104 protein-coding genes, 4 pseudogenes and 1 riboswitch (1 of these 109 running past the window's edge) are annotated in these 115,343 nt (G+C 42.8%); of the genes and pseudogenes, 86 read left to right on the top strand and 22 right to left on the bottom strand.

From position 1 onward, the window contains the following. Window positions 1-342: 342 nt before the first annotated feature. Window positions 343-2,070, top strand: a complete 1,728-nt coding sequence (locus tag ACTNES_RS00005; protein WP_441038223.1) for a S8 family peptidase — start codon at window positions 343-345, stop codon at window positions 2,068-2,070. A 554-nt stretch (window positions 2,071-2,624) separates the two neighbouring features. Here the strand turns inward: ACTNES_RS00005 and ACTNES_RS00010 are convergent. Next, window positions 2,625-3,056, bottom strand: a complete 432-nt coding sequence (locus ACTNES_RS00010) for a hypothetical protein (protein WP_441038224.1) — start codon at window positions 3,054-3,056, stop codon at window positions 2,625-2,627. Between the two features lie 259 nt (window positions 3,057-3,315). Further along, the gene (locus ACTNES_RS00015; protein ID WP_291804429.1) at window positions 3,316-4,164 is read right to left on the bottom strand and encodes a LysR family transcriptional regulator; all 849 of its coding nucleotides are present in this window, start codon (window positions 4,162-4,164) and stop codon (window positions 3,316-3,318) included. Window positions 4,165-4,478: 314 nt separating this feature from the next. On the opposite strand from ACTNES_RS00015, the gene ACTNES_RS00020 reads away from it, so the two are divergent. From ACTNES_RS00020 to ACTNES_RS00065, 10 genes are all read left to right on the top strand, one after another. After that, the gene (locus ACTNES_RS00020) at window positions 4,479-5,042 is read left to right on the top strand and encodes a hypothetical protein (RefSeq protein ID WP_441038225.1); all 564 of its coding nucleotides are present in this window, start codon (window positions 4,479-4,481) and stop codon (window positions 5,040-5,042) included. 57 nt (window positions 5,043-5,099) lie between these two features. Next, on the top strand, window positions 5,100-5,390 hold the full coding sequence (locus ACTNES_RS00025; protein ID WP_441038277.1) for a 4Fe-4S binding protein: 291 nt from the start codon (window positions 5,100-5,102) through the stop codon (window positions 5,388-5,390). 453 nt (window positions 5,391-5,843) lie between these two features. Then, window positions 5,844-7,037 carry a BMP family lipoprotein gene (locus ACTNES_RS00030; RefSeq protein ID WP_291816073.1) on the top strand — a complete coding sequence of 398 codons (1,194 nt, stop codon included), beginning with the start codon at window positions 5,844-5,846 and terminating at the stop codon, window positions 7,035-7,037. 171 nt (window positions 7,038-7,208) lie between these two features. After that, window positions 7,209-8,738 (top strand): ABC transporter ATP-binding protein, encoded by a 1,530-nt coding sequence (locus ACTNES_RS00035; RefSeq protein WP_441038226.1) that lies wholly within the window; start codon window positions 7,209-7,211, stop codon window positions 8,736-8,738. A 3-nt stretch (window positions 8,739-8,741) separates the two neighbouring features. Next, window positions 8,742-9,872 carry an ABC transporter permease gene (locus ACTNES_RS00040; RefSeq protein ID WP_291804422.1) on the top strand — a complete coding sequence of 377 codons (1,131 nt, stop codon included), beginning with the start codon at window positions 8,742-8,744 and terminating at the stop codon, window positions 9,870-9,872. 2 nt (window positions 9,873-9,874) lie between these two features. After that, a complete protein-coding gene (locus ACTNES_RS00045; RefSeq protein WP_441038227.1) occupies window positions 9,875-10,816 on the top strand; it encodes an ABC transporter permease in 942 nt (313 codons plus the stop codon). A gap of 315 nt (window positions 10,817-11,131) precedes the next feature. Next, window positions 11,132-11,701 carry an Rpn family recombination-promoting nuclease/putative transposase gene (locus tag ACTNES_RS00050; RefSeq protein ID WP_441038228.1) on the top strand — a complete coding sequence of 190 codons (570 nt, stop codon included), beginning with the start codon at window positions 11,132-11,134 and terminating at the stop codon, window positions 11,699-11,701. 125 nt (window positions 11,702-11,826) lie between these two features. Continuing rightward, on the top strand, window positions 11,827-12,549 hold the full coding sequence (locus tag ACTNES_RS00055) for a hypothetical protein (RefSeq protein WP_441038229.1): 723 nt from the start codon (window positions 11,827-11,829) through the stop codon (window positions 12,547-12,549). 135 nt (window positions 12,550-12,684) lie between these two features. Beyond that, a complete protein-coding gene (locus ACTNES_RS00060; RefSeq protein ID WP_291816092.1) occupies window positions 12,685-13,380 on the top strand; it encodes a hypothetical protein in 696 nt (231 codons plus the stop codon). Between the two features lie 449 nt (window positions 13,381-13,829). Beyond that, the gene (locus tag ACTNES_RS00065; protein ID WP_320812857.1) at window positions 13,830-14,597 is read left to right on the top strand and encodes a hypothetical protein; all 768 of its coding nucleotides are present in this window, start codon (window positions 13,830-13,832) and stop codon (window positions 14,595-14,597) included. 119 nt (window positions 14,598-14,716) lie between these two features. On the opposite strand, the gene ACTNES_RS00070 is transcribed toward ACTNES_RS00065, so the two are convergent. Further along, window positions 14,717-15,763 (bottom strand): ROK family protein, encoded by a 1,047-nt coding sequence (locus tag ACTNES_RS00070; protein ID WP_441038230.1) that lies wholly within the window; start codon window positions 15,761-15,763, stop codon window positions 14,717-14,719. On the opposite strand from ACTNES_RS00070, the gene ACTNES_RS00075 reads away from it, so the two are divergent. From ACTNES_RS00075 to ACTNES_RS00095, 5 genes and pseudogenes are all read left to right on the top strand, one after another. Then, entirely contained in the window at window positions 15,731-16,372 is a 642-nt protein-coding gene (locus tag ACTNES_RS00075) for a hypothetical protein (protein WP_291809885.1), read from the top strand. The two genes, ACTNES_RS00070 and ACTNES_RS00075, sit on opposite strands and share 33 nt — an antisense overlap. A 337-nt stretch (window positions 16,373-16,709) precedes the next feature. Continuing rightward, window positions 16,710-17,599, top strand: a pseudogene (locus ACTNES_RS00080) (GntP family permease). 313 nt (window positions 17,600-17,912) lie between these two features. Further along, a pseudogene (locus ACTNES_RS00085) lies at window positions 17,913-18,377 on the top strand (alanine:cation symporter family protein); the annotation flags it as partial. Window positions 18,378-18,666: 289 nt separating this feature from the next. Beyond that, a complete protein-coding gene (hisC, locus tag ACTNES_RS00090) occupies window positions 18,667-19,722 on the top strand; it encodes a histidinol-phosphate transaminase (RefSeq protein ID WP_216458864.1) in 1,056 nt (351 codons plus the stop codon). Between the two features lie 15 nt (window positions 19,723-19,737). Further along, complete coding sequence (locus ACTNES_RS00095; protein WP_216458863.1) at window positions 19,738-20,238, top strand: COG2426 family protein; 501 nt, start codon at window positions 19,738-19,740, stop codon at window positions 20,236-20,238. A 402-nt stretch (window positions 20,239-20,640) separates the two neighbouring features. On the opposite strand, the gene ACTNES_RS00100 is transcribed toward ACTNES_RS00095, so the two are convergent. The 7 genes from ACTNES_RS00100 to ACTNES_RS00130 all read right to left on the bottom strand — a co-directional run bounded on the left by ACTNES_RS00100 (window position 20,641) and on the right by ACTNES_RS00130 (window position 25,787). After that, window positions 20,641-21,702 (bottom strand): type IV pilus twitching motility protein PilT, encoded by a 1,062-nt coding sequence (locus tag ACTNES_RS00100; RefSeq protein ID WP_441038231.1) that lies wholly within the window; start codon window positions 21,700-21,702, stop codon window positions 20,641-20,643. Continuing rightward, window positions 21,699-22,190, bottom strand: coding sequence for a hypothetical protein (locus ACTNES_RS00105; protein WP_291809894.1), 492 nt, complete (start codon window positions 22,188-22,190; stop codon window positions 21,699-21,701). Before ACTNES_RS00105 ends, ACTNES_RS00100 begins: the two co-directional genes overlap by 4 nt. Before the next feature lie 17 nt (window positions 22,191-22,207). Further along, window positions 22,208-22,663, bottom strand: coding sequence for a hypothetical protein (locus tag ACTNES_RS00110; protein WP_291809897.1), 456 nt, complete (start codon window positions 22,661-22,663; stop codon window positions 22,208-22,210). 18 nt (window positions 22,664-22,681) lie between these two features. Further along, entirely contained in the window at window positions 22,682-23,167 is a 486-nt protein-coding gene (locus tag ACTNES_RS00115) for a DUF4860 domain-containing protein (protein WP_291809900.1), read from the bottom strand. Further along, on the bottom strand, window positions 23,164-23,514 hold the full coding sequence (locus ACTNES_RS00120; RefSeq protein ID WP_216458858.1) for a hypothetical protein: 351 nt from the start codon (window positions 23,512-23,514) through the stop codon (window positions 23,164-23,166). Before ACTNES_RS00120 ends, ACTNES_RS00115 begins: the two co-directional genes overlap by 4 nt. Window positions 23,515-23,624: 110 nt before the next feature. Beyond that, window positions 23,625-24,671: a type II secretion system F family protein gene (locus ACTNES_RS00125; protein WP_441038232.1), complete on the bottom strand. Its 1,047-nt coding sequence runs from the start codon at window positions 24,669-24,671 to the stop codon at window positions 23,625-23,627. Between the two features lie 198 nt (window positions 24,672-24,869). After that, complete coding sequence (locus ACTNES_RS00130) at window positions 24,870-25,787, bottom strand: transglutaminase-like domain-containing protein (protein WP_291809905.1); 918 nt, start codon at window positions 25,785-25,787, stop codon at window positions 24,870-24,872. A gap of 250 nt (window positions 25,788-26,037) precedes the next feature. Beyond that, a riboswitch (cyclic di-GMP riboswitch) is annotated at window positions 26,038-26,124 on the top strand. 158 nt (window positions 26,125-26,282) lie between these two features. On the opposite strand from ACTNES_RS00130, the gene ACTNES_RS00135 reads away from it, so the two are divergent. The 24 genes and pseudogenes from ACTNES_RS00135 to ACTNES_RS00250 all read left to right on the top strand — a co-directional run. Continuing rightward, the gene (locus tag ACTNES_RS00135) at window positions 26,283-27,236 is read left to right on the top strand and encodes an anthrax toxin lethal factor-related metalloendopeptidase (protein ID WP_291809908.1); all 954 of its coding nucleotides are present in this window, start codon (window positions 26,283-26,285) and stop codon (window positions 27,234-27,236) included. 456 nt (window positions 27,237-27,692) lie between these two features. Further along, entirely contained in the window at window positions 27,693-29,357 is a 1,665-nt protein-coding gene (gene rho / locus ACTNES_RS00140) for a transcription termination factor Rho (protein WP_441038233.1), read from the top strand. 190 nt (window positions 29,358-29,547) lie between these two features. Continuing rightward, window positions 29,548-29,748, top strand: coding sequence for a 50S ribosomal protein L31 (rpmE, locus tag ACTNES_RS00145; protein WP_118509422.1), 201 nt, complete (start codon window positions 29,548-29,550; stop codon window positions 29,746-29,748). Between the two features lie 103 nt (window positions 29,749-29,851). Further along, window positions 29,852-30,868 carry a DUF1385 domain-containing protein gene (locus ACTNES_RS00150; protein WP_216458854.1) on the top strand — a complete coding sequence of 339 codons (1,017 nt, stop codon included), beginning with the start codon at window positions 29,852-29,854 and terminating at the stop codon, window positions 30,866-30,868. Window positions 30,869-30,996: 128 nt separating this feature from the next. Then, window positions 30,997-31,965, top strand: a complete 969-nt coding sequence (gene prmC / locus ACTNES_RS00155; RefSeq protein WP_291817545.1) for a peptide chain release factor N(5)-glutamine methyltransferase — start codon at window positions 30,997-30,999, stop codon at window positions 31,963-31,965. After that, complete coding sequence (prfA, locus tag ACTNES_RS00160) at window positions 31,958-33,034, top strand: peptide chain release factor 1 (protein ID WP_216458852.1); 1,077 nt, start codon at window positions 31,958-31,960, stop codon at window positions 33,032-33,034. The genes prmC and prfA overlap by 8 nt, the downstream gene beginning before the upstream one ends. 103 nt (window positions 33,035-33,137) lie before the next feature. Next, window positions 33,138-34,052, top strand: a complete 915-nt coding sequence (locus ACTNES_RS00165; protein WP_291809918.1) for a nucleotidyltransferase family protein — start codon at window positions 33,138-33,140, stop codon at window positions 34,050-34,052. A 70-nt stretch (window positions 34,053-34,122) separates the two neighbouring features. Next, window positions 34,123-35,469 carry a phosphoglucosamine mutase gene (gene glmM / locus ACTNES_RS00170; RefSeq protein ID WP_291809920.1) on the top strand — a complete coding sequence of 449 codons (1,347 nt, stop codon included), beginning with the start codon at window positions 34,123-34,125 and terminating at the stop codon, window positions 35,467-35,469. Between the two features lie 20 nt (window positions 35,470-35,489). Continuing rightward, window positions 35,490-36,647 (top strand): tetratricopeptide repeat protein, encoded by a 1,158-nt coding sequence (locus ACTNES_RS00175; RefSeq protein ID WP_441038234.1) that lies wholly within the window; start codon window positions 35,490-35,492, stop codon window positions 36,645-36,647. A gap of 152 nt (window positions 36,648-36,799) precedes the next feature. Further along, entirely contained in the window at window positions 36,800-38,035 is a 1,236-nt protein-coding gene (hflX, locus tag ACTNES_RS00180; RefSeq protein WP_441038235.1) for a GTPase HflX, read from the top strand. A 330-nt stretch (window positions 38,036-38,365) separates the two neighbouring features. Next, on the top strand, window positions 38,366-40,744 hold the full coding sequence (locus tag ACTNES_RS00185) for a ribonucleoside triphosphate reductase (RefSeq protein WP_320812862.1): 2,379 nt from the start codon (window positions 38,366-38,368) through the stop codon (window positions 40,742-40,744). A gap of 195 nt (window positions 40,745-40,939) precedes the next feature. Beyond that, window positions 40,940-41,368: an amino acid-binding protein gene (locus ACTNES_RS00190; RefSeq protein WP_441038236.1), complete on the top strand. Its 429-nt coding sequence runs from the start codon at window positions 40,940-40,942 to the stop codon at window positions 41,366-41,368. A 351-nt stretch (window positions 41,369-41,719) separates the two neighbouring features. Beyond that, a complete protein-coding gene (locus ACTNES_RS00195) occupies window positions 41,720-42,154 on the top strand; it encodes an RrF2 family transcriptional regulator (RefSeq protein WP_216458845.1) in 435 nt (144 codons plus the stop codon). 357 nt (window positions 42,155-42,511) lie between these two features. Further along, window positions 42,512-42,682 carry a hypothetical protein gene (locus tag ACTNES_RS00200; protein WP_441038237.1) on the top strand — a complete coding sequence of 57 codons (171 nt, stop codon included), beginning with the start codon at window positions 42,512-42,514 and terminating at the stop codon, window positions 42,680-42,682. 161 nt (window positions 42,683-42,843) lie between these two features. Further along, window positions 42,844-43,326 (top strand): hypothetical protein, encoded by a 483-nt coding sequence (locus tag ACTNES_RS00205; RefSeq protein WP_441038238.1) that lies wholly within the window; start codon window positions 42,844-42,846, stop codon window positions 43,324-43,326. Between the two features lie 206 nt (window positions 43,327-43,532). Continuing rightward, complete coding sequence (gene cysK / locus ACTNES_RS00210) at window positions 43,533-44,462, top strand: cysteine synthase A (RefSeq protein ID WP_291809934.1); 930 nt, start codon at window positions 43,533-43,535, stop codon at window positions 44,460-44,462. Window positions 44,463-44,726: 264 nt separating this feature from the next. Beyond that, window positions 44,727-45,809, top strand: a complete 1,083-nt coding sequence (gene mnmA, locus ACTNES_RS00215) for a tRNA 2-thiouridine(34) synthase MnmA (RefSeq protein WP_216458842.1) — start codon at window positions 44,727-44,729, stop codon at window positions 45,807-45,809. Window positions 45,810-46,320: 511 nt separating this feature from the next. Continuing rightward, window positions 46,321-47,634: an O-acetylhomoserine aminocarboxypropyltransferase/cysteine synthase family protein gene (locus ACTNES_RS00220; RefSeq protein WP_441038239.1), complete on the top strand. Its 1,314-nt coding sequence runs from the start codon at window positions 46,321-46,323 to the stop codon at window positions 47,632-47,634. A gap of 208 nt (window positions 47,635-47,842) precedes the next feature. Next, on the top strand, window positions 47,843-48,697 hold the full coding sequence (locus tag ACTNES_RS00225; RefSeq protein WP_300334586.1) for a putative manganese transporter: 855 nt from the start codon (window positions 47,843-47,845) through the stop codon (window positions 48,695-48,697). 99 nt (window positions 48,698-48,796) lie between these two features. Continuing rightward, window positions 48,797-49,216 carry a Fur family transcriptional regulator gene (locus ACTNES_RS00230; RefSeq protein ID WP_216458839.1) on the top strand — a complete coding sequence of 140 codons (420 nt, stop codon included), beginning with the start codon at window positions 48,797-48,799 and terminating at the stop codon, window positions 49,214-49,216. A gap of 137 nt (window positions 49,217-49,353) precedes the next feature. Beyond that, window positions 49,354-50,352 carry an InlB B-repeat-containing protein gene (locus tag ACTNES_RS00235; protein WP_441038240.1) on the top strand — a complete coding sequence of 333 codons (999 nt, stop codon included), beginning with the start codon at window positions 49,354-49,356 and terminating at the stop codon, window positions 50,350-50,352. Between the two features lie 155 nt (window positions 50,353-50,507). Continuing rightward, window positions 50,508-51,233 carry an AzlC family ABC transporter permease gene (locus tag ACTNES_RS00240; protein WP_291809943.1) on the top strand — a complete coding sequence of 242 codons (726 nt, stop codon included), beginning with the start codon at window positions 50,508-50,510 and terminating at the stop codon, window positions 51,231-51,233. Then, window positions 51,223-51,540, top strand: a complete 318-nt coding sequence (locus ACTNES_RS00245) for an AzlD domain-containing protein (RefSeq protein ID WP_441038241.1) — start codon at window positions 51,223-51,225, stop codon at window positions 51,538-51,540. The genes ACTNES_RS00240 and ACTNES_RS00245 overlap by 11 nt, the downstream gene beginning before the upstream one ends. After that, window positions 51,492-51,599 (top strand): annotated as a pseudogene (locus ACTNES_RS00250) (hypothetical protein); the annotation flags it as partial. The gene ACTNES_RS00245 and the pseudogene ACTNES_RS00250, both read left to right, overlap by 49 nt. On the opposite strand, the pseudogene ACTNES_RS00255 reads toward ACTNES_RS00250, so the two are convergent. Together ACTNES_RS00255 and dapF are read right to left on the bottom strand one after the other, a co-directional pair. Beyond that, window positions 51,555-51,740: pseudogene (locus ACTNES_RS00255) on the bottom strand (DUF6783 domain-containing protein); the annotation flags it as partial. The pseudogenes ACTNES_RS00250 and ACTNES_RS00255 overlap by 45 nt on opposite strands. 13 nt (window positions 51,741-51,753) lie before the next feature. Next, on the bottom strand, window positions 51,754-52,605 hold the full coding sequence (gene dapF / locus ACTNES_RS00260; protein WP_291809949.1) for a diaminopimelate epimerase: 852 nt from the start codon (window positions 52,603-52,605) through the stop codon (window positions 51,754-51,756). 353 nt (window positions 52,606-52,958) lie between these two features. Between dapF and ACTNES_RS00265 the strand changes: the two genes are divergently transcribed. The 4 genes from ACTNES_RS00265 to ACTNES_RS00280 all read left to right on the top strand — a co-directional run bounded on the left by ACTNES_RS00265 (window position 52,959) and on the right by ACTNES_RS00280 (window position 56,289). Continuing rightward, on the top strand, window positions 52,959-53,747 hold the full coding sequence (locus ACTNES_RS00265) for a transporter substrate-binding domain-containing protein (RefSeq protein WP_291806322.1): 789 nt from the start codon (window positions 52,959-52,961) through the stop codon (window positions 53,745-53,747). 164 nt (window positions 53,748-53,911) lie between these two features. Further along, window positions 53,912-54,619 carry an amino acid ABC transporter permease gene (locus tag ACTNES_RS00270; RefSeq protein ID WP_291806319.1) on the top strand — a complete coding sequence of 236 codons (708 nt, stop codon included), beginning with the start codon at window positions 53,912-53,914 and terminating at the stop codon, window positions 54,617-54,619. Then, window positions 54,609-55,349: an amino acid ABC transporter ATP-binding protein gene (locus ACTNES_RS00275; RefSeq protein WP_291806316.1), complete on the top strand. Its 741-nt coding sequence runs from the start codon at window positions 54,609-54,611 to the stop codon at window positions 55,347-55,349. Before ACTNES_RS00270 ends, ACTNES_RS00275 begins: the two co-directional genes overlap by 11 nt. Before the next feature lies 1 nt (window position 55,350). Beyond that, window positions 55,351-56,289: a bile acid:sodium symporter family protein gene (locus tag ACTNES_RS00280; protein WP_291806313.1), complete on the top strand. Its 939-nt coding sequence runs from the start codon at window positions 55,351-55,353 to the stop codon at window positions 56,287-56,289. 83 nt (window positions 56,290-56,372) lie between these two features. Here ACTNES_RS00280 and ACTNES_RS00285 read toward each other — a convergent pair whose 3' ends face one another. Both ACTNES_RS00285 and asnA read right to left on the bottom strand, forming a co-directional pair. Continuing rightward, complete coding sequence (locus ACTNES_RS00285; RefSeq protein WP_216458833.1) at window positions 56,373-56,822, bottom strand: CBS domain-containing protein; 450 nt, start codon at window positions 56,820-56,822, stop codon at window positions 56,373-56,375. Window positions 56,823-56,873: 51 nt separating this feature from the next. Continuing rightward, window positions 56,874-57,881, bottom strand: coding sequence for an aspartate--ammonia ligase (gene asnA, locus ACTNES_RS00290; RefSeq protein WP_291806310.1), 1,008 nt, complete (start codon window positions 57,879-57,881; stop codon window positions 56,874-56,876). A 227-nt stretch (window positions 57,882-58,108) separates the two neighbouring features. Between asnA and ACTNES_RS00295 the strand changes: the two genes are divergently transcribed. Together ACTNES_RS00295 and nrdD are read left to right on the top strand one after the other, a co-directional pair. Next, the gene (locus ACTNES_RS00295; protein ID WP_291806307.1) at window positions 58,109-59,050 is read left to right on the top strand and encodes a hypothetical protein; all 942 of its coding nucleotides are present in this window, start codon (window positions 58,109-58,111) and stop codon (window positions 59,048-59,050) included. A gap of 120 nt (window positions 59,051-59,170) precedes the next feature. Continuing rightward, entirely contained in the window at window positions 59,171-61,306 is a 2,136-nt protein-coding gene (gene nrdD, locus ACTNES_RS00300) for an anaerobic ribonucleoside-triphosphate reductase (RefSeq protein WP_291806305.1), read from the top strand. A gap of 241 nt (window positions 61,307-61,547) precedes the next feature. On the opposite strand, the gene arcC is transcribed toward nrdD, so the two are convergent. Together arcC and ACTNES_RS00310 are read right to left on the bottom strand one after the other, a co-directional pair. After that, the gene (gene arcC, locus ACTNES_RS00305; protein ID WP_216458829.1) at window positions 61,548-62,480 is read right to left on the bottom strand and encodes a carbamate kinase; all 933 of its coding nucleotides are present in this window, start codon (window positions 62,478-62,480) and stop codon (window positions 61,548-61,550) included. Between the two features lie 508 nt (window positions 62,481-62,988). Beyond that, window positions 62,989-63,063 (bottom strand): DUF6783 domain-containing protein, encoded by a 75-nt coding sequence (locus tag ACTNES_RS00310; RefSeq protein ID WP_441038278.1) that lies wholly within the window; start codon window positions 63,061-63,063, stop codon window positions 62,989-62,991. A gap of 82 nt (window positions 63,064-63,145) precedes the next feature. Here ACTNES_RS00310 and ACTNES_RS00315 point away from each other — a divergent pair, with 82 nt between their 5' ends. The 26 genes from ACTNES_RS00315 to ftsZ all read left to right on the top strand — a co-directional run bounded on the left by ACTNES_RS00315 (window position 63,146) and on the right by ftsZ (window position 95,586). After that, window positions 63,146-64,951 carry a DUF7507 domain-containing protein gene (locus ACTNES_RS00315; protein ID WP_291806302.1) on the top strand — a complete coding sequence of 602 codons (1,806 nt, stop codon included), beginning with the start codon at window positions 63,146-63,148 and terminating at the stop codon, window positions 64,949-64,951. 147 nt (window positions 64,952-65,098) lie between these two features. Beyond that, a complete protein-coding gene (locus ACTNES_RS00320) occupies window positions 65,099-66,556 on the top strand; it encodes a UDP-N-acetylmuramoyl-L-alanyl-D-glutamate--2,6-diaminopimelate ligase (RefSeq protein ID WP_216458827.1) in 1,458 nt (485 codons plus the stop codon). Window positions 66,557-66,614: 58 nt separating this feature from the next. Next, window positions 66,615-68,834: a replication restart helicase PriA gene (priA, locus tag ACTNES_RS00325; RefSeq protein ID WP_441038242.1), complete on the top strand. Its 2,220-nt coding sequence runs from the start codon at window positions 66,615-66,617 to the stop codon at window positions 68,832-68,834. 182 nt (window positions 68,835-69,016) lie between these two features. Then, complete coding sequence (gene def, locus ACTNES_RS00330; RefSeq protein WP_216458825.1) at window positions 69,017-69,493, top strand: peptide deformylase; 477 nt, start codon at window positions 69,017-69,019, stop codon at window positions 69,491-69,493. A 136-nt stretch (window positions 69,494-69,629) separates the two neighbouring features. Further along, window positions 69,630-70,577 (top strand): methionyl-tRNA formyltransferase, encoded by a 948-nt coding sequence (gene fmt, locus ACTNES_RS00335; protein WP_291806292.1) that lies wholly within the window; start codon window positions 69,630-69,632, stop codon window positions 70,575-70,577. Window positions 70,578-70,581: 4 nt separating this feature from the next. Next, on the top strand, window positions 70,582-71,274 hold the full coding sequence (locus tag ACTNES_RS00340) for a zinc metallopeptidase (protein WP_291806289.1): 693 nt from the start codon (window positions 70,582-70,584) through the stop codon (window positions 71,272-71,274). After that, the gene (rsmB, locus tag ACTNES_RS00345) at window positions 71,267-72,619 is read left to right on the top strand and encodes a 16S rRNA (cytosine(967)-C(5))-methyltransferase RsmB (protein WP_216458822.1); all 1,353 of its coding nucleotides are present in this window, start codon (window positions 71,267-71,269) and stop codon (window positions 72,617-72,619) included. Before ACTNES_RS00340 ends, rsmB begins: the two co-directional genes overlap by 8 nt. Before the next feature lie 3 nt (window positions 72,620-72,622). Further along, on the top strand, window positions 72,623-73,663 hold the full coding sequence (gene rlmN, locus ACTNES_RS00350; protein ID WP_216458821.1) for a 23S rRNA (adenine(2503)-C(2))-methyltransferase RlmN: 1,041 nt from the start codon (window positions 72,623-72,625) through the stop codon (window positions 73,661-73,663). Between the two features lies 1 nt (window position 73,664). Then, a complete protein-coding gene (locus ACTNES_RS00355) occupies window positions 73,665-74,411 on the top strand; it encodes a Stp1/IreP family PP2C-type Ser/Thr phosphatase (protein ID WP_441038243.1) in 747 nt (248 codons plus the stop codon). Further along, window positions 74,405-76,612, top strand: coding sequence for a Stk1 family PASTA domain-containing Ser/Thr kinase (gene pknB, locus ACTNES_RS00360; protein ID WP_291806282.1), 2,208 nt, complete (start codon window positions 74,405-74,407; stop codon window positions 76,610-76,612). The genes ACTNES_RS00355 and pknB overlap by 7 nt, the downstream gene beginning before the upstream one ends. A 3-nt stretch (window positions 76,613-76,615) precedes the next feature. Continuing rightward, on the top strand, window positions 76,616-77,494 hold the full coding sequence (gene rsgA, locus ACTNES_RS00365; RefSeq protein ID WP_291806279.1) for a ribosome small subunit-dependent GTPase A: 879 nt from the start codon (window positions 76,616-76,618) through the stop codon (window positions 77,492-77,494). After that, entirely contained in the window at window positions 77,494-78,168 is a 675-nt protein-coding gene (gene rpe, locus ACTNES_RS00370; protein WP_334303407.1) for a ribulose-phosphate 3-epimerase, read from the top strand. The genes rsgA and rpe overlap by 1 nt, the downstream gene beginning before the upstream one ends. Window positions 78,169-78,176: 8 nt before the next feature. Next, window positions 78,177-78,929: a thiamine diphosphokinase gene (locus tag ACTNES_RS00375; protein ID WP_216458816.1), complete on the top strand. Its 753-nt coding sequence runs from the start codon at window positions 78,177-78,179 to the stop codon at window positions 78,927-78,929. Window positions 78,930-79,266: 337 nt separating this feature from the next. Beyond that, window positions 79,267-80,364: a redox-regulated ATPase YchF gene (gene ychF, locus ACTNES_RS00380; protein ID WP_216458815.1), complete on the top strand. Its 1,098-nt coding sequence runs from the start codon at window positions 79,267-79,269 to the stop codon at window positions 80,362-80,364. A gap of 20 nt (window positions 80,365-80,384) precedes the next feature. Further along, window positions 80,385-81,521 carry a prolipoprotein diacylglyceryl transferase gene (gene lgt / locus ACTNES_RS00385; protein WP_291806270.1) on the top strand — a complete coding sequence of 379 codons (1,137 nt, stop codon included), beginning with the start codon at window positions 80,385-80,387 and terminating at the stop codon, window positions 81,519-81,521. A 296-nt stretch (window positions 81,522-81,817) separates the two neighbouring features. Beyond that, window positions 81,818-82,249, top strand: coding sequence for a division/cell wall cluster transcriptional repressor MraZ (gene mraZ / locus ACTNES_RS00390; protein WP_216458813.1), 432 nt, complete (start codon window positions 81,818-81,820; stop codon window positions 82,247-82,249). Window positions 82,250-82,302: 53 nt separating this feature from the next. Beyond that, the gene (gene rsmH, locus ACTNES_RS00395) at window positions 82,303-83,238 is read left to right on the top strand and encodes a 16S rRNA (cytosine(1402)-N(4))-methyltransferase RsmH (RefSeq protein ID WP_216458812.1); all 936 of its coding nucleotides are present in this window, start codon (window positions 82,303-82,305) and stop codon (window positions 83,236-83,238) included. Between the two features lie 18 nt (window positions 83,239-83,256). Further along, window positions 83,257-83,835 (top strand): hypothetical protein, encoded by a 579-nt coding sequence (locus ACTNES_RS00400; RefSeq protein ID WP_216458811.1) that lies wholly within the window; start codon window positions 83,257-83,259, stop codon window positions 83,833-83,835. An 8-nt stretch (window positions 83,836-83,843) separates the two neighbouring features. Then, complete coding sequence (locus tag ACTNES_RS00405) at window positions 83,844-86,081, top strand: peptidoglycan D,D-transpeptidase FtsI family protein (RefSeq protein ID WP_441038244.1); 2,238 nt, start codon at window positions 83,844-83,846, stop codon at window positions 86,079-86,081. Window positions 86,082-86,142: 61 nt separating this feature from the next. After that, window positions 86,143-87,999, top strand: a complete 1,857-nt coding sequence (locus ACTNES_RS00410) for a peptidoglycan D,D-transpeptidase FtsI family protein (protein ID WP_216458809.1) — start codon at window positions 86,143-86,145, stop codon at window positions 87,997-87,999. 114 nt (window positions 88,000-88,113) lie between these two features. Then, a complete protein-coding gene (mraY, locus tag ACTNES_RS00415; protein WP_216458808.1) occupies window positions 88,114-89,070 on the top strand; it encodes a phospho-N-acetylmuramoyl-pentapeptide-transferase in 957 nt (318 codons plus the stop codon). 30 nt (window positions 89,071-89,100) lie between these two features. After that, complete coding sequence (murD, locus tag ACTNES_RS00420) at window positions 89,101-90,456, top strand: UDP-N-acetylmuramoyl-L-alanine--D-glutamate ligase (RefSeq protein WP_216458807.1); 1,356 nt, start codon at window positions 89,101-89,103, stop codon at window positions 90,454-90,456. 89 nt (window positions 90,457-90,545) lie between these two features. Then, window positions 90,546-91,649, top strand: a complete 1,104-nt coding sequence (locus ACTNES_RS00425) for an FtsW/RodA/SpoVE family cell cycle protein (protein ID WP_291818160.1) — start codon at window positions 90,546-90,548, stop codon at window positions 91,647-91,649. A gap of 41 nt (window positions 91,650-91,690) precedes the next feature. Further along, window positions 91,691-92,983, top strand: coding sequence for a UDP-N-acetylglucosamine 1-carboxyvinyltransferase (gene murA / locus ACTNES_RS00430; protein ID WP_291806249.1), 1,293 nt, complete (start codon window positions 91,691-91,693; stop codon window positions 92,981-92,983). A gap of 19 nt (window positions 92,984-93,002) precedes the next feature. After that, a complete protein-coding gene (locus tag ACTNES_RS00435) occupies window positions 93,003-94,160 on the top strand; it encodes a cell division protein FtsQ/DivIB (RefSeq protein WP_291818157.1) in 1,158 nt (385 codons plus the stop codon). 247 nt (window positions 94,161-94,407) lie between these two features. Beyond that, window positions 94,408-95,586: a cell division protein FtsZ gene (gene ftsZ / locus ACTNES_RS00440; RefSeq protein WP_441038279.1), complete on the top strand. Its 1,179-nt coding sequence runs from the start codon at window positions 94,408-94,410 to the stop codon at window positions 95,584-95,586. Window positions 95,587-95,722: 136 nt separating this feature from the next. Here the strand turns inward: ftsZ and ACTNES_RS00445 are convergent, their stop codons facing one another. Further along, window positions 95,723-96,052 (bottom strand): DUF1540 domain-containing protein, encoded by a 330-nt coding sequence (locus tag ACTNES_RS00445; protein ID WP_291806242.1) that lies wholly within the window; start codon window positions 96,050-96,052, stop codon window positions 95,723-95,725. A gap of 420 nt (window positions 96,053-96,472) precedes the next feature. Here ACTNES_RS00445 and infC point away from each other — a divergent pair, with 420 nt between their 5' ends. The 9 genes from infC to ACTNES_RS00490 all read left to right on the top strand — a co-directional run bounded on the left by infC (window position 96,473) and on the right by ACTNES_RS00490 (window position 103,836). After that, on the top strand, window positions 96,473-96,967 hold the full coding sequence (gene infC / locus ACTNES_RS00450; protein WP_117844126.1) for a translation initiation factor IF-3: 495 nt from the start codon (window positions 96,473-96,475) through the stop codon (window positions 96,965-96,967). A gap of 35 nt (window positions 96,968-97,002) precedes the next feature. Continuing rightward, window positions 97,003-97,200, top strand: coding sequence for a 50S ribosomal protein L35 (gene rpmI / locus ACTNES_RS00455; RefSeq protein ID WP_019162770.1), 198 nt, complete (start codon window positions 97,003-97,005; stop codon window positions 97,198-97,200). A gap of 47 nt (window positions 97,201-97,247) precedes the next feature. Further along, complete coding sequence (gene rplT, locus ACTNES_RS00460; RefSeq protein ID WP_118410668.1) at window positions 97,248-97,604, top strand: 50S ribosomal protein L20; 357 nt, start codon at window positions 97,248-97,250, stop codon at window positions 97,602-97,604. A 528-nt stretch (window positions 97,605-98,132) separates the two neighbouring features. After that, window positions 98,133-99,287, top strand: a complete 1,155-nt coding sequence (locus ACTNES_RS00465) for an ABC transporter substrate-binding protein (RefSeq protein ID WP_291806230.1) — start codon at window positions 98,133-98,135, stop codon at window positions 99,285-99,287. Window positions 99,288-99,613: 326 nt separating this feature from the next. Beyond that, entirely contained in the window at window positions 99,614-100,501 is an 888-nt protein-coding gene (locus ACTNES_RS00470; protein WP_291815534.1) for a branched-chain amino acid ABC transporter permease, read from the top strand. Between the two features lie 10 nt (window positions 100,502-100,511). Continuing rightward, window positions 100,512-101,567 carry a branched-chain amino acid ABC transporter permease gene (locus tag ACTNES_RS00475; RefSeq protein ID WP_291806334.1) on the top strand — a complete coding sequence of 352 codons (1,056 nt, stop codon included), beginning with the start codon at window positions 100,512-100,514 and terminating at the stop codon, window positions 101,565-101,567. 3 nt (window positions 101,568-101,570) lie between these two features. Next, window positions 101,571-102,329, top strand: a complete 759-nt coding sequence (locus ACTNES_RS00480) for an ABC transporter ATP-binding protein (protein ID WP_291806225.1) — start codon at window positions 101,571-101,573, stop codon at window positions 102,327-102,329. 12 nt (window positions 102,330-102,341) lie between these two features. Then, window positions 102,342-103,052, top strand: a complete 711-nt coding sequence (locus tag ACTNES_RS00485) for an ABC transporter ATP-binding protein (protein WP_291806221.1) — start codon at window positions 102,342-102,344, stop codon at window positions 103,050-103,052. Between the two features lie 160 nt (window positions 103,053-103,212). Next, window positions 103,213-103,836 carry an AAA family ATPase gene (locus ACTNES_RS00490; protein ID WP_291806218.1) on the top strand — a complete coding sequence of 208 codons (624 nt, stop codon included), beginning with the start codon at window positions 103,213-103,215 and terminating at the stop codon, window positions 103,834-103,836. A gap of 122 nt (window positions 103,837-103,958) precedes the next feature. On the opposite strand, the gene ACTNES_RS00495 is transcribed toward ACTNES_RS00490, so the two are convergent. The 5 genes from ACTNES_RS00495 to ACTNES_RS00515 all read right to left on the bottom strand — a co-directional run bounded on the left by ACTNES_RS00495 (window position 103,959) and on the right by ACTNES_RS00515 (window position 108,752). Then, window positions 103,959-105,278, bottom strand: coding sequence for a replication-associated recombination protein A (locus tag ACTNES_RS00495; protein ID WP_291806216.1), 1,320 nt, complete (start codon window positions 105,276-105,278; stop codon window positions 103,959-103,961). A 228-nt stretch (window positions 105,279-105,506) separates the two neighbouring features. Continuing rightward, window positions 105,507-106,019 (bottom strand): DUF4364 family protein, encoded by a 513-nt coding sequence (locus ACTNES_RS00500; RefSeq protein WP_291806215.1) that lies wholly within the window; start codon window positions 106,017-106,019, stop codon window positions 105,507-105,509. Between the two features lie 41 nt (window positions 106,020-106,060). Continuing rightward, window positions 106,061-107,041, bottom strand: a complete 981-nt coding sequence (locus tag ACTNES_RS00505) for a TIGR01212 family radical SAM protein (protein ID WP_441038245.1) — start codon at window positions 107,039-107,041, stop codon at window positions 106,061-106,063. After that, window positions 107,038-107,790 carry a YesL family protein gene (locus ACTNES_RS00510; protein WP_441038246.1) on the bottom strand — a complete coding sequence of 251 codons (753 nt, stop codon included), beginning with the start codon at window positions 107,788-107,790 and terminating at the stop codon, window positions 107,038-107,040. The genes ACTNES_RS00505 and ACTNES_RS00510 overlap by 4 nt, the downstream gene beginning before the upstream one ends. A 245-nt stretch (window positions 107,791-108,035) precedes the next feature. Further along, a complete protein-coding gene (locus ACTNES_RS00515; protein WP_291806206.1) occupies window positions 108,036-108,752 on the bottom strand; it encodes a polysaccharide deacetylase family protein in 717 nt (238 codons plus the stop codon). 197 nt (window positions 108,753-108,949) lie between these two features. Between ACTNES_RS00515 and ACTNES_RS00520 the strand changes: the two genes are divergently transcribed. From ACTNES_RS00520 to chvE, 5 genes are all read left to right on the top strand, one after another. Further along, a complete protein-coding gene (locus tag ACTNES_RS00520) occupies window positions 108,950-109,969 on the top strand; it encodes a substrate-binding domain-containing protein (protein ID WP_291806204.1) in 1,020 nt (339 codons plus the stop codon). A 56-nt stretch (window positions 109,970-110,025) separates the two neighbouring features. After that, complete coding sequence (locus tag ACTNES_RS00525; RefSeq protein ID WP_300334660.1) at window positions 110,026-111,441, top strand: sensor histidine kinase; 1,416 nt, start codon at window positions 110,026-110,028, stop codon at window positions 111,439-111,441. Window positions 111,442-111,480: 39 nt separating this feature from the next. Further along, entirely contained in the window at window positions 111,481-113,076 is a 1,596-nt protein-coding gene (locus ACTNES_RS00530; RefSeq protein ID WP_291817435.1) for a helix-turn-helix domain-containing protein, read from the top strand. Between the two features lie 14 nt (window positions 113,077-113,090). After that, window positions 113,091-114,179 carry a sugar ABC transporter substrate-binding protein gene (locus ACTNES_RS00535; RefSeq protein ID WP_291817433.1) on the top strand — a complete coding sequence of 363 codons (1,089 nt, stop codon included), beginning with the start codon at window positions 113,091-113,093 and terminating at the stop codon, window positions 114,177-114,179. A gap of 247 nt (window positions 114,180-114,426) precedes the next feature. Continuing rightward, a protein-coding gene (chvE, locus tag ACTNES_RS00540) for a multiple monosaccharide ABC transporter substrate-binding protein (protein ID WP_441038280.1) crosses the window boundary here: on the top strand, window positions 114,427-115,343 show its 5' portion. The gene runs 100 nt beyond the window's last position; only the first 917 of its 1,017 coding nucleotides appear in the window; its start codon is at window positions 114,427-114,429; its stop codon lies off the right edge, out of view.

Raw genomic sequence — 115,343 nt, forward strand, 5'->3', positions numbered from 1 at the left:
CATTATATTTGTGTCACAGGAACTGGTGAATATCGATCTTTTCAAGATGGATATCATCTAATCTGTAGTGTTATTCATCAGGAAAAGTATCAGTATCTGCTTCCATGTGCAAAAGCAAGCAATGATTTTGAATCATTTATGAAATTAGCAGGATAATTTTGTGCATTTTTTCAAATTTGCTCATTTATAGCTAAAAAAGATATAAAGCCGGTTTAGTCTGCACGATGTGAGGAGAACATGTATGAACGTGAGATTAAATTTGTTAAAGAAAAGATATGAGAAAACATCAGAACAAATGTATATAATAAATGTAAGTATGTGTATAACTGAAATGGATCATTTATGGTAGATCAGAAAATAGATAATCTTTTAAACCTTGCAATGGATGCTGCTCCAGAGGAACGGAGAAAGTCTGAGAATCTGAATGTGGGATATGATTCAGCTATGCGATTGTGGGACGTGATCGTGAAATATAGCGGACCGGAGAGTGGACTGGCGGGAACCGGCATTCAGGTAGTCCCATTATTGGGTGGCTATGCAGTAGTGACTTTGCCGGAATCTGAGATAGATGCTTATTCCGACAGAGTACAGGTGGAATTTATGGAAAAGCCAAAACGCCTGTATTTTGAGCTGTTTCAGGCAAAAGGAACAAGCTGCATCCGGACAGTGCAGACCGGCAGAAATGGACTGACAGGAAAAGGAATTCTGGTAGGAGTTGTGGATTCGGGCGTAGACTATTTTCACTCTGACTTCCGAAATGCAGACGGAAGCAGCAGGATTTTACGTTTATGGGATCAAAGCATACAAGGAAATCCACCGCAGGGATATGTAACAGGAACAGAATATACGAAAGAAGAAATAGATGAGGCGCTTGCACTTGGAGAAAACCAGGGCAGGCGCCTTGTTCCGTCCATGGATTACAGTGGACATGGAACCTCGGTACTTGGGATTGCTGCGGGAAATGGGCGGGCGTCAGATGGAGTGAATCAGGGAGTTGCATATGAAAGTGATCTGCTGGTGGTGAAGATGGGAGTTCCCAGAGAGAACGCATTTCCAAGGACTACAGAACTAATACAGGGGATTGATTATCTGGTGCGCCAGGCGTTAGCTATGGGACGACCGATGGTGATCAATCTCAGTTTTGGAAACAACTATGGATCCCACCGAGGTGATTCATTACTTGAGACTTATATAGATATGGTTTCCTCCATGGGCAGACTTGCAATCTGCACAGGCACAGGAAACAATGGAAACCAGCCACTGCATGACGGCGGAACACTCAGCCAGGGTCAGACCCGCCAGGTAGAATTATCTATAAGCAGCAGAGAACCAACACTGAATGTACAGCTATGGAAATCCTACGAGGACGAAATGGATATCTACATCGCCAATCCCTCCGGCAGCAGGATCGGACCACTTTACGAACAGCTTGGCCCTCAGCGCTACAGACTGGGAAATACAGAACTCCTGATTTACTATGGCAAACCAGGCCCCTACCATGTAACCCAGGAAATCTACATAGATTTCCTTCCGGTGGAAACTTATGTGGACAGCGGCGGCTGGAAGATCATCTTAAGTGGAAAACGCGTCCGAGGCGGAGAATACTACCTATGGCTCCCCGGCGGCAGTACCCTCAACCGCGGAACCGGATTCTACACCCCCAGAGCCTACGGCACCCTCACAATCCCCTCAACATCTTCAAGGATCATCACAGTGGGAGCTTACGATTCCCTGATCAACGCCTACGCCGACTTCTCCGGTCGCGGCAGCCGAATGCTCCCCTGCCTCAAACCCGATCTGGCCGCTCCCGGCGTAAACATAGTAGCCCCAATCCCAGGCGGTGGCTGCAGCCCAGTAACAGGAACCTCCTTCGCAGCCCCCTTTGTCAGCGGAGCAGCGGCGTTGCTTATGCAGTGGGGGATTATTAATGGGAATGATCCGTATCTCTATGGGGAAAAAGTAAAAGCATATCTCAGAAGAGGGGCGCAGCCACTGCAGGGGTATGAGGTGTATCCAAATGAGGAAGTAGGGTGGGGAAGACTTTGCTTGAAGAGTAGCCTGCCAGATTAATTTGTTATAATCAGAAATATTGCTATGTAGTAGTAAGAATTTTTGATATACTGGGTAAAAGAGTATAAACTATAGCAATCCTCGTAAATAATGCATTTAAGGCAGTTCAGCAGAGTGCGAAAGACAAGGAAGATATCTGCGGGCGTGCTGACGCACGGCAAAGATATCTGACGCAGGATTTCACACTCTGATGGGCTGGATTAAGATGCATTATTTTAGAGGATTGCTATAGGCATTATCTATTTAATAACTTCTCGGAGTTAATTAGATTTAGTAAATACAAAGTCGAATAAAACTGAATATAGCGTTTTGATAGAAGAAAATTGTTCTGATTGAAAATATAACATTTCAATAGGCATGATTTTTAGACATAGTTGAAACTATGTCTTGAAAAAAAGTATGGTATGACGTAAACTGTCATTATTAAGCGTCTAAACTTAATAATGACTGGAATGCCTCAATAGATGGCATTTCCCATGCATCCAGATGTTGCAGCATCATGGTGCAGTAGAGGCGGCAGTACCACATCATAGATGAACGGTGTCTGCCGTCTTCTAATTTATAATCTTCTTTTTATGTCTGAGCTGGACAGAAAGATGTTTCTGGTCAGAATCCCAGATATGGCGGAAGAAATCATAAAAGGTACCGATGCCTGGTACATCATCAGGGGAGAATCCACTGATGATGGCATATAAAGGACATTCTTTGAGCCTGGATACCCAATCAGTAATGGAAGTGATCTTGAGTTTAATAGAAAGCAGGTAAGAACGCAGCATGAAAGCAGGATCTCGTGGAGAAGGCCAAAATTTAGAATAAGAGTCCATAAGGATATTTGTAGTCTGAGGAAGATCCAGATGCCAGACCTGGATGATGATCTTCCAGGTCTGGCTGGGGATAGAAAAAGGATCCGGGTAATAAAGTAAAAAGTTAGAGATAAAGAAGTCCTGATAAAGGGAATGTGATCCAGGTGAATAAACAGGTAACATGATAATGCCTCTATTTCAAAAATAATATAATCGGCAGAGCCAAAAAAGAAATTTCTTATTGATCAAGGCGTGAAACGCCACATTTTTGGAGGGATTTGTCAAGTATTTTTTAAAAAAAATGGGGGATTTTGATTATGGACAAAGAAAAAACCTTGAAAAATCAAGGCTTAGAATTCAGAGAAGATATTGTAGTATTTGGGTTCTTTAAAGTGTTCGGATTTGAACACTTTTTTGGAAACATATGAAAATAGAAATTTTATCAATCCAAAAACCACCCAATCTTCTCCTCAACCTCCGCATACTTCAGATAAATAATATTAAACTCCCTGATCAGTGGTTCTCCTTTGAGCGTAAAAATCCCAAGTTCCGGATCGCTTTTAGCAAGAACTTCATATACGAAAGAAATTCCATATCCGGATTTGATAAGGTCGATGATCATTTTGAAGCTGGAAATGCAGATATGGCGGTGAAAGCGTTCCAGGGATTCGTTGTGTTCTAGGAGTTTATCCTCAAGGATGGCCAGAGTCCCAGAGCCTTTTTCGCGGTGGATGAGGGTTTCGGACAGAAGGTTTTCTACGGAGACTTCTTTTCCTGCAAATGGATGGTCTTTCGGGCAGATTCCTACGAAAGGTTCTCTGCGGTATAGCTGGCTTTCAAATCTGTTTTTGTCAAAATATCCCTCGATAATGGCATAGTCCAGTGCATTCTGTTCAAGTAGTTGAAGAAGATGTTTTGTATTATCAACGATCAATGTCAGGGAAGTATCAGACTGGTCCAGAAATTTATGAATCTGGTCAGTAATTACATAGTCTCCAATGGTCTTTGTGGCGCCGATGCGAAGCTCACGAAGGCCATTATTTTTGAGCTTTTCACGGAGAAAATTCTCACGCTGTTGTGCAGAACGTAAATGTTCTTCCAGCATCTGAGCAGCGGGTGTTTTAATCAGTTTTCTGTTTTCGTAGAGAAAAAAACGGCAGCCGTATTCCTTTTCCAGAAACTGTATATGTTGTGTGACGGCAGGTTGTGTAATGTGTAGCAGTTCAGCTGCTTCGCGATAGTTCATAACATTGCATACAGTCATAAAAGTTTCAGTTCTATGATCCAACATAGGATTCGCCTCCTGGAGTATGAGTTATCTTTAGTATTTCGTTATTAACATATGATAAATTTAACTTATTATTTCATAAAAACTAATGAATTGATTTTATCATTTATGAGCTCTATAATCAATAAGAAACAAGATTCCAGTTTGAGTAAAATGAAAAATACATTTGCGTCGCATGTCTCAGGATAGTGTCAAGTAGACAGTAACAGAAAATATACTGCAAAAAATAGGGGAACTTATCTAAACAATAAGATTTTTTGCAGTATAAGTGGCTGGAATGAGCAATACTAAAGTGCAAGAAAAAGAGGAGAACTCAAATGAAACAGGAGAAAGAAACAATTTCCGGCACAAAGCTAAGCCCAGAAGAAATCAAACGTGTGAAAGGTCTTGGATGTTTAAAGGATAAACGTTACGATGACATTTTCAACATCCGGGTAATCACAAGAAACGGCCGCATCACTACAGACGAGCACCGTGCGATTGCCGATGCAGCAGAGAAATTCGGAAACGGCGAAATTACGATGACAACCCGCCTGAGCCTGGAAATTCAGGGGGTACCATATGCGAACATCGAAGATACCATCGCATTTCTGGCAGAACATGGTCTGACTACCGGTGGAACCGGAAGTCTGGTGAGACCGGTTGTATCCTGTAAAGGAACCACTTGTCAGTACGGTCTGATCGATACATTTGCACTCAGCGAAAAGATTCACGAACGTTTTTATGTAGGATATCATAACGTAACACTACCACATAAATTCAAAATCGCAGTAGGCGGATGCCCGAACAACTGCGTAAAACCAAATTTGAATGACCTTGGAATCATCGGTCAGCGAATCCCGAAGCCAGATATTGAGAAATGCCGTGGATGCAAAGTCTGACAGATCGCGAAGAACTGTCCGGTAACAGTTCCGAAAGTAGTAGACGGCAAAATCTATATCAATCCAGAAGAATGCAATCACTGCGGCCGCTGCAAAGGCAGATGCCCATTTGGCGCAGTTACAGAATACCAGAACGGTTACAAGATCTACATAGGCGGCCGCTGGGGCAAGAGAGTCGCTCACGGACTTACACTTACCAAGATCTTTACGGATGAAGAAGAGGTAATGAACGTAGTAGAGAAAGCCATCAATCTCTTCAAAAACGAAGGAATCGCAGGCGAACGTTTTGCGGATACAGTGAATCGTCTCGGATTTGAATATGTAAATAATAAATTGATCAATGAATAAAGAAAATGTGTTACTGATGTTATGGATCGGGTAAACAGATCAATAACAAAAACGAATAAATAATAAAATGCCTGCTGACGGCGGATATTATAAATATCTCCTAAGCAGGCATTTTTGTGTATTGCAGGAAAAAAGTCCCGTAAAATTCATTCACTGATGAGAAAAAAACTTCTATAAAATGTCATAATTTATGATATTATTTAAAAAGTTTGAATTTATGTTGTAAATACAAGCGAAGTCAGCTGGCATAAAGGGGATATAACTTCAAATTCTGTTTCCTTTATTCCGAAAATCAAAAACCTTGTCAGAAAGGTAAGAATGATTTTGAAGGGACATTTGTCCGATACATTTTGCAACGGATAAAACCGCAGATTTACAGCAGAATAAGAAAACGATAACCGTTATTGTTCACGGAGTGAGCAGCAACACATTACAATGGAGGAAACAAAACGCATGAAAAAATGTAAAAAAGCAGTGTCCATCCTGCTGATCGCAGCAATGCTGGTTCTCATGTTATCCGGATGCGGCGGAAAGTCCGTAGCCACAGAGAATACCGGCAGCTCCGAATACAGAGTCTGCATGATCACAGACGCAGGAGACATCACGGACCAGTCCTTTAACCAGACAACTTATGAAGCCTGCAGAGATTACTGCAACGAACATAACATTGATTTTACCTACAAGAAACCAGACGGTGACACAGACTATGCCAGAACAGCCATGGTCGATGTTGCGGTAGCAGAAGGCTACAATATTCTGGTAATGCCTGGCTATGTTTTTGCCCAGACAGTTGTAGACACTACTTTCAAATATCCGGACATTAAATTCATTGTTCTGGATATGAGCGCAGGTGACATCGGTGCGGCAGCAGTAGGAAATGCTTACTATGATGACCCGGATGCCTACAATGTAGCTGATTATTATAATACAGAAAACACCTACCTTGCGATCTATCAGGAAGCAATCCCAGGATACCTTGCAGGATATACAGCAGTAAAACTTGGATACCGTCACCTCGGATTTCTCGGTGGTCAGGCAGTTCCTGGAGTTATGCGTTATGGATACGGTTATGTACAGGGAATTGACGTAGCTGCAAAAGAAATGGGAATCACAGATGACGTGACTATTGAGTATGCATACGGCGGTCAGTTCTATGGATCCACAGAGATCACAGCAGCTATGGACACCTGGTACAGCAACGGAACAGAAGTTGTCTTCGCATGCGGCGGTGGTATTTTCACCTCAGCAGCAGAGGCAGCAGCGAAAGTAGGTGGAAAGATCATCGGTGTTGACTCCGATCAGTCTCCGACTATCGACGCATACGGCGAGGGAATGACCATCACTTCAGCTATGAAGAGCCTTACAGCAACCGTAAATTCCATGCTCAATTCCATCATCTATGACGGAACATGGGAAGAACACGTAGGAAAAGTAGAGAACCTTGGTCTTGTATCCAAAGACGATATGTCCCTGAACTATGTCGGACTTCCGGAGGATACCACTCAGTGGAACGATGATTTCGGACTGGAAGACTACAAGAAACTCGTAGCAGACATCTTTGACGGCAAAGTTGAAGTCAACAACAGCACTGATGAGATGCCACAGGTATCTGTAAAATTAAATGTACGTCAGGGTACGATCAAATAAATCAGACGGAATACTGGTAAGTTTTTCAGAACTTACATGGTTACTGTTCATTTCATTCTCAGCACCGCATGCTTCGGAATTTTGACCTGTATATGTCAAAATATCTCTGGAAATGTTGCACGAAACAGTAACCTTACAGGATTTAATTAAAAATGGAAAGGAAATAATAATATGTCTGAATATGCAATTGAAATGCTGAATATTACCAAGCGTTTCCCAGGAATTGTGGCAAACGATAATATTACGCTTCAGTTGAAAAAAGGTGAGATCCATGCACTTCTCGGTGAAAATGGAGCCGGAAAATCAACGCTGATGAGTATTCTGTTTGGTCTGTACCAGCCGGATGAAGGCGAGATACGCAAAGACGGAAAGAAAGTAGAGATCAAGAATCCAAACGATGCCAATGCCCTGCAGATCGGTATGGTACACCAGCACTTCAAACTGGTAGAATGCTTCTCCGTACTGGATAACATCATCCTCGGAGTAGAAAACACCAAATACGGCCTGCTGAAAAAAGACGACGCCAGAAAGAAAGTCATGGAGCTGTCTGAGAAATATCATCTCCAGGTAGATCCGGATGCTCTGATCGAGAACATCACAGTCGGAATGCAGCAGAGAACCGAAATCCTGAAGATGCTCTACCGTGATAACGAAATCCTGATCTTCGACGAGCCGACTGCCGTGCTTACCGTACAGGAAATCGCAGAGCTCATGAAGATCATGAAAGGCCTTGCAGCAGAAGGAAAAAGCATTCTCTTTATCACACACAAACTGAACGAGATCATGGAAGTAGCTGACCGCTGCACCATCCTCCGCAAAGGAAAATACATTGACACCGTCAACATCAAAGACACAACTCCAGAAAAACTTTCCGCCATGATGGTAGGAAGAAATGTCAGCTTTAAAGTAGACAAAGCACCGATGAATCCGGGTAAAGTTGTGTTGGATGTCAAGGGAATGACAGTAGCCGGTGAGAACCATAAGAAGGATGCAGTGAGAAATGTATCATTCCAGGTAAGAGAGGGCGAGATCGTCTGCATCGCCGGAATCGACGGAAACGGCCAGAGCGAGCTGGTATACGGACTTTCCGGTCTGTCAGATCTGAAATCCGGAACCATCCATATGAATGGCCAGGATCTCACAAAGGCATCTGTCCGTCAGAGATCCGTTCTCGGAGAGAGCCACATTCCGGAAGACAGACACAAACACGGTCTGGTACTTGATTATTCACTGGAGAACAACATGGTACTCCAGACTTATTTCAAGCCACAGTTTACCAACACATTCGGTTTCCTTAAGAAAAAAGAAATCCGAAGCTATGCAGAAAAGCTGATCAACAAATTTGACGTCAGATCCAGCCAGGGTGCAGTGACAGTAGCAAGAACCATGTCCGGCGGTAATCAGCAGAAAGCTATCGTAGCCAGAGAAATCGACAAAGATCCGTCATTCCTGATCGCTGTACAGCCGACCCGAGGCGTAGACGTAGGTGCTATCGAACTGATCCACAAACAGATCATCGAAGAGCGCGACAAAGGAAAAGCAGTACTTCTTGTCAGTCTGGAACTGGATGAGGTTATGGATGTTTCCGACAGAATCCTTGTGATGTACGAGGGCGAGATCGTAGGAGAATTCAAACCGGAAGAAGTAACAGTAGAAGAACTTGGCCTTTACATGACAGGCGCCAAGAGACAGGAGGTTTAAGAGATGAATAAAGAGAAAAAGAATATACTGTCGAATGGAGCTGTCCAGACTTTACTTGCATCCCTGTTCTGTATTGTACTTGGACTGGTTGTAGGTTATGTGGTACTTCTCGCCATCAATCCGGCAGGAGCAGGAAAAGCCATCACCGCAATCCTGCAGAACTTCCTGTATTTCCCGAGACCGGAAGTTGCACTGGAATACTTCGGAAGCACCCTTGCAAAAACAGCACCGCTTCTGATGTGTACTCTGTCCGTTTTATTTGCCTATAAAGTAGGCCTGTTTAATATCGGAGCATCCGGACAGTATTCTGTTGGAGCAGGATTTGCCCTGTATTTCGGTATCCATTACAATGCGCCATGGTGGGTATGCCTGATCCTGGCAATGCTCGGCGGCGCAGCACTTGGTGCCATCGCAGGCGCATTAAAAGCGTACCTGAATGTAAACGAAGTAATCGCATGCATCATGCTGAACTGGATCAGCCTGTATGCTGTAAACACTGTACTTACAGAAGTAAAAGAATCCGGAACTACTTATACACTTCCGCTTCGCACCAACAATCCGAACGCACTGATCCCGCATCTGGGACTTCAGCATTTATTTGCGGATAACCGTTATGTAACCATCGCCATCCCGCTGGCAGTTATTTTTGCCATCCTGGTATGGGTTGTACTTGATAAGACAAAATTAGGTTATGAGCTCAAAGCAACTGGTCTCTCCATCAATGCTGCAAAATATGCAGGTATGAGAGAAAAGAAAAACATTATCCTTACAATGGCAATCTCCGGTGCACTTGCCGGACTTGGAGCCGGATTCCTGTACTTATGTGGAATCGAACAGTGGTCCTGCGCACAGACAGCAGTCCCGAATATGGGATTCAACGGAATCGCAGCTGCATTCCTCGGCGGTATCCATCCGATCGGCGTGATTTTTTCCTCATTCTTTATCCAGCATATCACCAGCGGCGGTGCATATGTAGACAAGATGGTTTATTGTTCACAGATTTCCGACCTGATCGCAGCACTCATTATCTATTTCTGCGGATTTGTATTATTCTTTAAACACGTAATGAGAAGCAGGATCCAGAAATCTGAAGATAAGAAAAAGAACGTAGCAGCGAAGAAAGGAGGAGAATAAGCATGGCATTATTATTACAGTATACCCTGATCTATGCATCCGTTTTATTACTGGTTGCACTCGGCGGATGCTTCTCTGAACGAAGTGGTATCATTAACCTTGGTCTTGAGGGAATCATGGTTGCAGGAGCACTTGGCGGCGCACTGGTTATGAAATACATGCCGAACCTTTCACCGGCAGCTATGGTGATCGGCGTAGTCATCGGCAGTGTGGTATTCGGAATGGTATTCTCACTTCTCCTCGCAGTAGCAGCCATCAACTTCAACGCAGACCAGACATTGGTCGGAACTGCAATGAACATGCTGGCAACTGCAGCAGCAACTGTATTTGTAAAAGCCATCAACATGGCAGAGAACCCAAACAACGTAGCATCCACCATCCAGTACATTGACCAGAAGAAAGCCTTTTCCATCGTAAAGATCGCAGGCTTCGAGATTAACTGGTTTATGATCATCACGATTGTACTTCTGATCCTTGCAAACGTTGTTTTATATCACACACGTCTTGGCTTACGACTGATGGCATGCGGAGAACATCCGCAGGCAGCAGACTCCGTGGGAATCAATGTATATAAAATGCGCTACATCGGTGTCCTGATCTCCGGATTCCTTGGCGGACTCGGCGGTATCGTGTACATCACAGCCGGCGTTTCCGAATGGAAATTCGAGAACGGTGTCGCAGGCTTCGGATTCCTGGCACTTGCCGTTATGATCTTCGGACAGTGGAAACCGAATCTGATCGCTCTGGCAGCATTACTGTTTGGACTCTTCCGTGCATTGTCCAACGTATATTCAGGCTTCGACTTCCTCGCATCCCTGAACATCCCGGGAACATTCTATAAGATGCTCCCATACATCATTTCCCTGCTTGTGCTTGCTGTTTCCTCCAAGAAATCACGCGCACCGAAGGCAGAAGGAATTCCTTACGATAAGGGACAGAGATAAAATTATATGGATAAGAAATGAAATAATTTGCATATTGCATTCAATGTAGAGGATATCTAATTGGAAACAGAAAAGGACAGCGTACAAAATCAATAGATTTTGCACTGTCCTTTTTGCTGTAAAAATCTTTTTACTGAGGCTGAGATGACGTGTGCTTTGCTGCTGAGAACGGAGTGAACAGTAACGATACATTATGCGATGCCATTGAGACATATGATTGGAGATGCTTTTTCTTATTTAAAAGAGTATAATGAGATTGCAGCAAAGAACCGAAAAGATAAAGATTTTACGACATCAGATGAATTCCTTTCCAATATGAAGAAAACAGATAGACTTCATCCAGTGATAAGTCTCTGTGTTTATTATGGAGAAAATCCGTGGGACGGGCCATTGTGCCTGATGGATATGTTGGAAATTCCTGATAAGATAAGAACATTGGTGTCAGATTATAAAATGAATCTGATTGAGTTAAGAACAAGTGGAGCACTTAAGTTCCATGATTCGGATGTTAATACAGTGTTTGATATTAGCCGTTCTATTTATGAGCGTAATTATGCTAAAATCAATACAGTATATAAAGAACATGAGATTTCATCGGAACTGGGCATTGTGATTGGAGCGATTACACAATCACAGCGTCTGATAAGTCAAGCTTTGGAGATGGAACAAAAAGGAGGTAGAATCAATATGTGCAGTGCATTGGAGGAATTAGAGAAAAAAGCAGAGCAGGGAGGAATTGAAAAAGGAATAGAGAAAGGAATTCAGGCAACGATTCGTACCTGCAAAAATTTTAATATTAATAAAGATGCTGTAATAAAGAACCTTATGAAGGAGTTTTCTTTATCAGAAGAAGATGCCGTTAGTTATATAAAAAAATACTGGTAAGGGCTATAATGAAAACATAAATTACAGAGAAATCCACAACTATGCTATTCTTTGAGCAGAGAACTTGTTTGTTTCAGGCAAAGATCTATATTTAATGCCGCCAGCTTTAAGAAGGAGGATTCTTTATGAGGAAAAGATTAATTGCAGTAATCATGGCGTGTGCAATGAGCGTTTCTGCCGGAATGGTTCCAGTGTGGGCGGATGAAGAGCCTATTTACTGGGAGTTTGTGACGGATGGGACGGAAGGTTTACCGGTGGAAACGGCTGCTCATCCTTATGATTTCGTATTAGATAGGACAATTACAAATAAGACAGAGAAATTCTGTGTAGTTTATGATAATAGCGGTGCTGTGATCAATCCGGAGTATGAAAATGCCAGCTTGATAATAAAGGCAAATGGAAAAATCTTATTTCAGAAGAAATGCACGACCCCGGAAGGGCTTACAGTAGGAAATATGGATGTGCAAATTCCGAAACAGAAGACTGGAACGAAGATACAGATTTACCTGCAGAGCCAGAGTTGGAAAAGCAATGTAAAGACGATGAAAGTAAAGAATATAAATATGCTGCTTCTGTCAAATCGAACAGATAAGATAAAGAAACCTCAATTGACGCATAAAGGATATCGGGATTATATAAAAGGGATAAAAGGTCAGAGCCTGGTAATCAGTAATGGCAAAAGAATCGTAAAAACAATAAAGTTTAAAGAGGATAATCCGGCGTATGATATTACAAATCTTCTGATAAATAATCGGTGGAATAGTGAACTGTTTTTATATATAAAGCAAGGGAAAAAATACAGCAAGGGATATGTTTATTTTCCTTTGGAAATTGCAATTGCAGAATAGATATACCGATGATTTCAAAATGAGCGTACCGTTCCAGTAGAATTTGCACGTTGACATTATGTATGTATTCCTCTAAAATCATATTATAAATATAACTACGGAAACAACGTACAGATAAGAAAGGAGATGTATGAAATGAAGGCATTTATCAAGAGTTTAACAGTAGTTTTTCTTGCGTTGGTGCTTCTGGTGCAGCCTGCTTGGGCGGAGACGAAGGCGGCTGATCCTTATGTGGTGCATGTTGAGAAGGGATATCTGGCGGTTCGGTCGGCTCCGGCTTTTGATGCTTCTAATGAAGTGGAGAAGCTGTATAACGGAGATATTTTCTATGTCAGCAATTGGCTTGATGGAGATTACTGGTATGGCTTTTCCAAGAATGGAATCGAAGGGTATGTAAATAAGAATTATCTTGTAGCGGACTCCGGATTTAACATTGCATCTAATCTAAAGTATACTCCAGACGGAGGCGACACGATTCTGGAGAATGATTATTTCTCTGTGCAGTTTCCGGCATATATTGACTGGGAGTATGAGGTTGTAAATAACACTACTCTGAAAATTTATCATTCAGGTGCAAAGAAAGATGGTTTCGGAGGGACCGTACTTACGATCATGGCATATGACTGGGGAGATAATTCTTATGAAGAGTTTCCAAGCTGGGCAGTGGCAGGCAGCAGTGCAGATAAGAAATATATAGCTGTGCTTCCTACAGATGTTCAGTTTAATCCGAAGGATTCAGTTCAGGCATCCGAATATCGTGAGATGCTTCAGATTGCAGAGGATATGGACTGCAATGATGAAGATGCTTATAATCTTTTTAAGGTAAAGTAGGAAGAGAGATACTGTAAATCAGATAAAATAGGAAAATTTTCTGAAACATGTGGCATCACCGTAAAGTCTGCGGTGATGTCACAAAATTTTTATGTGTCAGTTGCAAAGAACAGCCAGGAAGCAATTGAATGCTTCAGGAATTCGGAAGAGAATTCTACATTGTATGGCAGTGGGCTTTGCCGGTTAAATGGATTAGAGGTAGAAAAATTTAGAGAAAAATGGGGTACGGAAGGTTGAAGTTGGTATATCAACAGAGACTGATATATTGCAGAAAAGAGAGACATTCCGTTTTAGGACATTAGAGAAAATAAAAAAGTGCCACAGCCGCATAACACCTGATATGTAGCTTGCAGCATTTTTTTATTTTATATTCGTAGTACATTGCATTCTTATCCAGACTCTTCTATAATTCTGTTATAAAAACCAAAGAATCAAGGAGGACGATGAAAATGAAGAAAATCCGTTTACTCTTATGCAGTCTGTTTGCCTGTCTGATTGCAGTTTTTTGGATTCCGGCTGTGGCGAATGCAGCGGCGGCGCCGGCCTGCCTGAAAACACAGACATTGAGATATCAGAAGATTTCCAGATACAACATCGGAGAAGAAAAGGGATCAGGTAATCCGTACATGACAGTTGTTGAGGAAAATCTGTATATTGGAAATCTGGCAGATTCGGCAGTTGTATCCAATGTGAAATCATCTAACAAAAACTTTCAGGCAGCTAAACTGAATGGTTTGAACGCAATCTATGTTGACCGAAAAGATGACTACGTAATCAAAGACGGCACCCAGACAACCATCAGTTTCACTGTAAAGCAGTATGGAAAAACATATAAACTTTCATCCAGAGTTACATTTAAGGAATTCAATTCGGTATTTAAGAATTTCAAACTGGGAAATAAGGATTATGCATCTGTACTTAAAGGTTACAGACAGCCGAAAATGGCATTAACCCAGACTGGTACGGCGAAACTGCAGATCACTCCTGCAGCTGGTTACAAGATTGATAACATCCAGATTACGTATAAAAACAGTAATGGACGTTATGCATTTAAGAATATGAAAAATGGAGCAAAGATTTCACTGAAAACTGTGACAAAGATAAATGTAGAATACCATACAACAAAGAAACCGGCCTATTATAAAGCTCCTGGAAAGACATACAATGGAATGTCAGGATCTCCACTGAATTATTGGTTCTCATTAAGCCTTAAATAAAAGAATACCTGCTGTTTGCAGATATTGAAAAATATCTCTACAGCAGGTATTTTTATGCGAATTTTGCATGACATTGACCAGTGTGTCAACAATCAATTGGTGGTACGTGAGTGTAATAATTATACTGCCTGAATAAACTTCTCCACATAATACAACGCAGCTCCAATCGCCGGTGTATACTGTCCGTTCGTGCCGACCAGGATATGGGTTCTGTCCAGGGCGAATGGTGAAGAAGCATTGATGTGGTCTGCCAGATACTCAATATCTTCCTCCGTAAAATAAGGTGCCAGATATCCGCTGATAATAATTGGCGCATCAATAACAAGATTTAAATTCTTCATGGCGAAAGCCAGATGATTGAGGTAATCTTCCCAGATTTGTGTAAGCTGGGGAGATTTTTTTTCGCGCAGGAGAGGGAAAAATTCTTTTACTGTCATATCTGCGGCATGTTCCAGAGAATTGGCAGAGCAGTAGGTTTCCAGGCATCCACGGTTTCCACAATAACAGAGTGGACCATCCGGATTAATGCACATGTGTTCCAGAGTTCCACTGTGCATGGAACTGCCCTGGTGGATCAGATGATTTGTGATGATTGCACCGCCCAGATTTCGGTTCAGCAGAAAGACGACTGCGCTGTCAAGTTCAGGATGATTCCATAATTCCAGAAAAGCAGAAGATTTGGAGTCATGCTCAAGATAGCATGGATAAGGCAGATGGCGGGAAAAATCATCTAGTTTCATGCCGGCGTTATTCATGATATTGCCGTATAATACGGTAGTATGATCCGGAGAGGTGATACCCTGGGTGGCAATGGAAACACCGAGGATTTTTTCTTCATCATACTGTTTTACTGCGATAAATTCTTTGACTTTATCAGTGACTTGTTTATAGTAGTCTGGTGTATCTGAATATGGAAGAGGAATCGTATCGGTGTAGAAGGCATTTCCGTACAGGTCAACTGCTGTAATGTGAAACATATTCTTCAGGATACCGATGCCAATGGAAACCCTGAAGTCGGAGACGATCTGGATTGCGTTTGCCTTACGTCCTCCTGTAGATTCAAAGTATCCGTTCCTTTCGATCAGACCTTCCTGCTCCAGCAGATTCAGATTCTGACTGACTGTGCCGAACGTATGAAAGTAACTGTATGCCTGAATCCTGTACATTCTGCTACAGGTCCGCTGGGTGTAGTTCTGGGATATGACCTGTTTGCTCATATGCTGAATACAAATGATGATATGATGAAGATGGCACGTATGATTGCTTATGACGAAGGTCTTCCTGTAGTAGCAGATCCGGGAATCCTTTCTCCGCAGGCTTTCGTAGATGAACTCTTTAATGACCGTTTCCCGAATGAATATCTGGGAGATACAAACCTTCGTCTGGCAGTAGACGTATCTCAGATGGTTGGTATCCGTTTTGGTGAGACTATCAAAGCATATGTTCAGAAATTCGGAGATGCTTCCAGACTGACTGCGATTCCTCTTGGTATTGCAGGATGGCTCAGATATATGCTGGGTGTAGATGATGAAGGAAATAAATTCGAACTTGCACCAGATCCAATGAATGAGGAACTTCAGGAACAGTTTAAGGATATCGTAGTTGGCAAATCGGAGACATTCAAGGATCAGTTGAAACCAATCCTTTCCAATGAGCGCCTGTTCTTCACAGATCTGTACAAAGATGGTGTGGGAGAGAAGATTGAAGGCATGTTCCGCGAAATGATCGCAGGACCTGGTGCTGTAAGAGAAACTATACATAAATATGTAGGTTGATTGAGTCAAGAGGGATTTTGTAATCTGAAATCGTATCTGAGTTGATTAAATCAATGGTGGAGCAGATATTGGTTTATGGGTAAGATGATCTTGTCAGACAGATTTTAGAAAATTAATAAGTACTGGAGATATATTCTTCTGGAGTTAAGAGAAGTCATTTTTTTTTAATGAATCAGGGATGATTATGTACGATAGAAGGTTGTTTTAGAAAATAATATATCTGCCAGACTGAGAAAATTAAGACTATAAGAATACATAGGGGACGCAAAAAAACTGCGTCCCCATATATTAGCCCAAAAACAAGAAAAAATACTGTAAATTCAGGAGGAAAATCAAAATGACAGAAGCGGTATTCGCAGCAGAGCCATCAAGGCTGTTGATCGCGGCAGCGGCAGGCATCGTATTGTTACTGCTGCTTATTATCAAATTTAAAATTCACCCGATATTATCCCTGTTGATTTCAGCTTTGTTCATTGGTCTCGGAGCAGGAATGCCGGTTCCGACTCTGGTGAGCACAGTGGAAAAAGGTGCCGGTGAGACATTGCAGGGAATTGTATTACTGATCGGTCTGGGTTCCTTATTTGGAGGAATCCTGGAAGTATCAGGGGGAGCACAGTGTGTTGCTCAGACACTGGTAAATAAGTTTAGTGAGAAAAAGGCAGGAATTGCCTTTGGTATCACTGGACTGGTAGTCGGAACTACCGTATTCTTTGAAGCTGGTGTTGTGATTCTGATCCCACTTGCATTCGGACTTGCAAAGAAAACAAAGAAATCTACATTATATTATGTAATTCCATTACTGGCAGGACTGGCAACCGGTTTTGCATTTATCCCACCATCAGCAGGATCTGTACTTGTCGCAAATATGCTCAATGTAGATTTGGGTGTTATGATTGCAGTGGGTGTGCCGGTTGGTATTCTTTCATTGATTTTTGCCGGAATTTTATGGTCCAAATTTATCGGCAGTCGTATTAATACAGGACTTCCATTAGTACTTGTAGCATTTCTGATCGTAGCACTGATCCGTGCATCGGTAGGTGCAGCAGTCGTAGCCATGACAATGGCGGTGCAACTGCGTTCAGCCATGTAAATGATTCCGGCTTCTGGCTGGTAAGTTCTCTTCTTGAGATTGATGAGAAGACAACTTTAAAATCATGGACAATGATGGAAACAATTATAGGATTCACAGGTCTGATCTGTGCGATTGTGATCAGCCTGTTTGCATAGGAGTGAGACAGATGATCGTAAAAGTAATTTTGGGAACCATGCAGAATGCAAGAAAGCTGTTCAGCATTGTAAATATAAAAAGTTGATTTACGCGGAAGATGATTAATGTTATACTACTTGAATGAGACTGCGTTGAAACGTTACAGCGTGAATGAGCATTGCATTCCGATAAACTCTGTGAATGTGAAACGTATTGCTGAGAACGGAGAAAATATAATCAACGGGTCAGTATGGGGAAAGTAGAGAGTAAAAAATCTGAAAGGATAATCACATGATTGTAACATTAATTGAAAAAGTGTATTCATTTCTGTAGGGAGATCTGGTCGGCGTGGTAGAGGCAGTTTTGGCAGGGGGGTGCAGGTGCAGTATTCTGGATGTGGGTGACTGCTATTATTGGTTCTTCCACTGCGTTTGTGGAGGCAACGCTTGCACAATTATATAAGGAAAAAGATCCTCTTTATGGAGGATACAGAGGCGGTCCGGCCTGATCTGCTGGTGCCGGTCATGGCGGTGTGCTATTTCACGATCACTTTGTTTATTATTTTTTCAAATATCGGAAGCCTTCCGGGGATATTCAGCAGGATTTTCAGAGAGGCATTTGGTTTTCGACAGATAGCGGCAGGCGGATTTGGGGCAGTGCTGATGAATGGAATTAAGAGAGGACTGTTTTCCAATGAAGCAGGCTCTGGGTGTATTTGTGGATACGATTGTGATCTGCAGTTGTACGGCAATGATCATGCTTCTGGCACCGGAAGAGCTGAAAGAATACGAAGATGGTAAGAAATAACGTGCTGTTGAGAGTTTGGCATTTTCATGCCAAAACACTTCGCAGAATAGTAGCGAGTGAACAGTAACAATGAGGTCATTTATAGTAACGGCAACATTGACAAATAGTTTGTGTATGAGTACAATAGCAGATAAGCGGTCTCTGCTGTTGTGCAGTGATACCGAATGAAAATATATGAATTCCACTGTATGAGGCAGTCAGGGATGAATTTGGGAATTGTTACTGAGAACAAGGAGAACAGAAATTTGTGAAAGAATCACACAGGAAAGGAATTAGACAAATGAGTAAATGGGAAGCAAATGTCCGTAAAGTAATACCATATACACCAGGAGAACAGCCAAACCAGCCGGATATGATCAAGCTGAATACAAACGAGAATCCATATCCTCCGGCACCTGGAGTGGAGAAAGCATTAAAAGGGATGGATACAGATACGATGAGACTTTATCCGGATCCAACAGCGGGAGATCTGGTACATGCCATTGCACAGAATTATGGTCTGAAAGATGAGCAGGTTTTCGTTGGAGTTGGTTCTGATGATGTTCTTGCCATGAGCTTTCTGACTTTCTTTAATTCAGAGAAACCAGTTCTGTTTCCAGACATTACTTATTCTTTTTATGATGTGTGGGCAGATCTGTTCCGTATTCCATATGAGAGACCGGCGCTGGATGAGAACTTTCATATAAAGAAGGAAGACTATTTCAAAGAAAATGGTGGGATTGTTTTTCCAAATCCGAATGCACCGACCGGTGTGGAGATGCCGCTTGCAGATGTAGAGGATATTATCCGTCATAATCCGGAAGTGATCGTGATCGTGGATGAAGCATATGTAGATTTCGGCGGTCAGTCAGCACTGCCGCTGATTGAGAAATATGATAATCTTCTGGTTGTGCAGACATTCTCCAAATCACGCTCTATGGCGGGAATGAGAATTGGTTTTGCATGCGGAAATGAGAAGCTGATCAAATTCCTGAATGATGTGAAGTATTCCTTTAACTCTTATACCATGGATCGTACTGCTCTTGCGGCAGGCGTGGCTGCTGTGGAGGATCAGGCATACTTTGAGGAGACATGTAATAAGATCATAGAGACAAGAGAATGGACAAAGAAAGAACTGACGGCACTGGGATTCTCTTTCCAGGATTCCAAATCTAACTTTATCTTTGCTACTCATAAGACCTGTCCGGCAGCAGAGCTTTTCGAGGCACTGAGAGAGCAGCATATCTATGTGCGCTACTTCCCGAAAGACAGGATTGACAATTTCCTTCGTATTACGATTGGAACAAAAGAAGAAATGCAGAAGTTTATTGACTTTCTGAAAGATTATCTGAAATAAAATTTAGGAGGCTTTATGGAGGCACTGGTACATTGGTTCTCGCAGAACCTGTCACAATACATTTCACCGGAGGGAGCGGTATTCTTTATTTCCATGATTCCGCTGCTGGAACTTCGAGGAGGACTGCTTGCTGCTTCTCTGCTGAAGATTTCCGCTGCGAAAGCGATTCCGCTGTGTATTATTGGAAATATTATTCCGATTCCGTTTATTTTGCTGTTTATCAGACAGATATTTAAGGTATTAAAGAAAACAAAGCTTTTCAGAGGACTGGTCATTAAAATGGAGAACCGGGCGATGAGTAAGAGTGATCAGGTGAAGAAATATGAGTTCTGGGGTCTGATGCTGTTTGTGGGGATTCCTCTTCCGGGAACAGGAGCCTGGACCGGATCTCTGATTGCATCTCTGCTCGAGATTGATATTAAGAAATCATCCCTGGCAATTCTTTGTGGGATTATTATGGCAACTGTGATCATGTATGTTGTTTCTTATGGATTAGTGGGAAACCTGGTACACTGACCGGATTGGGCAATTCTTTGCTTTGATCGTGAAGAGTAATAAGCAGAGTCTTTGTTTCCAATGCGAGAAGAAATAAGAATGACGGGGAAACCAGAGGGGATGCTGGTACAGCGAAAAAAAGCAGTTCAAATGTGTGAGATATCCGTATATACGGATATCAAAGACAGTTGAACTGTTTTTTTGATACAACGAAAAACTTATGAAATCTTCTGTTATATAAAAGTGGTCCGGGCAGGCGTATACCATTGAGAAGAATGATGAAAAAGAATAGTTATATTATAGCAATCCTCTAAAATAATGCATCTTAATCCAGCCCATCAGAGTGTGAAATCCTGCGTCAGATATCTTCCTTGTCTTTCGCACTCTGCTGAACTGTCTTAAATGCATTATTTACGAGGATTGCTATAATTTTCGCTTTAACATATCTGCATTGGAGGCAAACTTCAATGCGGTTTCTTTTGTGATTTTTCGCTGTTTGTAGAGTTCCAGGAGGCTCTGGTCCATAGAACGCATATGTTCATGTGCAGAAGATGCGATCACACCATCAATCTGGTGAACTTTATTATCACGGATCATGTTTCGGATTGCAGGATTCAGACGCATCACTTCGAAGACCGGAATGGTATGTCCGTTAACATCCGGAATCAGCTGCTGAGAGATAACTGCCTGCAGCACCATGGATAACTGAATGGAAACCTGCCTCTGCTGTGTGGGTTCGAACACATCCACGATACGTCCGATGGTATTGGCGGCACCTGTGGTATGAAGACTGGACAGTACGAGATGGCCGGTTTCTGCGGCAGTCATGGCAGTCTGGATAGTTTCATAATCACGCATTTCTCCAAGAAGGATAACGTCAGGACTCTGGCGGAGAGTGGCACGCAGGGAAACAAGATAGCTCTCGGTATCCGTGCAGATTTCTCGCTGGCTGACAATACATTTGTCATGCCTGTGCAGGTATTCCAGCGGATCTTCAAGGGTAATGATATGACCTTCACGGGAGTGATTGATACGGTCAACGATACAGGCCATGGTAGTAGATTTACCGCTTCCGGCAGGACCTGTGACAAGAACCATGCCTTTGGTAAAATCAGCTGCTGACATGACATCCTCAGGGATGTTCAGTACATCCGGGTCAGGAAGTTCGAATGCGATCACACGGATAACTGCAGCCAGGGAACCACGCTGGCGATAAGTATTGACACGAAAACGGGACAGACCCGGGATGGAGAATGAGAAGTCATCATCTCCTGTTTCCAGAAAACTGTCAAAATTTCGGTCATTTGCCATATGGTAGATCTGGCGCAGGAAACTTTCCGTATCTGCAGGCATCATCCGTTCTCCATATGTAGAAAGTTTACCGTCAATTTTAAAGGAAAGCGGGCGGCCGGCGATGATAAAAATGTCAGATGCATGGTTGGTGGTTGCATAGGATAAGTATTCAGGTATAGATTGTTCTGTCATTTGGTATCTCCTTTATAAACGGGTTGTCTGGTATCTGGATTCCAGTCTGCTGTAGTGATGGTCTTCCAGGTAAGGATCTCAGGTGTGAGGTCAGACTGGCCGGCCGCATAAGGAATACTGATTTCTATAGAAAGAGATTGTTCATCTGTGCATTTAACGGTGAATGATAAAATCTGTTCTGTCTGATTCCATGCAGCGTCAGGATACTGTACGGTAATGGAGGACATTTTCTTATTGAAGGCAGTCTGATCTTTGCTGCAGGTAAATGCTTCCTGCGCATAGGCAGTCAGTTCATGATATTCGTTGGTGGCGTTCCGACAGGCAGTGTAATAAGCAGTGGTCTGGTCGAGGGTTAAGCGGCTGGTCTGCAGATCCTGTCTGGAGGTTCCAAGTGTCAGGAGTGCCAGGATTACCAGACAGAGTACTGCGAAGATCGTACACATGGAAGGGATTCCAATTGATAGAAAAGAACTTCTTTTTTTATTCATAAGTGGTCATCCTTTCGTTACTGTTTACTGGTAACATCCTTTCTGCTGTCATCAGGAAATGCAGTGGACAGCTGATACAGACAGTTCTGCTGTGCATCATAGAAGCTGATATCCACTGTTTTTTCTGTTTCGGAAGTATTTAGCTGAATGTTCATGATGTATCTGGCAGAAGACTCTGTACAGCCGTTCCAGTTGCTGTCGTAGTAATAATGTAGAAGATTGTCTGTAGAGTTACCCGGTTCTCCGAAAATTCTGGAAAAAGAGGAAATCTGTCCATCCCATCCCTCCAGAACTTCTCCGGCGGAAGTTGTCAACTCCTGGATATGATTAAGTTCCCGGGCTTTGGTCCGCTGAGTTTTTGCAACTGCAAAGATTCTGATACAGGCAGTACAGGTGAGTGCCAGGATCAGAATAGAAAGGATCATTTCCATCAAAAACAGGCTTGATTTAGAATGTGTAGTTAATTTTTGCATTGATAAATTCTCCATATTCTAGGAACCGAGACCGGAATGCAACAGCAGACTGCTTGTATTTCCGTCCGGATCTTTCAGTGTAATGCGGTAAAAATCAGATGTTTCCTGCTGTACCTGAAAATCATTCAGTTCTGCGATATTTGTACCCATCTGGGCAGAGGGAGTATTTCCGGCAGCAGTGAAAAGTTCTTTCAGGTGATGGTCTTTCAGATAAATATAGGTAATGTATTGCTGGCCATTTACAGTATCAGTCATACAAAAGGCAGGGGAACCATCCACAGTGTCTGTGGAAATTGTCTGGTCGCTGTCATGCTGGCGAAACTTTGCGGTTATGTAAGCAGATGCGGTATACAGGTTGTTATTTTCCTGGTTTCCTGCAACTGCGGTGCGGTATGCCTGTGTAGAAAAAAGAATCATGAGAAGCAGGAAAATTAGAAAAAATCCTAGCAGTACAACTGTAAAAATATTGTCGATGGGGTGTTTGCGGCTGTTGGAGGAGTTCATGACAATCCTCCTTTCCCGGATGACAGTACCAGTACGCTGACAGAAGGAAGAAGGTTGGAGCCGTTAGGCACATATTCAACAACAAATTTATCGGCATCGTAGGAAATGTTGTAATCCTGCAGCAATTCATCCAGACTCTGTGGGTAATGTCCGGTCAGTGCGTAGGTCCGGATGGCACCCTGTTCCAGTGCCTGACGCAGAGAAGTCTGCTCCTGTGTGATGGTTTCTCTGCCTGCATAGGAAATCCCCACATAAAAAATGAGGCAGAGTGCGGCAAGGATAATAACCGGGAGAAAATCGCGGAATTTCCGGTTAAACCGCATGCATCGTGTTTCAAATAAATTCATGGTAATTACCTCGCACAATTTCTGATTGAATGGATAAAATCAGCTTATAAGCAAATTGGTAATGGTGATCTTGTATAATTTCTGATAAAGGTTGCTTCATATCAGTTAACTTACACAATTTCAGAAAGGATTCCAAGCAGAGGCATCATAACTGAGAAAAGAACCAGTCCTACCAGAAGGGAGAACACGATTACAATTGATGGCTCTACAATGGAAATGATGTTTCCGGTTACAGTCAGAGACGCCTCACGGTATCTCTGAGCCAGTTTGTTCATGACTTCATCTGCTGCACCTGCACGCAGTCCGACGATGATCAGGCGGGCGTTCAGCCCTTCGAAGAGTCCTGATTCAGAAAGTGCATCTTCAAAAAGCATTCCTTCTGTCAGAAGATCGCATGCTTTTTTCGTTTTCTCTTTGATATCCGGACGGGAAAGGAGATTCTGTGCCATTTCCAGTGTGATGATATGGTCCATTCCGCTGTGAATTCCCATGGCGATTGCCTGTGTCAGACGTGCATAGTCTGCGGAAATAGAGATTTCCTTTATATAAGGAAGCCTGCCGGAGAGCTGATGCAGATAAATGCGGCCTTTTTCTGTGAAAAAGAGTGCAGAGAATCCAATAATGATCACCAGTACAAGGATAAGCAGTACAGCAGAATAACGGCTGATCACATTTCCTGCGTTAAGGAGTCCGTTTGAGAATTGGTTCATTTCCAGTCCCATCTGTTGAAAGACCTGACGGAAAACCGGAAGGACTTTTACCAGAAGGATTATGATGACTGCCCCCATCATTGCAAGCATAAGCAGAGGATAGGTGACAGCACTTCGGATGTTTCCGGAAATTTCCAGTTCCTGTTCGTAATGGTCGGAAAGGCTTTTGAGGACTTCATCCAGGCATCCGGTTTCTTCTCCGATATTTACATAAGAGATCATAGATTCCGGGAAGTACCCGGAGTTTTTTAAGGTTTGAGCGAAGGAACCGTTCTGTTCGAAATCTGTCAGCAAAAGCTGGTAGAAATCTTTTCCATTTTGTGTATGACTGTCATCCAGCATCAGCTGTAATCCTTCAGCGCAGGAAATACCGGAGTGAAGAAGGATGGAAAACTGCTCACAGAAATGAAAGAGTTCCTCATTGGTTAGTTTGTTTTTTTGACGCATAAATGCCTCCTGAATGTTTGTCAGACTGTACATGGCGTGGTGCGCACGAACAGTCTGTATGAAAATTATATTCTGGTGTTATATTCGGGTGTTGACAGTCTGATATCCGAACAGAATTGCATTGCAGTGGAGCTGCTGAACCAAAACTGGTAAGTTCATTGCTTCAATTGCGAATATCTGATTGATCTTGCTGGTATATTAACGGGTAAACTGTACGCTGTAATTGTCATCGTCCCCTATATATTGCTGAATGGTTTCCGCATCCTGGCTGTTGGAATCGAAGGTCGGGTCCATACGTGACCAGGAATCACCGCTGAACTCGACGGCCTTATCTACCCATCCTTTTGAGCGGATATAGACATTGATCCAGGCATGTTTAACTGTGCCGGCGTATCCGATCTGAAGCTTGCAGGGGATGTCGCGTGCACGGAGCATGGCGGTTGTCAGGGCTGCATAGTCAAAGCAGATTCCTTTTTTGGACTGCAAAGTTGCATCGACATCAGGAATGTAGCCGGATTCTACTGTGTCAGCCAGATCATAATCATAGGTAAGGTTCTCGACTACGTAATTGTAGATGGCCTGAAGGGCGTCCACATCCGAGGTATCTTCGGAAACAATGGGAAGTGCCAGTTTACTGGATTCTGAGTCCGGTGTGAAATTCACGTACTGATTTGGATAAAGAAATGGCAGAAACTCATTCTTTAAACTGATATCCAGGGTATCTGCGAACAGGGCGGCGTACTGGGAACCGTCAATCTGCTGATAACAGCAGACCTGGTAGGTACCGCTCCCGCTGGAAAAAGGAATGACAGCGCTTTCTCCGGGATCTATAAAATAGGAATAAATAACGCCGTCTTCGGCAGTAAGCTGCACATTCATTTTCAGGTCTTGGGAATCAGAGACTGCGGTGAGATATCCCTGCTCTTTATTAGAAATGTCCAGGATCAGCGGGGATGCGCCCAGTGTTTCTTTTCCCGGAGATTCGGGTACGAGTACCTGAAGCGGGGAATAAACAGGCGGTTCGGAGGAATTACCTGCCGAAGAACCACATCCGGAAAGCAGCAGGACTGGAATCAGGATCAGTGCAATAATGGGGCGGATACGAAAAATCCGCATTTATTTTCTCCTTTTTTATCGTATGAAGTTGGTTAAAAGCTGTTCAGTAATCTGTGGCTTTATGAGCCGTTTTGACATGGAAATATTAGAAATCCAGGACATGTGAGTCAAAGTACTAAACAGATGCATTTGTCTTATATCAGTATAGCAGATTTACAGGAAAAGAAAAATGAGATTTATGTAAAAAGATGGTGGAAATATTTAATATTTCTGTAAGAAACCTTGACAAAACAAAGAAAAAAAGCATATACTATAATAAAGGCAAACCTGTTGAAAAGCAGGGACGCAAAGCCAAGGGTCTAAGGTCGTAAGAAGACTATGACAGCCGGTTGCCGCATTTAAATCCTATTTTGTGATGCGATTTCAGAGAATATGATGAAAGCTGATGTCTGTCAGCTGATTTTGTGGCGACCGTTTATAGTTATATAAGCGGTTTTTGTATTTTTAGAACGCATTTCATGTAGGAGCATAATCAGAAAGGATGTGTATAAGATTATGAAGAAGAGAATAGTCGAATTATTAAAGAAAAGAAAAGTAGCAGCAGGGATTACAGCAGTAGTTCTTGCAGTAGCAGTAGGTGGTACGGCTGTGGTACAGCAGAATCAGATTCCGGAACTGCCGTCATACACGGATCCGGTAATGGAGACTACCATTGAGGAAGAGGAAACACCTCTCGCATCCCAGCCGAAAGTAAACACCAAAACAAGCAAGAGTACTTCAACCAAGAAAGTTACCATGAAGAAAGCCGCAACCAAGACTTATACAAAGGCTCTTCCGGCAACATCTACAACATCTAAGAAGACAGCTGAGACATCAAATGCTACAGTTGTAACTCAGACAACAGTTGTAAAGAATGTTACAGAGAAGTATACAAAGAAATCTAAGGTAAAAGTTGTTACCACAAATGCAACAACAACAGTAACAACTACTACAACTGCTAAAACCGACACAACAACTGCAGTATCAACTTCAACTTCCAGTTCTGTGAAGGGCACAATCGATGTTGGACAGTATGCATCAAAAGCAGACAGTCGTGTACTTACTGCATACAGAACACTTGGATTTACAGCAGTGGTAGATCCGTCTGTTTCTTATTCCGGATATTATGATACTCGCAACAGAAAGATCACACTTAGAAAATTAGATGATACTATTTATCATGAGTTAGGACATTTTGTAGCATTTATTTCCGGAAATACAGATCAGACAGCTGCATTCAAGGCGATTTTCGCACAGGAGAAAGCTCTGTATACAGCATATAACAAATCTTACGTTACACAGAACAGCTCAGAGTACTTTGCAGAGTCCTTCAAGGAATATACATTGAATCCTGCAGCCCTGAAATCTGCAAGACCTAAGACTTATGCAGCAGTACAGGAAGCTGTTTCCAAGTTCACAGATGACCGCATTGCGAAAGTGCAGAAGACATACAGCGTGGTTTGGAAATAAGACAGGTAAATAAGAATTTCCTTAATAAACTTTATACCATATAACATAAGGATCCAGAGGCAGATGTCTCTGGATTCTTGTATTATAGACAGCGGCGATTTGTGTCGGATGAAAGAGCTTGCCAACAAAACTATTTTGGAATAATATAGTATTGGCAATATTACAGGAAATATGTTAATATAGAAAAGAACTACAGGACAGCCGATGTCCCACGGATACTAAATATAATTAGATATTCATGGTTACTATTCACTGGTAATATCCCGCGAAGTGTGTTGCTGGGAATGGAGTGAGCAGTAACTATTCATGTCGTTTCGGACAGATTATCCCATGAACAGTTATAGAAGAAGAACGAAATAAACATTATAGAGAAATCAGTCAGATACATAAGAAGTTGAAAAAACGAAAATCAAAATAATTGTGACTATTAATTGATGAAGAGCAGAGGATTATTTTATGAGAGAAAAGTATGAATCATTATCACTGGCAACTTTAAAAGATTTGGCAAAGGCCAGAGGATTAAAAGGGATTTCGACATTAAGAAAACCGGAATTGATCGAGAGAATGCTTCGCGAAGATGAACTGGAAAATACTTCAAAAGCGCAGGAAACCGTACAGGGAAAACCACAGGAAGAGGTATGGGGAAATGCAGCAGAGAAGCCACAGGAGAATGTGCAGGGAGCTGTAGCTGAGAGAGCACAGGAGAGTGCGGCAGAGAGACCAAGACAGTACGGAAGACCACTGAAATATAACAGACCACAGCAATATGGCAGAGGACAGGAGCGCCAGACAGAGCGAACACAAGACAGAAGTCAGGAGCGCCAGGCAGAGCGGGTACAGGACAGAAGTCAGGAACGCCAGATGGAGCATGTACAGGACAGAAATCAGGAGCATCAGACAGAAAACATGCAGGACAGAGTACAGGACTATCAGGCAGACAGAACACAGGAGAGACCGCAGTATCATGCACCTGCAGAGACTGTACAGCAGCTTGACAGTGGAGAACGTGCAGATGGAATCCTGGAGGTGCTTCCGGATGGATACGGTTTCATTCGCTGCGAGAACTATCTGCCGGGAGAGAATGATATTTATGTGTCACCGTCGCAGATCCGCAGATTTAATCTGAAAACAGGAGATATCATTAAAGGAAATATCCGCATCAAGACACAGGGAGAGAAATTCAGTGCCCTTTTATATGTGACTTCGATCAACGGATTCCATCCAAGCGAAGGACAGAAACGATACAATTTCGAGGATATGACTCCAATCTTTCCAAATGAGAGACTGAAGATGGAGAGACCTGGCGGTACAGTAGCCATGAGAATCGTGGATCTGATCAGCCCGATCGGTAAGGGACAGAGAGGTATGATCGTATCTCCTCCGAAAGCAGGTAAGACCACTTTGTTAAAAGATGTTGCGAAATCCATTCTCAGAAACAATCCGGACATGCATCTGATCATCCTTCTGATCGATGAACGTCCGGAGGAAGTTACAGATATTAAGGAAGCTATCTGCGGTGATAACGTAGAAGTTATTTATTCTACTTTTGATGAGCTTCCGGAACATCATAAACGTGTATCTGAGATGGTTGTAGAACGTGCACGTCGTCTGGTTGAGCACAAGAAAGACGTTACAATTCTGCTTGATTCTATCACAAGACTGGCAAGAGCGTACAATCTGATCATTCCGCCAAGCGGCAGAACTCTTTCCGGTGGTCTGGATCCGGCAGCCCTTCATATGCCGAAGAGATTCTTTGGTGCGGCCAGAAATATGAGGGAGGGCGGCAGCCTTACCATTCTTGCAACTGCACTTGTAGATACAGGAAGTAAGATGGATGATGTTATCTATGAGGAATTTAAGGGAACCGGTAATATGGAACTGGTTCTGGACCGTAAACTTCAGGAGAAACGTGTATTCCCGGCGATTGATATCCAGAAATCAGGTACCAGAAGGGAAGATCTGCTGCTGAATAAAGAGGAGCAGGAAGCGGTCTACAATATGCGTAAAGCGCTCAATGGAATGAAGTCTGAGGATGCAGTAGAACAGATCCTGAATATGTTTGCACGAACCAGAAATAATGAAGAATTTGTACAGACTGTAAAAAAACAGAAATTTTTCTGAAAATAATGGAGAAAAATTAGGTTACTGTTCATTCCGTTCTCAGTAACTTAATTTTTAAAATTTGTTAAAATAAATTTTAAAAAAACTTGCATTCCCAGGGATAATATGTTATACTCATAAAGCTGTTTAATAGTAAATTCGTCAAATGAATACGAATAGATAATAGAATCTTTACAGAGAGGTGAAAATCATGAGAGAAGGAATCCATCCTAATTATTATCAGGCAACTGTAACCTGCAACTGTGGAAACACATTCGTAACAGGATCTACAAAACAGGACATCCACGTAGAAATCTGCTCTAAATGTCATCCATTCTATACAGGTCAGCAGAAAGCAGCTCAGGCTCGTGGACGTATCGATAAGTTCAACAAGAAATACGGCCTGAAATAATCAGAATATAGTAAAATGTGAGAAGGTTGAGGTTGGGAAATCTCAACCTTTCTTGTTTTATGGAGAATAAAACAGGAATTAATATTTTCCGTAGGAGAAAAGAATGAGATCATCAAATATCGGCGGCCAGGCTGTAATGGAAGGCATTATGATGCGCCACAAAGACAAGTATTCCATTGCCGTCCGCAGGCCGGACAATGGGATTGAATTAAAAGTAGAAGACTACAAATGTACGTTTGGAAATGCAAAATTTCTTAAGTACCCTCTGATCCGTGGGGTAGTCAGTTTCGTAGATTCTCTGGTAGTGGGTACGAAGTGCCTGATGTATTCTGCTGAGATCGCAGGAGACGAGGAGGATGAAGAGGAAGCAGAAAAGAATGCCGCACTTTCTGAGGAAGAGCGTAAGGCAAAGAAGGCAAAAGAGGACAAACAGTTCAAATGGCTGCTGTATGTCACAGTTGCAATTTCTATTGTAGTGTCTATTGCCGCTTTCATGTTGCTTCCGTATGCACTTGCAAGTCTTTGCAGAAAAGTAGGGGCTTCTGAATTTGTAGTTACAATAGTAGAGGCATTTGTGAAACTTGCATTATTTATGGGATATATGCTTCTGATCTCCAGAATGAAGGATATTCAGAGAACATTCATGTACCATGGGGCAGAACATAAATGCATTAACTGTGTAGAGCATGGGCTGCCGCTTACGGTAGAGAATGTTCTGGCAAGTTCCAGACAGCATAAGCGTTGTGGAACAAGTTTCCTGTTTCTGGTTATGCTGGTCAGCATTTTCCTGCATTTTATTTTTGTACTGGTTCCGGGCTATTGGGTGAGACTGTTCGGAAGACTTCTTATGGTGCCGGTTGTAGCCGGAATTTCCTTTGAAATCATCCAGTGGGCAGGCAGATCTGACAGTAAGATTGCTGATTTCTTCAGTAAACCAGGTCTGGCAATGCAGAAGCTGACCACTAAGGAACCGACAGCAGATATGGCAGAAGTTGCTATCAAGGCTGTGGAAGCAGTCTTTGACTGGAGAGCTTATCTGAAAGAAGAATTTGGGGTTGAAGTTCCACCTGCTGAGGAAACGGAAGCATCTGAGAACACAACTTCTGTAAATGCTGAATGATCAGTAGGAAGATAAAATTCAGATATTCGGTTCTGAGTAAGTATTGAAACGGATTGCAAATATTTACTGGATATTTTGAAAAAACAGACTGTTGTTTGTATTAAGCAAGAATAGAAAGGTGTAACTCCATGAACGGAGAAACTCTGACAGGATTATTAAAAAAAGGACAGAATATCCTTGCGCAGGCAGGGATTGAGGAAGCCGGGCTGGATGCCTGGCTCCTTCTGGAATATACCACAGGAAAAAGCCGGGCGTATTATTTTGCACACGGAGAAGAATGTGTTACAGAAAGTGTCTCTGACCGGTATCTTGAACTGATCGGCAGACGTGCTGAGCACATACCGCTGCAGCATCTCACGCATCAGGCTTTTTTTATGGGATATGAATTTTATGTAGATGAGAACGTGCTGGTACCGAGACAGGACACAGAAACCCTGGTGGAATCCGCGCTGGAATGTATGAAAACAGCAAAATCAGAAGAATCTGAGAAAGGACTGTATATACTGGATATGTGTACCGGATCCGGATGTATCTTGATCAGCCTGCTGAAAGAGATTCCGAGTGCGTACGGAACAGGTGTGGATCTGTCGGAAAAAGCACTGGAAGTAGCAGGAAAGAATGCACGGACACTGGAAGTGGATAGCAGGGCAGAATTTATAAAAAGTAACCTGTTTTCTGCGGGATATTTTACAGGATCTGGTATTACATCAACAGAAAGTAACAGAAAAGATACAGAACATAAAAATAGTAATGGAAATCATAGCACTGCTTATGATATGATTATTTCAAATCCGCCATATATTCCAACAGCGGAGATCGAGGAACTTATGGATGAAGTGAGACTTCACGATCCGCGAATGGCACTGGACGGCATGGAAGACGGCCTTTATTTCTACAGGGCTATCACAAAACAGGCAAAGAACTATCTGGTTCCAGGTGGCTGGCTTATATATGAAATCGGATGCAGTCAGGGAGAAGATGTGGCAGGCCTTTTGCAAAAAGAAGGATTTGAGAATATTGAGATAAGACAGGACCTCGCCGGACTAGACCGGGTAGTCCTTGGACGAAAGAATTTACAGGAGGAGAAACATGTTTGATAAATTAGACGATCTGCTCATTCGCTTTGAGGAAGTGCTCAATGAGCTTGGAGAGCCTGGTGTTACAGACAATCAGGAGCATTTTCAGAAGCTGATGAAGGAACAGAGTGATCTGCAGCCAATCGTAGATGCTTACCGTGAGTATAAGAAGAATAAAGAGACTATTCAGGACAGTCTTTCTATGCTTGAGGAAGAGAAAGATGAAGATATGCGCGAGATGCTTAAGGAAGAGTTAGCTGACGCGAAGAAGAATGTAGAGGAACTGGAGCATGAGCTTAAAATCCTTCTTCTGCCTAAGGACCCGAATGATAATAAGAACGTTATCGTTGAAATCCGTGCAGGTGCAGGTGGAGATGAGGCAGCTCTTTTTGCAGCAGAGATTTACCGCATGTATGTAAAATATGCAGAATCCCGCCGCTGGAAAACAGAGATGATGAGTCTTAATGAGAATGGTATCGGCGGTTTCAAGGAAGTTACTTTCATGATCACAGGTGCCGGTGCTTATTCCAGACTGAAATATGAGAGTGGTGTACATCGTGTACAGCGAGTTCCGGAGACAGAATCCGGCGGACGTATTCATACATCTACCTGTACTGTTGCCATTATGCCGGAAGCAGAGGAGATTGATTTCCATCTGGATATGAACGACTGTAAGTTTGATGTATTCCGTGCGTCTGGTAATGGTGGACAGTGTGTCAATACAACCGACTCTGCGGTACGTCTGACTCATATCCCTACAGGAATCGTTATTTCATGTCAGGATGAGAAGTCACAGCTTAAGAATAAGGATAAAGCATTGAAAGTCCTGCGTTCCCGTCTGTATGAGATGGAGCTTGCAAAGCAGCATGATGCAGAAGCAGAAGCAAGAAGAAGCCAGATCGGAACAGGGGACCGTTCTGAGAAGATCAGAACTTATAACTTCCCGCAGGGACGTGTGACAGACCATAGAATCAAACTGACACTGCACAGACTTGAGAATATCTTAAACGGTGATCTGGATGAGATCATTGACAGTCTGATCGCAGCAGATCAGGCAGCGAAACTGAGCAATCTGCAGGATGAGGAATAAGACAGCATACTGACGGGCTGGGAGAACCGGCAGATGTAAGAAGGAATAGGAAACAGCTGAAAAAGCATGAGAATAGGAGAAGGAAAACAGGAGGAAAATATTTATGCAGAAAACAGCACTTGTAATTATGGCAGCAGGAATCGGAAGCCGTTTTGGAAAAGGGATTAAGCAGCTTGCACCGGTAGGACCGTGCGGTGAGATTATTATGGACTATTCTATCCATGATGCTCTGGAAGCAGGATTTAACAAGGTTGTGTTTATCATTCGTAAGGATCTGGAAGAGGAATTCCGCAAAGTGATCGGAGAGCGCATTGAGAAGATCACAGAAGTAGAATATGTCTTCCAGGAACTGGATGATCTGCCGGAAGGCTTTACCAAACCTGCAGACCGTACAAAACCATGGGGAACTGGCCAGGCAGTACTTGCTGCAAAGAAAGTTCTGGATGAGCCGTTTATCGTTATCAATGCAGATGATTACTATGGAAAAGAAGCTTATGTAAAAGTACATGACTACCTGATCCAGGAACAGCCAAAAGATGGCAAGATTCATATTTGCATGGCAGGATTCCGACTGGGAAATACATTAAGCGATAATGGAAGTGTTACAAGAGGTATCTGCAATATTGAGAATGGACAGCTTACAGGTGTAACAGAGACACATGATATATTTAAAACTGCGGCCGGCGCTGAGTCAAGAACTGACGGAAATGTGAAAGCGCTGGATGTAAAGGACCTGGTTTCCATGAATATGTGGGGACTGACACCGGATTTCATGGAGATCCTTGAGAAGGGATTTGTGGAATTTCTTGGCGGTCTGACACCGGATGAGATCAAGAAAGAGTATCTTCTTCCAGAGCTGGTAGATCGTCTGATTAAGAACGGAAGTGCAAAAGTAGATGTTCTGGAGACAAAGGATACATGGTTTGGTGTAACTTACCAGGAAGATAAAGAAACAGTAATGAACGCATTTAAGGATCTCACAGATGCAGGAGTATATCCGCAGGGACTTTATAAATAATTTCGGGAGTAATTGACAGACAGACGATCGAATAAGATACAGACAGCAGTGTGAGTAAAGGAGAGCTATTATGGGAAAATATTTTGGAACAGATGGATTTCGTGGAGAAGCTAATGTAAAACTGACAGTAGATCATGCATTTAAAGTAGGACGTTATGTTGGCTGGTATTACGGAAGAGAGCATAAGGCCAAAATCGTCATCGGAAAAGATACAAGAAGAAGCAGCTATATGTTTGAGTATGCACTTGTTGCAGGCCTGACTGCGTCCGGTGCTGATGCATATCTTCTTCATGTGACTACAACTCCGAGCGTTTCCTATGCAGTACGCACAGAGGATTTTGACTGTGGAATCATGATTTCTGCAAGTCATAATCCATTCTATGATAACGGTATCAAGCTTCTGAACGGCAATGGACAGAAGATTGAAGCAGAAGTAGAAACAAGAATCGAAGCATATCTGGATGGCCTGATCGAGGATCTTCCTCTGGCAACCAAGGAAGATATTGGACGTACCGTAGACTTTGCATCAGGAAGAAACCGTTATATCGGACATCTGATTTCTATTCCAAGCCGTGATTTCAAAGGTCTGAAAGTTGGTCTTGACTGTGCAAACGGAAGCTCTTCAGCAATTGCAAAGAGCGTATTTGATGCACTTCAGGCAAAGACTTATGTGATCAACAATCAGCCGGATGGAACCAATATCAATACAAACTGTGGCTCTACACATATTGAAGTTCTGCAGAAATATGTGGTAGATAATGGACTGGATATCGGCTTTGCATATGATGGCGATGCTGACCGCTGTATTGCCGTAGATCATAAGGGAAATGTGGTTGACGGCGATAAGATCATGTATGTATGTGGAAAATATCTCAAAGAGCAGGGCAGATTAAAAGGAGATACAGTGGTAACTACTGTTATGTCTAATCTTGGTTTGTACAAATCTCTGGAAAGAGAAAGCATGAAATATGAGCAGACCGCAGTTGGTGACAAATATGTAGCTGAGAATATGATGGAGAATGATTACAGCCTGGGCGGCGAGCAGTCTGGACACATCATTTTCAGCCGTTATGCTGCAACAGGTGACGGAATACTGACTTCTCTGATGGTCATGGAAGCATGCGTGGAGAAGAAAGCAACTCTGTGTGATCTGGCAAAAGAAATGAAAGTTTATCCGCAGCTTCTCAGAAATGTCCGTGTAGCAGACAAAAAGACTGCAAGAGAGAATTCGAAGGTTGTCGCAATTGTAAAAGAGGTGGCAAAAGAACTTGGAACTGACGGACGTATTCTTGTACGCGAGAGTGGTACAGAACCACTGATCCGTGTAATGGTGGAAGCCGGAACTGATGAGATCTGCCATGAGAAAGTAGATCGAGTAGTGAAAGTAATGGAAGCAGAAGGTTTGATCGTTGACTGATCAGCCGACAAGGGAATTACATGAAAATTAGAAAAACTGGACTGCTTCTGGCAGCAGGCTGTCTGAGTCTTATGCTTCTGACAGGCTGCAGCCCGGAAGATACAAAGAACTATAAACAGGCGGCTTTTGATCTGGAGCAGGGGAATTATGAGATTGCCCTGGAGGAATATGAAACTGCGATCGCAGCAGGAGTAAAAGTTGCTCAATCTTACAGAGGAGCCGGTGTAGCCCAGATGAAACTGGGAAATTATGAAGATGCCATAACGAATTTTACAAATGCGCTGAACAGTGATAAGGTGGGAAAGAATCTGAAAAAGGACATTCTGTCCTATAGAGCTGCCGCTTATCTGAAAACAAAAGCATATGAGGAAGCTCTGGCAGATTGTCAGGCACTGGCGGAATCCTACGATATGAACGCAGATATCTATTTCCTCACAGGAGAGACTGCATTGGCTATGGACTCTTATGAGGAAGCTGCCTCTAATTTTGAGCAGGCATATGGTGAGGATGCGACTTATGACAGAGCAATTCAGATCTATGGAGCATACCTGGATAAGGATATGGAGGCTGATGGAACTCGTTATCTGGAGGCCGCTTTGTCAGGCACTGCGAAGAATGCGCAGGATCATTGTGATCGCGGTCGGGTCTATTACTATATGGATGATTACGATAATGCTGCAGATGAGTTGAAACAGGCAATTGACGGAAATAATACAGAAGCTCTGGCATTGCTTGGAATGGTATATATGGAGCAGGGCGACAGCGAGAATGCAAGAACTATGTTCCAGCAGTATGTATCACAGGCAGACAATGGAGCGAAGGGATTCAACGGGCTTGCGCTGTGTGATATCGAAGCGGGAGACTATGACAGTGCGCTTTCTAATATATCCAGCGGAATTCATGTGGCAGAAGGTGAAGAGCTGCAGAGCCTGTTGTTTAATGAGATTGCAGTTTATGAGAAGAAACTGGATTTTCAGACTGCACTGCAGAAAGCGAAAGAATATCTGGATCTGTATCCGGAAGATAAGACTGTAAAGAAAGAACAGGCGTTTTTGAATACCCGTGTAAGTAGTACAGATTCTGCTTCTGCGGAGAGTGCAGATACGACATCCGACAGTGGAGTCGCAGAGGCAACTGATGACACTACAGAAGCAGATAATGCGGAAAGTGCACAGTAATACAGATTATCTGGAGTAATTGTCTACACTGGATTGTGTAGGAGAAATTATGCTACTGAAGTGATCCGCCGCAGGGGAGAATCTTGCAAGCAGGATTCTTTACTGTATGCAAAATAGCGAGGCAGAGACGTTTGCCTGACTAAGGAGATATTATGGAAGAATTTGGAAAGCTGGAAGAACGGGTCGTTCTTGTGGGTGTTCAGACCGGAGATAATGACAACGTGGAGGAGTCTCTGGACGAACTTGAAGAGCTTGCCTCAACAGCCGGGGCTGTCACTGTGGGAAAGATCATACAGAATCGTGAAGCCGTACATCCGGGAACCTATATTGGAAAAGGTAAAATCGAGGAAGTGCGTGCAATGGTATATGCCATGGATGCAACTGGTATCATCTGTGATGATGAGCTTTCTCCTGCACAGCTCAATAATCTGGAACGCGAGCTGGACTGTAAAGTAATGGACAGAACATTGCTGATCCTGGATATTTTTGCGGCACGTGCGATTACGAGTGAAGGTAAGATACAGGTAGAGCTTGCACAGCTCCGTTACAGAGCAGCCCGTCTGGTTGGATTAAGAGAATCTTTGTCACGTCTGGGCGGTGGAATTGGAACAAGGGGTCCCGGAGAGAAGAAACTGGAAACAGACCGTCGTCTGATTCGTACCAGAATTTCTGCATTGAAGCAGGAGCTTACACAGGTAGAGAAGCACAGAGAGCTGATCCGTTCAAGTCGTGCAAGAGGAAATATGAAGACGGCAGCTATTGTAGGATATACCAATGCAGGAAAGTCTACTCTGTTAAATAAACTGACAGGTTCTGATGTTCTGTCAGAGGATAAATTGTTTGCGACCCTGGATCCGACAACCAGACTTCTCAATCTGAAGGATGGACAGCAGATTCTGCTGACAGATACGGTAGGATTTATCCATAAACTGCCGCATCATCTTGTAGAAGCATTTAAGAGTACCCTGGAAGAAGCAAAATATGCAGATTATATCATTCATGTGGTAGATTCTTCGAATCCGCAGGCAGAAATGCAGATGCATGTCGTATATGAGACACTGCGGGAGCTTGGTGTGATGGGAAAGAAGATTATCACACTTTTTAATAAGCAGGATGCACCGGGGGCATTTGTACTGAGAGATTTTAAGTCCGATTATACATTGAAGATTTCTGCGAAAACAGGGCAGGGGCTGGATGATTTAAATAATCTTCTGGAGAAGCTTTTGTCGGAAGAGCAGATCTATGTAGAGCGTCTTTTTCCATATCAGGAGGCCGGAAAGATTCAACTTATCCGTGAATATGGACAGTTGATCTCAGAAGAATATACAGAAGCAGGGATTGCTGTAAAGGCAAGAGTGCCGAAAGAAATCTATGCGAAAGTTGTATAAAAAAGAACATATGTTTACTTATGGGCAAATTATGTTATAATACCGCTATAAAAAATCTGCCGGATAGTCTTGTGATAAATTGCAGATTTTCAGAAAAAATAGTATTTTTTTACAGAAATATTGTCCTGTACAGAAAAAATAAAAACGCAAAAAAACACCATATATTGTGCCTTTTGAGAAATTGAGGAACATTATGTGGTGTTTTTCTGTGTTGACGAAAGATAGATACTCTGCTACAATAGACCTACAGCGTTTACCGGACGCAGAGTGAACGGTAGGCGGCAGTGTCCTTGACAGGACATACGAACAAGAGAAGATGGGGGCATTAATATGTTTCAGGTAGTAAAACGTGACGGCGAATTGGATGAGTTTAAGATCGGCAAGATCACTGCAGCCATCCATAAAGCTTTTGATGCGAAAGAGAAGAATTACAGCGAAGAGATGATCGATCTTCTGGGACTTCGTGTTACTTCTGATTTTCAGAAGAAGATTTCCGACAATAAGATTACAGTAGAGGAAATTCAGGACAGTGTAGAGAACGTACTGATCCAGGCAGGATATGCAGATGTAGCCAAGGCATATATTCTTTACCGCAAGCAGAGAGAGAAAGTCCGCAACATGAAATCTACAATCCTCGATTATAAAGAGATCGTCAACAGCTATGTAAAGGTTGAAGACTGGCGTGTAAAAGAGAACTCTACAGTTACTTATTCCGTTGGTGGTCTGATCTTGAGCAACTCCGGAGCAGTAACCGCGAATTACTGGCTGTCTGAGATCTATGATAATGAGATCGCAGATGCACACAGAAATGCAGACATTCACATTCACGATCTGTCCATGCTGACCGGATATTGTGCAGGATGGTCATTAAAACAGTTGATCCAGGAGGGACTTGGCGGTATTGAAGGCAAGATTACTTCTTCCCCTGCAAAGCACTTAAGCGTTCTTTGCAATCAGATGGTAAATTTCCTTGGAATCATGCAGAATGAATGGGCAGGCGCTCAGGCTTTCTCTTCCTTTGACACATACCTGGCACCTTTTGTCAAAGCAGACAATTTAAGCTATCCGGAAGTGAAGAAATGCATTGAATCCTTTATCTATGGAGTGAATACACCGAGCAGATGGGGAACACAGGCGCCGTTTTCCAATATTACACTTGACTGGACCGTGCCGGACGACCTTGCAGAACTTCCTGCAATCGTTGGCGGTAAGAACATGGACTTCAAGTATAAGGATTGCAAGAAAGAGATGGATATGATCAATAAGGCATTCATCGAGACAATGATCGAGGGTGATGCCAATGGACGGGGATTCCAGTATCCAATCCCGACCTATTCCATTACAAAAGAGTTCGACTGGTCTGACACAGAGAACAATCGTCTCCTCTTTGAGATGACATCCAAATATGGAACGCCATATTTCTCAAACTATATTAACAGTGATATGAAACCGAGCGATATCCGAAGCATGTGTTGCCGTCTGCGTCTGGACTTAAGAGAGCTTCGTAAGAAAAGCGGCGGATTCTTCGGATCAGGAGAGAGCACTGGTTCTGTGGGTGTTGTAACCATCAATATGCCACGTATCGCATATCTTTCTAAGACACCGGAAGAATTTTATAATCGTCTGGATCGTTTGATGGATATTTCCGCACGTTCTCTGCATATTAAGAGAGAAGTTATCGGCAAGCTGCTGGATGAGGGATTATATCCGTATACTAAGAGATATCTGGGAAGCTTTTCCAATCATTTCTCAACCATCGGTCTGGTTGGTATGAATGAGGTTGGACTGAATGCACGCTGGTTAGGTGGGGACATGTCCGATGAGAGAACTCAGAAGTTTACCAAAGAGGTTCTGGAACACATGAGAGAGCGTCTGTCTGATTACCAGGTGAAATATGAAGGCGAGCTCTTTAATCTGGAGGCAACCCCTGCTGAGTCTACAGCATATCGTCTGGCGAAACATGACAGAAAGCGCTGGCCGGATATTAAGACTGCAGGTAAGAAGGGAGATACTCCTTACTATACAAACAGTTCTCATCTTCCGGTTGAATATACGACAGATATTTTTGATGCACTGGATATTCAGGATGATCTGCAGACACTGTATACTTCAGGTACAGTATTCCATGCATTTATCGGTGAGAAGCTTCCTGACTGGAAGGCAGCAGCAGCTCTGGTACGTAAGATCGCAGAGAACTATAAACTTCCATATTATACCATTTCTCCGACATATTCTGTATGTAAAGAACATGGATATATCAGCGGAGAGCACTTTACCTGTCCGAAATGTGGCAAGAAGGCAGAAGTTTACAGTCGTATCACCGGATATTACAGACCGGTTCAGAACTGGAACGATGGTAAGGCGCAGGAGTACAAGAACCGTACACTTTATGATGTGATGCATTCAGATATCAAGAAGATGCAGCCGGTACACACAAGCGTAGTTACGATGACTAAGGATGATGTAAAAATTGAGCCGGTGACCTCTCGTAAATATCTGTTTACAACCAGTACCTGCCCGAATTGCAAGATGGCAAAGAAGATGCTGGAAGGCGAGGAACTGGAGATCATCGATGCAGAGAAGAATCCGGAGATGGCAAAGGAATTCGGAATCATGCAGGCTCCGACTCTGGTCATTACTGATGGTGAGCATATGACGAAGTATGTAAATGCGTCTAATATTCAGAGATATGTGGATGAAGAGTTATAAATAGAAAGATAATGTGTACAAACGCCGGACTTGATGTTCCGGCGTTTGTTTTGCGTCAGGAATTGATAAAATACCAGCAGGAAAGGGGATTTTCATTTCCTTTGTAAGATGCTATAATGAGTACAGAATGTTATGAGCACTATAAAAAGAGCTGAAATATCAAGATTAATTAAAGTTTTTGGAGGATAAAAAGAGATGGTGAAACAGAATATTGTATTCGTAGAAAATAAAGCAGGAAGTCTGAAGAGAGTAACTGGTATGCTTGCAGATAATGATATTAATATTTATGGTTTTGCATGCTTTGATGCTCCGGAATTTGCAATCTTCCGTATGATCTGCGATAACCCGGATAAAGCGGAGATGATTTTGAATCAGAGAGGATATATGAATCGTATTACACAGGCAATCGTAGTAGATATGAAAGATCAGGTTGGTGGTCTGGATGAACTTTTGAAGATCATGGCTGACAGCAACGTAAGCCTTGATTACATCTATACTTCATTCCACAGAAAAGATATCAGACCAGTAGTGATCCTGCATTCTGAGGATATCGCAGTGACAGAAAGCGTTCTTAAGAATAATGGATTCAAAGTATTCTCTACAGCAGATGAACTGGAGAAATAATAAAGGGCAGAATATTTATCGCATAGAGTGAGAAAATAATCACAGGGCTTGTGGGGAGAAATCGAAGAATTCACAGGCTCCTGTGATTTTTTGTTTTTATGTCACAGGAAATTACTCCGTAATATTCCAGTAACATAAAATCACTCCCTGAAAATCATACTGTGGCAGAATTGCATCAGAGTATCGGAGTGAACAGTAACCCTTATTTCACTATATTCATATAGGAAATAAAAATATATCTTGACTAACTAACTAGGAATACTATATAATAAGGCTAGGTGATAATAGGAAAAATTTCTAAATAGAGAGCAGAGATGCTGAGAGGACATGAAGTCAGGAGGATTTTGAGAGATGCAGATTTCTACCAAGGGAAGATATGCGTTAAGATTAATGCTTGACCTTGCAATACACAACACTGGTGAGCTGGTCAAGATTAAAGATATTGCTGCAAGGCAGGGAATTTCCGAGAAATATCTGGAGCAGATTATTTCATCATTAAAGAAAGCGGGATATGTAAGGAGCTTAAGAGGTGCTCAGGGTGGTTATATGCTTGCAAGAGAACCGCAGACTTACACCGTAGGAAGCATTCTACGTCTGACAGAAGGTAGTATGAAGCCGGTAGCCTGTCTGGAAGATGACCCCAATCAGTGTGCCAGAGCTGGAGAGTGCGTAACACTTCGCCTGTGGGAAATGCTGGATGATGCTATCGAAGGAGTACTCGATAAGGTAACACTCCAGGATCTCAAGGACTGGTATGAACAGATGGGAAATGACTATGTGATCTAACTACATTAAGCAAGTCCTCTGCTTTCATTACAAAAAGCAATAAGCAGGGGAATTGTTTGTATTAGGAGGAGTGCAAGCTTCTCCTGATAAACTGCAGAGCAATTATTCGGGATAGAGCCGTGTAGCGAAGAGGATGATTTTATCCGCTTTATTCTGCGAATTATCCAATATAGAAAAGATACGTCGGATGACTGAAAAGTTATCCGGCGTTTTTTGTCGATTCACATCTAATAGGAAAATTCTGCTGAAAGATTATGTGAAATCTAAAAATAATCCACCTTCTAAAAAATAAATCCACCGATACTGAGAAAAAGTATTGATATAATAAAGAAAAAAAGGTCTTAGAAAGTGAGAAATATGAGAAAAAGAGGAAAGAAATTGCTGGCGATCATGCTGGCGGCGTCGATGACGTTAGGACAAAGCGGAACCCTGACCGCGGCACAGGAAAATGCTGCTGAGATAATTGAAAGTGTTACTTTTATTGCTAACTTCCCATTTTTTTCCTACTCACACCCTGTTATTAGCTAAAACAAAAGGTTTTAAAGTTTTTTGCTAAGTAAACATACCTACTCATTTATCCACCAACAAAATTACGAACAACTCAGTATTTATCAGAGTTTTAAGTGTTTGAGTAGGAAAATAATGAGAAGTTAGCATTTAACGCACAGTCAGAAGATGAAAGTGATCTGTTGTCAGAAGATGGAATTTCTGACGATCTGGAAGGTGAAGAATCAGAAGAAGATGGGGACACTGAGCAGGGGGATAACGAAGGTGATGAAGAAAATGGCGGAGAGGATACAGAAGGAAGAGACACTTCAGGAGACAATGGCAATAATCCCGGGGCAAATCCAATTGTGGATCCTATGAATCCAATTCTATCAGATGGAGAAGAAACACCGAACGAAGATGAAAACCCATTTACAACATCGAATGAAGAAACAGATCCTGCTCCGGAAAACAACCAAAATAATACAGTACCAGATAACTTTCAGAATCAGACAGCAGAAACACTGCTGACTTTTGAACAGGTAAAGGAAGAACTTGAAGCAGGAACTTCCATAACTCCTGTTAAGACCGGCGATAATACACCGGTTATGGTAATGATATTGCTGCTTGCAGCATCCGCACTGATCATTGCAACAGTAACGGTAAGAAAGAGAAAACATAAATAACTGATAAAAATGAGTGGAGTAAAATTTATATCGGATAGCTTTATCAGTTGAACTGACAGTTCTGCGACTTGTAAATGAGTTGCAGAACTGTTTTTTTTCAGATCGTATTTTTTAAATTTACCTCTTGACAATAGCCTGTTTATATCATATTATATACATAACATATAATTCATATATATTTAGTATGAAATAAGGAGGACGAACTCATGGCAAAGATTTATAAGAATGCAGCAGAATTAGTTGGAAACACACCTCTCCTTGAGGTTGGAAATATTGAAAAAGATCTTGGACTGGAAGCCAAAGTGCTTGTGAAGCTTGAGTATTTTAACCCGGCAGGAAGTGCCAAAGACCGTATTGCACTCAGCATGATCGAAGATGCAGAGGAGAAGGGTGTTCTGAAACCTGGAGCAGTTATTATCGAGCCAACATCAGGAAATACAGGAATCGGTCTTGCCTCTCTTGCAGCGATCAAAGGATACAGAGTAATCCTTACTATGCCGGAAACAATGAGTGTTGAGAGAAGAAATATTCTGAAAGCATATGGTGCAGAGATCATATTAACAGATGGAACCAAAGGTATGAACGGTGCAATTGCCAAAGCGAAAGAACTGGCAGCAGAATATGAGAACAGCTTCATTCCGGGGCAGTTTGAGAATCCTGCAAACCCTGCAATTCACAGAAAAACTACAGGTCCGGAAATCTGGAGAGACACAGACGGACAGGTAGATATCTTTGTAGCAGGTGTTGGTACAGGTGGAACAATCACAGGTGTTGGAGAATATCTGAAATCCCAGAACCCGGATGTAAAAGTAGTAGCAGTAGAGCCTGCAACTTCTCCTGTACTTTCTCAGGGCAAGAGCGGCCCGCATAAGATTCAGGGTATCGGTGCCGGATTTGTACCGAAAGCATTGAATACGGAAGTTTATAATGAAATCATCCCTGTAGAGAACGAGGATGCATTTGCAACAGGTAAACTTATTGCAAAACATGAAGGTATTCTGGTGGGTATTTCTTCAGGTGCAGCTCTCTATGCAGCAATTGAACTTGCCAAGAGACCGGAGAATAAAGGTAAGACAATCGTAGCACTTCTTCCAGACTCTGGAGACCGTTACTATTCCACACCATTATTTGTATAAAAACAGCAATGCAATATAAAAAAGCCCTGAAAGGGGCTTTTTTTACGTTGCCCTAATGTGATAAAATAGCTATGTTAATCTTGAGGATAACTCTTAACGATAATTTTAGAGAATAACTTTCAGGAATGTTTTTCACAATAACCTTTAATCAGACAGGCTAATGTGATGTACTAGTGTACCAACAAGTTGTTTGATTATAAACAAGTAGCAGAACGAAGGTTAGTATCGTTTTGCTGATTTACTAAGATAGGATGGAATGAAAATATGAAAAAAGCTATTATAGCAATGAGCGGCGGAGTTGACAGTTCTGTAGCTGCTCTTCTGACAAAAGAGTCCGGTGATGAATGTATCGGAGCAACTATGAAACTGTTCCACAATGAGGATGTTGGAATTAAAAGAGAAAAGACATGCTGTTCTCTGGATGATGTGGAGGATGCACGAAGTGTATGTTACAGAATGGGAATCAAATATTATGTCTTTAATTTCTCTGAAAGATTCAAAGAAGACGTGATGGACCGTTTTGTGGATGCCTATGAGCATGGATGTACTCCGAATCCATGCATCGACTGTAACCGTTATCTGAAATTTGACAAAATGTTTCAGAGGATGAAAGAGCTGGAGTATGATTATATCGTAACCGGTCATTATGCCCGTGTGGAATATGATGAGGAACGAGGCCGTTATTTATTAAAGAAAGCGGTAGACGATACGAAGGATCAGAGTTATGTGCTGTATATGCTCACACAGGAGCAGCTGGCACATATTTCACTGCCCTTAGGTGGACTGCGCAAGACACAGGTACGTGAGATCGCAGAGGAACACGGCTTTGTCAATGCCAGAAAGCATGACAGCCAGGATATCTGCTTCGTTCCAGACGGAGATTATGCGAAGTTTATTGAGCAGTACACAGGACGTAAATCTAAACCGGGTGATTTTGTAGATATGGAAGGAAATGTCCTTGGCAAACATAAAGGAATCATTCACTATACACTTGGCCAGAGACGTGGTCTGGGAATTCCGGCGGCAGCCAGACTGTACGTTTGTGATATTTCCCCGAAAACAAATCAGGTAGTGCTGGGAAGTAACGAGGATCTTTTCCATACAGAACTGACAGCTGAAAAAGTAAATCTGATTTCCTGCGAATCTCTCAGAGAGCCAATGAGATTGAAAGCAAAGATCCGTTACCGTCATTCGGAACAGGATGCGGTGGCATGGCAGACTGAGGATGGTGTTCTGCATGTACGCTTTGATAAGCCACAGAGAGCCATTACAAGAGGACAGGCAGTTGTTCTGTATGATGGAGATATTGTTGTAGGCGGCGGCGTGATTGAGAGCTGCATTAAATGAATATAAAATTAAAGTCAGGGGCAGAAGTTAGACTGTCCCTGATTTTGCATTTACGAATTGTTCTGTTATGAAGTTCTGATGTGAAGTAACTTATGTGATTTTGGATTGTGAACATATAGTTATTAACTATTAAAAGTTATAAAATTCTAAGATAAGGTTATTGAGAAAAATCTTTCGTTTTCCTATTGACATACTAGGAATGGAGTGATAATATACAACTATGCTAAATCATATCAAACAGATATGAAATACGTAGAAAGAGAAGAGGCTTAGAAATGAGGGTATTAAAGAGCCAGAATCTAATTTGTATAGAAGAGAAACGAATGTGTCTGTGTTAATGATCTGAAGACAGAACATGGAATACAGGAGTTAAACTTACAATATAAAAATTGCAATTATTTCTTATGAGAATAAGAAACACCAACTGCCAGATGAAACGCAGGCAGGTGAAAGCAACATATCAGAAATTAAGACTATTATCATAAATCGAAAGAAAGATGAGGACAGACACATGAGTAAAAAAATCGCAAGAAAAGACAGAAATTTCAAATTTGAAACATTACAGCTTCACGTAGGACAGGAAAGCCCGGATCCAGTTACAGATGCAAGAGCAGTACCGATCTACCAGACATCTTCCTACGTATTCAGAAACTGCGATCACGCAGCCGCTCGTTTCGGACCTGCAGATGCAGGTAATATCTACGGACGTCTGACAAACCCGACAGAAGATGTATTCGAGAAGAGAATTGCAGCACTTGAAGGTGGTTCCGCAGCACTTGCAGTAGCATCCGGTGCAGCAGCAATCACATACACAATTGAGAACCTTGCACAGCAGGGCGATCACATCGTAGCAGCTAAGAACATCTACGGTGGAACAACAAACCTTCTTGAGCATACACTTCCGGCTTACGGAATTACAACAACATTTGTTGATGTATTCAACCTTGAAGAAGTAGAGAATGCAATCCAGGACAACACAAAAGCTGTTTACATTGAAACACTTGGAAACCCGAACTCTGATGTAGTTGATATTGAAGCTATTGCAAAGATCGCTCATGCACATAAAATCCCGCTTGTTGTAGATAACACATTTGCAACACCTTACCTTGTAAGACCAATCGAATATGGTGCAGATATCGTTGTTCATTCTGCAACTAAGTTCATTGGCGGACATGGAACAACAATTGGTGGTGTTATCGTAGAAGGTGGCAAATTTGACTGGGAAGCATCTGGTAAATTTGCATCTCTGACAGAGCCAAATCCAAGCCATCATGGTGTAAGCTTTACAAAAGCTTGCGGACCGGCTGCATTTGTTACAAAGATTCGTGCAATCCTTCTTCGTGACACAGGTGCAACAATCTCTCCTGTAAGCTCATTCATCTTCCTTCAGGGACTTGAAACACTGTCTCTCCGTGTAGAACGTCATGTAGAGAACGCACTGAAAGTAGTTCAGTACTTAAACAACCACCCACAGGTAGAGAAAGTTCATCATCCATCTGTATCCACAGATCCAAGCCAGCAGGAACTTTACAAGAAATACTTCCCGAACGGCGGCGGTTCTATCTTTACATTTGAAATCAAGGGTGATGCACAGAAAGCAAAAGACTTTATTGATAACCTTGAACTGTTCTCACTGCTTGCTAACGTAGCTGATGTTAAATCTCTTGTTATCCATCCGGCTACAACAACACACAGCCAGTGCACAGAAGAAGAACTTCTTGACCAGGGCATCAAACCAAACACAATCCGTCTCTCTATTGGTACTGAGAATATTGATGATATCATTCAGGACCTTGACGAAGCATTTAAAGCAGTAGCTGAATAATTTATAAAAGTATAACCTCCTTTATTATTGCATAGAAGACCATTTTCCGGTATTCCCCCAATCATCCGGAAAATGGTCTTTTTGTGTCTTGACAAATGCTAAGAATGCGTTATAATACAGAAATGCAAATAACTTGCAAATACAAACAGAATGCAAATGTAAATAAGTTGCAAATATGTGATCGGTCAGGAAATACAGGGAGGTTCATATGACAGAGATTATTATAGATTCAGTAATTGACAGCATTAAGCTGTTGCCGTTTCTTTTTCTTACGTATTTATTTATGGAGTGGTTGGAGCACAAGACTGGTTCTGCAGCGAGGAATACGATCCGCACAGCAGGAAAACTGGGACCTGTATGGGGCGGACTTCTGGGTGTGATTCCGCAGTGTGGTTTCTCAGCAGCTGCGTCCAGCCTTTTCACAGGGCGTGTAATTACAGTGGGAACACTGATCGCTGTATATTTATCTACTTCTGATGAAATGTTTCCAATCATGATTTCTAATGCAGTACCTGCCGCTACAATTATTAAAATTCTGGTATGTAAGGCGGCGATCGGAATTATTTCAGGTCTTGTGGTGGAATATGTTTATACACATGTTCTGAAGAAACAGGAGAAGGAAATGGATATTCATGAGATCTGTGAAGAGGAGAGATGTAATTGTGAACATGGACTGCTTTCCTCAGCACTTACTCATACACTGCATGTTTTTGTGTATATTTTCTTGATTTCTCTGGCTTTAAATATTATCATTGGATTAGTGGGAGAAGAGACACTGGCAGGACTTTTTACGGGAACACCAATAGTTGGTGAACTGATCGCGGCTCTTGTAGGACTGATTCCGAACTGTGCTTCTTCCGTTGTGATCACCCAGTTATATCTGGAGCATATTATCGGAGCAGGTGCTATGATGGCAGGACTGTTGGTAAATGCAGGAGTTGGTCTTCTGATCCTGTTTCGTCTGAATCATGACAGAAAGCAGAACTTCAGGATTATTGGATTACTTTATGGACTGGGGGTATTCTGGGGTATTATCATTGAACTGACAGGAATTGTATTTTAACCAGAAGCTACCTGACAATAACAAACAAAAAGTAATTTCAGGTTACCGAGAACGACGTGACGTGAATAGTAATATTTGCAGGAGGAAATACGGAAAATTATGGCGGGAAGCAGTTATGCGACAGCAAGCCGCAGGAAAATACTTGAATATTTGAAGAATAGTAATGATCATACTGTGACAGCAGCAGATGTGGATGAATATCTGAAAGCTCATGACAGCGAGGTGAATATCACAACTATTTATCGCTATCTGGACAAGCTGGCAAAGGATGGCACAGTGATCAAATACGTGGCAGAGAAAGGATGTCAGGCCGCCTATCAGTATGTGGAGCCCGGACGTGGATGCGAGCAGCATCTGCATCTGAAATGTGTGAAATGCGGCAGGATTATTCATCTGGAATGCCATTTTATGGAAGAGATTTCTCATCATATTGAAGAGAGTCATGGATTCACATTGCAGTGTAAGAATTCCATTCTGTATGGAGTGTGCAAAGAGTGCAAAAATAAATTTGAGGAATAATTGTTGCCGCAGACAGTTGACTGTTTCTGACAGATGATGTAAACTTGGAAAGAGTATGATATGTGTATCGTACCATACGACAGAGATAAGAAAAGAGTTTGCTGAAGACAGAGGAAACAGCAACAGGGAGAACTGCAATGACGAGACAGGAGAAGAACATGCGGGGAAGGAAAATTCTGTATATTCTGCTGACGTGCATGTTAATGCTTATGATTGCTCCATCTATGACGTGGGCAGCGACAACATCGGGAAGTAAGACAACAAAGAAAGTAGTTAAGAAAACAGTTACCATAGAGACATCGAGGGGAACGGTAAAGAAGACCGTAACTTTCGGAAATACTATTATTCTTCCGGGAGATGTGAACGGAAACGGATATACTTTTATGGGATGGTCGACCATTAAGAATCAGCAGTGTAATCCAATGTATCAGGCATATGAGAGACTGAAAGTAACGAAAAATGATCATCTCTATCCTGTGAAATACAAATGGAACCAGGAACCGGATATTTATACAGGTAATCTCGCAGACAGCGTGGACAAATATGAAAAGATCATCTTTGTGGGAGATTCACGTACAGCAATGCTTCGGAGTACTTTGCAGAAACAATGTGGTTCCAGGCTTTTTGATAAAGTAGGATTTGTATGCAAGAGTGGTGAAGGACTTTCCTGGATGAAGAACGAAGGGGAGAAGCTTTTACTTCAGGAGATAAATAAGGAAGATGACAGCACCAGACCAATTGCTGTTATTTTTAATCTGGGAGTAAATGATCTGATCCACCGGAATGGAAACGGAATCAGCTATGACACTGTTTCTACAGAGTATGCATCTTATATGAACGGATTATCCAGAAAGCTGACGACCAGAAACTGTGAGCTGTTTTATATGTCGGTTAATCCGTGTAATACAGCAATGAAGCCTACGAGAAAGGAATCGGAGATCCGTGGCTTTAATAACAGGCTGAAGAAGACGCTGAACGGTAATTTTACCTGGATCAACAGTTATTCTTATCTGATGCGCTGTGGCTATACAAGCAAATGCGAATTTAGAAATTATACAGATGATGGTCTGCATTATTCCATGAGAACATATAAAAGAATTTATGCATATGCGATAAAGAAAATCAGGGAGTCCTGATTGCAACCCGGAGGCCAGGAATGTGTCCTCCGGGTTATCTGCGTTCATAAGTCTTGCTATGCTGAGTTTTTTTTGCTGTGCAATTGGATTCGCAGATAAGTGAGTGGCACACCAGGATAAAAGGTTCACAAAAATGTGACAGGAGGAGAGAAACAATGAGGAGTGAAAGTTTTAGGAAGGGTATGAAGGACGGTGTCCCAATCGGTCTGGGATATTTTGCCGTATCATTTACGTTTGGTATGATGGCAGTTGCGAACGGATTAAGTATCTGGCAGGCAGTGCTGATCTCGCTGACAAACGTAACATCAGCGGGTCAGTTTGCCGGACTTGATATTATGGTAATGGGAGGTTCATACTGGGAAATGGCGCTGACACAGCTGATCATCAATCTGCGGTATTGTCTGATGTCCTTTTCTCTTGCACAGAAATTCAGAAGAGATGAAGCGCCGGTTCACCGTTATATAGCGGCATTTGGTGTCACAGACGAGATTTTTGGTATCAGTGCCAGCCAGCCGGGAAAGGTAAGTGCTTTTTATAATTATGGAGCCATGTGTGTGGCTATCCCGGGATGGGTGCTGGGAACTCTGACAGGAGCAATTTCCGGAAATATTCTTCCTGATTTCATGATGAGTGCACTGAGTGTGGCAATTTATGGAATGTTCCTTGCAATTATTATTCCTCCTGCAAAGAAGAATAAGGCAGTACTTGCTGTAGTTGTGGCAGCAATGGTGATCAGTACGTTATTTAAGGTGATTCCATTACTGTCAAAAGTTTCTTCCGGTTTTGTGATTATTATTACAACACTGATCGTGGCAGGAGCAGCCGCTTATTTCTGCCCAATCGAAAAAGAGAAAGAGGAGGAGAGAGCTCATGAATCATAACATTTATATCTATATTCTGGTAATGGCGGCAGTTACTTATCTGATCCGTATGCTTCCACTGGCTCTTTCCAGAAAAGAAATTACCAGCCCGTTTATCAAATCATTTCTGTATTATGTGCCGTATGCATGTCTGGCAGCGATGACATTTCCTGCAATCCTTTTTGCTACGGACAGCGTGATCTCCGCAGCAGTGGGATTTGTGGTAGCATTGATCGCAGCGTATATGGAGAAGAGTCTTCTGACAGTTGCGTTATTCGCATGTGCGGCAGTCTTTATTGTGGAAAGAATACTGGAATTTGCCATGTAAGTGTGGATAATCCTAGAGCGTGTTTGAAAAATCATTCCTGCAATCTGCACGCCCCAATTTGCGGTATATTTTGCCCGAATTCGGTTGTATAATGAAAACGGATATGTGCCATGATGACATATATCCGTTTTTGTATGCTTTTGTGAAATTTTATTATGTAATATTTTTGGCGTGATCTTATATTCGTGCAGTAAGAGTATCCTCTGACGATTCTTATTTCAGAAAGCTGACATCAATCTCTCCGTCAAAGACAGTAGCTGCCGGACCGGTCATGTAGACCAGGTTTTCCTGTCTGTTCCAGAAGATCTGCAGGTCACCGCCGAGAAGCTTTACTGTAACAGGCTTGTCGCCATCTACATGTCCATTTAAAATAGAAGCAACTGCAACTGCACATGCACCGGTGCCGCATGCAAGCGTTTCTCCGGAACCACGTTCCCATACACGCATTTTTACTGTATGTTTATCGATTACTTCTACAAATTCTGTGTTCACACGGTCAGGGAATGCAACATGATTCTCAAAGGAAGGACCAATCTTCTCGATTTCCAGATTGTCGATATCTGTCATATATACGATTGCATGAGGATTTCCCATGGAAACTGCTGTAATATAGTAGGTTTCGCCATTAACTTTGAGTGGTTCGTTGATAACTTCCTCCTTCTCGGAGACTACCGGGATCTGTCTGGCAGTAAGGATAGGGGAACCCATATTAACTTTTACTTTAGATACTTTTCCATTCTCTACTGTGAGATCCAGATATTTAATTCCGCTCTTGGTTGCAACGGAGATGTGTTCCTTATTTACGATGCCGTAGTCATATGCGTATTTGGCAACGCAGCGGATGCCGTTTCCACACATGGCACCCTGAGAACCATCCAGGTTATACATATCCATCTCACAGTCAGCTACATCTGACGGTTTGATCAGGATTAGGCCATCGGAACCGATCCCGAAATGGCGGTCACTGACATATCTGGCTACTGCAGAAGGATTCTCCACAGTTTCCTCAAAACAGTTTACATATACATAATCATTTCCAATGCCGTGCATCTTAGTGAATTTCATCAGCAAGTCCTCCTTATTTAAAATTGTATTTATACACCTCTTATTTTCGCTTGATTTCTCAACACATGTTACTATAAAGGATAAATGTTATGAAAAAGTGAAAATAAAAGAAAATCTCAATACGAACGTGTTTTTATTATACATTATATGGAAATTATTTCTGTTATACACGTTTTACTTCGTATATTATATGGAAATTATGCCAGGGGTTCAAGTTTAACCTTGCATTTTATTGAAAGTATGTTAAAATTATAAACAAAAATATACAGCCGAAACGCATAATTATACGCTGCTGTACGTAACAGAGAAAACAGCAGCAGTATCTATACTTTCGGATGCGAGGAGGAAGAAAGATGAAAGATCAGAAGAGATTTGCAACCCTTGCACTCAGTGCGATCATGGTAGTTTCCATGGCAGGAAGCGTATCCGCAGCTCAGAAAGTTGAATCTAAGGACGACCTTGCAGGAGCAACAATCGGTGTTCAGCTTGGCACAACAGGTGACCTTGATGCATCTGAGTACGAGAAAGACGGCTCCACAGTAGAACGTTACAATAAAGGAAGTGAAGCTGTTCAGGCATTAAAAGCAGGTCAGATTGACTGTGTGATCATTGATTCACAGCCGGCCCAGAAATTCGTTGAGAATAACGATGACCTTAAGATCCTGGATGAGCCATTCGAGCAGGAGGAATATGCAATCTGTTTAAAGAAAGGCAATGACGAACTTCTTGACAAGATCAACGGAGCTCTGAAAGAACTGAAAGATGATGGAACAATTGACAGCATCATGAGCAATTATATCGGTGAAGATGCAGGCAACTCTCCATATGAATCTCCGGAAGATGTTGACCGTTCTAACGGAACACTGGTAATGGCTACTAACGCTGAGTTCGAGCCATATGAATATCATGAAGGTGATGATATCGTAGGCATCGATGCAGACATCGCTCAGGCAATCTGTGACAAACTTGGATATGAACTGAAGATCGAAGATATGGAATTTGACTCCATTCTCCCGGCAGTACAGTCCGGTAAAGCAGACTTCGGTGCAGCTGGTATGACTGTAACAGAAGACCGTAAATCAAGCGTTGACTTTACAGATACATATGCAGATGCAAGCCAGGTTATCATTGTAAAGAAATAATTGTAAGGAAATAATTGATACCAGGGGTGTAAAGAACAAAGATTGCTTATGCTTGTATGACAAGAGCTTTGTAACTGAAACCTGTGATATCCGAAATAAAAAGAACAATACAACAGAGCTGTTGACGATCTGCCAACAGCTCTCTTTTCGAGACAGAGGTTTTTATGAATAATCCTATGATTTTAGCGAGTGTAAAAGAAGATTTTTATCTGAATTTTATTAAAGATGACCGCTATCTCTGGCTTCTGGATGGTCTGAAAACAACCCTTATTATCACGTTATTTGCGGTAGTTGTAGGTCTGATCATCGGTTTCCTTGTAGCGATCATCCGTTCCGCTCATGATAAGTCAGGCTCCTTTAAGATCCTCAATGCGATCTGCAGAGTTTACCTGACCGTGATCCGTGGAACACCAACCATGATCCAGCTACTGATCATGAACTTTGTAATCTTTGGTTCTGTAAGCGTTAATAAGATCATCGTAGGCGGTCTTGCTTTCGGTATCAACTCCGGTGCTTACGTAGCTGAGATCGTCCGTTCCGGTATCATGTCTATTGACCAGGGACAGACAGAAGCAGGACGAAGCCTTGGACTGAATTTCAGCCAGACCATGCGTCTGATCATTATCCCACAGGCATTTAAGAATGTACTTCCTGCACTGGTAAATGAATTTATCGTGCTGATCAAAGAGACATCTATCATCGGTTACATTGGTATGATGGACCTGACAAAGGGTGCGATGCTGATCCAGAGCCGTACCTACAATGCGTTCTGGCCATTGATGGCAGCTGCAGCGATCTATCTTGTGATCGTTGGAATTCTTACTTGGGCTATGAATAAACTGGAAAGGAGATTAAGAACCAGTGAGCGATAAGAATGTACTGATCCAGGTCAAAGATCTGAAGAAAGCTTTTGGCAGTAATCAGGTTCTTGACGGAATTACAACAGATATCTGTCAGGGAGAAGTAGTAGCAATCATCGGTCCGTCTGGTTCCGGTAAATCTACTTTCCTGAGATCTTTAAACCTTCTGGAAGTTCCTACAGGAGGACAGATCCTTTTTGAGGGAACGGATATTACAGATCCAAAAGTTGACATTAACAGACATCGTCAGAAAATCGGCATGGTATTTCAGCAGTTTAATCTTTTTCCGCATAAGACAGTAAAACAGAACATTATGCTGGCACCTGTAGAGCTGAAGCTGATGACAAAGGACGAAGCATCTAAGAAAGCAGATGAGCTTCTGGCGCGTGTCGGACTTCCGGACAAAGCCAATGCATATCCGGATATGCTTTCCGGAGGACAGAAACAGCGTATTGCCATTGCACGTTCTTTGGCTATGAACCCGGATGTAATGCTTTTCGATGAGCCGACTTCTGCACTTGACCCTGAGATGGTCGGGGAAGTTCTGGAACTGATGAAGGAACTTGCACAGTCTGGTATGACTATGGTTGTGGTTACTCATGAGATGGGATTTGCCAGAGAGGTAGCAACCAGAGTTCTTTTCATTGATGATGGAAAGATCCAGGAGGAGAATTCGCCGAAAGAGTTCTTTGCAAATCCAAAGAACCAGAGACTGAAAGACTTCCTTTCAAAGGTTTTATAAGATGCTGAAGAGATTTAACAGTTTTATAGAGAAGTGGATGGCACTGGTAACACCGACCTGTCTGTTACTGGGTGTATGCTTTCCAGATATTGCCAAACGCGGTCTGCCTTATGTGCCGGCCGTGTTTGCGTTTATAACATTTTCCGGGGCACTGAAGTCCAGATTTAAGGATGTGGCGAATGTATTTCGCCATCCGGGTCCATTGATCATTATTATGCTTCTGCTTCATGTAGTGATCCCGGTTGCAGCCTGTGGTGCAGGCTATCTGTTCTTTGGAGATAATATGGATCTGATCACGGGAATGGTGCTGGAATTTGCGGTTCCGACGGCCGTGGTAAGCCTGATGTGGGTGACAATCTATGAGGGCAACAGTCCACTGTCTTTATCGTTGGTGGTAGTTGATACTGTGTTCGCACCGTTTCTGATCCCGGCAACTTTGCAGATACTGTTGGGTTCCGCAGTGACTATGGATTCGACGAAGATGATGAGAGAACTGGTATTTATGGTGGCTCTGCCTGCGGTTGCGGCGATGGTACTGAATCAGGTTACGGATGGAAAAGCGATGAAGACATGGCCGGGAAAACTGGCGCCTTTTTCCAAACTGGCGTTAATGTTTGTGGTAACGTCAAATTCTTCTAAGGTGGCTCCTTATATTCGAGACATGAATATGCAGAGAGTAAAGGTAGCACTGGCAATTCTGGTGCTGGCTGCTTCCGGATACGTGTTGGGATGGCTGGTTGCTTATATTTTCAAACGGGATCACAGCACGGCGGTTTCTATGATGTATGGGACTGGAATGCGGAATATCAGCGCAGGAGCGGTGATCGCCGCAGCGTATTTTCCGGGAGAAGTGATGTTTCCGGTTATGATCGGAACGTTATTTCAGCAGGTATTGGCAGCACTGTTTGGAAAATTATTGGCACAGAAAAGAGAATCATGAAGAAATGAAAAAAAGAGCTGTAGTCCGAAAAACGACAGAAAATCGTTTTGGATGCAGCTCTTTGTATTTGTTATATTCGATATTTAATTTCCACCGGGATCAGACGGCTCTGAATTCGAGGCTTCCGCATATTTTTTTAGTTCTTTGTAGCAGTATTTGATAATCTCTTTACGGGTAATAATACCGATAAAGTATCCCTGATCATCGACAACAGGAACGTAATTCTGATTAATTGCCTTATCCAGCAGATCTTCCATATCGGAATCTGCGTGAACTGCTTTGTAGGTGGCTCTGCGTGGAATTGCCATAATGGAAATGCTCTCAGAAGCTTTGAGACTTGGAACATTTAATGTTTTCATTCCCCAGAGCAGATCACCTTCAGAAATGGTTCCTTTATATTTTCCGTCCAGACTCAGAAGAGGAATACAGGAGAATTTCCTGTGCTCCATTTTCTCCAGAGTCTGACGGAGAGTTTCGTTCTCAAAAATGTATGCTACATCACTTTTGGGTGTTAAAAAAAACAAAATATTCACTTTCGTATTTACCCCACTACATTGATATGGTTAGTGTTAAGTACTATCTGACTACAGAAGCTGTACGCCTTTTGCTTCCGCTTCCTTCATTACTTCTTCTGGCCACAGGGAAGCATGTACTTCACCGATGTGAGCTTTTCTGAGGAAGAACATACAGATACGGGACTGTCCGATACCGCCGCCGATTGTGTATGGAAGTTCTTTATTCAGGATAGCTTTCTGGAATGGGAGTTCTCGTCTGTCATCACAGCCTGCGATAGTAAGCTGTTTGTCAAGTGCATCTTCATCAACACGGATACCCATGGAAGAGAGCTCAAGTGCGATGTCGAGAACTGGATAGTAAACGAGGATATCACCGTTTAATTCCCAGTCATCATAATCCGGAGCACGTCCGTCGTGACGTTCGCCGTTGCTTAAGGTCTTACCAACCTGCATAAGGAAAACAGCACCTTTTTCTTTGACAACTTTGTATTCACGTTCCTTTGGAGTGAGGTCCGGATACATGTCAACGAGTTCCTGTGTGCTTACGAAAGCAATCTCTCTTGGAAGGATTTCTTCGATGTAATCGTACTGAACTGCCATGTATTTCTCAGTCTTGCGGAGAACGCTGTAAATAGCACGTACTGTAGATACCAGTGTATCCATGTTACGTTCTTCTTTGTTGATGATCTTCTCCCAGTCCCACTGGTCTACGTATACGGAGTGGATGTTATCGAGATCTTCGTCACGTCTGATCGCAATCATATCTGTATAAAGACCTTCGCCGTGAGCAAAGCCATATTTCTTTAATGCGTATCTTTTCCATTTGGCGAGAGAATGTACGATCTCTGCATTCTCTGGCTGGCCTTTGATATCAAAGCTTACCGGACGCTCTACACCGTTTAAGTTATCGTTCAGACCGGATGTCGGGTTTACGAACACCGGAGCGGAAACACGCAGCAGATTCAGCTTCTGAGCCAGTGTCTGCTGAAAGAAATCTTTCACAGTCTTAATGGCAATCTGAGTATCATGGAGATTTAAAGCTGACTGATATCCGTCAGGAATTTTAATCTGTTCCATTATTGGATTCCTCCTGTAATTTCTGTATTTGCATATTCTATAGCATGAATATCCATTATCTTTTCCCACGCTATTATAACAGGAAAATGAGCATTTGACAATTATTACTGTTCATTTGGAATGAACAGTAATACAATTTCTGCTTTGCAAGATTGGGGAAAAATGTTAAAATAAATTCAGCAGAATAAATGAAATTGAATATATAAACAAATGCAGGGGGACAATATATGGGAAAGAGATGTCAGGTCTGTGATGGTCCTATCGTAAACGGCAGATGTAAATATTGTGGAATGCCTTATAGAAATGATATGGAATTATATCATCTGAATGAGGACCGGTCAGAGCATTACCGTCATGCTTCTGCAAAGGTGCGAAAGGCGATGAAGGAGAGCGAAGTACCACTTCCGGACAGAAATAAAACGGTGAAGAAACCGGGAAAAACAAATAATTCCAGAACACAGATGCCAAAAGCGCAGACTGCAAGAGTGCAGACTACAGGAACAAAAACAGCAGCAGGACGTGCTGCTAATACACAGACAGTGCGGGCTTACAGCACAGGTCAGACTACAGTTTCGAATACGAAAACGAAGAAAGGTAAGAAAGGTAAGAAAGGATCTGCTGTTTTCTGGATCATTGTTATGGTTCTGACGGTGGCGGCAGGTCAGATTGCGGAGAACTGGGACAGCATCGGGTATCAGATAGAGTCATTTATCAATGACGAACTGGGGATAGATATTGGCAGTTTTTTTGAGGAAAGCGGTGCTGATGAGGCAGAAGAGAATGACTGGAAGGATGACTGGGCTGAGACTATCAGTGCTGCAAAATCTAAACAGGATGATAAGGAAAAAGACCCGGATGATTATATGTCCACCGGAGAGCATTATATTGTCGGATCTGTAGATGCTGTAACAGAGGATGACAACACAGATGGGGATAATCTGGAATATGAATTTATAATCGTGCCAGGGAAATATATGATAGAAGCCCGATGGGAAGCTGTTGCTCTGGAAATCAAAAACTCTTCAGGAAGAGATGAAACTGTAAAATTTGACGAAGCGGGTCACCAGGAGGAAGTAGAATTACACACGGGAGATGAGATATCTGCGGTATCTTTGGATGGTCAAGATAATTATCTGTCAATGTATCAAATTCAGCAATATGACGAATAATTTTTTGCCTCTTTCTTTTTGACAGAGACTGTGCTATACTTGTTAATCGTACCACATATAGAATGAATTGTGGTTAACGAAAGAAAATAATACTATATATTGTATATGGGAGCAAGAAGTATGATATATGTAATAAAGAAAGACGGAACAAGAGAAGAGTTTGATTCGAAGAAGATCGTAGCGGCGGTAAACAAGTCTGCGGCCAGAATCTTATATAAGTTTTCTGACAAGGAGAATGAATTTATCTGTCGGTTTGCTGAGGAACATGCAGAGGCACTGGGAAAGAATGAAATCCAGATACAGGAGATGCATAATATTGTAGAAGGAGCACTTGAGAGAGTGAATCCGGCTGTAGCCAAGAGTTATCGTGATTACAGAAACTACAAACTTGATTTTATCCATATGATGGATGATGTATATACCAAGAGTCAGGCAATCCGTTATATTGGTGATAAGAGCAATGCCAATACAGACAGTGCACTGGTTGCCACAAAACGAAGCCTGATCTTTAATGAACTGAATAAGGAACTTTATCGTAAATTCTTTATGAACCGTAATGAACTTCAGGCATGTAAAGATGGTTATATTTATATTCATGATCAGTCTGCACGTCTGGATACCATGAACTGCTGTCTCTTTGATGTGGCATCTGTACTGAGCGGCGGATTTGAGATGGGAAATGTATGGTACAATGAGCCTAAGACACTGGATACGGCATTTGATGTTATGGGTGATATTATCCTGAGTACTGCAGCACAGCAGTATGGTGGATTTACAGTACCGGAAGTAGATAAGATCCTTGCTCCGTATGCGCAGAAGAGCTATGACAAATATATTCAGGAATTTCTGAAATACTCAGATGAGAGTTGGTCAGGACGTGAGGAACGTGCTATTGAGTATGCACTTGATAAAGTCCGCAGAGAATTTGATCAGGGATGGCAGGGAATTGAGTATAAATTGAATACCGTTGGATCATCCAGAGGGGATTATCCATTCGTAACTGTAACTCTTGGACTGGGAACCGGTCGTTTTGAAAAAATGGCAAGTATTTCTCTTCTTGAAGTACACAAAGGTGGCCAGGGCAAGAAAGGCCGTAAGAAACCGGTCCTTTTCCCTAAGATCGTATTTCTTTATGATGAGAATATCCATGGAAAGGGCAAGATCAGTGAGGATGTGTTTGAGGCAGGTGTTGACTGTTCTGCCAAGACCATGTATCCGGACTGGCTGTCTATGTCTGGAAAAGGTTATATTTCCAGTATGTACAAGCAGTATGGAAAAGTAATCAGCCCGATGGGATGCCGTGCTTTCTTAAGTCCATGGTATGAGAGAGGCGGAATGCACCCTGCAGATGATAAGGATGTGCCGGTATTTGTAGGAAGGTTTAACATTGGTGCAGTAAGTCTTCATCTTCCGATGATCCTTGCGAAAGCGAGAGCAGAGAGCAGAGATTTCTATGAGGTACTGGATTTCTATCTTGAAATGATTCGTAATCTTCATATTCGCACTTATGATTATCTGGGACAGATGAGAGCATCTACCAACCCGCTGGCATACTGCGAGGGCGGTTTCTACGGCGGACATCTGAAACCGAATGAGAAGATTGGCAAGATTCTGAAACCGATGACAGCATCTTTTGGAATCACAGCTTTAAACGAACTTCAGGAACTCTACAATGGCAAGTCTATTGCAGAAGACGGACAGTTTGCACTGGAAGTTATGAAATATATCAACAAGAAAGTAGAAGAATTCAAGGAACAGGATGGTTATCTGTATGCAATTTATGGAACTCCGGCAGAGAGTCTTTGTGGTCTGCAGGTTGAGCAGTTCCGCAAGATGTACGGAATTGTGAAAGGCGTTTCTGACCGTCCATATGTAAGCAACAGTTTCCACTGTCACGTAACAGAGGACGTAACTCCGATTGAGAAACAGGATCTGGAGGGACGTTTCTGGGAACTCTGCAATGGTGGTAAGATTCAGTATGTACGTTACCCAATCGATTACAACCGTGAGGCAATCCGTACACTCATCCGCAGAGCGATGTCTCTGGGATATTATGAAGGTGTAAACCTTTCACTTGCTTACTGCGATGACTGTGGTCATGAGGAACTTGAGATGGATGTATGCCCGGTCTGCGGTTCTAAGAACCTTACTAAGATCGACCGTATGAACGGATATCTTTCCTACAGCCGTGTGCATGGAGATACACGACTGAATGAAGCGAAGATGGCAGAGATCGCGGAACGTAAATCTATGTAAAATATAAAGAAATGTAAAGAGACACATATTACAGTTGTGATGTTCAGGGCTGTACTATGTGTCTTTATTTGTCTGTCTGAGAAAAAAATTGAGATTCAATTGGAAATATTTAGAGATATTAGGTATTTATAGATATTATATAGAAAGAACTGAATTGTCACAGATTATAGAATCTGTGGAATTCAGTTCTTTTACAATCGTTACTGTTTACTCCGTATCCGGTAACTTGTGCTTTTTCTTATTATTTAATGATAGTACCTGTTTTTTCAAAGTATCCGTCTTTTGCATGCTGGATATCTGTGATAATGGTTCTGCGGTTCTCGCCGTTCTCAATGAAGGCAATTCCGGCCTCGAATTTCGGAAGCATGGAACCTGGTGCGAATTGATCTTCATCCATGTATTTCTTAGCGTCTTCTACGGAGATAGTATCAAGATATTCTTCATTATCCTGACCAAGGTTCAGACTTACTTTCTCTACGCTTGTAAGGATCAGCAGAGTATCTGCCTGTAATTCCTGAGCGAGAAGTCCACTTGCAAGGTCTTTCTCGATGATGGCACTTGCACCGTGGAGATCAATGCCCTGCTCCATAACCGGGATACCGCCGCCGCCTGCTGCGATGACAATCTGTCCGGCATCTACAAGTGTGCGGATAGTTTCAAGTTCTACGATCTTCTGCGGCTTTGGAGCTGCTACGATTCTTTTGTAAGTTCCATCCGCAAGTTTGGTAACGAAGTTTCCTTTATGCTCTTCTGCTTCTGCTTCTTCTTCGGTAAGTACACGTCCGATGATCTTCTCCGGTTCAGCGAATGCATCATCATATGGATCAATTACAACCTGTGTAAGAATAGTTGCTACAGGTTTGTAGATACCACGGGAAATCAGTTCTGAACGGATTGCTGTCTGAAGATCGTATCCGATATAGCCCTGGCTCATAGCAGAACATACGGACATAGGTGCGAATGTATAATCTGGATGTGCCTTTCCAAATTCATTCATAGCGGTATGGATCATTCCAACCTGTGGACCATTACTGTGGGAGATTACCACACGGTTTCCTGCTTCAACAAGGTCTGCAATCGCTTTTGCTGTTTTTTTTGTAGCAATTTTCTGCTCTGGCAAGGTGGTTCCTAATGCTCTGTGGCCCAGTGCAACTACTGTAATTTTCTCGCTCATGGGAAATACCTCGATTCTTTAATGTTGTGAAAATATTTTGTCTAAACATTCAATCATATAGATAATTTACATTATAAAAGACTGTCAGAGGAATTGCAACAGAAAAATAGGAAGAACAAACAGAAGAACAAACAGCCCCCGCATTTCTGCGAGGGCTGCTGTGTTTTTTTGAGGGGGGAGATAGAGAGTGGTTTTTCATCTATCCAAAATCTATTATATGGGAGAAATATGTTCAAAGTATGTCGAATTTCTGAAAGAAACGGTAAATTTCTAAAAGAATTATAAACAAAAACGAAAAAGAAAAAGTGATGTCTTGTTTTTGTAACAGAGACATGATAAAGTAAAGACATCGTTACAGACAGGTAACGGGAAATCTGTTTCTGCATTCTGCAGAAATGAATTCTTAATGTTCATGCACGGATCAGTGCGATAATTTCAAGCTATTGTGAATTAAAGAAGAGAGGGGGAGATGCGTATGTCTGTGTCTGTAAAACCACTCAAAAGATGATCATATGCCAGAATACCCAGAGCATGTTTGAAAAAGGCTTTCTGCAAGATGTGCGTCACAATTTGTGGGAATGATTTTTCAAACACGCTCTAGGAGACCAGTAAGGGGATAAAGACTATAAGAGTAGAATCAGAAAGAATTTCAGGAGAATAAGAGAATGAAAAAAAGAATATGGAATCAGTTAAAAAAAGCGGTTGTAGTAACCGTTCTGGCAGGAATTATGGGAAATTGTACTGTTTCTGCGGCAGAATTTGAAGCACAGGAACTTGCAGCACCGGAGGTTTTGCTGCAGCAGAGTGCTGAGTGGACAGATGAGAAGAACTTTCAGGCAGAGATCAGGCTTGAAGTAAGCGGACTAAAAGAATTGTATAAGAAGACACAGGATGTGGATAAAGGCGAAAATGTGCAGGAGGAAAAGCCGGCAGAAAGTGAAATTGAAAACGAAGCCAGTGATGGGGAATCGGATGAAAGTGAAGCAAATAACGGGGAAGCAAATGGAGAAGAGAATGAGGAAAATACAGCAGATGGAACTGAAGAGGTTGTGAATGAGGCATCTGAAAATGAGTCAGCAGATCAAGCCACTGCAAATGAAAGTGAAGGACAGCAAGGGGAGAATACTCGGCCAACAGAAACCAAATATTTTCTGACAGCGTATATATCTGAATATTTTCAGGTGGATGAATCTGGTCTGAAGCATGATATGAAGGCGGAATCTGTACAGATTCAGAATCACAAGGGCGAGGAAACAGAGATTACCAAACTCATCTGCGAGGTTCCGAAGCCGGATGAAAATACAGATACTTTTACATTGATAATTCCTGTTTCACTGAGAACAGAGTATCAGATTTCCTCTGTAGCAGTTACCTATCCGGTATGCCAGGATGCTCCTTTATACAAAGACCAAGAGACAACAGGTACATATTTCTGGATGAAAACAGAAGAAGAGAACAAGATACTGGCTGCCGCAGAATCAGCGGTTCTTACCGTAACTGAAGCGAAAACCGGACTTACAGCAGAACTGCAACAGTCTGCAACAGAGATACGTGCAGGACAGGCTGTGTCTTATGTGCTTGAAGTGAAGAACACGGGCGAGATTTCCTTGGAAAATATAGAAATTTCCAGTAATTTTTCTATGAAGGATATAAACGCAGCATGGGAATCAGCGGATAATTTTGCAGCAAACGGTATGCAGGGAGTTCTAAAAATTTTACAGCCAGGAGAGAATAGGAAACTTCGACTGACGGCACAGCTTACAGAAAGACAGTCTGGGGAATTGACACACACCGTAACCGTGAGCGCAAAACATCCGGGAAAGAATGAGAATATCGGATGTCAGGCATCTGCGAAGTTGAAGGCAACAGAATTAAAAGCTGCATTCGAGGTGGAAAAAACTGCCGACAGAACAGAAGCCTATCCAGGAGATACGATTACATACCAGATTTGTATTCGTAATACAGGAGAACGCACGTTACATTCCATACTGAGTACAGAGAGATTTCAGAATGCCGGAATACAGGCGAAATTTGTACAGAAAGAAGGGGTAACCATAAACAGCAGTGGAACGCAGGCGATGATCCCGCAGATTGCGCCGGGAGAAGCGTTTGCTCTTTATGCAACAGTGACAGTTCCACAGTATTTATCCAGCCAGGAATTGATCAATGAGGTAATTGTAGTTGCGGAAGAAACCGGTTCGCAGACAGTGAAGTCACAGTCTGAAGTCACATTGACTGCAAATGAGAATACCGTAACTGCCACTCCACAGCCTACAGAGACAGCACTGCAGACTTATGGAGGAGGAAACGGATATGCGTCCAAATCAGCGGATTCCTATGCAGCAGCGTCCAAACCACGAACTGGGGATGAAACGGAAATCGGGTTATATCTCGCAATAGCAATTTTGGCAGGGATGTCAGGATTGGTGGGATTTGCTTACAAAAAAGGGAATAAAAAGCAATTAAGATAACGAAAAATCAACGTTGAAACGGTTTGGGAGGTGTGCTATTCTTATATAGAATATACGCTTTAGTAAAAGAACACCTCCGCTCCGGACTTTTGTGAGCTCTTTAATGAATAGATTTCGGGACGGCAGGAAATGATATGGAGGATTAAAATGAAATTAGTATCCTTATTAGAAAAACTGGAATATACATGCCTTCAGGGCAGTACAGACCAGGAAGTAAAGAATGTAATCTATGACTCCCGAAAAGTAGAAGATGGTTCTCTTTTTATCTGCATTCGCGGTGCGGTTGTGGACGGCCATAAGTTTGTACCGGATGTAATCGCAAAGGGTGCCAAAGTACTGGTTGTAGAAGAAGCTGTAGAAGCACCGGAAGATGTGACAGTGATCCTTGTGAAAGATACACGATATGCAATGGCGTTTATTTCAGCGGCATATTTCGGACATCCGGCAGAGAAACTTAAGACCATTGGTATCACAGGAACCAAAGGAAAGACCACAACTACTTATATGGTAAAGTCTATTCTGGAGAATGCAGGATATAAAGTAGGTCTGATCGGAACAATTGAAGCGATCATTGGTGACAAAGTGATTCCTGCGAAGAACACAACTCCGGAATCCTATGTGATCCAGGAATATTTCCATGAAATGGTAGAAGCAGGATGTGACTGTGTGGTTATGGAAGTTTCTTCTCAGGGACTGATGCTTCATAGAACACAGGGCTTTATCTTTGATTTTGGTATCTTTACAAATATTGAACCAGATCACATCGGACCAAATGAACATAAAGATTTCGATGATTATCTCAGATGCAAATCTTTGCTGCTGAAACAGTGTAAAGTAGGTATTGTAAACAGAGATGACGAGCATTTCCAGAAGATCATTGAGGGACATACCTGCAGTCTGGAAACTTATGGATTTTCACCGGAAGCAGATCTCCGTGCAGAGGATGCAAAACTGGTAGGCGGCAAAGGATATCTGGGAATTTCCTATCATCTGAAAGGATTGCTGGATTTCCATGTAGAGATTGATATTCCTGGTAAGTTCAGTATTTATAATTCATTGACAGCGATCGCAATCTGCCGTCACTTTAAAGTATCAGAAGAGAATATTCTTAAAGCATTAAAAGTAGCCAAAGTAAAAGGCCGTATTGAGATGGTGAAAGTATCAGACGATTTTACACTGATGATCGATTATGCGCATAATGCAATGGCACTGGAGAGTCTTCTGACTACATTGAAAGAATACAATCCGCACAGACTGGTCTGCCTGTTTGGATGTGGAGGAAACAGATCCAAACTTCGCCGTTATGAGATGGGTGAAGTTGCAGGAAAGCTTGCAGATCTTACGATCATCACATCTGATAATCCACGTGACGAAGAGCCGCAGGCAATTATTGATGATATTAAGATCGGTATGGCAAAAACAGATGGCAAGTACGTGGAAATTGCTGACAGAAAAGAGGCAATCGCCTATGCAATCCATCATGGAGAACCTGGTGATATTATTGTACTGGCAGGTAAGGGACATGAGGATTATCAGGAGATCAAAGGAAAGAAATATCCGATGGATGAACGTGTTCTGATCGCAGATATTCTTGCAGGAAAATAACAGCAGGTTTATTTAGAATCCAGGACAGAGAACATCCGGATACAACAGGAATGAGTTCATGATATATGCAGATATTATAATTGATATTTCCAGCGACAAACTGGACCGGAGTTTTCAATACAAGGTACCGGAGAGACTGGAACAGGAGATAAAGGTGGGGATGGTGGTATCCATCCCCTTTGGAAATGCCAGTCAGCTGCGTAAGGGATATGTAACAGGTTTTTCAAAGGAACCGAAGATTGCATCCGGAAAACTGAAAGAAATCTGTGAGATCTGTAGCGGAGAAGAGACTACGGAATCCCGATTGATCGCGCTGGCAGCCTGGATGAAAGAGAATTACGGGTCTACCATGATTCAGGCGCTCAAGACCGTACTTCCGATCCAGGAGAAGATCAAGGCAAAAGAGAGAAGATATATATGTCTGAACATTTCTGAAGACGAAGGGTATCAGATACTGGCAGATCTTGAGAAAACAAGATTCAGAGCCAGAACAAGACTTCTGAAGGAACTTCTGGAGAAGAAGAGACTGGATTCTGCACAGGCATCAAAGAAACTTGGGGCAACTTCAGCGGTTATAAAGAAGATGCAGGAACAGGGAATCATCCGGATAGAATATGATGAGATACTGAGAAATTCGATGGATACCAGTGATATTCCGGCAGAAAACCAGATGCTTCTTACTCAGGAGCAGGAGATAGCAGTACAGCAGATCAGGGAAGAATGGGAGAAACAATCTCCGCGACCTGTACTGATCGAAGGTGTAACAGGAAGTGGAAAAACTCAGGTCTATATGAAGTTGATCGAGTGGACGATTTCCAGAGGAGAACAGGCCATTGTACTGATTCCTGAAATTGCACTTACTTATCAGACTGTGCGCAGATTTTATGCAAGGTTCGGAGATAAAGTGTCTGTGATCAATTCCAGACAGTCTCAGGGAGAACGCTATGATCAGTTCAAGCGTGCAAAGAGAGGGAAAGTTCAGGTGATGATCGGTCCGCGATCTGCGCTGTTTACGCCGTTTGGCAATCTGGGGCTTATAGTTATCGACGAGGAACATGAACCAAGTTATAAGAGCGAGAGCAGCCCGCGTTATCATGCCAGGGAAACTGCGATTAAGAGAGCTGAGTTAGAGCATGCACGAGTAGTTCTCGGATCTGCTACTCCTTCTGTGGAAGCTTATAGTCAGGCGAAGAAAGGTGCTTATGGTCTGGTGCGTTTAAATGCCAGATATGGAAGCAGACCTATGCCGCAGGTTTCTATTGTGGATTTGCGGGAAGAATTGAAGGCAGGCAATCGTTCGGTGCTCAGCAGAGAATTACGGGAGAAAATGAAAGCGCGGTTTGAGAAGAAAGAGCAGGTCATGCTTTTTCTTAACCGAAGAGGATATGCAGGTTTTGTCTCTTGTCGTTCCTGCGGACAGGTGATGAAATGTCCGCATTGTGATGTGGCTCTCTCAGAACATAATAATGACAGACTTCTGTGCCACTATTGTGGATATGAAACGCGAAAACCTCAGGCATGTCCGGTCTGTGGATCTCCATATATTGGCGGATTTAAGGCAGGAACACAGCAGATTGAGAAAGTAGTGAGAGAAACTTTTCCGGGAGTCCGTACACTTAGGATGGATTTTGATACTACAAGGACGAAGGGAAGTTATGAGAAAATTCTGGCATCTTTTGCAAAACATGAAGCAGATGTGCTGATCGGAACGCAGATGATCGTCAAGGGGCATGATTTTCCGGATGTAACACTGGTTGGTGTAGTTGCAGCAGATCTGTCACTGAATGCAGAGGATTACAGATGTGCTGAGAGGACTTTTCAGCTTCTGTGTCAGGCAGCAGGACGTGGTGGACGTGGCGAGAAGCCGGGAGAAGCTGTGATACAGACCTATCAGCCAGATCATTACAGTATCCAGGCGGCAGCTGTGCAGGATTATCAGGCTTTTTATGAGGAAGAGATGAGTTATCGTATGCTCCTGGATTATCCGCCGGCAGCGCATATGCTGGCAGTCCTCGGATCAGGTCCGGAGGATGAGCTTCTGGTTCAGGCGATGCATTATCTGAAGCTGTATGTGCAGCGGATCTATAAGAAGAATGACCTTCATGTGATCGGACCTGCTTATGCAGCAGTGGGAAAAGTAAAGGATATTTACAGACAGGTCATTTATCTGAAACACGAAGATTACCAGGTACTGGTCTGGATCAAAGACCAGCTTGAGAAATACATAGAAATAAATTCCGGTTTTCGGAAACTATATATACAATTTGATTTTCAGTAACTATTCAGAAGTCCACTATTCCACGAGGTGTTTTGGCATGAAAATGCCAAAATCCCGAGACATACAAGTCAAAATCCCATCGCCGCAGGCGATTTTCAATGGATTTTGACTCGTAACTATGAAGGTACTGAACAGTTACGTTTTTAGTTAAAAATTCAGTCAGAGAAAAGGAGAAAAAAGAAATGGCACTTAGAACAATCAGAGTAGAAGGCGATGAAGTACTTACAAAAGTTAGCAGACCGGTGGATAAAATGACACCACGTATCCATGATCTGATCACGGATATGCTTGATACCATGTATGAGGCAATGGGTGTTGGTCTTGCTGCACCGCAGGTAGGAATTCTGAAACGTATCGTTGTTATTGATATAGGAGAAGGCCCGATCGTTCTGATCAATCCTGAGATCCTTGAGACATCCGGAGAGCAGACCGGAGATGAGGGATGCTTAAGTGTACCGGGAATGGCAGGACAGGTAACACGTCCGAACTATGTAAAGGTAAAAGCACTGGATGAGGACATGAATGAGGTAGAATATGAAGGCGAGGGACTTCTGGCCCGCGCATTCTGTCATGAACTGGATCATCTGGATGGACATATGTACACAGAACTGGTAGAGGGAGAACTTCATCATGTAACTTATGATGAGGATGAGGAATAATAAAAAGTGTTGGAAATAGTTGTTCAATGCTGTATCCAGTGGTGTTTTGATATGAACAGGCCAGAGGTCCGGGATATGTCCGGATGCTGAAACAGCAGAGAAAATACAAGAGAAAGAAGAGGTGACATTTTAACATATGAAGACAGTTTTTATGGGAACACCGGATTTCGCAGTGCCGCCATTACATGCACTGATCGAAGCCGGATATGAAGTGGCAGCAGTAGTCACACAGCCTGATAAGCCAAAGGGAAGAGGAAAGACTTTACTTCCGACTCCTGTCAAAGAAGAGGCACTTATGCATGAGATTCCGGTATATCAGCCGCAGAAAGTAAGAAATAATCAGGAATTTCTGGAAACTTTAAAGGAGATCAATCCGGATATTATTATTGTTGCAGCATTTGGACAGATCATTCCGAAAGAGGTTCTGGACCTTCCGAAGTATGGATGCATTAACATTCATGCATCACTTCTGCCTAAGTACAGAGGTGCAGCTCCAATCCAGCAGGCAGTCATTGATGGAGAGAAGGAATCTGGTGTTACGATCATGCAGATGGGAGAGGGACTTGACACAGGAGATATGATCTCTAAGATCATTATTCCTCTGGCACCGGAGGAAACTGGCGGAAGTCTGTTTGGAAAGCTTGCACAGGCAGGTGCGGAATTGCTGATCAAGACATTGCCATCTATTGAGCAGGGAACAGCAGAGCGTGTGAAACAGCCGGAAGAGAGCCCGACACCGTATGCGTCCATGATCACCAAGCAGATGGGACTGATGGATTTCAGCAAATCAGCAGAGGAACTGGAGCGTTTGGTACGCGGACTGAATCCATGGCCAAGTGCTTATACTTTTATTAATGGAAAGACTTTAAAAGTATGGAAGTGCAGAGTCAGTGACAAACAGACAGATGCTGCTCCGGGAACTGTTTTTCTGACAGATAAGGAAGGCATACATGCCGCATGCGGAAAAGGTTCTCTGATCCTTACAGAGGTACAGTTAGAAGGTAAGAAACGAATGGAGACAGAGGCATTTCTCCGTGGATATCACATTGAAGATGGAACATGTTTTACAGATCATAAGGAGTGATTAGATGTACGGATACTATTTTGACCCTACTTATTTCCTGCTGATCATAGGAATGTTATTATCTATGGCGGCTTCTGTAAGAGTGAAGAGCACATTTGCTATTTACAGCAGAGTGCGCAGTGCATCCGGGCTTACCGGGGCAGAAGCAGCCAGAAGAATCCTTCGTATGGCGGGAATCACGGATGTTACGGTTGTACCGATTTCCGGAAGCCTGACAGACCACTATGATCCGAGAAATAAGCAGCTGGCTCTTTCACAGGATGTATATGACAGAACTTCTGTAGCTGCCATTGGCGTGGCAGCACATGAATGCGGACATGCCATTCAGGATGCGCAGAATTACGTGCCGTTGAATCTGCGTTCCGCGATCGTACCTGTGGCGAATATCGGATCAACACTTTCCTGGCCGTTATTTCTGGCAGGACTGATCCTTTCTATTCGCCCATTGCTGACACTGGGGATTCTGCTGTTCAGCTTTGCTGTTCTTTTTCAGCTTGTGACTCTTCCTGTAGAGTTTAATGCCTCTTCAAGAGCACTGAAAATGCTGGGAAGTTCAGGAATGCTTGGAACTGATGAAGTAAAAGGAGCAAAGAAAGTTCTTACAGCAGCAGCTCTTACCTATGTGGCAGCACTTGCATCATCCATTCTGCAGCTTTTAAGACTGATCATACTGGCCGGAGGAAGAGACCGTGACTAATGGAATAAATACCAGAGAACTGATATTACAGATTTTGCTGGAAATTGAGGAAGAGGGAAAGCACAGTCATATTGCGATCCGCAATGCTCTTTCCAAGTATCAGTTCCTTCCAAGACAGGAGAGAGCTTTTATCACCAGAGTCTGTGAAGGAACCCTGGAATATCGTATTTTAATAGATTATATTATTGATTCTTATTCAAAAGTAACTGTAGACAAAATGAAACCTGCTATTAGGGAAATCCTGAGAAGTGCAGTATATCAGATCAGATTTATGGACAGTGTTCCAGACAGTGCAGTGTGCAATGAAGCCGTGAAACTGGCGCAGAGAAAAGGATTCTACAATCTGAAACCTTTTGTAAATGGGGTACTGCGCACGATAGCCAGAGAGTGGAAGAATCTGGAACTGCCTTCAAGAGAAGAAAATCTTGTGAGACATTTATCTGTCAGATACTCTATGCCGGAGACGCTGGTGAATCGCTGGCTTGAAGACTATGGCGAAGAGAGGACAGAGAAAATTCTGACTGCTTTTCTGGAAGAGAAGCCAATCACTGTGCGCTGCAGGACACACAAGTATTCTCAGGAGGAGATTTATCAGAGTCTTGTGAATCAGGGAGTGGAGGTAAAACCAGCTCCATATCTGCCTTATGCATATGAGATTTCCAATTATAACCACATTCTGGCACTGGATGCTTTTATACAGGGTAAGATCCAGGTACAGGATGTGAGTTCTATGTTGGTGGCAGAGGTGGCAGATCCGCAGAAGGGAAACTACATTATAGATATGTGTGCTGCACCGGGCGGTAAGAGTCTTCATGTTGGGGATAAAATGGGTGACTATGGAACCGTAGATGCCCGTGATATCAGTCAGTACAAGGTAGATCTGATCGAAGAAAACATTCACAGAACAGATTCTATCAATGTGCAGGCCCATGTGATGGATGCTACTGTATTTGATGTGGATTCTGAGCTGAAGGCAGACATAGTGATCGCAGATGTTCCGTGTTCCGGATATGGTGTGATCGGTAAGAAGCCTGAGATCAAATACCGTGTGACACCACAGAAACAGGAAGAGATCGTAATTCTGCAGAGAACGATTCTGGATCGTGCGGCAGAATATGTGAAGCCGGGCGGAGTTCTGGTATTCAGTACCTGTACCATTGCGAAAGAAGAGAATGAAGAGAACATGATGTGGTTTATGAATCATCATCCATTCAAACTGGAGAGCATTGATCCATATCTGCCAGAGGAACTTCATTCAGAGACAACTGCTCTTGGATATCTTCAGCTTCTGCCGGGTGTACACAAGACAGATGGCTTCTTTATTGCGAAATTCAGGAGAAAATAAATAATGACAGATATTAAGTCAATGACAATCGATGAATTAAAAGAACTGATGACCTCTCTGGGTGACAAGCCATTTCGTGCAAAACAGATATACAGCTGGCTGCATGAACACCTTGTTACTTCCTATGACGAGATGACAAATCTTTCCAAAGGATTGAGGGAGAAGTTAAAGGAATATCCGATTACTGCATTAGAGATGGTGGATGTACAGACTTCTAAGATTGATGGGACACAGAAGTATCTTTTCCGTCTCAGTGATGGAAATGTGATCGAAAGTGTTCTTATGAGATACAAGCATGGAAATTCCGTCTGTATTTCCTCACAGGTTGGATGCCGCATGGGATGCAGATTCTGTGCATCTACGATCGGCGGATTGACCAGGTGTCTGCTGCCGTCGGAGATGCTGGATCAGATCTACAGAATACAGGCTATGACAGGAGAGAGAGTATCCAATGTGGTAGTGATGGGAACCGGAGAACCTCTGGATAATTATGAAAATCTGCTGAGATTCATACATATTCTGACAGAGGATGGCGGGCTCCATATCAGCCAGAGAAATCTGACGGTATCTACCTGTGGGCTTGTACCGAAGATCTATGACCTTGCAAAAGAAAAGCTTCAGATGACACTGGCTCTTTCTCTTCATGCACCGAATGATGTGAAACGCCGGGAACTGATGCCGATTGCGAACAGATACAGCATGGACGAGGTTCTGGAAGCGTGCCGCCATTATTTTGAAGAAACGGGGCGCAGGATCACATTTGAATACAGTCTGGTTGCCGGAGTGAATGACAGTGATGAAGATGCCAGAGAGCTTTCCGGCAGGATCAGGGACATTAACTGCCACGTAAATCTGATTCCGGTAAACCCGATCAAGGAGCGTTCCTATGTGAGATCCACAAGGCAGGCAGTGGAGAATTTCAAAATAAAACTTGAAAAATGTGGAATTAATGTTACTATTAGAAGGGAAATGGGCAGCGATATAGATGGTGCCTGTGGACAGCTAAGAAAAAGTTATATGGAAAAAACAGAAAGCGAGAATTGACATGAGGGTATATTCAGCTACTGATGCCGGGCAGAAGCGAAAAATGAATCAGGATTATGTGTTCGCATCTGCAGACCCGGTTGGAAATCTTCCGAATCTGTTTGTTGTTGCTGACGGAATGGGCGGACATAACGCCGGAGATTATGCATCATCTCATGCTGTTACATCCATGGTGGAAGAAATCCGCCAGGATGCAGATTTTAATCCTGTCAAAGTAATCCGTCATGCCATTGAATGTGTGAATACCGAGATTCTTACTCAGGCACAGCAGGATGAGAAACTGAGAGGAATGGGAACTACGATGGTAGCAGCTACGATCGTGGGACATTACGCTTATGTGGCAAATGTAGGTGACAGCAGACTTTATGTAATTGGAGAACAGATTCAGCAGATAACAAAGGATCACTCATTAGTGCAGGAGATGGTGAGGATGGGAGAACTTGACCCTGAACAGGCAAGAAGACATCCGAAGAAAAATATCATCACAAGAGCGCTCGGAGCGGAGAGAACAGTAGATATTGACTTCTTTGACCTGAAATTGGAACCAGGAGATGTGGTTCTGATGTGTTCAGATGGTCTCAGCAATATGGTTGAGGACAGCCAACTGCAGGAAATCATTACTGACACTGATACAGATCTGGACGAAAAGGGCAGAATACTTATCAGAGAAGCAAACCGCAACGGCGGCAAGGACAATATTGCAATTGTATTGATAGAACCATTCGCAAATGAGGTGAAAGCATGTTAAAGATGGGAATGATCATAGCCGAGCGCTATGAGATATTAGGAAAAATAGGTACCGGCGGAATGGCGGACGTATACAAGGCAAAAGACCATAAGCTGAATCGGTTTGTTGCTGTAAAAGTTCTTAAGCCGGAATTTCGGGAGGATACAACGTTTATCCGCAAGTTCAGAAGTGAAGCTCAGGCAGCAGCAGTTCTGACTCATCCCAATATTGTAAATGTATTTGATGTAGGAGATGACAATGGAGTCTACTACATTGTGATGGAACTGATCGAAGGAATTACTCTTAAGGAGTATATCTCTAAGAAAGGCAGACTGTCAGTAAAAGAAGCTACAAGTATTGCAATCCAGGTATCTATGGGACTGGAGGCAGCACACAGCCACGGAATTGTACACCGTGATGTAAAGCCTCAGAATATTATTATTTCCATGGATGGAAAGGTTAAAGTTACAGATTTTGGTATTGCAAGAGCTGCTTCTTCCAATACCATAAGTTCTAATGTGATGGGATCTGTTCATTACAGTTCTCCGGAGCAGGTACGTGGAGGATACAGTGATGAGAAGAGTGATATTTATTCACTTGGTATCACACTGTATGAGATGGTCACTGGAAAGGTTCCGTTTGATGGTGACACAACAGTAGCTATCGCTATCAAGCATCTTCAAGAAGAGATGGTTCCGCCAAGCGTGTATGCAGAGGACCTGCCGCACAGTCTGGAGCAGATCATCCTGAAATGTACACAGAAGAGTGTAGATCGTCGTTACCAGAATATGGAAGATGTAATTGCAGATCTGAAGCATTCTCTGATCGATCCGCAGGGTGATTTCGTAACACTGACCTCTGTAGATAATGAGGCAAAGACAGTTGTGATCTCAGATGAGGAACTTGGCGAGATCAAGCATGTACCGAAACAGATTTCCAAGTCAGAACCGGAGGCTCTGGAAGATGAGATCAATGAAACGGATTATGATGATGAGCCAGAAGAGAAGCCTCGCAGAAAGAAAACGGCAAAACCTGAGAAAACAAAGAAAAAAGGCGGTCATGGACTGACTATTGCGATGCTGCTTCTTGGAGTTGTGATTTTAGTTGCAATTATTCTGGTTGCAGGTAAGGCATCTGGACTGATCGGCGGTAACAGTGAAACAAAGACCAAAACAGAAACTACAGATACAGCAGAAACAGATGATGATGGAATGGTAACTGTACCGAATCTGTTAGGAAAAACGGAGGATGAGGCAAAGAATATCACAAAAGACATGAAACTTGGTATTCAGCCAATGGGTGAGGAAGCCTCCACTCAGGCAAAGGGAACCATTTCTTCTCAGGATATTCCACAGGGAAGCAAGGTTGAACAATATACAACAATTAAATACTATATCAGTAAAGGTGCTCAGCAGATTACAGTTCCGGATGTAGACGGACAGACAGGTGTGGATGCACAGCAGACACTGGAAGATATGGGATTAAATGTTACTGTTCAGAAAGAATACAGTGAATTAAACGATGACGGTACTCCGATCGTTGATCCTGGATATGCATATTCTACAACTCCGGATGCAGGTGCATCTGTTTCAGCCGGAGATACCATTACATTGGTTGTCAGCCGTGGCGTTGACTATGGTGACAGTGTAGAAGTTCCAAGTGTTGTGGGAATGACAAAGAATGATGCGATTACTACTTTTGGTAAATTCCTCAATGTAGAAGTAAAAGAGGAAATGAGCACAGAGGTGGCAGCAGGAGAAGTAATCTCTCAGGAACCAGAAGCAGGAAACTGGGAGAACCCGGATACGGTTAATGTGGTAATTACTGTAAGTACAGGAGATCAGGACCCTGCATCTGTGCAGAGTACGGATACTGCAAATACAGCAGGCAGCACAACAGACAGTGCAGCACAGACGGCAGATAATACATCCACAGATAACAGTGCAGCTGTAGCAGCAGGAGAAGTCTGGAAATGTACACAGACTCTGAATACTCCGACAGGATATACAGGAGGTCCGGTACGTCTGGAACTGGTTCAGAATGTAAATGGAACACCGACAGCGTCAGTTGTTCTGGAGAATCAGGTATTACAGTTCCCTTACGATCTGGATATCACAGGAGCACCTGGAATCAGTGAAGGAACTCTGTATTTATCCGAGCAGGTCAACGGAGTTTATCAGGAACTTGGAAATTACTCCATTACATTTGCCAAGGTAGAGTAATTCATGCAGGGAAAGATTATTAAAGGCATTGCAGGATTTTATTATATTTACGCAGAGAATGATGAGATTTATGAATGCAAAGCCAAAGGAATATTCAGAAAAGATAAACAGAAACCTCTTGTAGGGGATAATGTAGAGATTGAAGTTTTGGATGCACAGGAGAAGGAGGGCAGTGTGACTGCCATCCTTCCCAGAAAGAATTCGCTGATCCGTCCGGCGGTTGCCAATGTAGATCAGGCTTTTGTGATTTTTGCGATGGAGAATCCAAAACCAAATTTTATGCTGTTGGACAGATTTCTGATCATGATGGAAAAGGAGAATGTTCCGGCAGTTATATGCTTTAATAAGAAGGATCTTGCAACACAGGAAGCACTGGAACTCTTATATGAAACTTATAAGAGCTGCGGATATCATGTAATCTTTTCCAGCACCTTTAACGGGGATGGATTAGATGAGATCCGTGAGATCCTTAAGGGAAAGACAACAGTAGTTGCCGGTCCCTCGGGTGTGGGAAAATCTTCAATCACCAATGCACTGCAGGAAAATGTACAGATGGAAACAGGAGAGATAAGTAAGAAACTGAAACGTGGAAAACATACCACCCGTCATTCACAGGTGATACCAGTGGGACATGATACTTATCTGATGGATACCCCGGGATTTTCTTCTTTATATCTGACAGATATTGAAGAGCAGGAACTGAAAGATTATTTTCCGGAATTTCGTGAGTATGAAGATCAGTGCAGGTTTCAGGGATGCAGACATATCCATGAACCGGACTGCGGCGTAAAGGAAGCTTTGGCAGAGCATAAGATCAGCCAGCTTCGATATGAAGATTATTTAGGACTTTATAATGAATTGAAAGAGAAAAGGAGATTCTAATTATGTATCAGTTGTGCCCTTCTATTTTGTCGGCAGATTTTAATCGTTTGGGCGAACAGATCAAAACTCTTGAGAAAGAGGGAGTCGAATGGCTCCATATTGATGTCATGGACGGTGACTTTGTGCCGAGTATTTCTTTTGGAATGCCAGTGATCAAATCTATTCGAAAGGAATCAAAGATGTTCTTTGATGTGCATCTTATGGTAACTGAGCCGGAGAGATATATCAGAGATTTCGTTGCATGCGGTGCTGATTCTATTACTGTTCATGCAGAAGCATGTGAGGATATTGAGAGAACGATCGAGCAGATCCGTGAGGCAGGAGTAAAAGTGGGCATTTCCATTAAACCTGCGACACCGGTAAATGATATCAGCCATATGCTGGAGGATGTAGACATGGTTCTGATCATGACTGTACAGCCGGGATTCGGCGGACAGAAGTATATGGATGAATGTACAGAGAAGATCAGAGAAGTACGCGAACTGATTGAAGGTGAGAATCTGAATGTAGATGTTCAGGTAGATGGTGGAATCAATGATGAGACAATGGAGACAGTAATGACAGCAGGTGCAAATCTGCTGGTGGCCGGTTCTTATGTGTTCAACGGAGATTTGGAAGCAAATGTAAGACATGCCAGAGCGAAGATGGACGAAATTATACAAAAAATTGACTGAGGAACAGCATGATAGATACAGTAATTGTAAGCGGGGGCGATATCCAGAGTGATTTTGCCCTCGATTTTTTGAAAAAGAATGCAGAGAAAGCGGGAAAAGAAAAGATACGTCTGATCGCGGCAGACAGAGGACTGGAGTTTTTTCTGGAACAGCAGATCCTGCCGGATGTGGTGATCGGAGATTTTGACAGCCTGTCAGAAGAAGGAAAAGAATTTCTGGAGGTTCCTGCAGGGATAAAGACAAACAGTGAGATTCCTTATGGAGGAATGACAAACTGGAAAGTACAGAAACAAACCGGAGAAGAGAAAAAAGAAGTAGAGATTATACGACTGAGACCGGAAAAAGATGATTCAGATACGCAGTCTGCTATGAACTATGCCATTCGGACCGGGGCAAAGGAGATTGCAATTCTGGGTGTGACCGGAAAAAGAGTAGATCATCTGATGGCGAACTTCGGGCTTCTTGTTCTGGCTCAGAAGCAGGGCGCATCTGTGACATTGGTGGATAGTTATAATTATATGAAACTGGTTTCCAGTGGGACAGTCCTTCGAAAGTCCGAGCAGTTTGGAAAGTATGTGTCATTTTTTCAGCTGGGAGGAGATGTGACTGGTCTGACTCTTGAAGGATTTAAATATCCTCTCAGTAACTATCATCTAACAGTGGCAGACAGTGGTCTGACTGTAAGCAATGAGATCAGCAGTGAATCTGCAAAGATTATTTATGATAAGGGAACTTTGCTGATGATTATGTCGAGAGACTAATAGCTATGTTTACTCAATTCACTATAATATGTTTTGTGATATACAGAATTTATGCTGATCGCATAAATTCGCATCGGATATCTCGGGACTTTGGCATATACATGCAAAAACACCTTGCGGGATGGTGGTAGTAACAGTTAATGTTATAGCAGCATATAGACAGAAAACAGCAACCTTGCACATCACAAATGGTTATGATAAAATAATGAAAGTATTTTAGAAAAGGACCACTGCTCAGTCCACTGACAGGAATGGCCCGTAAAATGGCCCGCCTGATATTAAAAAATATCTGGAAATACCGTAAAATCAATACATTTAAAGGAGATATAAAAGAGAGATGAAACTTGGAATAGTTGGATTACCAAACGTTGGAAAGAGTACATTATTTAATTCATTAACAAAAGCAGGAGCAGAATCAGCAAATTATCCGTTCTGTACCATTGACCCGAACGTGGGTGTTGTTACTGTACCGGACGAGAGACTGAAACTTCTCGGAGATTTCTATCATTCTAAGAAAGTGACACCTGCAGTCATCGAATTCGTAGATATCGCAGGGCTTGTAAAGGGTGCATCCAAAGGTGAGGGACTTGGAAACCAGTTCCTTGCAAATATTCGTGAAGTAGATGCCATTGTTCATGTAGTACGCTGCTTCGAGGATTCCAATGTTATCCATGTAGACGGAAGCATTGATCCTCTTCGTGATATTGAGACAATTAATCTGGAACTTGTATTCTCTGATCTTGAGATTCTTGAGAGAAGAATTGCAAAAGTGACAAAAACAGCACGTATGGACAAAGAAGCTGCCAAGGAACTTGACTTCCTCCAGAAAGTAAAAGCACATCTCGAAGACGGCAAGATGGCGATCACAATGGAACTGGAGAACGAGGACGAAGAAGCATGGATGACTACTTACAATCTGCTTACATGGAAACCAGTGATCTATGCTGCAAATGTTGCTGAAGATGATCTGGCAGATGATGGTGCAAGCAATGCACATGTACAGGCAGTACGCAAATATGCAGCAGAGCAGAACAGTGAGATCTTCGTAATCTGCGCAGAGATCGAGGAAGAGATCTCTGAACTGGATGATGATGAGAAGAAGATGTTCCTTGAGGATCTGGGACTTAAAGAATCCGGACTTGAGAAACTGGTAAAAGCAAGCTACCATCTCCTTGGCCTGATGAGTTTCCTGACATCTGGCGAAGATGAGACAAGAGCATGGACTATCAAGATTGGAACAAAAGCTCCGCAGGCAGCCGGCAAGATCCATACAGATTTTGAGAGAGGATTTATCAAAGCAGAAGTTGTTAACTATCAGGATCTTCTGGACTGCGGTTCCTATGCAGGTGCCAGAGAGAAAGGTCTTGTAAGAATGGAAGGTAAAGAATACATTGTACAGGATGGAGATGTAATTTTATTCAGATTCAATGTATGATAAACAGGTGATATATGGAAATGTCGATACGTTTTCCAGGACTTAATCTGGTTTTATCTTATGTGCCCCGGTCATTTCAGATATTTGGGATGGAATTTACCATATATGGTGTATTGATCGCAATAGGTGCACTTCTGGGAATAGGGCTGGTGACACTGGAAGCAAAGCGAAATGGTGAGGATCAGAATAAATATCTTGATATGATGATCATTTCGCTGCTGGCTTCAGTTGTGGGTTCCAGACTGTTTTATGTAGTATTTTCATGGGAACTTTACAGAGGAAATTTCAGCGGAATTCTGGATTTTAGAAATGGCGGGTATACTTTTTATGGCGGTCTGCTGGCGGGATTTCTCGCTGCAGCAGTATTTTGCAGGATTGCCAAGATGAACTTCTGGAAGATGGCAGATACTGTAAGTCTTGGAATACTTTTGGGACAGATCATTGGACGCTGGGGAAATTTCTTTAACAGAGAATCTTTTGGAGAATATGCAGATCTGCCCTGGGCAATACAGATTCCAATTTCAGCAGTGCGCTCTGGAGAGGTTTCCGGAAATATGCGGGATAATCTGTTGACGATCAATGGAATTTCCTATATTCAGGTTCAGCCTGTGTTCCTTTATGAAAGTTTGTGGTGTCTGATCCTTTTATTGATCCTGCTGGCGCTTCGCAGAAAGAAGAAATACGACGGCGAGTTGTTTATGATCTACCTGGCAGGATACGGGCTTGGGAGATTTTTCTTTGAATGGCTCAGGACAGATAAGCTTTATATTCCAGGAACGAGGATTGGAGTTTCGCTGGTAATATCAGCTGCTTTGTTTATAATTTACACACCAACAGTGATTGTACATGGAGTGATGGCACAGAAAAGAGCAGCTATACGTATACGAAGAAGAAAAGCACTGATAGAGAATCAGCAGGAAAAAGAAAACGAAGCGCAGGATAGTATTCCTGAGGCAGAAGTACAGCCTGGGAATAACTCTTCTGAGTCTGTTTCAGAGAAGCCGGAAGTTCCAGTGGAGAAAAAGAAAGAAACCGGAACTGTACAGGGAGAATCTGATGAACTCTTAAATTGGGAAGAGTCTGAATATGCACATATTCCTGAACAGTGGAGACGACATGTGGGAAATTCTCCCACAAAATCAGACAAAGAATTATAAAAAACAATATATCTGAAAGCTAAGTGGGTTGAAAGTGGAATTTCAGCCCATTTTTTACGTATAAATATTTATTTTTTACCTTAAAATATGGATGTTTCAGAAATGTTAAGAGAGTTCTAAATTAAAAAAATCTGTTTCAGACCCTTGTTTTTTCAGCCTAAATAGTTTAGAATAAGCACATAAGTGGTAGAAAGTGGTGAATAGTGGTGGTGAGTGGGGGAACAATGGCAGAGTAGACCATTACCACCTGGAAATCTGAAGGGGAGATTCAGATTTCGTGAGAGTAGGTGAGTAACATGTTCATGGGAGAGTACAACCATACAATCGACGCGAAGGGGCGCCTGATTATTCCTTCGAAGTTCAGAGAACTCTTAGGGGAAGAGTTTGTTCTGACTAAAGGGCTAGATGGCTGTCTTTCTATTTATCCCATGGATGAATGGGAAGCCTTTGAAATGAAACTCAGAGCATTACCACTTACAAATAAAAATGCCAGAACTTTTTCACGATTTTTTGTAGCTGGAGCAACTACATGTGAACTGGACAAACAGGGGAGAATCCTTGTACCGCAAACTCTGCGCGAATTTGCCGGTCTGGAAAAGGATGTAGTTTTGACAGGTAATTTAAACAGAATTGAAGTTTGGAGCAAAGAAAAGTGGAGTGAGATCTGTAATTATGATGATATGGACAGCATTGCGGAGAGTATGCAGGACATGGGAATCACGATCTGATACAGAAATCATTATAAAGTATCTCGCAAAATAGATCCAGACAGGAGACGGAGATGGAATTTAAACACAAATCTGTATTACTGGAAGAGACCATAGAAGGCTTGAATGTTAAGCCGGACGGAATCTACGTGGATGGCACTTTAGGAGGTGCAGGACATGCCCTGGAGGTATGTAAGAAGCTTTCTGCCAAGGGGAGATTTATTGGCATAGATCAGGACCAGGATGCGATAATTGCTGCGAGTGAGAGGTTAGCCGCCTTTGATCAGGCGACGATCATTCGCAGCAATTATTGTTACATGGTACAGGAACTGGCAGCAAGAGGCATCAATAAAGTCGACGGGATTCTCCTTGATCTTGGAGTATCTTCCTATCAGCTTGATAATGAAGAACGTGGATTTACTTACAGAGTAGATGCACCATTAGATATGCGTATGGATCAGCGCCAGACGCAGACGGCCAGTGATATTATCAATGGCTATGAAGAGAAAGAGTTATATCGTATCATTCGTGATTACGGTGAAGATAAATTTGCAAAGAATATTGCAAAACACATTGTAGCAGCCAGACAGGTGAAGCCGATCACTACGACCGGCGAACTCACAGAGATCATCAGGGAATCTATTCCTATGAAGATGCAGGTAAAGTCGGGACATCCTGCGAAGAGGACGTTCCAGGCAATCCGTATCGAACTTAACAGAGAACTTGATGTACTGAGAGATTCGCTTGATGGAATGATTGACATTCTTGATGATGGCGGCAGACTTTGCATTATCACTTTCCATTCACTGGAGGACAGAATTGTTAAGACGATTTTCAGAAAGAATGAAAATCCATGTACCTGCCCGCCAGACTTTCCGGTATGTGTATGCGGAAATAAATCAAAAGGTAAAGTGATCACAAGGAAACCGATTCTTCCGGGGGAGATTGAAATGGAAGAGAATCCGCGTTCCAAGAGCGCAAAGCTTAGAATTTTTGAGAGAGTATTGTAATTAATAGTGAGGCATGAAATGGCGAAGACGACCAGGACTGAAACAGCAAGAAGAAGCAGAACCAATGCCAGAGCAAACAGAGGAATGTACGTTGAAGGAAATACGGTCAGACGCCTTGCAGAAGTTCCGGACAGGACGAGACAGCCACAGAGACAGCATCCCGGAAGACAGCAGACTAATCGAAACCGCAGAGTACAGGCAGAGCCGGTACCAGTACAGAGACAGAAACATGAGTTGAGCAGATCAGCACAGAGAAACAGACAGAAGGCCACAGCAATGAACTGGGGATTTGTCACGTTTCTCGTTGTTGTGTGTACAGCGATATTATTCTGTTCTGTAAAGTATCTTCAGTATAAGTCAGAAATTACGGCCAAAATGAATACAGTTGCATCCCTTGAGGAAGAACTGGCAGCTTTAAAGGAAGACAATGACGCATATTACAGCCAGGTAACATCTAATATAGATCTGAACCAAATTAAGCAGACTGCATTAGGACGACTGGGAATGAAATATCCGTCAGATGATCAGACAGTAACCTATTCTACATCCGGAAACAGCTATGTAAGACAGTATCAAGATATACCAGATTCAAAGTAGGTGATTAATTGAGCAATACAAGAAAAAGAGGTCAGAAGAGACCAGAGAGAAGAATAAATTACAACATGAAAAAGAAGCTGGTAATGCTATTTGCAGTAGTGTTACTGGCTTTAGTAGTATTAATAGTAAGAATTACTTATATTAATGCAACAAGCGGCACAAAATATAAGAAGCAGGTATTAAGCCAGGCGCAGCAGAAATATGAGAGTCAGGTTCTGCCGGCAAAGCGAGGCGACATTTACGACAAAAATGGAAATATCCTTGCAACCAGCAATAAGGTTTATAATGTGATCCTGGACTGCAAAACTGTAAATTCGGACAGTGATTATGTAGAACCAACGATCCGTGCATTGAATGAACAGTTAGGGATTGATGAAGAAACGGTACGTTCTCTTCTGTCGGATCCAAGTACCAGTCAGAGTCAGTATCAGATTCTGATGAAACAGCTGTCTATGGATAAGAAGAAAGAATTTGAGAAGTATGAAGCAGAGGATGAAGATTCCGGGCTTACTGCAGAGCAGGCTAAGGATAGAGCGAATATCAAGGGCATCTGGTTTGAAGAGGACTATCTGAGAAGTTATCCGTTCAATGAAACTGCATGTGATACGATTGGATTTACGCTGGACCGTGATGTCGCTGATATCGGCCTGGAAGGATATTATAACAGTACACTTACAGGTGTGGATGGCAGACAGTACGGATACATTAACAATGATTCCGATGTAGAACAGACGATCATTGCAGCAGTAAACGGAAAGAGTATACAGACAAGCATTGATATTGGTGCGCAGCAGATCGTTGAAAAGTATGTGAACGGATTCAAGGAAGCCATGGGTGCCAAGAATATCGGTGTTATCGTAGAGGACCCGTCCACCGGTGAAATTATTGCCATGGATGGCGGTGACCGTTATGATCTGAATAATCCGAGAGATCTTTCTAATGTATATTCAGAAGATGAGATTAAAGCAATGAGTGACGAGGAAACAGTGGAAGCACTGAACAGTATGTGGAGTAATTTCTGTGTAACAGATGCTTATGAACCTGGTTCTGTTGTGAAGCCAATTGTTATGGCGTCTGCACTGGAGAAAGGTGCGATTCAGGAATCCGATACCTTTGTGTGTGACGGAGCCCAGACATTTGGTGATACTATGATCAAGTGTGCGGTATATCCAAGCGCTCATGGTACAGAGACTTTGGGTGAAGTAATCGCAAACTCCTGTAATGATGCTATGATGCAGATTGGTGCTAAAATGGGAGCAGTTCAGTTTATCAAGGCGCAGAGCCTGTTTAACTTTGGAACCAGAACAGGAATTGACCTTCCGAATGAGGGGGCAGGTATCATCCATACCAAGGATTCTATGGGAGAAACAGAGCTTGCCTGCTCAGCGTTTGGTCAGGGATTTACCTGTACGATGATCCAGGAAGTGAATGCTATGAGTTCTGTTATCAATGGTGGATATTATTATCAGCCACATCTGGTTACAAAGATCCTGGACAGCAATGGCGGAACTGTAAAGACGATCACACCGATTCTCCTGAAGCAGACGATTTCATCAAGAATTTCCAGTGATATCCGAAGCTACATGGCGTTAAGTGTACAGCAGGGTACCAGCCGTCATTCTAAAGTACAGGGATACAGTTCAGGTGGTAAAACAGGTACAGCCGAGAAATATCCGCGTGGAAACGGCAAATATCTGGTTTCTTTTATTGGATTTGCACCTGTAGATGATCCGGCAGTTGTGATCTATGTAGTAGTAGATGAGCCGAATGTAGATGATCAGGCAAACAGTACTTATCCACAGTACATTGCACAGGGAATTCTTTCTGAACTTCTTCCATATCTGAATGTAACACCGGATGAATCCGATGATGGAACAGTACCGGAAACTGAGTTATGGGAAGGATTCAAAGGCCATTTAAAGAGTACAGCATCCAGCAGTTCCCTGAACAGTGATGGAAATCTGGTAGATGCAGACGGTAATCTGATCGACTGGGATGGAAACAGAATTGATGAAAATGGTTATCTGCTGGATGACAATGGAGATCATATTCTGGATGACAATGGCAATTACAAGATGTCTACCAACCTGGTGACAAGTGTAGGAAGCACAGAGACAGATGCTTCCGGAGATGCAGTGTCCAACCCGGATGCACCTGGTCCGCTGGAGGATGACGAATCAGAGACTACGCAGGATAACAATGCAGAGACTGATGGAATCACCAACGAAGAAGCAGGACTGGAATAAGAAACATACCCCCGCAGGGATTTGTCATATATTAGTATGACGATTTCTGCGGGGATTTTTTATGAAAAAGAATATGACCTTTCATAAGAAGAAAATATGGGTGGTATTTATCTGCTGCATCCTGCTGATGGCAGGACTGATCGGAAGACTGGTACACCTGATGTGCTTTCGGTCTGATTATTACTATGAAAAAGCAAAGGATCTCCATGAAAGGGAACGTGACATCAAGGCGGCCAGAGGCCAGATACTGGATGCGAAAGGAAAAGTCCTGGCATCTAACCGGACTGTATGTACCATATCCGTGATCCATAGCCAGATCAGGGAGCCTGAGAAAGTAATTGCTCTACTGACAGAGAAATTGGGAATGGATGAATCTGTAGTGCGTAAACGGGTGGAGAAAGTTTCTTCTATAGAAAGAGTGAAAACAAATGTAGAGAAAAGCGTAGGTGATGCAATCAGAGAAAGCAATCTGGCAGGTGTGAAAGTGGATGAGGATTACAAGCGCTATTATCCATACGGAAGCCTGGCCTCCAAGGTGATCGGATTTACAGGGGGTGATAATCAGGGAATCATCGGCCTGGAAGTAAAATATGAAGAAATCCTGAAAGGCAGCCCGGGTAAGATTCTGACAACTACGGATGCCAGAGGCGTAGAGATTGATAAACTGGGCGAAACAAGAGAAGAACCGGAAGAAGGAAAAAGCCTGCTTATTAGTCTTGATGCCAATATACAGGAGTTCGTGCAGCAGGCAGCGTTGAAAGTAATGGAGGAAAAGCAGGCAGAACGAGTCTCCATTCTCCTGATGAATCCGCAGAATGGAGAAATCTATGCCTGTGTTAACGTCCCAGAATTTGACCTGAATGATCCTTTTACATTGACAGAAGAACTTCAGGTGCAGTTAGCAGCAGAACAGGAAGAAGGACAAGAAGGAACGCAGGCAGATCAGACGCAGCAGACCGCCGTGTCTCAGGACACACAGGCGCAAACGATAACAAAGAGAAAAACAGAGGCAGAAAGAAAGCAGGATCTGCTGAATCAGATGTGGCGGAATCCATGTCTGAATGATACGTATGAGCCTGGTTCCACATTTAAGATTATTACCATGTCTGCCGGACTGGAAGTGGGTGTTGTTTCTGAAAATGACCGCTTTTACTGTCCTGGATATAAACTGGTGGAGGATCGCAGGATCCATTGCGCCAAGCGAACCGGTCATGGAGCCCAGAATTTCGTAGAAGGAGCTCAGAATTCCTGCAATCCTGTGTTTATTGAAGTAGGACTTCGTCTTGGTGTAGAGCGTTTTTATCAATGTTTCAGACAGTTTGGACTTCTGACGAAAACAGGTATTGATCTGCCTGGAGAGGCTGGAACGATCATGCATCAGGAGAAAAATATGGGAGAAGTAGAACTGGCGACGGTTTCTTTTGGTCAGTCTTTTCAGATCACACCTGTACAGCTTGCGACAACAGTCAGTTCGCTGATCAATGGCGGAAGACGGGTGACGCCACATTTCGGAGTTGCAGTGCTGAATCCGGATGGAACAAAAGGGAAGAAGCTTGAATTCCCGGTGCAGGAGGGAATCGTTTCCCAGGAAACTTCCAGAAGAGTAAGAGAAATTCTGGAAACGGTAGTCTCACAGGGTTCCGGCAGAAATGCAAAGATTGAAGGCTATTCTATCGGAGGGAAAACGGCCACGTCCCAGACTCTCCCAAGAAGTGCTAACCGTTACATTTCCTCGTTTCTTGGTTTTGCTCCGGCAGAAAATCCGACAGTTCTTGGATTATGTATTATTCACGATCCTCAGGGAATTTATTATGGCGGAACCATTGCAGCTCCGGTGATCCGCAGCATCTTTGAAAATATTCTGCCATATCTTGGAATCCCCCAAAATACTTCACAGGAGATTGTCGGTGAACAGTAAAAATCGCCCGGCAGGGTTGATAAATGAGTAAAAAAGCCGTATACTAAAGGCAATCTGAAAGTAAAAAATAAAAACACTTTCAGTAAAAAAACGAAAGAATGAACGAGGTGTGAGATGGAATTTCAAGTTGTAATCCCTGTATTGATCGCATTTGCAATCAGCGTTGTATTAGGACCGATCATCATTCCTTTTCTCAGGAAACTGAAGATGGGTCAGACAGAAAGAACAGAGGGCGTGCAGTCCCACTTAAAGAAAGCCGGAACTCCGACAATGGGCGGCGTGATCTTTCTGATCGCCACAGCAGTTACTTCATTATTTTATGTAGGCGACTATCCAAAGATCATTCCGGTATTATTCCTGACGCTTGGGTTTGGAATCATCGGTTTTCTGGATGACTATCTGAAAGTAGTATTGAAGCGTTCTGATGGACTGCTTCCTTGGCAGAAGTTTTCCCTTCAGGTAGTACTGACTGCGATTTTTGTATTCTATATTGTTAAATATACAGACATTTCTCTGACAATGAGAATCCCATTCTGGAGCGGACACTTCCTGAACCTTGGATGGCTTGCGATCCCTGTACTTTTCTTTGCAGTGATCGGTACTGTAAATGGTGTAAACTTTACAGATGGTCTGGACGGTCTTGCTTCTAGCGTAACTCTGATCGTAGCAGTATTTTTCTCCGTGGTTTCTATCGGAATGAAATCCGGGATTGAGCCGATCACCTGTGCAGTTGTGGGAAGCCTGATGGGATTTTTACTGTTTAACGTATATCCGGCAAAAGTATTCATGGGAGATACCGGATCTCTGGCACTTGGCGGATTTGTTGCAGGTACTGCCTATGTAATGCAGATGCCGTTATTTATCCTGCTGGTAGGTCTGATCTACCTGATCGAAGTTCTTTCTGTTATGATCCAGGTAACTTACTTTAAGGCAACACACGGTAAACGAATCTTTAAGATGGCACCGATCCATCATCATTTTGAATTATGCGGATGGTCTGAGACACGTGTGGTTGCGGTGTTCTCAGTTATTACAGCTGTTATGTGCATGATCGCACTTCTGGCACTGTAAGATATCGTTGATAATAAGGAGGAAATTATTATGGAATTACAGGGAAAAAAGGTCCTTGTATTCGGTTCCGGCAAGAGCGGGATCGGAGCATCTGACCTTCTTGCGAAAGTAGGAGCATTTCCGGTCATTTATGACGGAAATGCAGAGATTGATAAAGAAGCAGTTGTACATAAAACAGACGGAACTTATCCGGTGGAAGTATATGCCGGAGAACTTCCGAAGGAAGTACAGAAAAGTCTTGATCTCGTAGTCCTCAGTCCTGGAGTACCGACAGATCTTCCAATCGTGAAGAGCTTCTATGAACAGGGACTTTCGGTATGGGGAGAGGTTGAACTGGCGTACAGAGTTGGAGATGGCGAAGTACTTGCTATCACAGGAACAAACGGAAAGACAACTACCACAGCGCTTCTGGGAAAAATCATGCAGGATGCCCGAGAGTCTGTATTTGTCGTAGGAAATATCGGAACCCCATATACATCCAAAGCACTGGAGATGAAGCCGAATTCCGTAACTGTTGCCGAGATCAGCAGCTTCCAGCTTGAGACGATCGAAGAGTTTGCACCGAAGGTATCAGCAATCCTGAACATCACAGAGGATCATCTGAACCGCCATCACACAATGGAAGAGTATATCCGTGTGAAAGAACTGATCACAGAGAATCAGGGAACAGAGGATGTCTGTGTGCTGAATTATGAAGACGAAGTACTTCGTAAATTTGGCGAGCATCTGACTCCTAGAGTGGTATACTTCTCCAGCGAACGTAAACTGGATGAAGGCATCTATCTGGACGGAAATACAATTGTTCTTAAAGATGGAGAAAAGGAGATCGAAGTAGTAAAGACAGAGGATCTGAAACTTCTTGGCAAACACAATTTTGAGAACGTAATGGCAGCTGTTGCGATGGCTTATTATGACGGCGTGTCCATGGACAGTATCCGTAAGAGTATCTGTGAATTCACGGCTGTTGCACACAGAATTGAGTATGTAACAGAGAAGAACGGAGTTGCTTATTATAATGACTCCAAGGGAACAAACCCGGATGCAGCAATCAAAGGAATCCAGGCAATGAACCGTCCGACACTTCTGATCGGTGGCGGCTATGACAAACAGTCCAGCTATGACGAATGGATCGAAGCCTTTGATGGAAAAGTCCGTTACCTGGTACTGATCGGACAGACAAAGGAGAAGATCAAAGAAGCGGCAGAGAAACATGGTTTTCACGATATCATTCTCTGTGAGGATCTGAAAGAAGCAGTAAAGGTATGTGCAGAGAAAGCACAGCCTGGCGATGCAGTTTTACTTTCTCCTGCATGCGCAAGCTGGGGACAGTTTGATAACTATGAGCAGCGTGGAGATATGTTTAAGGAATATGTAAGAAATCTGTAGAATATCTATAAGTAAGAGACTTATAGCTGTCCGGCAGAGGGAATAGAATCCGGGAGCGGCCGGCTATAGAGAATTTTTCGGAGAACCGGATGGCGCAGAAAAGAGCGACAGATTTATCAAAAACAGATAGTACGATGCTGGTACTGGTAGTACTGCTTGCGGCTTTTGGCCTGGCAGTACTGTTCAGTACCAGTGAATATAATGGCAGAGTACGTTTCGGCGACTCTGCCTATTATTTTAAAAAACAATTATTTGCTACTGCACTGGGAATGGGAGCCATGTATATGGTTTCTTCGGTCGATTATCATTTCTTTCTGAAACTGGCACCTGTTGCATATCTGCTTTCTATGGTTTTGTCTACGGCAGTACTTTTGTTCGGACAGGAAATTAACGGGTCAAAGCGGTGGCTGAATCTGGGACCGTTGTCTTTCCAGCCCTCAGAATTTGCAAAAGTAGCGGTGATCCTGTTTCTTGCATGGCAGATTGAGAGATCGCAGAAAAGGACAGAAGGTTTCTGGTTTATGTGCAGGACGATGCTGACACTTCTTCCTATTGTTGGCCTGGTTGGTTCTAATAATCTGAGTACTGCCATCATTATTCTGGGAATTGGCGTGATTTTGATTTTTTCATCGAATCCGAAATATATGCAATTTATCGGACTTGGCAGTACAGGGATTGGATTTGTGGCAATTTTTCTGGCAGCAGAGAGTTACCGTCTGGAACGTCTGGCAATCTGGAGAAATCCGGAGAAGTATGAAAAAGGTTTTCAGACCATTCAGGGACTTTATGCTATCGGAAGCGGAGGAATTTTTGGCAGAGGATTCGGAAGCAGTCTGCAGAAACTGGGATTTGTACCGGAAGCACAGAATGATATGATCTTCTCTATTATTTGTGAGGAAATGGGTGTTGCCGGGGCTGTATTTCTGATTCTGTTGTTTGCATTGCTTTTGTGGCGGCTTGGAGTGATTGCCATGCATGCGAAAGATCTGGCAGGTGCATTGATCTGCGGAGGAATTATGGGACATTTGGCAATTCAGGTAATTCTGAACATTGCAGTAGTAACAAATACGATTCCAAATACAGGGATTACCTTGCCCTTTGTCAGCTATGGCGGAACTTCAGAGGTATTTCTTCTGGGTGAGATGGGGCTGGCAATGAGTGTAGGCAGGTATGGTCGAAACAGTAACAGATAGCAGGAAAGAACATACAATATAAGGTAAGAGGCCCTTTAGGAGTGAAAATTTTGGATGAGATCCATGTGATGGGCAAATGCTCTCTTAGCGGAGAGATTTTCATACAGGGCTCTAAGAATGCGGCACTTCCAATGATGGCGGCATCCCTGATGCACAGGGGACTCAGTGTTCTGAAAGGATGTCCGAAGATTTCAGATGTTTTTTGTATGGAAGAAATCCTGAGAAGTCTTGGTGCAGTTACCTGGTGGGAGGATCATGATCTCTATCTGGACTGTACCGATGCAGATAAAACAGAAATTCCGGAGGTTTATACAGGAAGGATGCGTTCTTCCGTGATTCTTCTTGGTGCAGTTCTTGCCAGAAATAAAAGGTGCAGGATTGGATATCCGGGAGGGTGCATTATCGGAAAAAGGCCGATAGACCTTCATCTTATGGCACTGAGAACTCTGGGAGCTGACATCTGCGAGACAGTTTCCGGACTGGAGGCAGAATGTATCAGATTTCGGGGCGGAGAGATTTTCTTTGAGAAATCAAGTGTGGGAGCAACGCAGCAGGCAATGCTGGCAGCAGTATTGGCACAAGGAGAGACGAAACTGTATAACTGTGCGAAAGAGCCGGAAGTGTTCTGGCTTGGCAGATATTTGAAATCCATGGGAGCGGTGATTGAAGGCGAAGAAACCGGGGAAATCTATATCCGGGGAGTTCGGGAACTGGGACCTGGAAAATATACGATACCACCGGACCGGATCGTGGCAGGCACCTATTTATGTGCAGCTGCCGCGGCAAAGAGTGAGATCGTACTTCGGAATGTGCCGGAAGGAGAATTAAAAGCATTCCTGGAAGTATATCAGAAAATAGGTGGACAATATGAAGCGAATGGTGGTACACTAAAGGTCAATGGAAAGCGGGCAGTCAGACCGGCAGAATTAGTGGAAACTGAAACCTATCCGGGATTTCCGACAGATCTTCAGGCTCCGCTTATGGCAGTGCTGACTGGAATACCGGGCAAAAGCGTGATCAGAGAGCGCATTTTTGATCAGAGATTTGGAAGTGCTTTCCAGATGAATAAGATGGGTGCGGATATCGTGGTAAATGGTGATGAGGCTGTGATCCGGGGCGGGAGACCGCTTACAGGAATTACTGTGCAGGCAGGAGATCTTAGAGGAGGAGCGGCGCTGATCATTGCAGCGCTTATGGCAGAAGGAGAGACCTGTATCACACAGGCAGGCTTTATAAGCAGAGGATATGAGCACATTTGCAGAGATTTACAGGCTTTGGGCTGTGAGATATGGCAGTCCGCCGGCGAGGATTTGAGGATTTATGAGAAAAAGTAATTATGGGAAGAAACCTCCTATGAGTAAGAAGACAAAGAAGATTATTGCAGGGGTGATAGGAGCAGGGATTCTTGTTGCTATGATAGCCTTTTTTTCTTATTATAAAGTAGATTCTGTAGAAGTGAGGGGAACTTCTCATTATACAGATGAAGAAGTAAAGAAGATGGTGCTTCGGGGACCGCTGGCTTCCAATTCGGTCCTTGCACCATTGTTTTACAGTACGACGAAGACGGATGATATCATATATGTGGATGCATTTAAAGTAACACAGTTAAACCGCAGTACGATCTGTATCAGTGTAAAGGAAAAGAAAATCGTAGGCTGTATCAAATATCTGGACAGTTATATTTATTTTGACAGAAATGGGATCTTTGTCGAGGGATCCCAGACAAGGGACGAGACTGTGCCTTATTTTGATGGTATCCAGGTAAATAAGATCGTGATGGATGAGAAGCTGGATATCAAGGGTGATACTGTACTAAATACAGCAGTTGCGCTTTCCACGATATTTCAGAAGAATGACATGATCCCGGATCATATCCAGTTTGACAGCAGTTATTCTATCAGCCTGATCTATGGTGACATTACAGTACAGCTTGGAAAGGATGAGAATCTGGAAGAGAAGATGAATCGTGTCATAGCGATCATGCCGAAGATTCAGGGAAAGAAAGGAATTCTTCATATGGAGAGTGTATCTACAGATACCAATACATTTGAGGAAGAAAAGGAAGAGCAGGATAATACGGAGATTACAGCTGAGAACTGGAATGGCGGTTATAATGAAGACGGCGATTACACCGGAGATGGCGAATATGACGAAAATGGCAATTATGTAGGTGCAAAACCGAAGACTGCCCTTGAGGAAGCGATAGAGAACTGGAACGGTGGTTATGATGGAGAGGGTGACTATACCGGCGCAGGTGAGTATGATGCAGACGGAAATTATGTAGGACCGAAGCCGACACAGGAATCTCTGGATGCAGCAGCGCAGGAGAACAGTGACAGCAGTGATACGGAAGATCAGAGCGCTGACACATCCGGGGACAGTTGGGAGGAAGATTCTGGCAGTTACGATACAGGATATGGAAACGACAGCAGTGACAGTTCTGACCAATATGATGAGTATGGTAACTATATTGGTGATGGTGGAGACTATTACGGAGACGAAGAATACTGATAAAAATACGATAAAAGCGGATGTTCTGGTATTCTGTCAGAGTCTGGAAAACTGGAAGAAAAAGCAGGATGACAGATATTGGACAAACAGCAGTTGCCGAAAAATCGTGAAAAAAGTATAAAAAAACGAAATTAATGGTTGATTAATTTCAAAAAAAAATATATGATATATCTATATGTAACTTTGATATAAACTACTGAGAAGGATATCAGATATAAATAAAGGAGGAAGTACATTGTTAGAGATTATGTCAAATGAGGCTGAATCATCTGCAAAGATTATAGTGATCGGTGTAGGTGGAGCCGGAAATAATGCAGTAAACAGGATGGTGGAAGAGGCCATCGGCGGAGTAGAGTTTGTAGGTGTGAATACTGATAAACAGGCTTTAACTCTGTGCAAAGCTCCAACTGTACTTCAGATTGGCGAGAAGATTACCAAGGGTCTTGGTGCAGGAGCACAGCCTGAGGTTGGACAGAAAGCAGCAGAAGAGAGCATTGAAGAAGTAAGGCAGTTAATGGAAGGTGCGGATATGGTATTCGTTACCTGTGGTATGGGAGGCGGAACCGGAACTGGTGCTGCACCTGTGATCGCAGCAGCAGCGAAAGAAATGGGTATCCTTACAGTTGGTGTTGTTACCAAACCTTTCCGTTTTGAAGCAAGAACCCGTATGAACAATGCACTTGCAGGTATTGAGAATCTGAAGAAAGCAGTGGATACATTAATTGTTATCCCGAATGATAAATTATTAGAAGTTGTAGACCGCAGAACAACTATGCCAGAAGCTCTGAAGAAGGCTGACGAGGTTCTGCAGCAGGCGGTACAGGGTATTACAGACCTGATCAACCTGCCGGCACTGATCAACCTTGACTTTGCAGACGTTCAGACTGTAATGACAGACAAGGGAATCGCTCATATCGGTATTGGTGAAGCAAGAGGAGACGACAAGGCTATGGAAGCTGTACAGCAGGCTGTATCTTCTCCACTTCTTGAGACAACCATTAAGGGGGCTACACACGTTATCATCAATATCTCCGGAGATATTTCTCTTATGGATGCAAACGATGCAGCAAGCTATGTTCAGGAGCTTACAGGTGAGGAAGCAAACATCATCTTTGGTGCTATGTATGATGACACAGTTGCTGACTACTGTAGAATCACAGTAATCGCAACAGGTCTGAATGATGATAATCTTCAGCAGACCCCTTTCGGAAAAAGAAGCACAGCTTCTTCCTTTGGTGCAAGAAGACCTTCTTCAACAGTAACAGGCACAACAGCCGGAACTACAGCAACAGCAGGCAGCAACATGAGCATGCCTAGCTTCAGTCTTCCGACAATGAATGCTACACCATTTGGAGCTACTAAGACTCCGTCCAGCACTGTTCAGAAGAAAGACATTCAGATTCCAGATTTCTTAAGAAACAGATAAGCAGACAATGAGCTGATAAATATGTAAAATGAAAGAGACATGCCCGGTTAAAGATGGATATGTCTCTTTTTTACACAATGTGTGTATACAGTGAAAATTCAGCTGTCTATATCACTGTGATAGAATAAATGCTGGTTTATGCTCCACAGCTGCACTGGAATGTATCACATTTGGTGTCACAGGAAGCCTTAGCATTGGAACCATCTACCTGGATAGAGGAAGCTGTGCATTTGCAGTCGTCATTATAGGTACAGTTGTGTGCTTTACAGTCAATCTGGATTTTTTCGCAGCCGCATCCGTTGGTGAAGCTGTTGGTCATGGAATTTCCGACACGTTCCTGGAAACTTCCACAGCTTGTCTCATTGGCATTGGTAGCATTTTCACCGGTTACATAGATCTCACCTTTGGAGCAGAGCTGATCTTTGTTGTAGACACATTGAACTGCTGAACATTTAAGAATTGTCATAGTGATATCCTCCTGAAAAATATTTTGAATAGGTTTCGAAAATAGGATGTACAGTTTCTGAAAAAATATACCTGTTAAATCTCCAGATAAAAATTTAAAGATAAAAATAAAAAAAGTACTTGACGTGCCATAAGAAACATGGTATCTTATACAAGTACGTAAGAAAACAAAGCAGAGTTCCACTCTCACCTCAGCGCATTTAAGTTCAGCGGCTTGGGTTTATATTGCACAGAAATTATTGATGTTTGTTTTGCAGAACATCGAAGATATTTTATCGGGATGTTCTGGAGCAGGATATCGATGAGTGTGATAGCAGAGTGTGGATTTTGTCCACGCTTTTTTTATGTAAATAATGAGGGCGACGAGAAGTCATTAGAATCTATCTAACAGGTATGGAGGTGCACTACAATTAGCAATTTAATGATTAACGAACAGATCAGAGACAAAGAGGTACGCTTAATCGGTTCGGACGGAGAACAGCTTGGGATCATGTCCGCGAAAGAAGCAATGTTCAAAGCTCAGGAGGCAGGGCTTGACCTGGTAAAAATTGCCCCGCAGGCGAAACCGCCGGTATGTAAGATCATCGATTATGGTAAATACCGTTACGAGCTTGCAAGAAAAGAAAAAGAAGCCAAGAAGAAGCAGAAGACCATCGATGTCAAAGAAGTGCGACTTTCACCAAACATTGATACCAATGACCTGAATACGAAAGTCAACGCCGCCAGAAAGTTCCTCTCCAAGGGTGACAGAGTGAAGGTAACCTTACGTTTCCGTGGAAGAGAAATGGCACATATGGCGAGCAGCAAACATGTGCTGGATGATTTTGCAGAGCAGCTTGCAGATGTGGCAACAGTGGAGAAGGCACCGAAGGTTGAAGGCAGAAGCATGACGATGTTTTTAACGGAAAAACGTTAAATATAATAGAGATACAGTTTAAGGAGGAAATTACAATGCCAAAAATTAAAACTTGTAGAGCAGCAGCAAAGCGTTTCAAAAAAACAGGTACAGGAAAGTTAGTAAGAAATAAAGCTTATAAGAGCCATATCTTAACAAAGAAATCTCAGAAGAGAAAAAGAAATCTGAGAAAATCTACTGTTGTTGATTCTACTAATGTTAAGAGCATGAAGAAAGCATTACCATATTTATAAGAAGTATTCACAGAAGATAGACAGACGAACAGGAGGAAATTTAAGAAATGGCAAGAATTAAAGGCGGATTAAACGCAAAGAAGAAACATAATCGTACATTAAAACTGGCAAAAGGCTACAGAGGAGCCCGTTCCAAACAGTATAGAGTTGCTAAACAGTCTGTAATGAGAGCACTTGCTAGCTCCTATGCAGGAAGAAAGCAGAAAAAACGTCAGTTCAGACAGCTCTGGATCGCTCGTATCAACGCAGCAGCAAGAATGAACGGATTATCCTACAGCAAAATGATGCACGGACTGAAAGTTGCAAACATCGACATCAACAGAAAGATGCTTGCTGAACTTGCAGTAAACGATGCAGAAGGATTTGCAGCACTTGCTGAAATCGCTAAAAAAGCATTCGCTTAATTGTTATTTTTAGAGAATCGTAAGATTTGATAAAATGAATTTGAAAGGTACACATTGAGGCCGTTATGGTTTCGTGTGTGCCTTTTTGTATAGGAAATTACTCAGTAATGTTCCAATGACAAAAAAGCTTTCCTGCAAGATTCTTTCTTTATATACAAATATTTTTGTAATGGTCTTACTTTTTGTGCAAAATGCTATATTTTACCATAGGCTTGCGTGTGTGATGCGGTCAAGTGTCCATGAAAGACGGAAAAATCTTAAATTTCCATAAAATTTTCCTTGCATGGTTAAATGTATGGTGCTATAATTTGAGACAGCAATATATTAAAGTGTCAGTGGAAGCCAAAGCCGGCTGGGAACCCAGTTGGCTTTTTGTTACTTTTTCGATTCATTTGTAGCTACATATTTTGCGGAAAAGAGCTGGTGCGGTTATTTCGAGAAAACTGCACTGATGGACAGTAACAGTCGCTTATCTTATGTGTCATAAAGAGGGACAAAGAAGCTGACAAATAAAAGGAGGATTTTATTATGAAAAACCTGAAAAAAGTACTCAGTGTTACTGCGGCAGCAGCAATGGTAATGTCAACAGTTGCGCCTGTATCTGTATTTGCAGATGACGCTACATTCAAAATCGGTGGAATCGGACCTGTAACCGGTGCAGCAGCAATTTACGGACAGGCTGTAAAGAACGCAACAGAACTTGCGATCAACGAAGTAAACGAAGACGGCGGAATCAACGGATATCAGGTAGAGTTCAAATTTGAAGACGATGAGAACGATGCAGAGAAATCTCTGAACGCTTACAACGCATTAAAAGACTGGGGAATGAACATCCTTGTTGGTACAGTTACATCTACACCTTGTGTAGCAGTAGCAAACGAGACAGCAGCAGACAGCATGTTCCAGCTGACACCATCCGGATCTGCAACAGAGTGTGTTACTAACCCGAACGTATTCCGTGTATGCTTCTCAGACCCGAACCAGGGTACTGCAGCAGCTCAGTACATCGGTGAGCACAAACTTGCTACAAAAGTAGCTATCATCTATGACAGCTCTGATGTATACTCTTCCGGTATCACACAGAACTTCACAGCAGAAGCAGCTAACCAGGGTATCGAGATCGTATCCTCTGAAGCATTCACAGCTGATAACAACAAAGACTTCTCCGTACAGCTTCAGAAAGCAAAAGACGGTGGTGCTGAATTAGTATTCCTTCCAATTTATTATACAGAAGCTTCTCTGATCCTTGCACAGGCAGACAGCATGGGACTTGAAACTAAATTCTTCGGATGCGACGGTATGGACGGTATCCTTGGCGTAGAGAACTTCGATACATCTCTTGCAGAAGGACTGATGCTTCTGACACCATTCGCAGCAGACTCTACAGATGAGAAAACTCAGGCATTCGTAACAGCATACAAAGATGCTTATACAGATACACCAAACCAGTTCGCTGCAGACGCTTATGATGCAGTATATGCGATCAAAGCAGCAGCAGAAAAAGAAGATGTAAAAGCAGACATGGATGTTGCAGATATCTGCGCAGCACTTGAAAAAGGTATGACAGAGATCACACTTGAAGGTGTAACAGGTGATGAGATCACATGGACAGAAGACGGTGAGCCGAACAAAGCTCCGAAAGCTGTAGAGATCAAAGATGGTGCTTATGTAGCAATGGAATAATGAAATTGAAATAGCTCAAAGGATTTCAAGCAGATTTCATAAGAAATAGAATGTGATTGTTCCTGGTACATCATTTACTGGCGGACAATGATTATACGACAACGGGGCTGTCTGAATTATCCAGACAGCCCTGTTGCCTAATACACTGTTACATTAATGCGTTATTGCATTAATTAATACATTTATGACAGATTTGCTTTTGGCAAAATAAACAGGAAGAATTTCGCTAAAGGCAAATCTGCCAGTTTTACATACAATAAAATGCTTGCCGTTCATTTTTGTCCGGCAATATAAAATTTATTTAATATAAGAAAGGAAAGACTTCTATGAGTAGTTTTATATCATATCTTATCAGTGGTATCAGCCTCGGAAGTGTATATGCGATCATCGCCCTTGGTTATACCATGGTATACGGAATCGCAAAAATGCTGAACTTCGCTCATGGAGATGTTATCATGGTCGGCTCCTATGTGGTTTATGTTGCAGTCAGCGGTATGGGACTGAACCCGATCTTAGCCATTCTGCTGTCCGTTATCATCTGTACACTCATGGGTGTTGTGATCGAAGGCGTTGCCTATCGTCCACTTCGTAATGCAGCTTCACCACTTGCAGTTCTGATCACAGCCATCGGTGTCAGCTACCTGCTTCAGAACGTAGCACTTCTGATCTGGGGTGCAGATACCAAATCATTCAGCAACGTGATCAATTTTCCGTCCCTGAAACTTGCAGGCGGATCTATCGTGATCACAGGTGTAACAATCGTAACGATCATCGGCGGTATTCTGATCATGGCAGGTCTGATGCTCTTCATCAGCAAGACAAAAACAGGACAGGCTATGCTTGCCGTATCTGAGGATAAAGGTGCAGCCCAGTTAATGGGTATCAACGTAAACAAAACAATTTCCATTACTTTCGCAATCGGTTCCGGACTTGCAGCAATCGCAGGTGTGCTTCTCTGCTCTGCATATCCGTCCCTGACACCATATACAGGCGCTATGCCTGGTATCAAGGCATTCGTTGCAGCAGTATTCGGCGGTATCGGATCTATTCCTGGTGCATTTATCGGTGGTATTGTTCTGGGTATCCTGGAAATCTTTGGTAAAGCATATATCTCTTCACAGATGGCAGATGCCATTGTATTCGGTGTTCTGATCGTAGTTCTGGTTGTGAAACCTACCGGTATTCTTGGTAAGAACATTCAGGAGAAAGTGTGAGGTGGCAGACATGGAAAAGAAGAAATTAAACAAAACAACAAAAAGCAATCTCATTACATACGGAATGGTTCTTGCAGCATATCTGATCGTACAGGGACTGATCGCAGGAAATCTGCTTTCCAACCTGATGCAGGGTCTGCTGGTACCTCTTTGTGTATATATTATCCTGGCTCTTTCCCTGAACCTGACAGTTGGTATCCTGGGTGAGTTAAGTCTTGGTCATGCTGGATTTATGTGTATCGGTGCTTTCACCAGTGCAGCATTTACAAAGGCAACCATGGACACATTTACAAATGCAGGGCTTCGTTTTTTTATCGCTCTGATCATCGGAGCTGTATGTGCAGGTATCTTCGGATTCCTGATCGGTATCCCTGTACTTCGTCTGAAAGGTGACTACCTTGCCATCGTAACACTGGCATTTGGTGAGATCATCAAGAACATCATCAACGTACTTTATGTAGGAATCGACAGCAACGGAATCCATTTCTCCATGAAAGATCAGATGTCTCTGGGAATGGAGCCTGATGGAAAAACGATCATCAGTGGTGCCATGGGTATCACAGGTACACCGAGACAGTCAACTTTCACTATAGGTGTAGTTCTCATTCTGGTTACTTTATTCGTAGTTCTGAACCTGATCAATTCCCGTGACGGACGTGCCATCATGGCAATCCGTGACAACCGTATTGCAGCAGAATCTATTGGTATTGATATCACAAAGTACAAACTGAAGGCATTCGCGATCTCAGCAGCATTAGCAGGTATCGGCGGTGTGCTTTATGCTCATAACCTTGCAACTTTAACAGCACTTCCGAAGAACTTTGGTTATAACATGTCCATCATGTTCCTGGTATTCGTAGTTCTTGGCGGTATCGGAAATATGCGCGGCTCTATCATTGCTACGGTCATCCTGAACTTACTTCCGGAGCTGCTTCGTGGACTGAGCGATTATCGTATGCTGTTCTATGCGATTGTACTGATCGTTATGATGCTGATCAACTGGGCGCCTAAGGCAATCGAGATGAGAGAGCGTCTTTTCAGCAGATTTAAGAAGAAGGAGGCATAAGCTATGGCATTGCTTGAAGTAAATCATTTAAATATTTCATTCGGCGGTCTTCATGCAGTGGATGATTTCCATGTCTCCATCGAGAAAGGACAGCTTTATGGTCTGATCGGCCCGAACGGTGCAGGTAAGACTACAATCTTCAACCTTCTGACTGGTGTGTACAAACCGGACGAAGGAATTATCAGTCTGGACGGCCAGGATATCACCGGCAAGAAGACCATCGATATTAACAAGGCGGGAATCGCCAGAACTTTCCAGAATATTCGTCTGTTTCATCAGATGAGTGTACTGGATAATGTAAAAGCAGGACTTCACAATCACGATAAATACAGCCTTTTCACAAGTATTGTACATACTCCGAAATACTTCAAAGTAGAAAAAGAGATGAACGAAGAAGCTATGAAGCTTCTGAAAGTATTTGACCTTGATAAAGAGGCAGACATTCTTGCATCCAACCTGCCTTATGGTAAGCAGAGAAAGCTGGAGATCGCCAGAGCACTGGCAACCAGACCAAAGCTTCTGCTTCTGGATGAGCCGGCTGCAGGTATGAATCCTAATGAAACTGAGGAACTGATGGATACCATCCGTTTCGTTCGCGATAACTTTGATATGACCATTCTTCTGATCGAGCATGATATGAAGCTGGTTTCCGGTATCTGCGAGGAGCTGACTGTACTGAACTTTGGTCATGTTCTGAGACAGGGAAAGACTTCCGACGTACTTCATGATCCGGAAGTTATCAAGGCATATCTTGGAGAATAGGAGGAGAGACAGATGGCATTACTGGAAGTACAGGATATACAGGTTTATTATGGAATGATTCAGGCACTGAAAGGTGTTTCTTTCTCTGTAAATGAGGGCGAGGTTATCGCCCTGATCGGTGCTAACGGCGCAGGTAAGACAACTACTCTGCATACAGTGACCGGACTTCTCCGAGCGAAATCAGGACATATTATTTATAACGGTGAGGATATCACCAAGGTTCCGGCACATAAGATCGTAACTATGGGTATGGCACATGTTCCGGAAGGAAGACGTGTATTTGCCAACATGACTGTTCTTCAGAATCTGAAAATGGGTGCATTTACCAGATCTGACAAGAATGAGATTGAATCTACCATTGAGATGATCTATAAACGTTTTCCGCGTCTGAAAGAACGTCAGAACCAGACTGCAGGTACCTTAAGTGGTGGTGAGCAGCAGATGCTTGCCATGGGACGTGCGCTGATGAGCCAGCCGAAGATCATCCTGATGGATGAGCCGTCCATGGGTCTTTCACCGATCTTCGTTAATGAAATCTTTGATATCATTAAGTCAGTCAGTGAGAGTGGCACAACGGTTCTGCTGGTTGAGCAGAATGCGAAGAAAGCTCTTTCCATCGCAGATAGAGCTTATGTTCTTGAAACTGGAAGAATTACACTGGAAGGTAAGGCAAGTGATCTGCTTCATGATGAGTCTGTTCAGAAGGCTTATCTTGGAGAGTAAGAAAGGTTACTGGTTATCGTTCATTTCATTCTCAGTAGTTAAGAAAGAACTTAACTGTAAAGTGTTTTTGTGTTAGAATAATCATATAGAATTATAGAGATATCAGGGTCAAAAGGGAAGTATTTTGGCCCTGATACTGCATATGGCAAGGAGGGATTTTATGGAGAATTTTGTAATTACCATTGCGAGACAGTATGGAAGCGGCGGACGTACCGTCGGTAAGATGCTGGCAGAGAAACTGGGAGTTTCTTTCTATGACAAGCAGATCATTCAGATGGCTTCTGATGAGAGCGGGATTGATGTGAAGCTTTTTGGACAGGTAGAGGAGGGTTCCAGTGTGAAGCCGTCTCTGTTTAATAAGACTGGATTATATAAGGGGGAACTGATCACACCAGATCAGAAGGGATTTGTTTCTGATGAGAATATTTTTAATTATCAAGCGAAGGTTGTAACGGATCTGGCTGAGAAGGAGTCCTGTGTGATCGTTGGACGTTGTGTGAACTATATATTTAAGGACAGACAGAATACTCTGAGAGTGTTTGTTCATGCACCGTGGGATTTCCGTATGGAGCAATCACGGGAGAAGATCAGTGGAAGTGATGAGGAGATTGAGAAGTTTCTTCATAAAGATGATAAGCGGAAGCAGGACTATTATCGGAAATTTGCCGGTGGGGACTGGAGTGATGCGACGAATTATGACTTGTGTCTGAATGCAGGTAAATTAGGATTTGAGAAATGTGTAGAGGCGATTCTGGCGCAGATGGAAGTTATGGGAATTAAATAATAGTTTTATGAAAGGCAGTCTCTTTTGAAGAGGCTGCTTTTTTGAATAAGGGAAGCACTGAAAAATAGTTTATTGATAAGATGAAATATCCCCGGCAGATTTTATTTAGCCGAGGATGTTTGTTAAATGTTGTTTTTGATTTTGTTTTGGTATTCTTTGAGTGTTTTTTCGTAGCCCATATCGCTTAGTTCGTAGAAGTGTTCTCCCTGGATTTCGGTTGGGAGGTATTGCTGGTCTACGTAGTGGTTTGGGTAGTCGTGGGCGTATTTGTAGCCGATGCCGTGGCCCAGTTTCTCATGGCCGCCGTAGTGGGCATCCTGAAGGTGGGACGGGACGGTGGTTTTGGTGCGTTTAACGGAGTCCATGGCAGCGAAGATAGCATTAACTGAGGAATTACTCTTAGGGGCGCAGGCCATGTAGGTGACTGCCTGAGAGAGGATAATCTGCGCTTCAGGCATTCCAACACGTTCTACTGCCTGTGCAGCTGCGACTGCTACGCAGAGGGCCTGAGGATCAGCATTTCCGATGTCTTCGGAGGCGAGGATCATGATTCGCCTTGCAATGAATTTGACGTCTTCTCCGGCGTAGAGCATTTTTGCCAGGTAGTAGACAGCTGCGTCAGGGTCGGAGCCTCGCATGCTTTTGATGAAGGCGGAGATGATGTCGTAGTGGTTGTCTCCGTTTTTGTCGTAGCGGACAACTCGTTTCTGGATGCACTGGGAAGCGACGTCCAGGGTGATGTGGATGAGTCCGTCTTCGCTTCGTGGGGTGGTGAGAATGCCCAGTTCTATTGCGTTAAGGGCGTTTCTGGCGTCACCGCCTGCCATGTCTGCAAGAAAGTCCAGGGCGTCTTCGTCTATCTGGGCTTTGTAATTTCCCATTCCTTTGGTCTTATCGTTGACTGCGCGGAGAATGAGTTCTTTGACTTCGGAAATCTCCAGAGATTTCAGTTCGAAGATGATAGAGCGGGAGATTAAAGCGGCGTTGACCTCGAAGTATGGGTTTTCAGTGGTTGCTCCGATGAGAATAATGGTTCCGTCTTCCACAAATGGAAGGAGATAGTCCTGTTGGCCTTTGTTGAAGCGGTGAATCTCGTCGATGAAAAGGATAGTCTTCTTACCGTACATGCCGAGGTTCTGCTGGGCTTCTTTGACAACGGCTTCCATGTCTTTTTTGCCGGCTACGGTGGCGTTGATCTGGGTGAATTCAGCGCTGGTAGTATTGGCGATAACTTTTGCCAGAGTAGTCTTTCCGGTTCCCGGAGGACCGTAGAAGATGACAGAGGTCAGTTTATCTGCTTTGATAGCTCTGTATAATAAGGTATTTTTTCCGATGATGTGCTGCTGACCAACAACTTCATCGAGCGTGGTAGGACGCAGTCTGGATGCAAGAGGGGATTCCTGATCCAGAGTTTTCGATTTTGCATATTCAAATAAATCCATGATTTTTCTCCATAAAAATTGAATATTAGTGATATGTTTTGTGAGTAATGATATAAGAACATATATTTGCTATAGTATAACGTATCCTGGAAATTTTGTAAAGATTGCAGGTTTTAACCAAACTGCGGAGCAGTTATTTGGTGTAGAGTTACGTAGCGAAGCGGATGCTTTTATCCGCTTGACTGAGATTGGACATCGATATGAGAAAGGCTATAAAAAGGAGAAGCTTTATAAAAGCTCCTCCATAATCTTTCCATATATTTCCTGATAGTGTGTAGACCATTTCTGGCAGATTGATTTTGCAGCGTCCAGATTTGGGGCGGCAATGTTCAGATCAATCAGGGAATGTCCTTTTTCAATCAACTGACATCTTACAGAATAGGTGCCCTGTTTGGTGATGTAATAATCTGCAGGGGTAACAATTCGTTCCTGGGCTTTAAATCCTGTGGATTTTAGGTACTCTCTGACCTCTTGCTTGATTTCAGGAGAGACATCTTTCTGAAAAAAGGCAAGGGTTTTTTTGCCATCCTCGGTAATTCGGTAATGGGAGGTGTTGGAACGGGTATCCATGGTGATCAGTTCAGCTTCCACAAGCTCAGAAATTGCCTGCTGAAGATGGAAATAATTTGTATATTCCCGATCCAGGATGAACTCTGAAATCTGAGAGTTAGTCAGAGTATCCTCTGTATTCTGAAGCATGTATAACACGATTAATTTGTAAATAGTGAATGGTGTTGACAATTAGTTACCTCCTTTGCATGAAGTTGCAGAGAATAGTCTTTTTATACGTTTGAGTTAATTATAACTGCTTTTTCCTCACAGTCAATGAGATTCTGTTTACAGATAAAATACTTTCCCTGAAAACTTTCTTCTTCTTTCATTCTGTGATGCAGCATATTTAATACTTCACGTTTCCGGCTTGCCCAGAGTGGTGCGATCAGCAGATCTTTTGGACCATCACCGGTAATACGGTGAATAACGATATCCGGGCGCAGATGTTCGAGACATTTGATCAGAAGTGAAAGATATTCATCTCTTTCATAAGTCCGGAACATTCCCCTCTCATAATCCGCAGACAGATCTGTGCCTCGCAGGACATGAAGAAGTTGAAGCTTGATTCCCTGAATATCCATCTGATTCAAATATTCCATAGTCTTAAGGATATCGTCTGTACTCTCTCCCGGCAGTCCGAGAATCGTGTGTATGATGACTTCAATGCCTTCTTTTCGCAGACGTTGAACGGCATCATCAAAAACAGAAAGCCGATATCCTCTGCGGATATACTGAGCAGTGGATTCGTGAATCGTCTGAAGTCCAAGCTCCACCCATACAGGCTTCTGTTTATTAAGCCTGGACAAAAGTGCCACGATTTCCGGACTGAGGCAATCCGGTCTGGTGCCGATGGAAAGTGCGACAATCTTAGGATGTGAGATTGCTTCTGTAAAAATTTTCTCCAGGTATTCTACAGGAGCGTAGGTATTTGTATATGCCTGAAAATATGCGATATATTTATGAATTGGTCTTTTCTGTGAAAGAATACTGATCTGGCTTTCAATCTGATTTGTGATGGAAAGTGCTGCATCAGCAGCGAAATCACCGCTGCCTCCTGCACTGCAGAAGATGCAGCCACGGGTTCCAATCTTACCGTCTCTGTTTGGACAGGTCATTCCGCCATTTAAAGTTACTTTGTATACTTTTTCACCGAAACGTTCTCTCAACATATAGTCGAGGGAATGGTACGGCTTTTCACCCCATTTTCTCATACGTTATGAGCTGAGTCTGATGAAGTGCTGTCAACAGATGTTGTTTTCGAAAGTACATTTTCAGCAGTAGCAGCAGTTTCGGCGGAAATGCTTTCTGGACAGTCTGTTTCTGTATCATTTTCCTTCGGAATATAATTGTCGAAGATTTTTACCAGAAAATGTCCATTGATAAATGCCTCCAGTGCAAAGCCCAACAGAATCAGAAGCATGATCATGATAGACTGAACACGGAAATTCTGGATCAAAAATACGGCAGCAGGTGCTGCTGTGATGACAGCCATCAGGATAGTGTATGGGAGGTGACGGATCGCCATCAGGAGTGCGTTTCGGAATGTGTTTTTGATCGAATTATAAAATTTGGCAAGTACCGGATAGATGTAAAGAAAAACTATCAGATACAGAAAAGCAAAGGCAATAAGAAGAATATACAGTACCTTTGACATAGAACCGGTCATATTTGTGACGATGTTCAGGTCAACATAAAGAACTGCGCCGACAGCAAGCATGATCAGATTGATGATCGTCGCCTGTCTGAAATTCTGTTTAAATGATTTGAAGAAACTTCTGACAATGTATGATTCCTCGTTGCGGGCCATTTTCAGGGTGACATAGTGAAGTGCAGTCAGTGATGCACCGATGGTTACGACTGGAAGACAACAGATCAGGAAGACGATATTAAGGATCATAAGGTCTGCCACATGTCCCATGACGGTAAAGAATTTGTTGTCCATGTTAAATAATTTGTCCATTCTTTTGAATTCTCCTTTTATTGTATGGTGTGCTGCGCAGCAGTAATTCAGAATGTTACTGTTTCCTTTATGTGTCCTTCAGCATCGATAATTATTTCTGACAGGCTGGGGAGCGGTGTTCTGATATAAGCAGACAGTAACTTTAAGTGAATTGCCGGTATAAACTGTGAACGGTCTTGCCACGGAAAATCTGCACAAGGTTTATATATTAGTATAACGAATCGGGTGGGAAAAAGCAAACCTTTTTATGTAACCAGAAGCTGGTCTGCAGTGACGAAAACATAACCTTTTTGACTGAAGAGGTCAGCAATCTGCAAGGCAGCATCTACAGAGGTCTGGTAACCGTCATGCATAAGGATAATGGAATCATCATGGACTTCTTTCTCCGCAATAGAGAGGATACAGCTGACATTCTGGCTTTTCCAGTCAAGAGTGTCCACATCCCAGAATACGGGCAGCATATCCACGGATAATTCCATATCTTTGATCCATGCACCGAAAGGTGGGCGTACGTAAGAAGGGTAGACCCCTGTGGCTTCATAGATCCGGTTATTGGTTTTTTCAATTTCCATACGTGCTTTCTGTGCTGGAATTTTATTCAGTTGTACATGATCCCAGGTATGATTGCCAATCAGGTGACCGTCTGTTTGCATTTGCTGAAGGATATCTTCGTTTCCTTCGATATTCTCCCCGATTACAAAAAAAGAAGCCTGGATATTCCGCTCACGCAGACCATCCAGAAGCAGTGGGGTGTATCTGGCATTGGGACCATCGTCAAAGGTCAGTGCGATCCTTGGGGACTCCAGAGCTTCGGAGTCTGCAGGAATGGAGGACTGTTTCAACAGAGAAAGCATCCCTGGTCCTGCAAGTTCTGTAAAAATCTGTATTCGTCTGTCTGTATCAGAAAAGAGGAGAAATAAAAGGGTAAATAGTACAGCTGAAAACGTGAGGATTTGTTTCATAATTAAAATACTCCTTATGAACAGTAACTGATTATGCAAGACCACATTACATTATATGAAAAAAACAAAGCAAAACATACCGATTTATTGTATAATAGATAAGACATTCAACAGATCTTTTACAGACAAACTGTTGATTGGACGAAAGCAGTAATGTGGATGAAGAAAGTCCACTGAAATAAGACAGGGAGAAAAAGATGAAAAAGAAACATACAAATCTGATCGTCTTTCTGGTACTGGCAGGGATACTGGTCGTTTTTTATATGACAGGAGAATCTTATTATGAAGGCCTGACAGGCAAAAGCAGCCAGGAAAAAGAAAGCACTGAAGTATACCAATATAAATATGACATGATCGTAGACGGACCGGATTCTCCGTTCTGGCAGGCTGTTTACAATTGTGCTCAGGAATGGGCACAGCAGAATGATGCGATCCTTGAATTAAAAGGAAGCGGCAAGGAGAGCAGCTATAATAAACTGGATTACATGAACATGAGTATTGCATCCAATGCAAATGGGATCATTCTTCAGTACAGCGGAGAGCAGGGGCTGGAGTCGAAAATCAATGAAGCTGTTCAGAAAGGAATCCCGGTTGTTACAGTAATGAGTGATGCGGTTCGCAGTAAACGACAGAGTTTCGTAGGGGTAAGTGATTACCAGCTTGGAAGTGCTTATGGGGAAAAAGTTGCCGAATATGTGACAAAAGATACCAAAAGTATTCTAATCCTGCTGAAACGAAACATTGATGACATGAATCAGAGTCAGATTTATACACAGATCAGTAATGCAGCTCAGGCAAAAGCAGATTCTGCGGACAGCATTCAGATAACGGGAAAGAATCTTCTGTCAACAGGAACCTTTGAGACGGAGGAAGCGGTAACAGACATTTTTCAGCAAAAAGACAAGATACCGGACATTCTGGTATGCATGGATGAAGAAACCACAGAGTGTGCAAGACAGGCAGTGCTGGACTTTAATTTGGCGGGGAAAGTTACGATTATCGGCTACTACAGCTCCGAGGATATCCTTACAGCAGTGGAAAAAGGTGTGATTTCCGTTACCTGCGATGTGGACACGGATCAGCTGGGCAGGTACAGTATTGAGGCACTTACAGAATATCAGAAAGAGGGAAGAACAAATTCCTATTATAATGTAGATATTAATTTTCTGGATAAGAAAGCAGTATGTGAAATGAGAAAGGAGGAGCGGACACAGTGAAACAGATACGCTGGAAATACCTTTCTCTGGTCAGCAAGATTGTTATAGAAGTGGGAATGATCGCAATTCTTTTATTTGCCATGAATATGATCTTTTATGTGCGGATCAATAATTCCATGCAAAAGCTGGACAATGTTTATGCCAGCAATGCAGAACTTACAGAGCTTTCCCAGATATTTGAAAAAGTACAGGATAACATGTACGATTATCTAAAAGTAAAAAGCTCTCAGGTGTTGCTGGACTATTATCAGAATGAAGCAAAATACAGAAATCAGCTGGAGAAACTGAATGAAGAGAATATCAATGATTCAGTGAAACTTCTGGAGCGTAATATCAGAAAGATGTCGGAAACTTATCTGGATTATACGGCAGAGACCGTAGCTGCCAAACGAGGCAGAAATGTAGAGAAATATAAACGGAAATATGATGAAGCAACGAAACTTTACGGATATATTCAGAGTTCTATTGATGAACTGAACAATCTGATGTTTCAGGAGAATTCCAGCACCTATTCTGTACTTCGCGCAGTGATGCGCTATCTGGAGATCAGTAATACGATCATTATGTTTGTGATTGTAGCAGGTGGAATGATTCTTCTGATCCTGGCGACCAGAAAAATGTTTGTTTCTCTTTCCAACATGGCAGAGACAGCACAGTTGGTAGGTCAGGGAAATTTCCGGGTAAAAATGCATGATACCGATGCACAGGATGAGCTTGGAATGGTGACCAGAGCGTTTAATACAATGGTGGAGAATCTGGATCTGTATATGGCGAGAACAAAAGCCAGTATGGAGAAGGAGCAGCAGATGATGGAGAGAGAGCTTCTTATGGAGAATCATCTGAAAGAAGCACAGCTGAAATATCTGCAGTCCCAGATCAATCCGCATTTTCTTTTTAATTCTCTGAACGCAGGAGCACAGCTTGCCATGATGGAGGATGCCGAGCAGACGGGAATTTTTGTAGAAAAAATGGCAGATTTTTTCCGCTATAATGTCAAAAAGGGGCAAGAGGATGCGACTCTCGGTGAGGAACTGGAAGCAGTCGACAATTATATTTATATTCTGAATGTCCGCTTTGCCGGAGATATTCATTTCAGCAAAGATGTGGATGAATCTCTGGAGAATGTCAGAGTTCCGAGCATGATCCTGCAGCCTGTTGTGGAGAATGCGGTAAATCATGGAATCCGCGATATCGAATGGGAGGGGAAAATCCATCTCACAGTTACGGGAGACGCAGATTATATCCGAATCAGTGTAAAGGATAACGGAAAAGGAATGACACCTGAGCAGATAGAAGGCGTTCTGACCGGAAATAAGAAATATAAGAAGGAAGAGGGCGACTCTACAGGAATTGGTATGAACAATGTGATCAGCCGTCTGGAACTGTATTATGAGGAAACAGGGCTTGTGGAGATTAACAGCGAAGGAGAAGGAAAAGGAACGGAAGTTGTGATTTATATACCAGTAAATTAACCGGATCAGGTAAGCTGAGAATATATGGGGAGAAGAGCAATGTACAGAATTTTGTTGGCAGATGACGAAGGTATTATGCTGGAATCATTAAAGAAGATTATTGAGTCTGAATATGGAAATGAATGTGAAATCCATTGTGCAAAGTCAGGAAGAGCGGTAGTGGAGACTGCACAGGCATATCCGCCGGATATCTGTTTTATGGATATTCAGATGCCGGGGATCAGCGGAATACAGGCAATCAGAGAGATTAAGAAGTTTAACAGCTCGGCTGTTTTTGTGATCATTACGGCATATGACAAATTTAACTATGCGAAAGAAGCAGTCAGTTTAGGAGTTGAAGAATTTCTGACCAAACCTGTAAATAAAAAAGTGATCCTGGAAACCTGTGCGAAAATGATGGCAAAAGTGGATCAGACACGCCAGAAGAGGAGTGATGATCTCCGCATCAGGGAGAAGCTGGAGACAGTCGTGCCGATGATTGAAAGTGGGTATATCAATAATATCCTCCTGCAGGATGATTTTGTTACTTATCAGGATAATTATACAGAACTTCTCGATATCCATGAGAAATATGGATATATGATGGTGGTGGAATTTGGTGATTCGCTGGAGAACGGAGTACTGAGCAATGCAGTGGGAGCTAGCGTGAAAGCAAACAAATTCTATTCCACTTTCCGTGAGATCGCACAGGATTTCTTTGAATGTCTGGTAGGTCCGATCATGGGAAACAGGATCGTACTGCTGGTTCCATATGAAAATGCGAGAGAAGATTATGAAGAACGTGTTGCCATTGTCACAAGAGCCAGAAATATGGTACATAAATTCGAAAACAGGATTGACAGTATATTCCGCTGCGGAATCGGCAGAGTCAAAGATCTGGGAAGTGTGAAAGAGTCTTTCCAGGAAGCTGTGGTTGCGCTCAGAGAAAGTACCAGCCATGTGGTGCATATAGAGGATGTACCTGTGGCACAGAAATACGATGGTGAATATCCAAGAGATCTGGAGAGCAGATATCAGAAACGTATTCTGGAGAAAGATGTAGCAGGGGCACTGAACTGTGCAAATGGTTTCATCGAATGGATGAAAGGGCAGGCAGCAGTTGACAGAGAGGATGCAGAGATTAAGATTCTTGAACTCGTAATGGATGCGGAGCGAAGGGCTTTCTTTGCGGGAACCATGAAATATAATATCAATGACAGACGCAGTTATATCAGGGAACTTCAGGCATGTCCGGATATGGAGAGCTTGCGTAATTGGTTTCTGGATAAAACAAGAGAAATCTGCACAAAGATGGAGGATTCCAAAGAGAAAGAGGCAGTCAGCGTAATTGACAGGGCAAAGGCATATATTGATGAGAATTTCCGCAAAGATATTTCTCTGGATGATGTTTCCAGAGAGGTAGATATCAGTCCATACTATTTCAGCAAACTGTTTAAGCAGGAGACAGGCAAAAATTTTATTGAGCATCTGACAGAAATCCGTCTGAAAAATGCCAGAAATCTTCTTCAGAATTCGCAGCTTTCCATTAAAGAGATATGCGCAGAATCCGGATATAGTGACCCGAATTATTTCAGCAGGATATTTAAGAAATATGAAGGTATTACACCAAGTGAGTTCAGGGAGAGATTAGGTTGATGAGGGGACATAGAATGGAAAAGAATGACAGAATTAAGAAATTGGTGCTGGGGATACTGGTACTCTGTGTGGGAATGGTATTTCTGGCAGGATGCGGTTCTGTGCAGGAAAAGGATTCAGCAGAGACAGAAGAAACAGCATCAGCAGGAAAAGAAGAGCACAAAATTCAGATAGGACTTACGGTGGATTCTTTTGTTATTGAAAGATGGATTCGAGACAGAGATGTGTTTGTGGCAACTGCCAGGGAACTTGGGGCAGATGTCAATGTGCAGGATGCAGGTGCGGATGCAGAAGAACAGATCAGTCAGATTGAGTACTTTATCAGTAAGCAGGTGGATGTGATCGTTGTGATCGCTAGAGACTGCGGTGTGCTTTCCGATGTAGTCCAGAAAGCACAGAATGCCGGAATCCCTGTAATCTCCTATGACAGAATGATCAATAATGCAAACACAGATTTCTACATTTCCTTTGATAACAGGAAGGTTGGAGAAATCATGGCGCAGGCGCTGATCGATGCAATTCCGCAGGGCGGTGACATTTTTATGATCCAGGGTTCCTCGTCAGACAATAATGTCAAAATGCTTAAAGAGGGGTTTGACGATACACTTGAAGATACAAACCTGAATGTGGTTTACGAGGCAAACTGTGATGGATGGACTGCAGAGCTGGCAGTGGGATATGTGGAAGAAGCACTGGAAAAATATCCGCATGTGAAAGGGATCATGTGCGGAAACGATGACATTGCCAGCCAGGTGGTGCAGGTTCTTGCCGAGAATCAGCTGGCGGGAAATGTAGTTGTTATCGGTCAAGATGGCGATCTGGCAGCCTGTCAGCGTATTGTAGAAGGAACACAGTATATGACTGCTTTTAAATCTATTGAAGATCTGGCAAGGGAGGCAGCAAAATATGCGGTTGAGATCGGAAGCGGCAGAGAGGCTTCTGAACTGAAGGGAGTCACTGAGAAAGTGAATGATGGAACCTACGATATTCCGTCCAAGGTTCTGGATCCTATTGCTGTGACAAGAGAGAATATTGATGAGGTGATCATAGACGGAGGATTCCACCGCAGAGATGAAGTGTATCTGAATGCGGAGTATAATTAGTAATTAGCACATATTGGATTTTTCAGACTACATACTAGCACAATTTTGTGACAAAAATGTCCTGTTGCATACAGGGCATTTTTTATTTTGCCCGAAATGTCTTGTTTCTTGCCAACCATGTCCAGATATCCTTATGCTATAGTAACATCATCAAGAAAACGTGAACAACGTAAAAAAGAAACGGAGGATTTTTACAATGAGAAAGAAAGTCGTATCAGCAATTCTTTGTGCATCAATGGTAGCAGGAATGGTAGTTATCCCGGGTGTAGCTGTTAAAGCGGATGACAAAAAAGTAATCGGTGTTACAATGCCTACCAAAGACCTTCAGAGATGGAATCAGGACGGCGAGAACATGAAGAAAGAGCTGGAAGCAGCAGGCTACGAAGTAGACCTTCAGTATGCATCTAATGACGTAAGCACACAGGTTTCACAGCTTGAGAACCAGGTAGCTAACGGATGTGACCTTCTGGTTGTAGCATCTATCGACGGAAGCAGCCTTGGCGAGCCACTGAAACAGGCAAAAGAAGCAGGAATCCCGGTTATCTCTTATGACCGTCTGCTTATGAACTCAGATGCAGTTACATACTATGCAACATTCGATAACTACAAAGTAGGCCAGAAACAGGGCGAATACTTAGTAGATGCACTTGATCTTGACAATCAGGACGGACCGTTCAACATCGAGCTGTTCACAGGTGATCCTGGTGATAACAACTGTAACTTCTTCTTCGGCGGAGCAATGGATGTACTTCAGAAATACATCGACGAAGGCAAACTGGTAGTTAAATCCGGACAGACAGAGTTCGAGCAGGTTGCAACTGCTAACTGGGACAGTGCAAAAGCTCAGGACAGAATGGATACAATCATCGCTGGTAACTACTCTGACGGAACAAACCTTGACGCAGTTCTCTGCTCCAATGACTCTACAGCACTTGGTGTAGAAAACGCACTTGCAGCTTCTTACACAGGAGAATATCCGATCATTACTGGTCAGGACTGCGATACACCAAACGTTAAGAACCTTGTAGCTGGAAAACAGGCTATGTCCGTATTCAAAGATACACGTGCTCTTGCATCTGCAGTAGTTGACATGGTTGACGCTATCATGAACGGTGAAGAACCAGAGATCAATGATACAGAATCCTATGACAACGGCACAGGCAT

It is taken from the genome of Blautia sp. HCP3S3_D9, from assembly GCF_052063845.1.
Lineage (GTDB): Bacteria > Bacillota > Clostridia > Lachnospirales > Lachnospiraceae > Blautia_A.

Coding starts and splice junctions, on each gene's coding strand:
- ACTNES_RS00375 (WP_216458816.1), top strand. CDS start 78,177: ATGATAGATACAGTAATTGTAAGCGGGGGCGATATCCAGAGTGATTTT.
- ACTNES_RS00520 (WP_291806204.1), top strand. CDS start 108,950: ATGAAAAAGAAACATACAAATCTGATCGTCTTTCTGGTACTGGCAGGG.
- hisC (WP_216458864.1), top strand. CDS start 18,667: ATGAGTAAATGGGAAGCAAATGTCCGTAAAGTAATACCATATACACCA.
- ACTNES_RS00005 (WP_441038223.1), top strand. CDS start 343: ATGGTAGATCAGAAAATAGATAATCTTTTAAACCTTGCAATGGATGCT.
- ACTNES_RS00125 (WP_441038232.1), bottom strand. CDS start 24,671: ATGCGTCAAAAAAACAAACTAACCAATGAGGAACTCTTTCATTTCTGT.
- ACTNES_RS00195 (WP_216458845.1), top strand. CDS start 41,720: ATGCAGATTTCTACCAAGGGAAGATATGCGTTAAGATTAATGCTTGAC.
- asnA (WP_291806310.1), bottom strand. CDS start 57,881: ATGGAACAGATTAAAATTCCTGACGGATATCAGTCAGCTTTAAATCTC.
- ACTNES_RS00315 (WP_291806302.1), top strand. CDS start 63,146: ATGAAAAAAAGAATATGGAATCAGTTAAAAAAAGCGGTTGTAGTAACC.
- priA (WP_441038242.1), top strand. CDS start 66,615: ATGATATATGCAGATATTATAATTGATATTTCCAGCGACAAACTGGAC.
- ACTNES_RS00075 (WP_291809885.1), top strand. CDS start 15,731: ATGAAAGTAACTGTATGCCTGAATCCTGTACATTCTGCTACAGGTCCG.
- nrdD (WP_291806305.1), top strand. CDS start 59,171: ATGATATATGTAATAAAGAAAGACGGAACAAGAGAAGAGTTTGATTCG.
- ACTNES_RS00150 (WP_216458854.1), top strand. CDS start 29,852: ATGAGATCATCAAATATCGGCGGCCAGGCTGTAATGGAAGGCATTATG.
- ACTNES_RS00050 (WP_441038228.1), top strand. CDS start 11,132: ATGAAGAAAACAGATAGACTTCATCCAGTGATAAGTCTCTGTGTTTAT.
- mraZ (WP_216458813.1), top strand. CDS start 81,818: ATGTTCATGGGAGAGTACAACCATACAATCGACGCGAAGGGGCGCCTG.
- cysK (WP_291809934.1), top strand. CDS start 43,533: ATGGCAAAGATTTATAAGAATGCAGCAGAATTAGTTGGAAACACACCT.
- ACTNES_RS00535 (WP_291817433.1), top strand. CDS start 113,091: ATGGAAAAGAATGACAGAATTAAGAAATTGGTGCTGGGGATACTGGTA.
- rpmE (WP_118509422.1), top strand. CDS start 29,548: ATGAGAGAAGGAATCCATCCTAATTATTATCAGGCAACTGTAACCTGC.
- ACTNES_RS00280 (WP_291806313.1), top strand. CDS start 55,351: ATGCTGAAGAGATTTAACAGTTTTATAGAGAAGTGGATGGCACTGGTA.
- prmC (WP_291817545.1), top strand. CDS start 30,997: ATGAACGGAGAAACTCTGACAGGATTATTAAAAAAAGGACAGAATATC.
- ACTNES_RS00340 (WP_291806289.1), top strand. CDS start 70,582: ATGTACGGATACTATTTTGACCCTACTTATTTCCTGCTGATCATAGGA.
- arcC (WP_216458829.1), bottom strand. CDS start 62,480: ATGAGCGAGAAAATTACAGTAGTTGCACTGGGCCACAGAGCATTAGGA.
- ACTNES_RS00510 (WP_441038246.1), bottom strand. CDS start 107,790: ATGGACAAATTATTTAACATGGACAACAAATTCTTTACCGTCATGGGA.
- ACTNES_RS00225 (WP_300334586.1), top strand. CDS start 47,843: ATGACAGAGATTATTATAGATTCAGTAATTGACAGCATTAAGCTGTTG.
- mnmA (WP_216458842.1), top strand. CDS start 44,727: ATGAAAAAAGCTATTATAGCAATGAGCGGCGGAGTTGACAGTTCTGTA.
- ACTNES_RS00265 (WP_291806322.1), top strand. CDS start 52,959: ATGAAAGATCAGAAGAGATTTGCAACCCTTGCACTCAGTGCGATCATG.
- ACTNES_RS00480 (WP_291806225.1), top strand. CDS start 101,571: ATGGCATTGCTTGAAGTAAATCATTTAAATATTTCATTCGGCGGTCTT.
- ACTNES_RS00445 (WP_291806242.1), bottom strand. CDS start 96,052: ATGACAATTCTTAAATGTTCAGCAGTTCAATGTGTCTACAACAAAGAT.
- ACTNES_RS00425 (WP_291818160.1), top strand. CDS start 90,546: ATGGCGCAGAAAAGAGCGACAGATTTATCAAAAACAGATAGTACGATG.
- ACTNES_RS00320 (WP_216458827.1), top strand. CDS start 65,099: ATGAAATTAGTATCCTTATTAGAAAAACTGGAATATACATGCCTTCAG.
- ACTNES_RS00485 (WP_291806221.1), top strand. CDS start 102,342: ATGGCATTACTGGAAGTACAGGATATACAGGTTTATTATGGAATGATT.
- ACTNES_RS00010 (WP_441038224.1), bottom strand. CDS start 3,056: ATGTTACCTGTTTATTCACCTGGATCACATTCCCTTTATCAGGACTTC.
- rplT (WP_118410668.1), top strand. CDS start 97,248: ATGGCAAGAATTAAAGGCGGATTAAACGCAAAGAAGAAACATAATCGT.
- ACTNES_RS00490 (WP_291806218.1), top strand. CDS start 103,213: ATGGAGAATTTTGTAATTACCATTGCGAGACAGTATGGAAGCGGCGGA.
- ACTNES_RS00470 (WP_291815534.1), top strand. CDS start 99,614: ATGAGTAGTTTTATATCATATCTTATCAGTGGTATCAGCCTCGGAAGT.
- ftsZ (WP_441038279.1), top strand. CDS start 94,408: ATGTCAAATGAGGCTGAATCATCTGCAAAGATTATAGTGATCGGTGTA.
- glmM (WP_291809920.1), top strand. CDS start 34,123: ATGGGAAAATATTTTGGAACAGATGGATTTCGTGGAGAAGCTAATGTA.
- ACTNES_RS00530 (WP_291817435.1), top strand. CDS start 111,481: ATGTACAGAATTTTGTTGGCAGATGACGAAGGTATTATGCTGGAATCA.
- ACTNES_RS00200 (WP_441038237.1), top strand. CDS start 42,512: ATGAGAAAAAGAGGAAAGAAATTGCTGGCGATCATGCTGGCGGCGTCG.
- ACTNES_RS00065 (WP_320812857.1), top strand. CDS start 13,830: ATGAAGAAAATCCGTTTACTCTTATGCAGTCTGTTTGCCTGTCTGATT.
- ACTNES_RS00015 (WP_291804429.1), bottom strand. CDS start 4,164: ATGTTGGATCATAGAACTGAAACTTTTATGACTGTATGCAATGTTATG.
- ACTNES_RS00515 (WP_291806206.1), bottom strand. CDS start 108,752: ATGAAACAAATCCTCACGTTTTCAGCTGTACTATTTACCCTTTTATTT.
- ACTNES_RS00165 (WP_291809918.1), top strand. CDS start 33,138: ATGCAGAAAACAGCACTTGTAATTATGGCAGCAGGAATCGGAAGCCGT.
- ACTNES_RS00270 (WP_291806319.1), top strand. CDS start 53,912: ATGAATAATCCTATGATTTTAGCGAGTGTAAAAGAAGATTTTTATCTG.
- ychF (WP_216458815.1), top strand. CDS start 79,267: ATGAAACTTGGAATAGTTGGATTACCAAACGTTGGAAAGAGTACATTA.
- infC (WP_117844126.1), top strand. CDS start 96,473: ATGATTAACGAACAGATCAGAGACAAAGAGGTACGCTTAATCGGTTCG.
- ACTNES_RS00525 (WP_300334660.1), top strand. CDS start 110,026: ATGATCGCAATTCTTTTATTTGCCATGAATATGATCTTTTATGTGCGG.
- ACTNES_RS00020 (WP_441038225.1), top strand. CDS start 4,479: ATGAAACAGGAGAAAGAAACAATTTCCGGCACAAAGCTAAGCCCAGAA.
- ACTNES_RS00120 (WP_216458858.1), bottom strand. CDS start 23,514: ATGAATTTATTTGAAACACGATGCATGCGGTTTAACCGGAAATTCCGC.
- ACTNES_RS00240 (WP_291809943.1), top strand. CDS start 50,508: ATGAGGAGTGAAAGTTTTAGGAAGGGTATGAAGGACGGTGTCCCAATC.
- hflX (WP_441038235.1), top strand. CDS start 36,800: ATGGAAGAATTTGGAAAGCTGGAAGAACGGGTCGTTCTTGTGGGTGTT.
- rho (WP_441038233.1), top strand. CDS start 27,693: ATGAGAGAAAAGTATGAATCATTATCACTGGCAACTTTAAAAGATTTG.
- def (WP_216458825.1), top strand. CDS start 69,017: ATGGCACTTAGAACAATCAGAGTAGAAGGCGATGAAGTACTTACAAAA.
- rsmH (WP_216458812.1), top strand. CDS start 82,303: ATGGAATTTAAACACAAATCTGTATTACTGGAAGAGACCATAGAAGGC.
- ACTNES_RS00400 (WP_216458811.1), top strand. CDS start 83,257: ATGGCGAAGACGACCAGGACTGAAACAGCAAGAAGAAGCAGAACCAAT.
- lgt (WP_291806270.1), top strand. CDS start 80,385: ATGTCGATACGTTTTCCAGGACTTAATCTGGTTTTATCTTATGTGCCC.
- ACTNES_RS00110 (WP_291809897.1), bottom strand. CDS start 22,663: ATGCAAAAATTAACTACACATTCTAAATCAAGCCTGTTTTTGATGGAA.
- ACTNES_RS00410 (WP_216458809.1), top strand. CDS start 86,143: ATGAAAAAGAATATGACCTTTCATAAGAAGAAAATATGGGTGGTATTT.
- ACTNES_RS00070 (WP_441038230.1), bottom strand. CDS start 15,763: ATGTACAGGATTCAGGCATACAGTTACTTTCATACGTTCGGCACAGTC.
- ACTNES_RS00435 (WP_291818157.1), top strand. CDS start 93,003: ATGAGTAAGAAGACAAAGAAGATTATTGCAGGGGTGATAGGAGCAGGG.
- ACTNES_RS00040 (WP_291804422.1), top strand. CDS start 8,742: ATGAATAAAGAGAAAAAGAATATACTGTCGAATGGAGCTGTCCAGACT.
- ACTNES_RS00245 (WP_441038241.1), top strand. CDS start 51,223: ATGAATCATAACATTTATATCTATATTCTGGTAATGGCGGCAGTTACT.
- ACTNES_RS00105 (WP_291809894.1), bottom strand. CDS start 22,190: ATGAATAAAAAAAGAAGTTCTTTTCTATCAATTGGAATCCCTTCCATG.
- ACTNES_RS00465 (WP_291806230.1), top strand. CDS start 98,133: ATGAAAAACCTGAAAAAAGTACTCAGTGTTACTGCGGCAGCAGCAATG.
- ACTNES_RS00190 (WP_441038236.1), top strand. CDS start 40,940: ATGGTGAAACAGAATATTGTATTCGTAGAAAATAAAGCAGGAAGTCTG.
- ACTNES_RS00355 (WP_441038243.1), top strand. CDS start 73,665: ATGAGGGTATATTCAGCTACTGATGCCGGGCAGAAGCGAAAAATGAAT.
- rsgA (WP_291806279.1), top strand. CDS start 76,616: ATGCAGGGAAAGATTATTAAAGGCATTGCAGGATTTTATTATATTTAC.
- murD (WP_216458807.1), top strand. CDS start 89,101: ATGGAATTACAGGGAAAAAAGGTCCTTGTATTCGGTTCCGGCAAGAGC.
- ACTNES_RS00185 (WP_320812862.1), top strand. CDS start 38,366: ATGTTTCAGGTAGTAAAACGTGACGGCGAATTGGATGAGTTTAAGATC.
- ACTNES_RS00495 (WP_291806216.1), bottom strand. CDS start 105,278: ATGGATTTATTTGAATATGCAAAATCGAAAACTCTGGATCAGGAATCC.
- ACTNES_RS00175 (WP_441038234.1), top strand. CDS start 35,490: ATGAAAATTAGAAAAACTGGACTGCTTCTGGCAGCAGGCTGTCTGAGT.
- ACTNES_RS00035 (WP_441038226.1), top strand. CDS start 7,209: ATGTCTGAATATGCAATTGAAATGCTGAATATTACCAAGCGTTTCCCA.
- ACTNES_RS00475 (WP_291806334.1), top strand. CDS start 100,512: ATGGAAAAGAAGAAATTAAACAAAACAACAAAAAGCAATCTCATTACA.
- ACTNES_RS00235 (WP_441038240.1), top strand. CDS start 49,354: ATGACGAGACAGGAGAAGAACATGCGGGGAAGGAAAATTCTGTATATT.
- rlmN (WP_216458821.1), top strand. CDS start 72,623: ATGACAGATATTAAGTCAATGACAATCGATGAATTAAAAGAACTGATG.
- ACTNES_RS00295 (WP_291806307.1), top strand. CDS start 58,109: ATGGGAAAGAGATGTCAGGTCTGTGATGGTCCTATCGTAAACGGCAGA.
- rpmI (WP_019162770.1), top strand. CDS start 97,003: ATGCCAAAAATTAAAACTTGTAGAGCAGCAGCAAAGCGTTTCAAAAAA.
- ACTNES_RS00060 (WP_291816092.1), top strand. CDS start 12,685: ATGAAGGCATTTATCAAGAGTTTAACAGTAGTTTTTCTTGCGTTGGTG.
- ACTNES_RS00055 (WP_441038229.1), top strand. CDS start 11,827: ATGAGGAAAAGATTAATTGCAGTAATCATGGCGTGTGCAATGAGCGTT.
- ACTNES_RS00135 (WP_291809908.1), top strand. CDS start 26,283: ATGAAGAAGAGAATAGTCGAATTATTAAAGAAAAGAAAAGTAGCAGCA.
- ACTNES_RS00100 (WP_441038231.1), bottom strand. CDS start 21,702: ATGACAGAACAATCTATACCTGAATACTTATCCTATGCAACCACCAAC.
- prfA (WP_216458852.1), top strand. CDS start 31,958: ATGTTTGATAAATTAGACGATCTGCTCATTCGCTTTGAGGAAGTGCTC.
- dapF (WP_291809949.1), bottom strand. CDS start 52,605: ATGAAATTCACTAAGATGCACGGCATTGGAAATGATTATGTATATGTA.
- ACTNES_RS00505 (WP_441038245.1), bottom strand. CDS start 107,041: ATGAGAAAATGGGGTGAAAAGCCGTACCATTCCCTCGACTATATGTTG.
- fmt (WP_291806292.1), top strand. CDS start 69,630: ATGAAGACAGTTTTTATGGGAACACCGGATTTCGCAGTGCCGCCATTA.
- ACTNES_RS00045 (WP_441038227.1), top strand. CDS start 9,875: ATGGCATTATTATTACAGTATACCCTGATCTATGCATCCGTTTTATTA.
- ACTNES_RS00115 (WP_291809900.1), bottom strand. CDS start 23,167: ATGAACTCCTCCAACAGCCGCAAACACCCCATCGACAATATTTTTACA.
- ACTNES_RS00230 (WP_216458839.1), top strand. CDS start 48,797: ATGGCGGGAAGCAGTTATGCGACAGCAAGCCGCAGGAAAATACTTGAA.
- ACTNES_RS00220 (WP_441038239.1), top strand. CDS start 46,321: ATGAGTAAAAAAATCGCAAGAAAAGACAGAAATTTCAAATTTGAAACA.
- pknB (WP_291806282.1), top strand. CDS start 74,405: ATGTTAAAGATGGGAATGATCATAGCCGAGCGCTATGAGATATTAGGA.
- ACTNES_RS00130 (WP_291809905.1), bottom strand. CDS start 25,787: ATGCGGATTTTTCGTATCCGCCCCATTATTGCACTGATCCTGATTCCA.
- mraY (WP_216458808.1), top strand. CDS start 88,114: ATGGAATTTCAAGTTGTAATCCCTGTATTGATCGCATTTGCAATCAGC.
- ACTNES_RS00030 (WP_291816073.1), top strand. CDS start 5,844: ATGAAAAAATGTAAAAAAGCAGTGTCCATCCTGCTGATCGCAGCAATG.
- ACTNES_RS00095 (WP_216458863.1), top strand. CDS start 19,738: ATGGAGGCACTGGTACATTGGTTCTCGCAGAACCTGTCACAATACATT.